General features: G+C 69.9%; 96 protein-coding genes and 1 tRNA gene (2 of these 97 cut by a window edge). 49 read left to right on the forward strand and 48 right to left on the reverse strand.

The window, feature by feature from the left end; genetic code table 11:
- The 11 genes from ACZ5PP_RS19130 to ACZ5PP_RS19180 all read right to left on the reverse strand — a co-directional run.
- Positions 1-471, reverse strand: partial view of a PAS domain S-box protein gene (locus tag ACZ5PP_RS19130; protein WP_276662267.1) — the start only. 2754 nt of this gene lie to the left of the window's left edge; the window shows 471 of its 3225 coding nt (coding positions 1-471); the start codon lies at positions 469-471; its stop codon lies beyond the left edge, outside the window.
- Complete coding sequence (locus ACZ5PP_RS19135) at positions 468-2783, reverse strand: putative bifunctional diguanylate cyclase/phosphodiesterase (RefSeq protein ID WP_464826474.1); 2316 nt, start codon at positions 2781-2783, stop codon at positions 468-470. The genes ACZ5PP_RS19130 and ACZ5PP_RS19135 overlap by 4 nt, the downstream gene beginning before the upstream one ends.
- Positions 2784-2944: 161 nt before the next feature.
- Positions 2945-3877: an ABC transporter permease gene (locus ACZ5PP_RS19140; protein WP_464826475.1), complete on the reverse strand. Its 933-nt coding sequence runs from the start codon at positions 3875-3877 to the stop codon at positions 2945-2947.
- A gap of 10 nt (positions 3878-3887) precedes the next feature.
- The gene (locus ACZ5PP_RS19145) at positions 3888-4952 is read right to left on the reverse strand and encodes an ABC transporter permease (RefSeq protein WP_464826476.1); all 1065 of its coding nucleotides are present in this window, start codon (positions 4950-4952) and stop codon (positions 3888-3890) included.
- Entirely contained in the window at positions 4945-6540 is a 1596-nt protein-coding gene (locus ACZ5PP_RS19150; RefSeq protein ID WP_464826477.1) for an ABC transporter ATP-binding protein, read from the reverse strand. The genes ACZ5PP_RS19145 and ACZ5PP_RS19150 overlap by 8 nt, the downstream gene beginning before the upstream one ends.
- 67 nt (positions 6541-6607) lie before the next feature.
- Positions 6608-7384 carry a tetratricopeptide repeat protein gene (locus ACZ5PP_RS19155; RefSeq protein WP_043742915.1) on the reverse strand — a complete coding sequence of 259 codons (777 nt, stop codon included), beginning with the start codon at positions 7382-7384 and terminating at the stop codon, positions 6608-6610.
- A 13-nt stretch (positions 7385-7397) separates the two neighbouring features.
- Positions 7398-7637: a hypothetical protein gene (locus ACZ5PP_RS19160; RefSeq protein ID WP_012584984.1), complete on the reverse strand. Its 240-nt coding sequence runs from the start codon at positions 7635-7637 to the stop codon at positions 7398-7400.
- 186 nt (positions 7638-7823) lie between these two features.
- Positions 7824-10697, reverse strand: coding sequence for an adenosylcobalamin-dependent ribonucleoside-diphosphate reductase (locus ACZ5PP_RS19165; protein ID WP_464826478.1), 2874 nt, complete (start codon positions 10695-10697; stop codon positions 7824-7826).
- A 215-nt stretch (positions 10698-10912) separates the two neighbouring features.
- On the reverse strand, positions 10913-11761 hold the full coding sequence (locus ACZ5PP_RS19170; RefSeq protein ID WP_012584986.1) for an HDOD domain-containing protein: 849 nt from the start codon (positions 11759-11761) through the stop codon (positions 10913-10915).
- A gap of 30 nt (positions 11762-11791) precedes the next feature.
- A complete protein-coding gene (locus tag ACZ5PP_RS19175; protein WP_012584987.1) occupies positions 11792-12811 on the reverse strand; it encodes a cation diffusion facilitator family transporter in 1020 nt (339 codons plus the stop codon).
- 108 nt (positions 12812-12919) lie between these two features.
- Entirely contained in the window at positions 12920-14236 is a 1317-nt protein-coding gene (locus ACZ5PP_RS19180; RefSeq protein WP_043742911.1) for a methyl-accepting chemotaxis protein, read from the reverse strand.
- Between the two features lie 166 nt (positions 14237-14402).
- Between ACZ5PP_RS19180 and ACZ5PP_RS19185 the strand changes: the two genes are divergently transcribed.
- Positions 14403-15308, forward strand: coding sequence for an endonuclease/exonuclease/phosphatase family protein (locus ACZ5PP_RS19185; RefSeq protein ID WP_273422391.1), 906 nt, complete (start codon positions 14403-14405; stop codon positions 15306-15308).
- Positions 15309-15350: 42 nt separating this feature from the next.
- Here ACZ5PP_RS19185 and ACZ5PP_RS19190 read toward each other — a convergent pair whose 3' ends face one another.
- The 5 genes from ACZ5PP_RS19190 to ACZ5PP_RS19210 all read right to left on the reverse strand — a co-directional run bounded on the left by ACZ5PP_RS19190 (position 15351) and on the right by ACZ5PP_RS19210 (position 21943).
- Complete coding sequence (locus ACZ5PP_RS19190; protein ID WP_043742909.1) at positions 15351-16142, reverse strand: alpha/beta fold hydrolase; 792 nt, start codon at positions 16140-16142, stop codon at positions 15351-15353.
- Between the two features lie 156 nt (positions 16143-16298).
- Positions 16299-16514, reverse strand: a complete 216-nt coding sequence (locus ACZ5PP_RS19195) for a YdcH family protein (RefSeq protein ID WP_012584991.1) — start codon at positions 16512-16514, stop codon at positions 16299-16301.
- 121 nt (positions 16515-16635) lie between these two features.
- Positions 16636-19353 (reverse strand): two-component system response regulator, encoded by a 2718-nt coding sequence (locus tag ACZ5PP_RS19200; protein ID WP_464826479.1) that lies wholly within the window; start codon positions 19351-19353, stop codon positions 16636-16638.
- A complete protein-coding gene (locus tag ACZ5PP_RS19205) occupies positions 19350-19727 on the reverse strand; it encodes a response regulator (RefSeq protein WP_012584993.1) in 378 nt (125 codons plus the stop codon). Before ACZ5PP_RS19205 ends, ACZ5PP_RS19200 begins: the two co-directional genes overlap by 4 nt.
- Positions 19724-21943, reverse strand: a complete 2220-nt coding sequence (locus tag ACZ5PP_RS19210) for an ATP-binding protein (protein WP_464826480.1) — start codon at positions 21941-21943, stop codon at positions 19724-19726. The genes ACZ5PP_RS19205 and ACZ5PP_RS19210 overlap by 4 nt, the downstream gene beginning before the upstream one ends.
- A 371-nt stretch (positions 21944-22314) precedes the next feature.
- On the opposite strand from ACZ5PP_RS19210, the gene greB reads away from it, so the two are divergent.
- From greB to htpG, 3 genes are all read left to right on the forward strand, one after another.
- Complete coding sequence (gene greB / locus ACZ5PP_RS19215; RefSeq protein ID WP_464826481.1) at positions 22315-22869, forward strand: transcription elongation factor GreB; 555 nt, start codon at positions 22315-22317, stop codon at positions 22867-22869.
- A gap of 130 nt (positions 22870-22999) precedes the next feature.
- Complete coding sequence (locus ACZ5PP_RS19220; RefSeq protein WP_464826482.1) at positions 23000-24634, forward strand: methyl-accepting chemotaxis protein; 1635 nt, start codon at positions 23000-23002, stop codon at positions 24632-24634.
- A gap of 86 nt (positions 24635-24720) precedes the next feature.
- Positions 24721-26664 (forward strand): molecular chaperone HtpG, encoded by a 1944-nt coding sequence (htpG, locus tag ACZ5PP_RS19225; protein WP_004321400.1) that lies wholly within the window; start codon positions 24721-24723, stop codon positions 26662-26664.
- A 155-nt stretch (positions 26665-26819) separates the two neighbouring features.
- Here the strand turns inward: htpG and ACZ5PP_RS19230 are convergent, their stop codons facing one another.
- Positions 26820-27182, reverse strand: a complete 363-nt coding sequence (locus ACZ5PP_RS19230) for a hypothetical protein (protein ID WP_004321398.1) — start codon at positions 27180-27182, stop codon at positions 26820-26822.
- A gap of 131 nt (positions 27183-27313) precedes the next feature.
- Complete coding sequence (locus tag ACZ5PP_RS19235; protein ID WP_004321396.1) at positions 27314-27517, reverse strand: cold-shock protein; 204 nt, start codon at positions 27515-27517, stop codon at positions 27314-27316.
- 335 nt (positions 27518-27852) lie between these two features.
- Between ACZ5PP_RS19235 and ACZ5PP_RS19240 the strand changes: the two genes are divergently transcribed.
- The 5 genes from ACZ5PP_RS19240 to ACZ5PP_RS19260 all read left to right on the forward strand — a co-directional run bounded on the left by ACZ5PP_RS19240 (position 27853) and on the right by ACZ5PP_RS19260 (position 32564).
- Complete coding sequence (locus ACZ5PP_RS19240) at positions 27853-28620, forward strand: ABC transporter ATP-binding protein (RefSeq protein WP_004321394.1); 768 nt, start codon at positions 27853-27855, stop codon at positions 28618-28620.
- A gap of 19 nt (positions 28621-28639) precedes the next feature.
- Positions 28640-29362, forward strand: coding sequence for an ABC transporter ATP-binding protein (locus tag ACZ5PP_RS19245; protein ID WP_004321392.1), 723 nt, complete (start codon positions 28640-28642; stop codon positions 29360-29362).
- A 57-nt stretch (positions 29363-29419) separates the two neighbouring features.
- Entirely contained in the window at positions 29420-30634 is a 1215-nt protein-coding gene (locus tag ACZ5PP_RS19250; RefSeq protein ID WP_004321389.1) for an ABC transporter substrate-binding protein, read from the forward strand.
- A 71-nt stretch (positions 30635-30705) separates the two neighbouring features.
- Positions 30706-31587, forward strand: coding sequence for a branched-chain amino acid ABC transporter permease (locus ACZ5PP_RS19255; RefSeq protein ID WP_004321386.1), 882 nt, complete (start codon positions 30706-30708; stop codon positions 31585-31587).
- Between the two features lie 23 nt (positions 31588-31610).
- Positions 31611-32564 carry a branched-chain amino acid ABC transporter permease gene (locus ACZ5PP_RS19260; protein ID WP_004321383.1) on the forward strand — a complete coding sequence of 318 codons (954 nt, stop codon included), beginning with the start codon at positions 31611-31613 and terminating at the stop codon, positions 32562-32564.
- On the opposite strand, the gene ACZ5PP_RS19265 is transcribed toward ACZ5PP_RS19260, so the two are convergent.
- The gene (locus ACZ5PP_RS19265; protein ID WP_012584997.1) at positions 32529-34100 is read right to left on the reverse strand and encodes a chloride channel protein; all 1572 of its coding nucleotides are present in this window, start codon (positions 34098-34100) and stop codon (positions 32529-32531) included. The genes ACZ5PP_RS19260 and ACZ5PP_RS19265 overlap by 36 nt on opposite strands.
- Before the next feature lie 167 nt (positions 34101-34267).
- Here ACZ5PP_RS19265 and ACZ5PP_RS19270 point away from each other — a divergent pair, with 167 nt between their 5' ends.
- Positions 34268-34771, forward strand: coding sequence for a MarR family winged helix-turn-helix transcriptional regulator (locus ACZ5PP_RS19270; RefSeq protein ID WP_004321497.1), 504 nt, complete (start codon positions 34268-34270; stop codon positions 34769-34771).
- A gap of 126 nt (positions 34772-34897) precedes the next feature.
- Here the strand turns inward: ACZ5PP_RS19270 and ACZ5PP_RS19275 are convergent, their stop codons facing one another.
- The 4 genes from ACZ5PP_RS19275 to ACZ5PP_RS19290 are packed head-to-tail and all read right to left on the reverse strand — an operon-like array spanning position 34898 to position 39921.
- On the reverse strand, positions 34898-36430 hold the full coding sequence (locus ACZ5PP_RS19275) for a diguanylate cyclase (protein ID WP_004321496.1): 1533 nt from the start codon (positions 36428-36430) through the stop codon (positions 34898-34900).
- Between the two features lie 30 nt (positions 36431-36460).
- Positions 36461-37639 (reverse strand): vWA domain-containing protein, encoded by a 1179-nt coding sequence (locus tag ACZ5PP_RS19280; protein ID WP_004321494.1) that lies wholly within the window; start codon positions 37637-37639, stop codon positions 36461-36463.
- A gap of 22 nt (positions 37640-37661) precedes the next feature.
- The gene (locus tag ACZ5PP_RS19285; protein WP_004321492.1) at positions 37662-39053 is read right to left on the reverse strand and encodes an EAL and HDOD domain-containing protein; all 1392 of its coding nucleotides are present in this window, start codon (positions 39051-39053) and stop codon (positions 37662-37664) included.
- Positions 39054-39069: 16 nt separating this feature from the next.
- The gene (locus ACZ5PP_RS19290; RefSeq protein ID WP_004321490.1) at positions 39070-39921 is read right to left on the reverse strand and encodes an AAA family ATPase; all 852 of its coding nucleotides are present in this window, start codon (positions 39919-39921) and stop codon (positions 39070-39072) included.
- Positions 39922-40037: 116 nt separating this feature from the next.
- Here ACZ5PP_RS19290 and ACZ5PP_RS19295 point away from each other — a divergent pair, with 116 nt between their 5' ends.
- Positions 40038-41081, forward strand: coding sequence for an RNA methyltransferase (locus ACZ5PP_RS19295; protein ID WP_004321489.1), 1044 nt, complete (start codon positions 40038-40040; stop codon positions 41079-41081).
- Here the strand turns inward: ACZ5PP_RS19295 and ACZ5PP_RS19300 are convergent.
- The 4 genes from ACZ5PP_RS19300 to ACZ5PP_RS19315 all read right to left on the reverse strand — a co-directional run bounded on the left by ACZ5PP_RS19300 (position 41078) and on the right by ACZ5PP_RS19315 (position 46752).
- Positions 41078-41554, reverse strand: a complete 477-nt coding sequence (locus tag ACZ5PP_RS19300) for a DUF411 domain-containing protein (RefSeq protein WP_004321488.1) — start codon at positions 41552-41554, stop codon at positions 41078-41080. The genes ACZ5PP_RS19295 and ACZ5PP_RS19300 overlap by 4 nt on opposite strands.
- On the reverse strand, positions 41551-42705 hold the full coding sequence (locus ACZ5PP_RS19305) for a hypothetical protein (protein ID WP_004321487.1): 1155 nt from the start codon (positions 42703-42705) through the stop codon (positions 41551-41553). Before ACZ5PP_RS19305 ends, ACZ5PP_RS19300 begins: the two co-directional genes overlap by 4 nt.
- Positions 42702-43022 carry a metal-sulfur cluster assembly factor gene (locus ACZ5PP_RS19310; RefSeq protein WP_004321484.1) on the reverse strand — a complete coding sequence of 107 codons (321 nt, stop codon included), beginning with the start codon at positions 43020-43022 and terminating at the stop codon, positions 42702-42704. The genes ACZ5PP_RS19305 and ACZ5PP_RS19310 overlap by 4 nt, the downstream gene beginning before the upstream one ends.
- Positions 43023-43149: 127 nt before the next feature.
- Positions 43150-46752, reverse strand: coding sequence for a VanZ family protein (locus tag ACZ5PP_RS19315; RefSeq protein WP_012584998.1), 3603 nt, complete (start codon positions 46750-46752; stop codon positions 43150-43152).
- Positions 46753-46892: 140 nt separating this feature from the next.
- Here ACZ5PP_RS19315 and ACZ5PP_RS19320 point away from each other — a divergent pair, with 140 nt between their 5' ends.
- Positions 46893-47411 carry a hypothetical protein gene (locus tag ACZ5PP_RS19320; RefSeq protein WP_004320158.1) on the forward strand — a complete coding sequence of 173 codons (519 nt, stop codon included), beginning with the start codon at positions 46893-46895 and terminating at the stop codon, positions 47409-47411.
- A 14-nt stretch (positions 47412-47425) separates the two neighbouring features.
- On the opposite strand, the gene ACZ5PP_RS19325 is transcribed toward ACZ5PP_RS19320, so the two are convergent.
- On the reverse strand, positions 47426-48673 hold the full coding sequence (locus tag ACZ5PP_RS19325; RefSeq protein WP_004320156.1) for a pyridoxal-dependent decarboxylase, exosortase A system-associated: 1248 nt from the start codon (positions 48671-48673) through the stop codon (positions 47426-47428).
- Positions 48670-50262: an acyl-CoA ligase (AMP-forming), exosortase A system-associated gene (locus ACZ5PP_RS19330; protein WP_004320153.1), complete on the reverse strand. Its 1593-nt coding sequence runs from the start codon at positions 50260-50262 to the stop codon at positions 48670-48672. Before ACZ5PP_RS19330 ends, ACZ5PP_RS19325 begins: the two co-directional genes overlap by 4 nt.
- 111 nt (positions 50263-50373) lie before the next feature.
- Here ACZ5PP_RS19330 and ACZ5PP_RS19335 point away from each other — a divergent pair, with 111 nt between their 5' ends.
- Entirely contained in the window at positions 50374-50640 is a 267-nt protein-coding gene (locus ACZ5PP_RS19335; RefSeq protein WP_004320151.1) for an acyl carrier protein, read from the forward strand.
- A gap of 15 nt (positions 50641-50655) precedes the next feature.
- Here the strand turns inward: ACZ5PP_RS19335 and ACZ5PP_RS19340 are convergent, their stop codons facing one another.
- Both ACZ5PP_RS19340 and cysQ read right to left on the reverse strand, forming a co-directional pair.
- Positions 50656-52392: an SLC13 family permease gene (locus ACZ5PP_RS19340; RefSeq protein ID WP_004320148.1), complete on the reverse strand. Its 1737-nt coding sequence runs from the start codon at positions 52390-52392 to the stop codon at positions 50656-50658.
- Between the two features lie 14 nt (positions 52393-52406).
- Positions 52407-53177: a 3'(2'),5'-bisphosphate nucleotidase CysQ gene (gene cysQ, locus ACZ5PP_RS19345; protein ID WP_004320146.1), complete on the reverse strand. Its 771-nt coding sequence runs from the start codon at positions 53175-53177 to the stop codon at positions 52407-52409.
- A 194-nt stretch (positions 53178-53371) separates the two neighbouring features.
- On the opposite strand from cysQ, the gene cysD reads away from it, so the two are divergent.
- From cysD to ACZ5PP_RS19400, 11 genes are all read left to right on the forward strand, one after another.
- Positions 53372-54289, forward strand: coding sequence for a sulfate adenylyltransferase subunit CysD (gene cysD / locus ACZ5PP_RS19350; RefSeq protein WP_464826483.1), 918 nt, complete (start codon positions 53372-53374; stop codon positions 54287-54289).
- Positions 54290-56209, forward strand: a complete 1920-nt coding sequence (cysN, locus tag ACZ5PP_RS19355) for a sulfate adenylyltransferase subunit CysN (protein WP_004320142.1) — start codon at positions 54290-54292, stop codon at positions 56207-56209.
- A 58-nt stretch (positions 56210-56267) separates the two neighbouring features.
- A complete protein-coding gene (dnaX, locus tag ACZ5PP_RS19360; protein ID WP_464826484.1) occupies positions 56268-58436 on the forward strand; it encodes a DNA polymerase III subunit gamma/tau in 2169 nt (722 codons plus the stop codon).
- Positions 58437-58509: 73 nt separating this feature from the next.
- Positions 58510-58833 (forward strand): YbaB/EbfC family nucleoid-associated protein, encoded by a 324-nt coding sequence (locus ACZ5PP_RS19365; RefSeq protein ID WP_004325193.1) that lies wholly within the window; start codon positions 58510-58512, stop codon positions 58831-58833.
- Between the two features lie 11 nt (positions 58834-58844).
- Complete coding sequence (gene recR, locus ACZ5PP_RS19370) at positions 58845-59438, forward strand: recombination mediator RecR (protein ID WP_004325192.1); 594 nt, start codon at positions 58845-58847, stop codon at positions 59436-59438.
- 185 nt (positions 59439-59623) lie between these two features.
- On the forward strand, positions 59624-60217 hold the full coding sequence (petA, locus tag ACZ5PP_RS19375; protein ID WP_004325190.1) for a ubiquinol-cytochrome c reductase iron-sulfur subunit: 594 nt from the start codon (positions 59624-59626) through the stop codon (positions 60215-60217).
- Between the two features lie 3 nt (positions 60218-60220).
- Positions 60221-61489, forward strand: a complete 1269-nt coding sequence (locus ACZ5PP_RS19380; RefSeq protein WP_004325188.1) for a cytochrome b — start codon at positions 60221-60223, stop codon at positions 61487-61489.
- The gene (locus ACZ5PP_RS19385) at positions 61486-62241 is read left to right on the forward strand and encodes a cytochrome c1 (RefSeq protein WP_004325187.1); all 756 of its coding nucleotides are present in this window, start codon (positions 61486-61488) and stop codon (positions 62239-62241) included. The genes ACZ5PP_RS19380 and ACZ5PP_RS19385 overlap by 4 nt, the downstream gene beginning before the upstream one ends.
- Before the next feature lie 107 nt (positions 62242-62348).
- Positions 62349-62945, forward strand: coding sequence for a glutathione S-transferase N-terminal domain-containing protein (locus ACZ5PP_RS19390; protein WP_004325185.1), 597 nt, complete (start codon positions 62349-62351; stop codon positions 62943-62945).
- Positions 62946-63009: 64 nt separating this feature from the next.
- Positions 63010-63480 carry a ClpXP protease specificity-enhancing factor gene (locus ACZ5PP_RS19395; RefSeq protein WP_004325183.1) on the forward strand — a complete coding sequence of 157 codons (471 nt, stop codon included), beginning with the start codon at positions 63010-63012 and terminating at the stop codon, positions 63478-63480.
- A 9-nt stretch (positions 63481-63489) separates the two neighbouring features.
- Complete coding sequence (locus ACZ5PP_RS19400; RefSeq protein ID WP_004325180.1) at positions 63490-63990, forward strand: hemerythrin domain-containing protein; 501 nt, start codon at positions 63490-63492, stop codon at positions 63988-63990.
- Positions 63991-64049: 59 nt separating this feature from the next.
- On the opposite strand, the gene ACZ5PP_RS19405 is transcribed toward ACZ5PP_RS19400, so the two are convergent.
- Positions 64050-65318: a D-amino acid dehydrogenase gene (locus tag ACZ5PP_RS19405; protein WP_273424182.1), complete on the reverse strand. Its 1269-nt coding sequence runs from the start codon at positions 65316-65318 to the stop codon at positions 64050-64052.
- A gap of 153 nt (positions 65319-65471) precedes the next feature.
- Between ACZ5PP_RS19405 and ACZ5PP_RS19410 the strand changes: the two genes are divergently transcribed.
- The 8 genes from ACZ5PP_RS19410 to ACZ5PP_RS19445 all read left to right on the forward strand — a co-directional run bounded on the left by ACZ5PP_RS19410 (position 65472) and on the right by ACZ5PP_RS19445 (position 75440).
- Complete coding sequence (locus ACZ5PP_RS19410; protein ID WP_276658769.1) at positions 65472-66473, forward strand: class 1 fructose-bisphosphatase; 1002 nt, start codon at positions 65472-65474, stop codon at positions 66471-66473.
- 16 nt (positions 66474-66489) lie between these two features.
- Positions 66490-68235 carry an autotransporter assembly complex protein TamA gene (locus ACZ5PP_RS19415; RefSeq protein WP_464826485.1) on the forward strand — a complete coding sequence of 582 codons (1746 nt, stop codon included), beginning with the start codon at positions 66490-66492 and terminating at the stop codon, positions 68233-68235.
- 175 nt (positions 68236-68410) lie between these two features.
- A complete protein-coding gene (groL, locus tag ACZ5PP_RS19420; protein ID WP_464826486.1) occupies positions 68411-70012 on the forward strand; it encodes a chaperonin GroEL in 1602 nt (533 codons plus the stop codon).
- A 200-nt stretch (positions 70013-70212) separates the two neighbouring features.
- A complete protein-coding gene (gene acsA, locus ACZ5PP_RS19425; protein WP_464826487.1) occupies positions 70213-71976 on the forward strand; it encodes an acetate--CoA ligase in 1764 nt (587 codons plus the stop codon).
- Positions 71973-72986: a pyruvate dehydrogenase (acetyl-transferring) E1 component subunit alpha gene (pdhA, locus tag ACZ5PP_RS19430; RefSeq protein WP_004322103.1), complete on the forward strand. Its 1014-nt coding sequence runs from the start codon at positions 71973-71975 to the stop codon at positions 72984-72986. Before acsA ends, pdhA begins: the two co-directional genes overlap by 4 nt.
- Positions 72983-73954: an alpha-ketoacid dehydrogenase subunit beta gene (locus tag ACZ5PP_RS19435; RefSeq protein WP_012585002.1), complete on the forward strand. Its 972-nt coding sequence runs from the start codon at positions 72983-72985 to the stop codon at positions 73952-73954. The genes pdhA and ACZ5PP_RS19435 overlap by 4 nt, the downstream gene beginning before the upstream one ends.
- Entirely contained in the window at positions 73947-75161 is a 1215-nt protein-coding gene (locus tag ACZ5PP_RS19440) for a dihydrolipoamide acetyltransferase family protein (RefSeq protein WP_012585003.1), read from the forward strand. The genes ACZ5PP_RS19435 and ACZ5PP_RS19440 overlap by 8 nt, the downstream gene beginning before the upstream one ends.
- A 24-nt stretch (positions 75162-75185) precedes the next feature.
- Entirely contained in the window at positions 75186-75440 is a 255-nt protein-coding gene (locus ACZ5PP_RS19445) for an acyl carrier protein (RefSeq protein ID WP_004328524.1), read from the forward strand.
- A gap of 75 nt (positions 75441-75515) precedes the next feature.
- Here ACZ5PP_RS19445 and ACZ5PP_RS19450 read toward each other — a convergent pair whose 3' ends face one another.
- Complete coding sequence (locus tag ACZ5PP_RS19450; protein ID WP_012585004.1) at positions 75516-77975, reverse strand: Lon protease family protein; 2460 nt, start codon at positions 77973-77975, stop codon at positions 75516-75518.
- 178 nt (positions 77976-78153) lie between these two features.
- Positions 78154-79287 (reverse strand): glycoside hydrolase 5 family protein, encoded by a 1134-nt coding sequence (locus ACZ5PP_RS19455; protein WP_276657857.1) that lies wholly within the window; start codon positions 79285-79287, stop codon positions 78154-78156.
- 265 nt (positions 79288-79552) lie between these two features.
- Between ACZ5PP_RS19455 and groES the strand changes: the two genes are divergently transcribed.
- The 10 genes from groES to grxD all read left to right on the forward strand — a co-directional run bounded on the left by groES (position 79553) and on the right by grxD (position 89880).
- Positions 79553-79843, forward strand: a complete 291-nt coding sequence (groES, locus tag ACZ5PP_RS19460) for a co-chaperone GroES (protein WP_004311482.1) — start codon at positions 79553-79555, stop codon at positions 79841-79843.
- Between the two features lie 52 nt (positions 79844-79895).
- A complete protein-coding gene (groL, locus tag ACZ5PP_RS19465; protein WP_004311481.1) occupies positions 79896-81545 on the forward strand; it encodes a chaperonin GroEL in 1650 nt (549 codons plus the stop codon).
- 348 nt (positions 81546-81893) lie between these two features.
- Positions 81894-82586: a response regulator transcription factor gene (locus ACZ5PP_RS19470; RefSeq protein ID WP_004311480.1), complete on the forward strand. Its 693-nt coding sequence runs from the start codon at positions 81894-81896 to the stop codon at positions 82584-82586.
- Positions 82555-84054, forward strand: a complete 1500-nt coding sequence (locus tag ACZ5PP_RS19475) for a sensor histidine kinase (RefSeq protein ID WP_004311479.1) — start codon at positions 82555-82557, stop codon at positions 84052-84054. The genes ACZ5PP_RS19470 and ACZ5PP_RS19475 overlap by 32 nt, the downstream gene beginning before the upstream one ends.
- Positions 84055-84121: 67 nt before the next feature.
- Positions 84122-84197: transfer RNA gene (locus ACZ5PP_RS19480), tRNA-Phe, on the forward strand.
- 600 nt (positions 84198-84797) lie between these two features.
- Entirely contained in the window at positions 84798-86054 is a 1257-nt protein-coding gene (ltrA, locus tag ACZ5PP_RS19485; protein ID WP_464826108.1) for a group II intron reverse transcriptase/maturase, read from the forward strand.
- 169 nt (positions 86055-86223) lie between these two features.
- Positions 86224-87480 carry a glutamyl-tRNA reductase gene (hemA, locus tag ACZ5PP_RS19490; RefSeq protein ID WP_004311478.1) on the forward strand — a complete coding sequence of 419 codons (1257 nt, stop codon included), beginning with the start codon at positions 86224-86226 and terminating at the stop codon, positions 87478-87480.
- A 57-nt stretch (positions 87481-87537) separates the two neighbouring features.
- Entirely contained in the window at positions 87538-88620 is a 1083-nt protein-coding gene (gene prfA, locus ACZ5PP_RS19495; protein ID WP_004311477.1) for a peptide chain release factor 1, read from the forward strand.
- Positions 88617-89486, forward strand: a complete 870-nt coding sequence (prmC, locus tag ACZ5PP_RS19500; RefSeq protein WP_004311476.1) for a peptide chain release factor N(5)-glutamine methyltransferase — start codon at positions 88617-88619, stop codon at positions 89484-89486. The genes prfA and prmC overlap by 4 nt, the downstream gene beginning before the upstream one ends.
- A 64-nt stretch (positions 89487-89550) precedes the next feature.
- Positions 89551-89880: a Grx4 family monothiol glutaredoxin gene (gene grxD, locus ACZ5PP_RS19505; RefSeq protein ID WP_004311475.1), complete on the forward strand. Its 330-nt coding sequence runs from the start codon at positions 89551-89553 to the stop codon at positions 89878-89880.
- A 47-nt stretch (positions 89881-89927) separates the two neighbouring features.
- Here the strand turns inward: grxD and ACZ5PP_RS19510 are convergent, their stop codons facing one another.
- The 7 genes from ACZ5PP_RS19510 to argH are packed head-to-tail and all read right to left on the reverse strand — an operon-like array spanning position 89928 to position 96648.
- Positions 89928-91031 (reverse strand): nucleotidyltransferase domain-containing protein, encoded by a 1104-nt coding sequence (locus ACZ5PP_RS19510; protein ID WP_464826488.1) that lies wholly within the window; start codon positions 91029-91031, stop codon positions 89928-89930.
- Positions 91028-91885: an HprK-related kinase A gene (locus ACZ5PP_RS19515; RefSeq protein ID WP_276661653.1), complete on the reverse strand. Its 858-nt coding sequence runs from the start codon at positions 91883-91885 to the stop codon at positions 91028-91030. The genes ACZ5PP_RS19510 and ACZ5PP_RS19515 overlap by 4 nt, the downstream gene beginning before the upstream one ends.
- 11 nt (positions 91886-91896) lie before the next feature.
- On the reverse strand, positions 91897-92184 hold the full coding sequence (locus ACZ5PP_RS19520; RefSeq protein ID WP_004311471.1) for a hypothetical protein: 288 nt from the start codon (positions 92182-92184) through the stop codon (positions 91897-91899).
- Between the two features lie 6 nt (positions 92185-92190).
- Positions 92191-92943 (reverse strand): hypothetical protein, encoded by a 753-nt coding sequence (locus ACZ5PP_RS19525; protein ID WP_464826489.1) that lies wholly within the window; start codon positions 92941-92943, stop codon positions 92191-92193.
- A gap of 21 nt (positions 92944-92964) precedes the next feature.
- Positions 92965-93888 carry a fructosamine kinase family protein gene (locus ACZ5PP_RS19530; protein ID WP_464826490.1) on the reverse strand — a complete coding sequence of 308 codons (924 nt, stop codon included), beginning with the start codon at positions 93886-93888 and terminating at the stop codon, positions 92965-92967.
- Complete coding sequence (locus ACZ5PP_RS19535; protein WP_012585011.1) at positions 93885-95180, reverse strand: protein kinase domain-containing protein; 1296 nt, start codon at positions 95178-95180, stop codon at positions 93885-93887. The genes ACZ5PP_RS19530 and ACZ5PP_RS19535 overlap by 4 nt, the downstream gene beginning before the upstream one ends.
- Positions 95181-95196: 16 nt before the next feature.
- Positions 95197-96648, reverse strand: a complete 1452-nt coding sequence (gene argH, locus ACZ5PP_RS19540; RefSeq protein WP_464826491.1) for an argininosuccinate lyase — start codon at positions 96646-96648, stop codon at positions 95197-95199.
- A 96-nt stretch (positions 96649-96744) separates the two neighbouring features.
- Between argH and ACZ5PP_RS19545 the strand changes: the two genes are divergently transcribed.
- Positions 96745-97854 carry a sensor histidine kinase gene (locus tag ACZ5PP_RS19545; RefSeq protein WP_464826492.1) on the forward strand — a complete coding sequence of 370 codons (1110 nt, stop codon included), beginning with the start codon at positions 96745-96747 and terminating at the stop codon, positions 97852-97854.
- Positions 97851-98645: a LytR/AlgR family response regulator transcription factor gene (locus tag ACZ5PP_RS19550; protein WP_464826493.1), complete on the forward strand. Its 795-nt coding sequence runs from the start codon at positions 97851-97853 to the stop codon at positions 98643-98645. Before ACZ5PP_RS19545 ends, ACZ5PP_RS19550 begins: the two co-directional genes overlap by 4 nt.
- A gap of 6 nt (positions 98646-98651) precedes the next feature.
- On the opposite strand, the gene ppc is transcribed toward ACZ5PP_RS19550, so the two are convergent.
- Entirely contained in the window at positions 98652-101414 is a 2763-nt protein-coding gene (ppc, locus tag ACZ5PP_RS19555; RefSeq protein WP_004308693.1) for a phosphoenolpyruvate carboxylase, read from the reverse strand.
- A gap of 256 nt (positions 101415-101670) precedes the next feature.
- On the opposite strand from ppc, the gene hemC reads away from it, so the two are divergent.
- From hemC to ACZ5PP_RS19575, 4 genes are all read left to right on the forward strand, one after another.
- A complete protein-coding gene (gene hemC / locus ACZ5PP_RS19560; RefSeq protein WP_004308695.1) occupies positions 101671-102603 on the forward strand; it encodes a hydroxymethylbilane synthase in 933 nt (310 codons plus the stop codon).
- Between the two features lie 92 nt (positions 102604-102695).
- Positions 102696-103430 (forward strand): uroporphyrinogen-III synthase, encoded by a 735-nt coding sequence (locus ACZ5PP_RS19565; RefSeq protein WP_043742968.1) that lies wholly within the window; start codon positions 102696-102698, stop codon positions 103428-103430.
- Between the two features lie 10 nt (positions 103431-103440).
- On the forward strand, positions 103441-104919 hold the full coding sequence (locus ACZ5PP_RS19570) for a uroporphyrinogen-III C-methyltransferase (RefSeq protein WP_012585014.1): 1479 nt from the start codon (positions 103441-103443) through the stop codon (positions 104917-104919).
- Between the two features lie 10 nt (positions 104920-104929).
- Positions 104930-106123: a heme biosynthesis HemY N-terminal domain-containing protein gene (locus ACZ5PP_RS19575; RefSeq protein WP_004308699.1), complete on the forward strand. Its 1194-nt coding sequence runs from the start codon at positions 104930-104932 to the stop codon at positions 106121-106123.
- A gap of 73 nt (positions 106124-106196) precedes the next feature.
- Here the strand turns inward: ACZ5PP_RS19575 and hemF are convergent, their stop codons facing one another.
- The 6 genes from hemF to ACZ5PP_RS19605 all read right to left on the reverse strand — a co-directional run bounded on the left by hemF (position 106197) and on the right by ACZ5PP_RS19605 (position 112992).
- Positions 106197-107105: an oxygen-dependent coproporphyrinogen oxidase gene (gene hemF / locus ACZ5PP_RS19580; RefSeq protein ID WP_004308701.1), complete on the reverse strand. Its 909-nt coding sequence runs from the start codon at positions 107103-107105 to the stop codon at positions 106197-106199.
- Positions 107106-107238: 133 nt separating this feature from the next.
- A complete protein-coding gene (gene purD / locus ACZ5PP_RS19585; RefSeq protein WP_004308702.1) occupies positions 107239-108519 on the reverse strand; it encodes a phosphoribosylamine--glycine ligase in 1281 nt (426 codons plus the stop codon).
- Positions 108520-108553: 34 nt separating this feature from the next.
- Entirely contained in the window at positions 108554-110143 is a 1590-nt protein-coding gene (gene purH / locus ACZ5PP_RS19590) for a bifunctional phosphoribosylaminoimidazolecarboxamide formyltransferase/IMP cyclohydrolase (RefSeq protein WP_004308704.1), read from the reverse strand.
- A gap of 46 nt (positions 110144-110189) precedes the next feature.
- Complete coding sequence (locus tag ACZ5PP_RS19595; protein ID WP_004308706.1) at positions 110190-110426, reverse strand: helix-turn-helix domain-containing protein; 237 nt, start codon at positions 110424-110426, stop codon at positions 110190-110192.
- The gene (gene dusB, locus ACZ5PP_RS19600) at positions 110423-111463 is read right to left on the reverse strand and encodes a tRNA dihydrouridine synthase DusB (RefSeq protein WP_464826494.1); all 1041 of its coding nucleotides are present in this window, start codon (positions 111461-111463) and stop codon (positions 110423-110425) included. Before dusB ends, ACZ5PP_RS19595 begins: the two co-directional genes overlap by 4 nt.
- 380 nt (positions 111464-111843) lie before the next feature.
- Positions 111844-112992: a trans-sulfuration enzyme family protein gene (locus ACZ5PP_RS19605; RefSeq protein ID WP_004308709.1), complete on the reverse strand. Its 1149-nt coding sequence runs from the start codon at positions 112990-112992 to the stop codon at positions 111844-111846.
- A gap of 148 nt (positions 112993-113140) precedes the next feature.
- Between ACZ5PP_RS19605 and ACZ5PP_RS19610 the strand changes: the two genes are divergently transcribed.
- A protein-coding gene (locus ACZ5PP_RS19610) for a methionine ABC transporter ATP-binding protein (protein ID WP_004308711.1) crosses the window boundary here: on the forward strand, positions 113141-113433 show its start. 736 nt of this gene lie beyond the right edge of the window; only the first 293 of its 1029 coding nucleotides appear in the window; the start codon lies at positions 113141-113143; the stop codon falls past the right edge of the window.

Raw genomic sequence — 113433 nt, forward strand, 5'->3', positions numbered from 1 at the left:
GTAGCGGGCTTCGCTGAGGTCGCGCGCGCGCTCGGCCTCGAGCTGTCGGGTGAGGTCCTTCGCGAAAGAGAGCAGCGAGACGAGCCGGCCTTGCGGGTCGCGGTTCGCCCGGTTGTGCCATTCGCAATGCAGCAGGCGGCCGTCGCGCGTGAAGTTGCGGCCGATCACCGGCGGCGTGGGACCGTCCGCGGTGATGGCCTGGCCGATCGCGCGCTTGACCGCCGCCGCGTCGTCCGGATGGGTGAAGCTCCATTCGTTGGGGCGCCTGCCGAGCACCTCCGCAGCGGACCAGCCGAAAACCCGCTCGGCCTCGGGCGACCAGCGCAGGACGCGCATGTCGCGGCCCCACTCGATGACCGCGAACGGGCAGGCCTCGATGAAAAGCTCGATCGCTGCCGCGGAGGGGGGCAAGGCTGGCGTCGGGGCAGGGAGGCTCACGGTGGCGCGCTGTGCCGGGTGCGGATCGTTCATCGGTCGCGATCTGCCCCGCCCCGGGGCTGCGCGCCGCTCCCGTGCAAGGCGTCCGTCGCGGACATCCGTGCGCGGAAGCTCTCCACCGCCTCGGGGCGGGCGAACAGGAAGCCTTGGAAGGCGTCGCAGCCGTTGTCGAGCAGGCAGGCGTGCTGTGCGGAGGTTTCCACGCCCTCGGCGACGACGCGGATGCGCAGGGTGTCGGCGAGTGCCATGATGGTGCGCACGATCGCCAGGCTGCTGGCGTTGGCGGGCAGGTCGCGGACGAAGGTGCGGTCGATCTTGAGCTCGTCGAGCGGCAGGCGCTGCAGGTAGCCGAGCGAGGAGTAGCCGGTGCCGAAGTCGTCGATCGAGAAGCGGATGCCCATCTCGCGCAGGCGGGTCATGGCCTCGATGGCACGCTCGATGTCGGTGAGCAGCAGCGATTCGGTGAGCTCGAGCTTGAGCCGCTCGGCGGGGGCGCCGGTGCGCGCCAGCAGCGCGAGCACCTCCTCGACGAAACCGGGCTCGTAGAGCTGGGCGGCGCTGACGTTGACCGCCATCACCAGGCCGTCGGCGCCGGGGAGCGCGACCCAGCGTGCGAGTTCCTCGCAGGCGAGCGCCATCGCCTCGCGTCCGAGCGCAGGCATCAGGCCCGCCTGCTCGGCGATCGGGATGAACAGGGCGGGCGGGGTCGGTCCGTGCCCCTCGCGGTTCCAGCGCAGCAGGGCCTCGGCGCCGATCAGGCGTCCGCCGGCATCGAGCTGGGGCTGCAGGTGGAGCAGGAACGCGCCGGTGCCGATCGCGCCGCGCAGCTCGGTCTCCAGCGCGAGCCGGTCGGCCAGCTCGGTACGCATGTGCGGATCGAAGACGCGGGCGGTGTTCTTGCCCGAGCGCTTGGCCTCGTACATCGACAGGTCGGCGCGCTGCATCAGTTCGTCGGCCGTGTGCTCGTGGCCGTTGAAGATCACCAGGCCCAGGCTCGCGGTGCATTTGCGGTCGAGTCCGTCGAGACGGTAGGGATGGCCGAGCTGTTCGAGCAGTTTGTCCGCGACCTGACGCGCGGCGAGCAAGGCCTCGTCGGCAGATTCGGCGAGCAGCTCGAGCAGGACCACGAACTCGTCGCCGCCGAAGCGTGCCACCGTGTCGGATTCGCGCACCACGCCGCGCAGGCGTGCACCGGCCTCGCGCAGCAGCACGTCGCCGTTGTGGTGGCCGAGCAGGTCGTTGATGTCCTTGAAGTCGTCCAGGTCGATGAACATCAGCGCGCCGTGCAGGCCGGTGCGCGCATTGGTGGCGATCGCGTGGCCGAGGCGCTCGACGAGCAGGCGGCGGTTGGGCAGCGTGGTGAGCGGGTCGTAGTAGGCGAGCTTGCGGATGCGCTCCTCGGCGGCCACGTTGGGCGTGATGTCCTGCACCAGGATGGCCGCCGCGCGGCGCCCGCCGATCGGGGCGTCGATGGCCTGGATCCAGGCCTGGAATTCGCGGTGGCCGGCGGGCGTGTCGAGCGCATAGCGGGCGCAGGTCCGCTCCGGGCTGGTCAGGGCTTGCTCCAGCGCCTCGCGCAACACGGCGGCCGGCGCGGCGGGCAGGACTTCCTCCAGACGTCGACCGATCACCTGCTCGGGCGGTGCGGCGAGCAGGTTTTCCTGGCGGGTGATGACCTCGAGGTAGCGGCCGTCCTCGTCGACCACGAAGACCAGGTCGGGGATGGCCGCGGTGATCGCGCGCAGGCGCGCCTCGCTCGCCGCCAGCGCGCATTCGGTCGCGCGGCGCTGCTCGAGGTCGCGCAGCAGGGCGCCGAGCAGCAGCGTGGCGGCCCCCATCAGCAGCAGGTAGGGCAGGCCGAGGTTGGCGAAGAGACCGGCGAGGGACTGGTTGGGGACCGTTGCGATCAGCAGCAGGCTGGTGGCGTGGGTGAATACGCCGAAGAGGAAGAGCTGCAGCGGCGCCGGCCGCAGCCAGCCGCGCGCGGCGCCGAGGCGGAAGGCGAGGCCGAGCAGCACCGCCAGCGTGATCGTCGTCACGCCGATGAAGACGCCGCTGCCGCCCAGCCAGATGCGATAGGCTGCGGCGGCCAGGCCGGCCACGGCGCCGGCGAGCGGACCGCCGAAGAGTGCGCCCACACTCAGCACCACCGAGCGCGGATCCACGATGACGCCGGGCGCCAGCGTGATCGGCATCATCATGCCGGCGATGCAGGCCAGCCCGTAGATCAGCCCGGACCCGACCGCGAATGCCGGGCCGCCGTGCGCGCAGCGGCGTGCCAAACCGCCCTGCAGCAGGCAGAGGGCGAGCAGCAGGGCGGTGGCCTGGAGCAGGTCGAGGATCATCGGGCGGGTACGGGCAGGCGGACCTGCGCCGGAGCGTGTTCGGATGCCGCAGATGCTAGCCCGCGCTCCGCCCGGCTGCTGCCGACTGCGTCACGCGCGACCCGAGATGGGTTGTCCCGCGCTGGAGGGCTGCCGAGCCGCCGCGGTCGCGGCGAAAGGCGTCAGGCCTCGGGCCGGTAGGGCTTGCCGAGCGAGACCGGCGAGTTGAGCCGGATCGTGTTGCCGTTGCGCGAGATCGCCACCAGCACCACGATGGTCGCCCAGTAGGGCAGGGACGACAGCAGCTGCGAGGGGAAGTCGATCTGCAGCCCCGAGCCCTGGATGAAGAGCTGGGTGACCATCACGCCACCGAAGAGATAGGCCCCGACCATCACCCGCAGCGGCCGCCAGGTCGCGAACACCACCAGCGCGAGCGCGATCCAGCCGCGCCCGGCGACCATGCCCTCGGCCCACATCGGCGTGTAGAACACCGACAGGAAGGCGCCGCCGATGCCGGCCATGGCGCCGCCGAAGAGCACCGCGAGGTAGCGGATGCGGATCACCGGGTAGCCGATCGCGTGCGCGGATGCAGGCGACTCGCCCACCGCGCGCAGCACCAGCCCGGCGCGGCTGCGGTGCAGGAACCACAGCAGGCCCCAGAACAGCGCCCAGGAGAAATACACCAGCGCCTGCTGGTTGTAGAGCGCTTCGCCGATCAGCGGCAGGTCGGCGATGAAGGGGATGCGGATCGGCGGCACCGCCTGCAGCGCCACCGCCTCGTAGGGCTTGCCGACGAAGGCCGCCAGGCCGACGCCGAAGATCGCCAGGGCCAGGCCGGAGGCGACCTGATTGGCCATCAGGGTGAGCACGAGCAGGCCGAAGAGCGCCGCCATCGCCATGCCTGCGCCCATGCCGGCGGCCACGCCCAGCCACGGGTTGCCGCTCTCGTGGGTGACGGCGAAGGCGGCGACCGCGCCCATCGCCATCATGCCCTCGGCGCCGAGGTTGAGCACCCCGGCCTTCTCGTTCACCAGCAGGCCGAGGGCGACGATGATCAGCGGCGTGCCCGCCACCACGGTGGCGAACACCATCGAGGTGAAGAGACTCGCGTCCATGGCGGCCTCCTCAAGTGCCACGCCGGCGCAGGCGCAGGCGGTAGTGGATGAAGACGTCGGCGCCGAGCAGGAAGAAGAGCAGCATGCCCTGGAACACCATCGAGATCGAGTTGGGCAGGTTCAGGTATTGCTGCGCCTGCTCGCCGCCGATGTAGAGCAGGGCCATGAGCAGGCTGGCGAGCAGGATGCCGAAGGCGTTGAGCCGCCCGACGAAGGCGACGATGATGGCGGCGAAGCCGTAGCCGCTGCCGACCTTGTCGGTGAGCTGGCCCATCGGCCCGGCCACCTCGCCCATGCCGGCCAGCCCGGCGGCGGCGCCGCCGAGGAGCAGGCCCACCCAGATCATGCGGGTGGCCGAGAAGCCGGCGTAGCGCGCGGCGTCGGCGGCCTCGCCGGCGACCCGCATGCGAAAGCCCGCGTGGCTGCGGTTTATGAAGGCGTAGCCGGCCACCAGGGCGGCGAGCGCGATCGCGAAGCCGAAATGCAGGCGGGTGCCCTCGATCACCATCGGCAGGGTCGCCGCCTCGGCGAACATCCGCGTCTGCGGGAAGTTGAAGCCGTCGGGGTCCTTCCATGGCCCGAACACCAGCCAGGACACGAAGAGCTGGGCCACATAGACCAGCATCAGCGACACCAGGATCTCGTTGGCGTTGAAGCGCGTGCGCAGCAGCGCCGGGATCGCCGCCCAAGCCGCCCCGCCCGCGGCGCCGGCGAGGACCATTGCCGGCAGCACCAGGGCGCTCTCGGCGTCGCCGAAGTACAGCGCCACGCCGGTGGCGGCCACCGCGCCGAGCATGAACTGGCCCTCGGCGCCGATGTTCCACACGTTGGCGCGGAAGCCGATCGCCAGGCCGATCGCGCACAGCATCAGCGGTGTGGCCTTGAGCAGCAGTTCGGAGAGCGCGTAGAGGTCCTTGACCGGGTTGAGGAAAAAGACGCGGAAGCCTTCGACCGGGTCCTTGCCGAGCGCGGCGAACACCGCCAGGCCGCCGACGAGCATCAGTGCCACCGCGAGCAGCGGCGAGGCCCAGGCCATCAGCCGCGAGGGGTCGGCACGGGCTTCGAGCTCAAGCATGCGGGGTCTCCGTCGCGAGGGGCGCGCCGGCAGTGTGCTCGGCGCCCGGCCACAGCCCGCTCATCCACACGCCGATGTCCTCGATGCTGGTGTCGCGGGCGGCGCGCACCGGCGACAGCCGGCCCTTGGCGATCACCGCGATGCGGTCGCAGATCTCGAACAGCTCGTCGAGCTCCTCCGAGATCACCAGCACCGCGCAGCCGCGGTTGCGCAGGTCGATGATCCGCTGGCGGATGAAGGCGGCGGCGCCGACGTCCACGCCCCAGGTGGGCTGCGCGCATACGAGCAGGCGCGGGGCCTGCAGGATCTCGCGGCCGACGATGAACTTCTGCAGGTTGCCGCCCGACAGCGACTTGGCCGCGGCGGCCGTGCCGCCACAGCGGACGTCGAACTCGTCGATGCAGCGCCGTGCGAACGCGCGCGCACGCCCGAAGCGCAGGAAGCCGGCGGCCACCATGCCCTGGTTGTGCGCGGCGGTGAGGAGCGCGTTGTCGGCGAGCGACATCGTCGGCACCGCGCCGCGGCCGAGGCGCTCCTCGGGCACGAAGGCCATGCCGAGCCGCCGCCGCCGCCCCGGCGACAGCCGGCCGGCCTCGACACCGCAGATCTGCACGGGGAATTTCTCCGCCAGCGGGGCCTCGCCCGAGATCACGCGCAGCAGCTCCTGCTGGCCGTTGCCCGAGACTCCGGCAATGCCGACGATCTCGCCGGCATGGACGTCGAGGTGGAGGTCGCGCAGGTCGGTGCCGAAGGGGTCGTCCGCGGCGTGCGAGAGCCCGGCCAGGCGCAGGCGGACTTCGCTGCCGGCCTGCCGCGCGTCGTGCTCGCAGCGCGGCAGTTCCTTGCCGATCATCAGGCGCGCCATCGAGGCGGGGGACTCCTGCGCCGGGATGCACTCGCCGGTGACCTTGCCGCCGCGCAGCACGGTGGCGGTGTGGCAGAGCGTGCGGATCTCGTCGAGCTTGTGGCTGATGTAGAGGATCGAGCAGCCTTCGTCGGCGAGCCGGCGCAGGGTCTCGAAGAGCTTGCGCACCGCCTGCGGCGTGAGCACCGAGGTGGGCTCGTCCATGATCAGCAGGCGCGGGTCCTGGAGCAGGCAGCGGATGATCTCGACGCGCTGGCGCTCGCCCACCGACAGGGCGTGGATGTGGCGGCGCGGATCGACCGGCAGGCCGTAGCGCTCCGAGACCTCGACGATGCGCCGCGCGAGCGCGTCGAGCGCGGGCTTGCCGGGCAGGGCCAGGGCGACGTTTTCCACCACGGTCAGCGTCTCGAACAGCGAGAAGTGCTGGAACACCATGCCGATGCCCAGGCTGCGCGCATGCGCCGGGCTGGCGACCGCGACCTCCTCGCCCTCCCAGAACATGCGCCCGCTGCTCGGCCGGGTGACGCCGTAGATGATCTTCATCAGCGTCGACTTGCCGGCGCCGTTCTCGCCGAGGATGGCGCGGATCTCGCCCGCGCGCACGACGAGGCCGATGTCGTGGTTGGCGACCACCGTCGGGTAGGCCTTGCTGATGCCCTGCAGGACCAGTCGGGCAGGGCCGGCGGCGGTGTCCGGCTGCGGGTGGGGATACGGGATGGGCACGTCGATTCGAAGCGGTGTGTCGTCGGTCGGAAAGCGGGCGCGTGCGGCGTCGTGGACGCCCGGGGGCTCAGCGGCTGCGCTCGGCCGCCTGCCGGGCGGCCTCTTCGGCCGCTTCGAGCGACAGGGCCTGCGCGCGCCGGAGCTCGTCCGCGTCGAGCTTGACCGCGATGCTGTCGCGCTCCTGCACGCCGTCCATGTTGAGCAGGGCGGCTGCGCGATTGAACCACACATAGGCCTGTACCGCATCCCGTTCGACGCCGATCCCGCTGCGATGCAGGCGGCCGAACTCCACCATGCCCTCGGGATCGCCCGCATGCGCCGCCTGGTTCAGCCAGCGCGCGGCGAGCTCGTAGTTCTGCGGCATGCCGATGCCGCTGCGGTAGAGCTTGCCGAGCAGCACCATGGCACCGGTGTGGCCGCCTTCGGCAGCCTCGCGCAACTGGCTCACCGCGCTGGCGGACACTTCGCGGCCGCGCGCGGTGTCGAGCAGCGCGGCACGTGCGGCGCGGAAGCGGGCGTCGAGCGCGTCCGCCGGCGCCGAGGGCTCGGCCGCGGCGGATCGGGTCTCGCCCGGCGCATCGCCGGACTCGTCGAGGTTCAGCATGCGCACGCTCGCGATGCCGATGCCCAGGAGCAGCAGGGCCGACAGGATCCCCACCACCAGCGGCCATCTGCTGCGCGGCCGGAGCGCGTCGTCGGGAGCCAGGAAGCGCTGGTCGCAGGCCAGGCAGCGCCAGGGGTGCAGCCCGGGATGGCCGGCGTGTTCCTCGTGCGAGCGCCAGCGCGAACGCCGGCAGTCGGTGGATCCGCAGGCCGGGCAGGCCGGATGGGCGCGAGTGCTCATGCGCGCTCCCCGCTCAGCTCTTCCAGAACCACAGGATCGCGATGACGGCGATCGTCAGCAGCAGGGTGCTGCCGCCCACCGCGGCGACGATCGGGTTGTCGCGCAGCAGGCGGCGCGGCTCCGGGGCGTGGAAGCGGTGCACGCAGGACATGCAGCGCCATGCGCGCTCGCCCGGGTGGGCGAGGCGCTCGTCCGCGGATTTCCACGGGGACTCGCGGCAGTCGGTTCCGTCGCAACGCGGGCAGGTGGGCATGGTGATCGCTCGGGCGTGCCGTGGTCGCAGGGCGGGCTGCGCACCGTTTCTGAAGATTTTCTCGATTATATAGAGCGTCTGCGTCCAGGAAACGATCGACGGATCACACCGAGCGCAAAAAAGGGCAGCCCGCAGGGCTGCCCTTTTTTGCTGAATATGACGTTTGCGCGATGCCCGTGCGCGCGCTCAGCCGCAGGTCCCGACCGCGCCGCAGGCGGTGCAGAAGTCGCAGCCGTCCTTGCGGATCACGGTGTGGTTGCCGCATTCGTTGCACAGCGCGCCCTGCATCAGCTTGGGCTCGTTGTCGTCGCGCGGCGACTCCAGGATGCCCATCTCGCGCGTCGGGTAGCCGCGCTCGTCGAGCACGCCGAGCATGGCGTAGCGGTGGATGATGAGCTGCGCCAGGTAGGCCACGGTGCTGGGCCAGTTCTGCTGGCGGCGGGTGCCGGGCACGAAGGCCATGAAGTCGCCGAGCGGCTCGGGGTAGTCGAGGAGCTTGCGCAGCTTCATGCCGATCCAGGCCGGGTCCATGACGCGCATGTCGAGCGACAGGATGCGGGTCAGGCCGTCCAGCGCGCGCGGATAGTTGCCCGACAGCCACACCGAGTACGGGCGGGTGACGCCGTCCGGCAGGGTGATTTCCTTGAGGCCGAGCACGAAGTCTTCGCCGGTGGCCGGGTTGTAGATGTCCACCGTCCACGACAGCGTGCCGTCGGTGCCGGTCTTGGGTTCTTCCAGGCTGAACAGCGTGTCGAGGACGCCGTTGCTCTCGTCTTCCTTGTCGAACACGCCGAGCTTCTCGCAGCGGTAATTCACCACCTGGGCGAAGGCCGACACCACGCCGGGCACCAGCTTCTTCTCGCCGTGCGGCGGGAAGGGCATCTCGAAGGAGCGCTCGCCCACGGTGCGGGCCAGGGTGTCGAGCTTGAGCTTGAGCCAGCCGCGGTCGTTGGCGCGCATGTCCATCGACAGGGTCTTGGCCACCGCACCCAGGCCGCGCGGCTGGTCGGCGCCATTGACCCACACCTCGAACGGGAAGCTGCCGCCGTTGTTGCCCACCTGGCCGACGAAGAGGGCGAAGCCGCCGGTCGGGGTGTTGAGCATGTAGGTCCACGCCAGGTTGCCGTCGGGCAGGTCCGGGCGGCCGGGCCAGCGCAGGCTGGACAGCACCGGAGCGGGCAGGTTCTTGATCGACAGGCGCTTGTTGGCGTCGGCGATCTCGACGTCGTGCGGCTGCTTCTGCTCGGCGGTCGGGGTGACCGACAGCACCGAACCCAGCACCGAGTTGGGACGGTAGGTGGCGAGCCCCTTGAGGCCGGCTTTCCAGGCGGTGAGGTAAAGATCCTCGAACTCGGCGTAGGGGTAGTCCTCGGGCACGTTCACCGTCTTGGAGATGGACGTGTCGACGTAGGGCGCGACCGCGGCGACCATGTCCTTGTGGGCCTGCGCGGAGATCTCCAGCGCGGTGACGAAGGAGGCCGGCAGCTGCTCGACGTTGCCGCCGAGGTGCTTGTACAGACGCCAGGCGTAGTCCTCGACCGCGTACTCCTTGAAGGTGCCGTCGGCCATGCGCTTGCGCCGGGTGTACGTATAGGAGAAGGGCGGCTCGATGCCGTTGGAGGCGTTGTCGGCGAAGGCCAGGCTGATCGTGCCGGTGGGGGCGATCGACAGCAGGTGCGAGTTGCGGATGCCGTGCTTGCGGATCTTGTCCTTCACATCGGCCGGCAGGCGCGAGGCGAAGTTGCCGCCCGACAGGTAGAGGTCGGCGTTGAAGAGCGGGAAGGCGCCGCGCTCGCGGGCGAGTTCGGACGAGGCCAGGTAGGCGCGGTTGCGCATGAACTCGGAGATCTTGCGCGCTTCCTCGCGCGCCTCGGCGGTGTCGTAGCGCTGGCCGAGCATGATCAGCGCGTCGCCCAGGCCGGTGAATCCGAGGCCCACGCGGCGCTTGGACTGCGCCTCGGCGTGCTGCTGCGCGAGCGGCCAGTGGGTGACCTCGAGCACGTTGTCGAGCATGCGGATGGAGACGTCGACCACCTTGCCGAAGCCGGCATAGTCGAACTCGGCCTTGTCGCCGAAGGGGTTCTTGACGAAGAGCGTGAGGTTGATCGAGCCCAGGCAGCAGCAGCCGTAGGGCGGCAGCGGCTGTTCGGCGCAGGGGTTGGTGGCCTCGATGGTCTCGCAGTAGTACAGGTTGTTGTCCGCGTTCATGCGGTCGAGGAACAGGATGCCCGGCTCGGCGTGGTCGTAGGTCGAGCGCATGACCTGGTCCCACAGCTCGCGCGCGCGCACCTTGCGGTACACCCACATGCCGTCGTCGCGCTGGTAGGCGCCGGCGGCCTTCACCTCTTCGGTGGGCTCGGCCTTGTGCACCAGCTCTACGTCGCCGTCGGCCTCGACCGCCTGCATGAAGGGATCGGTGACGCCGACCGAGATGTTGAAGTTGGTGAGATCGCCTTCATCCTTGGCGTGGATGAATTCCTCGATGTCGGGGTGGTCGCAGCGCAGCACGCCCATCTGCGCGCCGCGGCGCGCGCCGGCGGACTCCACCGTTTCGCACGAGCGGTCGAACACGCGCATGTAGGACACCGGGCCGGAGGCGTTGGAGGCCGTGCCCTTGACCAGCGCGCCCTTTGGACGGATGGACGAGAAGTCGTAGCCGACGCCGCCACCGCGGCGCATGGTCTCGGCGGCCTGGGCGAGCGCGGTGTAGATGCCGGGGCGGCCATCGACCGCCTCGGTGACCGAGTCGCCGACCGGTTGCACGAAGCAGTTGATCAGGGTGGCGGCGAGCGTGGTGCCGGCGGCGCTGTTGATGCGACCGGCGGGCACGAAGCCTTTCTCCTGCGCCTCGAGGAACTTCGCCTCCCAGTGGGCGCGCTTGTCCTCGGCTTCGACTGCAGCCAGCGCGCGCGCGACGCGGCGACGCACTTCGGCGACGGTCTGTTCATCGCCCTTGGCGTACTTCTCGACGAGCACCTCGCCGGAGATTTCCTGCATCGGCAGGTTGGCGGCGGAGGCTTTGACGGTGTTCTGGGTGGACGCGCTGGTGGTCTCGCTCATGGTCTTTTTCTTCCTCCGTGGTGGGTCTTGGGACGGACGGAAGGATAGCGCGGAACGAGTGCTGGTGCAAAAAAATAAAAATGTAAAAAAACAATGACTTATATAATCTCTTTGTATTTCATGATTTTGCAGGGCACTACATGTAGTAGCTTCCGAAGTGGGGTTTTTGGGCTGGAATCCCAGTCTCCATGCGGGTTTGCGCCACGCTGCGGCCCCTACCTGCGTGGGAAGAACAGCGACAGGTAGGCGGCGAAATCGATCTCCGCACCTTCGCGCAGGCCCGCCAGGCGCTCCGCCTCGAGCCCGAGCAGGCCCCAGGTCTCGGGCGCGACGCGGGCGGCGGCGGCGCTGCTCGGGAGGTCCAGCTCGTCGGCCTCGGCGATGCGGCGGGCGAGGTTGATGGTCGCCGCCTCGGCGGCGTAGGCGCCGCCCAGGCGCGGCAGCATCTGCGCGCCCACCGCGGTGCCGAAGCGGTCGGGCAGTTGCCAGCGGTCGAGCAGGGCGGCGCCGAGTTCCGCGAAGTCGCAGCCGACCAGGCGACGCTCGGCGGCGTCGAGCGCCTCGTCGCCGGCTTGCGCCGCAAGGCGCGCGGCGGCGGCGAGCTCGGGCACGGTCTGGTACATCACCAGGTGGCCGGTGTCTGCGAGCACGCCGATCAGGAACAGGCGTTCGCCGGCGGTGAGGCCGGCGGCGATCCCGGCCGCGCGCGCGGCCAGTCCGGTGAGCAGGCTGTTGCGCCAGAAGCGCCGCATGTCGAGGCGGGCGGGGCGGACGCCGGCGAAGATGCCCTGCAGGGACATCGCCAGCACCAGGTCGTGCACCTGCTGCAGGCCGAGCAGCGCGACCGCGCGCACGATGTCCTCGACGCGGCCGCGCTGGCCGAACAGGGGGCTGTTGACCAGGTGCAGCAGGCGGGCCGAGAGCGCGGGGTCGGCGGAGACCAGGCGGGCGACGGTGACGACCGAGCCGGCCGGCGACTCGAGTTGTTCGCGCACGCGCATGTAAACATCGGGCAGCGAGGTCAGCGCCTCGATCTGGCTGACCAGTTCCTGGGCGGAGTGCATTGTCGGGGTCCTGTGGATCGGGGGAGGGGCTCAGCCGGCATCGCGTGCGCGCGGCGTACGTGGGGTGAAGACCAGCGGCTGCGCCGGCGGCAGCTCGGGTTGCAGGGTGGCGTGCTCGATGCCGAAGCGGCTGCGCAGCAGGGCGCGCTCGGCCGCCAGCACCGTCGGCCAGCGCGCCGCGTCGGCGAGCACGACATGGGCGGAGAGCGCGCTGCGGTTTGAATCCAGGCTCCAGATGTGGAGGTCGTGCACCGAGCGCACGCCCTCGACGCCCGCCATCGCGTGACCGACTTCGGGCAGCGACAGGCCGTCGGGCACGCCCTCGAGCAGGGTGTGGACCACCTGGCGCAGCAGCGCCAGCGTGGAATACAGGATCAGGCCGCAGATCAGCATGGTGAGCAGCGGGTCGATCGGCATCCAGCCGGTGTACAGGATCACGATGCCCGAGGCGAGCGCGGCGACCGAGCCGAGCAGGTCGCCGATCACGTGCAGCAGCGCGCCGCGGGTGTTGAGATCGCCCTCGCCGCGGGTCAGCAGCCAGGCCACGGCCAGGTTCAGCACCAGCCCGCCGAGCGCGACCAGGATCACCGCCTCGCCGGCCACCGCGCGCGGCTCGAGCAGGCGCTCGACCGCGTGCCACACCAGGCCGCCGACGATCACCAGCATGAAGAGCCCGTTGGCGAGCGCGGCGAGCGCCTCGACCCGGCGCAGGCCGTAGGAGTGGCGGGCGCTGGCCGGGCGCAGCGCGATGCGCGCGGCGAGCGCCGCCAGCCCGAGCGAGGCCGCGTCGGTGAGCATGTGGCCGGCGTCGCCGAGCAGGGCGAGCGAGCCCGACCACCACCCGGCGATCGCCTCGACCGCGGCGAAGCCGAGCGTGAGCACGAGCGCGAGCGGCAGGAAGCGGCTCGCGGAGTGGTCGTGCGCGTGATGAGGGGGGTGGGCGTGACCGGCTTGATGCGGGTATGCGTGGCCGTGTGCGGGGTCGCCGTGTTGGTGGTCGTGCTCGTTGTGGGCGTGGTGGTCGTGCTGATGACCGTGATGGGTGTGCATCGCAGCGCTTCCTCGAGGGCTTCAGCGGATTATGCCTGTGGCGCAGTCGGTCCCGACACCTCCGGCATCCGCGGCGGGCCGCGGCGCGCGTCCACACCCTTCGGGGACTCAGCGATGCAGCAGCCCCGAGAAGCGCTCCACCACCTCGACGACCTCGGTGGCGCCGTTGTGGATGCCGTCGATGACCTCGCCGGCCTCGCGTGCCAAGCCGATGCTCGCGGTGGCGGTCTCGTGCATGCCGTGCACCCGCGAGATCGCTAGGTGGGTGGCGTCCTGCACGGTGGAGATCATGGCGCTGATCTCGGTGGTGGCCTTGGAGGTGCGCTCGGCGAGCTTGCGCACCTCGTCGGCGACCACCGCGAAGCCGCGGCCGTGCTCGCCGGCGCGCGCGGCCTCGATCGCCGCGTTGAGCGCGAGCAGGTTGGTCTGGTCGGCGATCTCGCGGATGGTGTTGACGATGGTGGTGATGCGCCCGGTCTCGTCGCCGAGCTGGCCGAAGGTGTGCGCGGCATTCTCGGCGCTGCTCGAGATCGCCACCATCTGCGCGGTGGCGCGCGCGATCACGTCGGTGCCGCGCTCGGCGAGGTGGGCGTTGTCGCGGGCGCGTTCGAGCGCGGCGGCGGCGTTGGCGACCTCTTCCTCGAGCGCCTCGACGCGGGGGCTGATGTCGGCGGCGAGCTTGATGAACTTGCAGGGCCGACCGGACGCATCGAACACCGGGTTGTAGCTGGCCTCGAGCCAGACCGTGCGGCCGTTGCGCGCCACGCGGCGGAAGCGGCCGGAGAAATATTCGCCGTGGCGCAGGCGCTCCCAGAACTGCGCGTACTCGGGCGTCGCAGCGTCCTCGGCGGCGCAGAACAGGCGATGGTGGCGGCCAAGCACCTCGTGGCGGGCGTAGCCCATGGTGGCGAGGAAGTTGTCGTTGGCGGCGAGGACCTTGCCGTCGAGGTCGAATTCGATCATCGCCATCGAGCGCTCGATCGCCGACAGCATGGCGCGGTGCTCGGCGCCCTCGCGGACTTGGGCGGTGATGTCGGTGGCGAGCTTGACCACGCGCAGCACGCGGCCGTCGGGGCCGAATACGGGGTTGTAGGTGGCCTCGAGCCACACCGGCTCGCCAGTGGCGTCGCGGCGCTCGAAGCGCCCGCTCACCGGCTCGCCGCGGCGCAGGCGCTGCCAGTGCGCGAGGTAGTCCGACGAATTCGCGTAGGCCTCGTCGCAGAACATGCGGTGGTGCTGCCCGAGCACCTCTTCGCTGCGATACTTCATGGTCGCGAGGAAGAGCTCGTTGGCGAACAGCACGGTACCGTCGGGTGCGAACTCGATGCGGGCGGTGGCGCGGTCGATCGCCTCGATCACCGCCTGGCGTGCGGCGAGCTCGGCCTGTTGTTCCTGGAGGGTGCTCTTGAGCTTGCGGTTGAACATGGTCTGGTGGCCGTCGTCGGGAGTCGCGATGACGGGCGGCCGCAGGCCGCCTGTCCGGATGCGCGGCGTGTCGGGCTGGAAGGCGGCGGGGCGTCCGCGCCGGACACGGGGCGTGCCCGGTATAACGGCGCGCGGGGGTCTTTCTTTACATCATGTCGAAATGCGTATGAAGAAATCGATCGGGCAGCGACAACGAGGCATTCGCCTGCTGAGCTGGAACATCCAGTGGGGGCGCGGGGCGGACGGGCGGGTGGATCTGGCGCGTACGCGCGAGGCGATCCGCGCCGCCGGGCCGCTCGACCTGATCTGCCTGCAGGAGGTGGCGAGCAATTTTCCCGGCCTCGCCGGCGGTGCGCGCGAGGACGAGCCGGCCTTCTTCGCCGAGGCCTGTGCGGATTTCGAGCCGGTGTTCGGCGCGGGTATGGACGTGCCCGACGGCGACGGCGGGCGGGCGCGCTTCGGCAACCTGCTGCTGTCGCGCCTGCCGGTGGGGCAGGTGTTCCGCCACCTGCTGCCATCGCCCGCCGACCCCGCCTGTCCGGCGATGCAGCGGGTGTGCGTGGAGGCGGTGGTGGAGGCGCCCTGGGGGCCGCTGCGGGTGATGAGCACCCACCTCGAGTATTACTCCGCGCGCCAGCGCCGCGCCCAGGTCGAGGCCTTGCGCGCGCTGCAGGCCCAGGCGGCGGACCTGGCGCGGTTGCCGGCGGCGGGCAAGGAGTCCAACCCCGCCTTCGCCGCGCGCCCGCGTCCGGCCTCGGCGGTGCTGTGTGGGGACTTCAATTGCGAACCGGGCTCGGCCGAATACCTCGCGCTGCAGCGTCCGCTACCCGCGTCCGAGCTCGCACCGGACGCCGAGCGCACGCACTGGGTGGACGCGTGGGCGGTCGCGCACGGCGCGCGGGCGCATGCGCCCAGCGTCGGGCTGCACGGTGCGGAGTGGCCCGACCGCAGTTATTGCTGCGACTTCTTCTTCGTGACTGCCGACCTCGCGCCGCGGGTGCGCGCGGTCGAGGTGCTCGCGGACACCGCGGCTTCGGATCACCAGCCGGTGGTGCTGGAGCTGGGCGCGTAAGACGAGAGGAGCGCGGCAGGGGAGACGACCGCCCGGCCGGGCTCAGTCGGTCCCGAGCAGGGCCCGCACCACGGCGGTCGGGGCCTCTTCCTGCATCGCGTGGCCGCAGCCTGCCAACTCCACCAGCCTCACTTCGCCGCCGCCGGCGCGCAGGGCCTCGTGCAGCGGGCCGATGGCCTTCACCGGGGTCATGCGGTCGAGCGCGCCGCACAGCAGCAGGGTGGGGCAGTCGCGGCGCGTGGCGGCGGCCAGCGCGTCCTGCCAGGCGTTGCAGGCCGCGAGGTCGCGCGCGAGCGTCTCGCTGCCGTTGCGTTCCATGCGCTCGCGGTTGCCGGCCTCGAGCGTGCGTCGGCGGTCCTCGCCGAGCACTTCGGCGGGGGCGAAGGAGAACTTGTTGATCAGCGCGTGGGCCTGCGCCGGGTCGCTGCGCGCGGCATCGAGCAGGAAGGGCGCGACCGGCATCGGCGCGAGGCTGCCGAGCAGGTGCAGGCGTGCGATGCGCCCCGGCGCGGCAGCCGCGGCGGCCAGTGCGACCAGCGAGCCCATGCTGTGCCCGGCGAGTTCGAAGCGTTCGAGGCCGAGCGCGTCGGCGAAGGCGAGCACCCACGCCGCCATGGCGTCGACCGCGCCGGGGGCCTCGCCTTCCGAGTCGCCGTGGCCGGGGAGGTCGGGGACGATCACCCGGCGGCCGGCGGCGGCAAGCCCGGCGGCGACCGCTTGCCAGACGCCGCGGTCGTGTCCGGCGCCGTGGATCAGAAGGATGACCGGCGCGGCGGCGGGGCCGGACTCGTCGAAGGCGGCGCGGCGGCCGTCGAGCTGGAGGGTCTGGGTCATGGGCGTGTTCTTGGAGGGTTCGGGACCGCGGACGGGCGCAGGCGTCCTGGAGGGGGCTCTGCGAAGCCGAGCCTGCCGCGTGCGGGTTCAGGCGGCCGGACGTTCAGCCGGCCGGATGGAGTGTCGAGCCGGCGGGTTGTTCAGGCACCGTGGCAGTCAGGCATATTCGTCGGGGTCGAGCAGGTGCTCGATCGCGACGATGCGGTCCTTGAGTGCGAGCTTGCGTTTCTTGAGCCGGCGCAGCATCAGCTCGTCCTCCACCGGGTTGTCGGCGAGGCGGGCGATCGCGTCGTCGAGGTCGCGGTGCTCGAGGCGCAACTCGTCCAGCCGCTGGCGCAGGCTGGTCACCTCGTCGAAGCTCTCCCCGGTCATGCTCGTTCCCCTCGCTTGCGTGCCGACCATGGGCGAAGTGCCGGGCAGCATCGTTTTGTCCCCAATGGTATGTGGCAGCGCGGGGGAAGACAACCTGCGCCGGTGTGGAAGGCCGGTGCGCTCAACCCGCGAGCCGGCGCGCCAGCGTGTCTGCTTCCAGCGGGCGGCTGAAGTAGTAGCCCTGCAACAGGTCGCAGCCGGCGGACCGCAGGAAACCCACCTGCTCGGCGGTCTCCACCCCCTCGGCGACGGTCTGCAAACGCAGGCTGCCGGCGAGCGCGATGATGCCGCGTACGATGGCGGCACTATCCTCGTCCTGTGCCGCGTCTTGCACGAAGCTGCGGTCGATCTTGAGCTGGTCGAGCGGAAAGCGGCGAAGGCAGGCGAGCGAGGAGTGGCCGGTCCCGAAATCGTCGACCGACACGCTGACGTCGAGGGCCTTAAGGGTGGACAGGACCCGGGCGGCCTGACCGACGTCGCGCATGACCATGCTCTCGGTGATCTCGAGCTTGAGGAGGCGCGCGGGCAGGCCCGCTGCGGCCAGGCAATGGCGGATATGCGCGGCGAGTCCCTCATCGTTGAACTGGCGTGCCGAGAGGTTGACGGCCACCTGCATCTCGCGGCCCAGGTCGAGCCAGCGGCGTGCCTCGCGGCAGGCTGCGAGCAAGACCCAGCGGCCCAGCGCGAGGATCATCCCGGTCTCTTCTGCGAGGGGGATGAACTCGCCCGGCGGCGTGATCGTGCCGTTCTCGTCGCGCATGCGCACCAGCGCCTCGGCGGCGACCATGCGAGCGCCGGCGGCCTCATGTACCGGCTGGTAGTGGAGAACGAACCCGTCCTGGGCGATTGCCTGGCGCAGCCGGCCCTCCATCTCGAGCTTGCGGACCGCTTCGGCATTCATGTCGGCGGTGTAGAAGTGGAATGCGTTGCGGCCGGCGTCCTTGGCACGGTACATCGCGGCGTCGGCGTTGCGCAGCAGGGCTTCGAAGCCGTCGTCGTCGTCGGGAAACACGCTCGCCCCGATACTCGCCGAGATCTTGATTTCCCTCCCGAGCACGATGAGAGGCTGGCCGATCGCGCGCAGGATCCGGCCTGCGACCAGCGATGCGGCCTGTGCGCCGGCAAGGTCGGTGAGCAGGACGACGAATTCGTCGCCGCCGATGCGCGCCACGGTGTCGCAGGCATCCACGCAGTCCCGGATGCGCTTGGCGATCTCCTTCAGGGCCTGATCGCCGGCGTCGTGGCCGAGGCTGTCGTTGATGCGCTTGAAATTGTCCAGATCGAGCAACAGCAGGACGAGCGCTCGACCGTCCTGGCGCGCGAAGGCGATGGCCTGGCCGACGCGGTCGCGCAGCAGGTTGCGATTCGCCAGGCCGGTGACCGGGTCCTCGTTGTTCTGGCGCTCGAGGGCTTCCTCGTAAGCGATGCGCTCGCTGATGTCGTTGATGACGCCGACGAAGTGCGTCACCGTTCCCGCCGAGTCGCGCACCGGTGCGAGGCTCAGCTCGTTCCAGAACGGGCTGCCGTCCTTGCGGTGGCTACGCAACACGACCTCCGCCTCGCGCTGCGCCTTCACTGCAGCGCGGATCTCCGCGAGGCCGCGCTGCAGGGGGTCGGCGCCGACCAGGAAGCCGGGATTTCGTCCGAGTGCCTCGGCAGCGCTGTATCCGGTGATCCGCTCGAAAGCCTTGTTGACGTGGATGAGCGGGTTTCCCGGCTGGCGCGCATCGGTGATCATGATGCCGTTGGCGGACGCCTCGACGGCCCGACCAAGCAGGCGGGCGGCTTCCTCCGCGCGCTGACGGCGTGCCTCACGCTCGAAATTGGCCAGCGCGAATGCGACGTCTTCGGCCATCTCGGTAATGAGTCCGGTCATTTCCTCGTCGAAGAATCCCGTTTCGCCTGCGTACAGCACGAAGCAGCCGCTCATCCGCCCGTCCTGCACCAGTGGTATCGCGATCGCCGCACGCAGGCCGGCCGCTTCCAGTTCGTCATGGATGGGGGCGAGCGCCGGGTCGTCCTGCAGCGAGTTTTGCAGGTAGGTCGTGCCGCGGGCGACCGCGATCTCGACCGGCGTGCGGGCCGTGGCGTGCGGGCTCAGCAGGGCGAGGCGTTCGACCCAGGGCAGGTGGCTGCCGTGATGGGCGGCCGCGCGGATCCCGTCGCCCGCGGTATTGAGCAGGCCGATCCATGCCGCCGACAGGCCCCCGCGCTCGATGGCGATGCGGCACGCGGTCGCCAGCAGCGCGGGTGCCGCGGTGGCATGGACGATGGCGTGGTTGGTTTCGCTGAGCGCGGCGTAGAGTCGGTTCAGGCGGCCGAGGCGGCTCTCGGCGCGCTGGAGCTCGGCGACGTGGACCTCGAGTTCGGCGCTGCGCTGTTCGAGCTTGGCGACGAGCACCTCGTTGTACTCCCGCAGCACGACCGTCTCGTCGGCGCGTGGACTGGCGGCGACCCGGCCGCCTTCGTCCGCGCGCGCGAGGGCGTTCGCGACGACCTCCATGAAGGCCTCCGGCTCGGCGGGCTTGACGATGAAGGCGTCGGCGCCGAGGTCGAGGGCGAGCTTCTCGTCGCGCGGCTCGGTGTAGGTGGCCGTATAGACGATGAACGGGATCGATGCGAGCCCGGGGTCCGCCTTCCATTCGCGCAGCAAGGTGTAGCCGTCCATGACCGGCATCAGCAGGTCGCTGACGATCACGTCGGGCCGCTGCGTCCGGGCCCGTGCGAGCGCTGCGCTGCCGTTCTCCGCCTCGCTGACCGCGAATCCGTGCCCCTGCAGCAGGGCGCGCAGCAGGTAGCGGTTGTCGCTGCGGTCGTCGACGATCAGCACGTGCCTCATGTGTCGTCTCCGGTGTGGTAGCGCTCGACCTCGTCGGCGAAGCGTTCGGGATCGATCGGTTTCTCGATGTAGCCGGTGCAGCCTGCGGCCAGGCACTGCTCGCGGTCGCCCGGCATCGCGTAGGAGGTGACGGCGATGATCGGCACGTGCGCGAGGCGGGGGTTCTCGCGCAGCCCGCGGGCCACCGCGTAGCCGTCCATGCCCGGCAACTGGATGTCGAGCAGGATGATCGCCGGGTCGGTACGGTCGGCGATGAGCAGCCCGCTCGGCCCGTCCTCGGCCTCGCTCACCTGCCAGCCCCGCGCGTCGAGCAGGAAACGCGCGAGGTAGCGGTTCTGGGCGTTGTCTTCGATGAGGAGGATGCGCTTGTTCATGTTCCGGTTCCTGCGCTCGCCGTAACGGTCTCGTACGGCAAGGTGACGGTGAAGCGGCTGCCCCGCCCCGGTTCGCTGTCGACGGTGATCTCCCCGCCCATCAAGGCGACCAGGCGCTTGCAGATGGTCAGCCCGAGCCCGGTGCCCTCGTGCTGGCGCGACAGTGTGCTGTCGATCTGGCGGAAGGGCTGGAAGAGCAGTTCGAGATCCTCGTGGCGGATCCCCATGCCGGTGTCGGCGACACAGAGGCGGACCGCCGGCCGGCCCGCGCGCTCCGGGCCGGCGTCGGCGGCGTGCTGCGATTCGAGCTCGAGGGTCACCGTGACCCGGCCGTGTTCGGTGAACTTGATCGCATTGGTGAGCAGGTTGAGTGCGATCTGCTCGACCCGGCGCATGTCGCCGGTCATCACGAGCGGGCCCGTCATTCGCTCCACTTGGAGGCAGAGCCTCTTGCGCTCGGCGAGCGGGCGGACGATGGCTGCGACCTTGTCGATCGAGGCCGCGATGTCGAAGGCTTCATGCGCGATGCGCAGTTCGCCCGCCTCGATCTTCGAGATGTCGAGGACGTCGTTGATCAGCGCAAGCAGGTGCCGGGCACTGTCCTGGACCATGCCGAGCTGGCGCGACTGTTCGTCGTTGAGCGGACCGGCGAGCCTCTGCAGCAGGATGCCGGTGAAGCCGATGATCGAATTGAGCGGCGTGCGCAACTCGTGGCTCATGGTGGCGAGGAAGGCCGATTTCAGTCGGTCGGCGGATTCCGCCGCATGCTTGGCGGCGAGCAGTGCGCAATTCGTCTCGGCCAACTCGGCGGTGCGTTCGGTGACGCGTTGTTCCAGGCGTTGGGCGAGCGCCTGTGCTTCGGCGTAGAGGCATGCGTTGTCCATGGCGAGTGCGACCGGACCGCAGAGGTCCTCGACCAGCGCGAGCACGCGGCGAGGCGGGGTACGTTCCTCGCGGGTGTAGAGGCAGAGCATGCCGAGGGTGCGACCGCGCACCTCAAGCCGGAAAAATGCGTGCCGGAGCACGCCCTCCGGGCATACGTTGTCGCAGGGCCGCGGCGTGGAGCCGGCGTCGGCGAGGGCGTGTCCGCGTCCGCTGGCGACGGTGGCGAGGGTCGCCGCACACGCGGTGTCGCGCAGCGGGCCGCCGTCGGCGGCGCAGGCGGCCGGGGCGCAGTCGCCGACGCGCGCGCTCACCTCGAGCAGACCCGTGTCCGCATCCCGAAGGCAGGCGACGCCGCCACCGAAGCCGGTGAGGGCGAGGGCGGCACGGACGAGGTCCTCGAGCAGGCGGGGTGCGTCCGGGCGGGCGGTGGCATCGCGCAGGATACGGTTCGTGAGGGTGATCTCCTCGTTCCGTTGCGTGATCTCCGCAGTCTTTTCCTCGACTTTGCGACGCAGCATCCAGACCCATAGCGCCCCTGCCGCGAGCAGGCTGAGCGCCAGCAGGGCGGCGCTGCCGACCCAGGCGGGAAGCACGGTTCGCGGGCTTTCGGTTTGTACTGCCCAGCGCGCGATCGAGCGGAAGAAGATCGAGTCCGGGTCGCCCTTCATCGCGACGAGGTGGCGGTCGATGGCGGCGAGCAGTGCCCTGTCGCCGCCCGCGCGTGTCGCGAAGTAGAGCCGCGAGGGGCTGAAGATGATCGCGGTGTCGACCAGGCCGTATTGCGCGGCGTGGCGGACGCCGAAGAACCGGTTGGTGACGACCGCGTCCGCCTCGCCTGCCGCGACGGCGGCGAATGCGGCGGCGTACTCCGGGTAGGCCTGGAGCGTCGCAGAGAGGCTGAAGTTGACGAGCAGCTGGCGGAGATTGTCCATCTGAACCGACGCATCGAGCACGGCAATGCGCCGATTCCCCAGATCGGGCAGCGAGCGGATGGAACTGCCGGGGGCCGTGTAGACCTGGTGCCAGCTCGATAGCACCGGCTCGTCGTGGAAGGCGAGGCGCAACTCGCGTTCGGCGCTGCGGGCGACATCGGGCATCAGGTCGATCTCGCCTGCTTCGAGGCGCGCGAGGCACTCGCTCCACGAGCCGGGAACATACTCGATGTGCCAGCCCTCGCGTGCCGCGATCGCCTCCAGGATGTCCGCGAAGATGCCCTCGCCCCGCCCGTCGGCCCCGATCGCGATCTTGGGGCTGTTCTGGTAAAGCCCGACACGCACCGTCTGGGCTGCCTCGAGCGCGAGGGGGAGCAGGGCAGCGAGGGTGACGAGCACGGCACGAAGAAGTCGTTCTCGCCAACTGCGCGAGGCAGGGGAGGCCGGATGCTGCGGAACTGGAACAACAAATGGATCGCCCATCGTCCTGTTCTCGTCACATGGGGACGGCGCAAGCCGGATCGCGCCGGGCCGGGTGCGAGCCCCCGAGCTTTACGCGATATGAATGCTGCCCATTATGGGCCACCGCAGTGCTGCGCGATAGTTCGGATTGACGTGCGGTCGGCCGGGCGCGCACCGCGCCGGCGCCTCCGGCTCGCTGTGGGAAGGGCAGTCGAGCGGCCGGCACGTCAAGCGCAGCGTTCGGCCAAGGGGGCGAACCGCGTTGTCCTGACGGGTTAATATTCCCGCCGTAGTGGAGGGAAGACCAATTGAACAAGGCATTCGTGAAGGAAGATCCGGGCAACGACGAGGACGAGGAGTTGGCTCCTGGTCTGCGCCTGCCACCCGGCAGCAAGAACTACATGACCCGGCGCGGCTACGATGCGCTGCGCGTCGAGCTCGACCAGCTCGTGCGCGTCGAGCGCCCGAAGCTGGTCGAGACCGTGGCCTGGGCCGCGGGCAACGGCGATCGCTCGGAGAACGGCGACTACATCTACGGCAAGAAGCGCCTGCGCGAGATCGACCGCCGCATCCGCTTCCTGATCAAGCGCATCGAGAGCGCCGAGGTGGTCGATCCCGAGCGCCAGCAGGGCCTGGAGCAGGTCTTCTTCGGCGCGACGGTCACCTTCAGCGACCTCGATACCGCGGAGGAGCAGACCCTGCAGATCGTCGGGGTCGACGAGGCCGACGCCTCGCAGGGGCGCATCAGCTGGATCTCGCCCCTGGCGCGTGCGGTGCTCAAGGCGCGCGTCGGCGACGTGGTGCGCTTCCACAGCCCGGCCGGCGTGCGCGAGATCGAGATCGGCGCGGTGGAGTACCGCTGAACGGCGCGGTGAAATTCAGGCTGCATAGTGCTCAAGGCGGGCCGAATGCTGCCGTAAACCGGACGAAGCGGCTGTGCGCCAAGGCGGCAGCCCTCCCGCAAAAGCTTCCTTTCGTGGATGGTCCGGCAAGATGCGTTTCGAATCCCTCACCGTCGCCCGCCGCCTGGCGCTGATGCTGCTGGTTGCCCTCGCGGGCATGGTCGTGCTCGCGTTCGCGGCCTTGTACGAGAACCGCGACGACATGCGCGAGGGTTATGCGCGCAACGTACGCAGCCAGATCGAGCTCGCCACCGGGGTGCTCGCGCATTTTCACGCGCTGGAGCAGGCCGGCGTGCTTGAGCGCGAGGCGGCGCAGAAAGCTGCGAAGGACACGCTGCGCGGGCTGCGCTACCAGAACAACGAGTACTTCTTCGTGCTCGATCTCGAGCTGAACATGCTGATGCACCCGCTGCGGCCCGCGCTCGAGGGCAAGCTCGCCGACCTGAAGGACAGCGCAGGCAAGCACTTCGTGCGCGAGATGGTGACGCTGGCGCGCGCACAGGGGCAGGGCTTCGTGGACTACACCTGGCCGCGCTCGGGCGTCGCCACCGACCCGGCCCAGCCCAAGCTGAGCTACGTGAAGGCCTTCCCGGCCTGGGGCTGGGTGGTGGGCTCGGGCGTGTATGTGGATGACATCGATGCTGCCTTCAATGACGCGGCGCTGCGCTTCGGCGGCCTGGTCGCGGTGGTGCTCGTGCTGCTCGGGTTGATCGGCGTGTGGGTGATCCGCGGGGTCACCGGCGCGCTCGGCGGCGAGCCGGCCTACGCCGGCGCGATCATGAAGCGCGCCGCCGCCGGCGACCTGGCGGTGGAGGTGGCCCAGCGCGGGCGGGGTGACAGCCTGCTCGGCAACCTCTCGAACATGCTCGCGCAGCTGCGCACCATGATCGGCGCGATCGGCGGCAGCGCCGCTCGCCTGGGTGCGAGCGCGCGCGAAATCCACGCGGTGTCGCGCTCGGTGTCCGAGGCCTCGGTGTCGCAGACCGGCGCGACTGCCTCGATCGCTGCCGCCATCGAGGAGATGACCGTGAGCATCGAGCAGATCTCCGACAGCGCGCGCCTGGCCGAACAGCATTCGAGCACCGCGGCCGGGCTCGCCGACGAGGGCGCCGGCAAGGCCGAGCGCGCGGCGCGCGAGATGCAGGCCATCGCCGCGCGCGTGGGCGACGCGGCGCAGAAGATCCAGCAGCTCGTGGCGCGTGCGGACGAGGTCGGTACCATCGCCAACGTGATCAAGGAGATCGCCGGCCAGACCAACCTGCTCGCGCTCAACGCGGCGATCGAGGCCGCGCGTGCCGGCGAGCAGGGGCGCGGCTTCGCGGTGGTGGCCGACGAGGTGCGCGGCCTGGCCGAGCGCACCGCGGTGGCCACCGTGCAGATCGAGAAGGTGATCGAGGGCATCCAGAACGAGACCCGTGCCACGGTGGGCGCGATGGCCGAGGTGTCGAGCCAGGTCGATGGCGGCGTGGCGCTGGTGGGCGACGCGACCGATTCGCTGCACCGCATCCGCAGCACCGCGGGCGAGGCGCTCGAGCGCATCCGCGAGGTGGCCTACGCCACCGGTGAGCAGAGCAGCGCCTCCACCGAGATCGCCCGCCAGGTGCAGACCATCACCGAGATGGCCGACGGCACCTCGGGCTCGATGCACAGCGTGGTGGTCGCGGCCGAGCAGCTGCAGGGCCTGGCCGCCGAGCTCGACGCCCTGGTCGGGCGCTTCCGCTGCTGATCCGCGGGGGCGGTGGCGCTTGAAATCCGCCGCCGTGCCCCCAACTGCTGCTGCGTTTTGACAACCCCTCGACGGAGCAGCTTCCAATGTCCGAAGTCCACAACCCTTCGCAACCTTCCTCCCAGACGCTCGCCTTCCAGGCCGAGGTGAAGCAGCTGCTTCACCTGATGATCCACTCGCTGTATTCCAACCGCGAGATCTTTCTGCGCGAGCTCGTCTCCAACGCCTCGGATGCCTGCGACAAGCTGCGCTTCGAGGCGCTCGACAACGGCGCGCTGTATGAGGACGACAGCGAGCTGAAGATCCGCATCGGCTTCGACGCCGAGGCCAGGACGATCACCATCGCCGACAACGGCATCGGCATGAGCCGCGACGAGGCGATCGCCCACCTGGGCACCATCGCCAAGTCGGGTACCAAGGAGTTCTTCGGCAAGCTTACCGGCGACCAGAAGAAGGACGCCCACCTCATCGGCCAGTTCGGTGTCGGCTTCTACTCCGCCTTCATCGTCGCCGACAAGGTCACCGTGGTGTCGCGCCGCGCCGGGCTCCCTGCCGACCAGGGCGTGAAGTGGGAATGCTCGATGACGGGCGACGAAGCCGGCGCCTACACCGTGGCGCAGGTCGACAAGCCCGGGCGCGGCACGGAGATCACGCTGCACCTGCGCGAGGGCCAGGAAGACCTGCTGTCGTCGTGGAAGCTGAAGAGCCTGATCCGCAAGTACTCCGATCACATCGTGCAGCCGATCGTGATGAAGAAGGAGGAATGGAACGAGGAGCAGAAGAAGCAGGTCGTGACCGACGAGGACGAGACCGTCAACCAGGCCAACGCGCTGTGGACGCGCTCGAAGAACGACATCACGGACGACGAGTACACCGCCTTCTACAAGCACGTCGCCCACGACTTCGAGGACCCGCTGGCGTGGACGCACTCGCGCGTCGAGGGCCGCCACGAATACACGAATCTGCTCTACATCCCGAAGAACGCGCCCTTCGACCTGTGGGACCGCAACGCCAAGCACGGCATCAAGCTCTATGTGAAGCGCGTCTTCATCATGGACGACGCCGAGAAGCTGATGCCGACCTACCTGCGCTTCGTGCGCGGGGTGGTCGATTCGGCCGACCTGCCGCTCAACGTGTCGCGCGAGATCCTGCAGGAATCCAAGGACATCGACACCATCCGCGCCGGCTGCACCAAGAAGGTGCTGACCCTGCTCGAGAGCCTGGCCAACAGCGACGAGGCCGCGGACAAGGACAAGTACGCCGAGTTCTGGAAGGCCTTCGGCAAGGTGCTCAAGGAAGGCGTGGGCGAGGACTTCGCCAACAAGGACAAGATCGCCGGCCTGCTGCGCTTCGCTTCGACCAAGCTGGATACGCCCGACGAGGTGGTGTCGCTCGCCGACTACATCGGCCGCATGAAGGAAGGCCAGGACAAGATCTACTTCGTCACCGCCGAGACCTTCAACGCGGCGAAGAACAGCCCGCATCTCGAGGTCTTCCGCAAGAAGGGCATCGAGGTGCTGCTGCTCACCGACCGCGTCGACGAGTGGGTGACCGGTAACCTCACCGAGTTCGACGGCAAGGCGATGGTGTCGGTCGCCAAGGGCGGGCTCGACCTGGGCGCGCTGGAGGACGAGGCCGAGAAGCAGGAGGTCGAGAAGGCCGCCGACGAGTACAAGGAGCTGGTCGACAAGATGAAGGCGAGCCTGGGCGAGCGCGTCAAGGACGTGAAGGTGACGCTGCGCCTGACCGACTCCCCGGCCTGCCTGGTCGCCGACGAGCACGACCTCGGCATGAACCTCGCGCGCATCCTCAAGGCTGCGGGCCAGAACGCGCCGGTCTCCAAGCCCATCCTCGAGATCAACCCCAACCACCCGGCGGTGCTGCGCCTGAAGTACGAGGACAAGCACTTCGACGACTGGGCGGCGGTGCTGTTCGACCAGGCCCTGCTGGCCGAGGGCGGCACGCTCGACGATCCGGCCACCTTCGTCAAGCGCATCAACCAGCTGATGATGGCGATGAGCGGGAACTGATCCGGCTGCGGCCGGGCACTGCAAGCGCAACGGGCGGCGCGCCGAAGGGCGGCCGCCCGTTCGTTTCAGCTCAGTCGTGCAGGCTCCGCACGGGCTGCGCGAGTGCGCAGGCGCGCGCGCTCACCGCTGCGCGGCGCGGCGGGAGCGCGCGCAACTCAATTTTCGGGTGCGAACCCGTAGTACGAGCCGTACGCCGAGGGTGCGGGTGCGTAGGCGGCGACCTTGATCGCATCGGGCAGGCACACCGTGTCGGTGAAGCCGTCGATGCCGCGTGCGTCCTCGTGCCACCGCGCCTCGATCTCGCTCTCCGACAGGCCGTCGAGATGCAGATTGTGGTCGAGGCGGGCCGAGCGATATTCGAAGCCGGTGTCGTGGGCGATGAACAAGGTATGCGGGCAGGCGGTGATGCGCGTCTCGTCGCTGGGGTCGGCGCCCATCACGCGCACGCCGCAGAAGGGGCAATGCACGGGTGTGTAGTAGTAGGTCTCGAGTTCGGTTCTCTGGATGAGCCGGGTCATCGGGCTGTCCTCCATTCGTAGGGGTGATCGGTCGCGCTGCCGCTTTTCGGCAGGCCGAAAAGCAAAAAGGCCCGACTCTCGTCGGGCCTCTCGAGGCGATTGGCGCCGCAGGCGCCGGTTCGCGATGCAGCTCAGGCGGCGCGGATGTTGGACGCCTGCAGGCCCTTGGGGCCGGTGGTCACGTCGAACGTGACGCGCTGGCCTTCGGCGAGGGTCTTGAAACCCTGGCCCTGGATGGCGGAAAAGTGGGCGAAGAGGTCGTCACCACCCGCTTCCGGGGTGATGAAGCCGAAGCCTTTGGAATCGTTGAACCACTTCACGGTGCCGTTTGCCATGTCTTGAATCTCCTGAAAATGGGGAAAGCCCCCTGGTTGGGGCGAGGTTCAAGACAGCGAGGTACGACTTGAGGAAATACGGCCCGAGGAACCGGATATGCCGACAAATGAACTACATGACTTGAATATCGCTGCGGCGCAGTATGCGCGAAAGCTGCCCATAAAGATAGATATATTTTATTTTTCTTGTCCGTGGTGCCCCGGCAGCGTGGCCCGAGGCACGTCGAGGCTCGGCCCGGCAGGGTTTGCCCATTGGGGCAAACGATAGGTTGACGCCTCTCCGGGCGGCCGGAACACTCCCCGCAACAAAAAACGAACCCGGGCAGGAGACAGCCTTGAGCGAGTTCATTCTCGAAACCCGTGGACTCACCAAGGAGTTCAAGGGCTTCGTCGCCGTATCCAATGTCGACCTGAAGGTGCGGACGGGGCACATCCATGCCCTGATCGGCCCCAACGGCGCGGGCAAGACCACGGTCTTCAACCTGCTGACCAAGTTCCTGCCGCCGACTGCAGGCTCCATCCTGTTCGACGGCAAGGACGTCACCCGCGAGGCGCCGGCGGTGACCGCGCGCCGCGGCATGGTGCGCTCCTTCCAGATCTCGGCGACCTTTCCCAACCTGACGGTGCTCGAGAACGTGCGCATCGGCCTGCAGCGCAGGCTGGGAACGGAATTCCACTTCTGGCGCTCGGCGAAGTCGCTGGATGTCCTGAACGACGAGGCGATGGCCCTGCTCGAGGCGGTGGATCTCACCCGGTTCGCCGACACCGTCACCGCCGAGATGCCCTATGGCCGCAAGCGCGCGCTCGAGATCGCCACCACGCTGGCGCTCGAGCCGCGCATGCTGTTGCTCGACGAACCCACCCAGGGCATGGGGGGCGAGGACATCGCGCGCGTGGTCGAACTCATCCGCAAGGTGTCCGCCAACCGCACCATCCTGATGGTGGAGCACAACCTCTCGGTGGTCGCCAACCTGTGCGACCGCATCACCGTGCTCACCCGCGGCAGCGTGCTCGCCGAAGGCAGCTACGCCGAGGTGTCGAAGAACCCCAAGGTGCTCGAGGCCTACGTCGGCTCCGACGACATCGGCGACGCCCACCACTGATCCCCGCCCCCGAAACGCCATGACCAGTGCCTTCACCCCTCATCCGGAGATGCTCCGGATCCACGACCTCCACGCCTTCTACGGCGAGTCGCACATCCTGCACGGCATCGACATCAAGGTGGCGCGCGGCGAATGCGTGACCTTGCTCGGGCGCAACGGCTCCGGACGCTCGACGACCTTGAAATCGGTGCTCGGCCTGGTCGGCAAGCGCACCGGGTCGATCATGGTCAACGGCCGCGAGGTGATCGCCGAGCCCACCCACCGCATGGCGCGCTACGGCATCGGCTACGTGCCCGAGGAGCGCGCGATCTTCGCCTCGCTCAGCACCGAGGAGAACCTGATGCTGCCGCCGCAGGTGGCGAGCGGGGCGCTGTCGGTGGAAGAGATCTACCAGATGTTTCCCAACCTGCAGGAACGCCGCAACAGCCCAGGCTCCAAGCTCTCGGGCGGCGAGCAGCAGATGCTGGCGATGGCGCGCGTGCTGCGCACCGGGGCCAAGCTGCTGCTGCTCGACGAGATCACCGAGGGGCTGGCGCCGGTGATCGTGAAGAAGCTCGGCGAGGTCATCGTCGAGCTGAAATCGCGCGGCTTCACCATCGTGCTGGTGGAGCAGAACTTCCGCTTCGCCGCCCCGCTGGCCGACCGCCACTACGTGCTCGAGCACGGCGAGATCATCGCCACCATCACCGCGGAGGAGCTCCCCGGGAAGATGGACTGGCTGCACCAGACGCTGGGGGTCTGAGCGGCTGCACCGCGCAGTCCCTGCGTAACAACCACACGAACGAGACGGAGACCCACGATGCAGATGAAGAAACTCACCACCCTGGCCTGCGCGGCCGCCTTCGCCATGCTGTCGGGCGCGGCGAGTGCGCAGATTTCGGGCAACACGGTCAAGATCGGCGTGCTCACCGACATGTCGGGCACCTATTCCGACCTTGCCGGCGCAGGCGCGGTGCTCGCCACCCAGATGGCGATCGAGGACTTCATCGCCGAGGCCAAACCGGCCTTCAAGGTCGAGATGGTCTCCGCCGACCACCAGAACAAGGCCGACATCGCTTCCAACAAGGCGCGCGAATGGTTCGAGCGCGAGGGCGTCGACACGGCTACCGAGCTCGTCACCACCTCGACCGCGCTCGCGGTGATGAAGATCGCCAAGGAGATGAACCGCGTCGCGCTGATGAGCGGCCCGGCCTCGACGCCGATCACCAACGAGCAGTGCAACGACGTGACGGTGCACTACACCTACGACACCTATGCGCTCGCCAACGGCACCGCCAAGGCGGTGACGCAGCAGGGCGGCAACACCTGGTTCTTCCTGACCGCCGACTATGCCTTCGGTCAGGCGCTGGAGAAGGATTCGTCCGCGGTGGTGACGGCCAACGGCGGCAAGGTGCTCGGCTCGGTACGCCATCCCTTCCCGGCGTCCGACTTCTCGTCCTTCCTGCTCCAGGCCCAGGCCTCGGGCGCCAAGATCATCGGTCTGGCCAACGCCGGCGCCGACACCACCAACGCGATCAAGCAGGCGGCCGAGTTCGGCGTCACGCCCAAGCAGTCGCTCGCCGGCCTGCTGATGTTCATCTCCGACGTGCACTCGCTCGGCCTGCAGGCCACCCAGGGCATGTACCTGACCACCGGCTTCTACTGGGATCTCGACGACCAGACCCGCGCCTGGTCCAAGCGCTTCTTCGAGAAGCAGAAGCGCATGCCGACCATGGTGCAGGCCGGCCAGTACTCCTCGGTGCTGCACTACCTGCGCGCGGTGCAGGCCACCGGTACGGACGAGGCGGGCAAGGTCATGGCGCAGATGAAGGCCACCCCGATCAAGGACTTCTTCGGCAAGAACGGCCGCATCCGCGAGGATGGGCGCATGGTGCACGACATGTACCTGGCGCAGGTGAAGACGCCCGCCGAGTCGAAGTACCCGTGGGACTACTACCACATCCGCCAGACCATCCCGGCGGAAGAGGCCTTCCAGCCGCTGGCGCAGTCGAAGTGCCCGCTGGTCAAGAAGTGAGCTGATCGCGGGGCGTCCCGCACTTCACGACGCAGCGGGGCGGCACGGCCGTCCCGCTGCGGGAGTCGCACATGGAAATCTTCGGCGTTCCGAGCGCGCTGCTCGGCAGCCAGCTGCTGGTCGGCCTCATCAACGGTTCGTTCTACGCGATCCTGAGCCTGGGCCTGGCCATCATCTTCGGCCTGCTCAACATCATCAACTTCACCCACGGCGCCCAGTACATGATGGGCGCCTTCGTGGCGTGGATCGCGCTCAACAAGCTCGGCATCAACTACTGGGTCGCGCTGCTGTTCGCGCCCATCGTCATCGGCGCGCTCGGCGTGCTGATCGAGCGCACGATGCTGCGCAAGCTCTACAAGCTCGACCACCTCTACGGCCTCTTGCTCACCTTCGGCCTGGCGCTGATCTTCGAGGGCATCTTCCGCGACCAGTACGGAATCTCCGGCCAGTCCTACCCGGTGCCCGAGCTGCTGCAGGGCGGGGTGAACCTCGGCTTCATGTTCCTGCCGATCTACCGCGGCTGGGTCGTGGTGGCCGCGCTGACGGTGTGCTTCGCCACCTGGTTCGTCATCGAGAAGACCAAGCTCGGCGCCTACCTGCGCGCCGGCACCGAGAACGCGCAGATGGTGCAGGCGCTCGGCATCAACGTGCCGCTGCTGATCACCTTCACTTACGGCTTCGGCGTCGCGCTCGCCGCCTTCGCCGGGGTGCTCGCGGCGCCGGTGTACCAGGTCAGTCCGCTGATGGGCTCCAACCTCATCATCGTGGTGTTCGCGGTGGTCGTGATCGGCGGCATGGGTTCGATCATGGGCTCCATCCTCACCGGCCTCGGCCTGGGGCTGATCGAGGGGCTGACGCGGGTGTTCTACCCGGAGGCTTCGGCAGTGGTGGTGTTCGTGATCATGGTAATCGTGCTGCTGGTGCGGCCCGCCGGCCTGTTCGGCAAGGCCTGAGCGCGGGCAAAGGAATCAGACTGATGAACAACCCCAATTCGATGTTCGCCCGCGCCATGCCGATCCTGTTCGGCGCGCTGTTCCTGATCGGGCTGGTGGCGCCGTTCGCGGTGTATCCCACCTTTCTGATGAAGGTCCTGTGCTTCGGGCTGTTCGCGTGCGCGTTCAACCTGCTGCTCGGCTTCGCCGGGCTGCTCTCCTTCGGCCATGCCGCCTTCCTCGGCAGCGCCGGCTACGTGTGCGGCATGCTGGTGCGCGACCTGGGGGTGACGCCCGAGCTCGGCATCCTCGGCGGCACGCTCGCCGCCGGCGCGCTCGGCTGGGTCTTCGGCGTGCTGGCGATCCGCCGTACCGGGATCTACTTCGCGATGATCACGCTGGCGCTGTCGCAGATGGTGTATTTCGTCGTGCTGCAGTGGAAGGCGACCGGTGGCGAGGACGGCTTGCAGGGCGTACCGCGCGGACATCTGTTCGGTGTCATCGACCTGTCGAACAACCTCGCGATGTACTACCTCGTGTTCGCGGTGTTCTGCATCGGCTTCTTCATCATCTACCGTGCGATCCATTCGCCCTTCGGGCAGATCCTCAAGGCGATCCGCGAGAACGAGCCGCGCGCGATGTCGCTCGGCTACGACGTGGCCAAGTTCAAGCTGCTCGCCTTCGTGCTCTCGGCCGCGCTCGCCGGCATGGCGGGGGCGACCAAGACCCTGGTGTTCCAGCTCGCCTCGCTCACCGACGTGCATTGGCACATGTCGGGCGAGGTGGTGCTGATGACGCTGCTCGGCGGCCTCGGCACCGTGCTCGGCCCGCTGGTCGGCGCCGCCACCATCGTGTCGCTGCAGACCGAGCTCGCCGACAGCGTGGGCTCCTGGGTCACGGTGATCATGGGCACGATCTTCGTGGTCTGCGTGCTGCTGTTCCGCCGCGGCATCGTCGGCGAGCTACAGGCGCTGATCCGGCGCGCCGGCATCCGCTGAGGACGGCGGTTCCACAGCCGGCTTCGCGGCGCCCGCGCCCTGCGCACCCACCGGGGGGTGCGCAGGGCGCGGGCGTTTTTCGTGCGCCCGCTTCTCGGCGCGCCGCAGCCAGGGGTGGGAGAGCGCGTGGTAGAGCGGTACCGGCGCCACCGAGCGCGCCACGCCGTGGGCCACCACCGCGGTGGCCATCAGCGGCAGCAGCATCTGGTGGTTGGCGGTCATCTCCATGACGATCACGAAGGAGGTGATCGGCGTCTGCGTCATCGCCGCGAGGAAGGCCACCATGCCCAGCACCAGGATCGCCGCGTCCTGCTCGCCCGGCAGCAGCAGGGCGAGGTCGGCGCCCAGGCCGGCGCCCACCGCGAGCGCGGGGGCGAAGATGCCGCCGGGGATCTTGGACGCGAAGACCAGCCAGATCACCGCCAGCTTCATCAGCGTGAAGGCCGCCGGCAAGGCCGCGCTGCCCTCGAGCGCGGCCTTGGATTCCGCATAGCCCGTGCCGTAGGTGACGCCGCCGCTGGCCAGTCCGATCAACGCGGTGAGCAGGCCGCACATCGCCGCGAAGGCGACCGGCTGGCCCTCGGCGATCCTGCCGAGGCGGCCGGGCAGGCCGCGTGCGGACGCCACCAGCACGCGCGTGAAGATGCCGCCGAGCAGGCCGCCGGCCACCCCGCAGGCGAGCACCGGCCAGATCCCGTCGGGCCAGCCCAGGCTCGCCAGGGTGCGGCCGAAGTAGGTGTAGTTGCCCAGCACGGCGAGCGACATCAGGCCGGCGAAGATCACCGCGGTGAGCGTGGTGCTGTTGGCCTGGAAGGCACGGTAGCGGCACATCTCCTCGATCGCGAACATGATGCCGCCGAGCGGGGTGTTGAAGGCCGCGGCGATGCCGGCGCCGCTGCCGGCGACGATGAGGTCGCGGCTGGAGGCGATGCGGCGGTGGCGCTTGCGGCTGGCGAGCAGGTGCAGCACCGAGGCGCCGATCTGCACCGAAGGGCCCTCGCGACCCACCGAGGCGCCGCTGAGCAGCCCGCCCAGGGTCAGGAAGACCTTGGCCAGCGCGATGCGCAGCGACAGCAGCTGGCGGCGCACGCGGCCGTCATCCGACATCGACGCCGCGATCGCCTGCGGGATGCCGCTGCCCTCGGTACCGGGGAAGAAGCGGCGCGAGATCCACGCCAGCGCGGCGAAGCCGGCGGGCGCGATCAGCAGGGTGAGCCAGGGGCGCTCGCGGATCAGCCCGGCGTGGGCGGCGATCGCCAGCTCGGCGCCGATCGCGAAGGCGATCGCGACCAGTCCGGCGAGCAAGGCCGCGCCCACCAGCAGCAGGCGCACCCGCCAGCGCCGCAGCGACAGCCAGGGCAGGGCATAGCGGCGCCCGCCGCGCAGCAGGCGGGCGAATGGGCGCCCGCGTGCGGCGGTGCGGGGCGCGACCGCTGATCCGGACGGCTCGGGAGGCGGCGCAGCGGGGCGCGCGCCGTCGGCTTGTGCAGGAGCAGCGGGGTTCCGCTCGGGGCTCATCGGTGGCTGTGCTGCCATGCGGGATTCCTTCCCGGCGGAGTGGACGACAGCAGCATTTCCAGAGGCCTTTCTGCAATGCTGCACATGCGAAGAACGAACGATACCGCTACCATACGCAAGCGTGAGCGGAGTGATGTTTTTTTGACAATCATTGTTTGTGGAAATATAGTTCCAGCGAGACTCGAATGGCGGAAACGCAACAGAAAGTGAAGAAGCCGGCGGCTCAGGCGACCCCCCTGTCGGTCCTGCAGCGTTTCCGGATCCTGATCCGCACCGCGCAGCGCCACTCCCAGTGGATCGAGCGCCAGAGCGGCGTCACCGGCGCCCAGCTGTGGGCGCTGCAGGAGCTGCGCGAGGCGCCCGGCCTGCGCGTGGGCGAGCTCGCGAACCGGATGGCGCTTCACCAGTCCACCACCTCGAACATGGTGGACCGGCTCGAGACCTCGGGGCTGATCCGCAAGGAGCGCACGAGCGCCGACCAGCGCGTGGTGCGCCTCCACCTCACCGACGACGGGCTCGCGCTGCTGTCGAGGGCGCCTTCGCCGGCGCGGGGTGTGCTGCCCGAGGCCTTGCGGCTGATGGACGACGAGGGCCTCGCCAGCCTGCAGAGCGAGCTTGAGAAGCTGCTGCGCCAGATCAAGAATCTCGACGAAGGCTTCGGCATGCAGCCGCTTCCCTTCACCGAATGAACGGCGGTCCGCCCGGGGCGGTCCGCCTCGACCGTACTTCAGATGAAGTGACCGCCTCCGTGCGGACAGCAGATTCGGCGGCCCGCGAGGCCGCCATTTTTTTGTCGCCGCGCGGCCGTACGGGGCTCAGACGGCGGTCGGCGGGGGCGCGATCACCAGCCGGTTGCGACCGCTGCGCTTGGCCTCGTAGAGCGCGGCGTCGGCCTGCGCGACCACGGTCGCCAGCTCGCCGGTGCCGGGTGCGGCCATCGCCAGGCCGATCGAGATGGTGATCCTCCCGGCCACGGGATGCGCCGTCTCGGCGACGACGGTGCGCAGCTTCTCGGCGACGGTGCGCGCGCCCTCGAGGGCGGTATCGGGCAGCAGTACCAGGAACTCCTCGCCGCCGTAGCGCGACACGAAGTCAGCCTCGCGCACCGTGGCGGCGAGCAGGCCGGCGACGAGGGCCAGCACCGCGTCGCCGGTGGCGTGGCCGTAGGTGTCGTTGATCGGCTTGAACGAGTCGATGTCGATCATCAGCACAGCGCAGCCGGTGCCGCACGGTCCCGGCTGCCGGCGCGACTCCTCGTGCAGGCGTTCGTCGACGGCGAGTCGGTTGGGCAGTCCGGTGAGCGCGTCGCGGCGGGCGAGGCGGGCGAGCTCTTCGTTGGCGCGGGCGAGATCGGCGGTCCGTTCGGCCACCTTGCGCTCGAGCTCGGCGTTGGCGTGCGCGAGCGCGTCGGTCGCGAGCGCGAGCACGAACTCGTTGTGTTTTCTCGGGCTGACGTCGGTGACCGTGCCCGCCATGCGCAGCGGGCGGCCGTCGGGTGCGCGCTCGACGACACGCCCGCGGTCGAGGACCCACAGCACGCTGCCGTCGGGGCGACGCATGCGGTGCTCGTGCTCGTAGCTGCCCACGCCGGCGAGGGCCCGGTCGAGCAGGCCCATCACCTCGTCGCGATCGTCCGGGTGCAGCCTGTCCGCGAATGCGGCGATCGGGTGCACCAGGGTGTCGGCGGCGTAACCGAGCAGCTCGCACCAGCGCCGGTTGTGGGTGACCGTGCCGGCATCGATGTCCCAGTCCCAGATGCCTTCGCCGGCAGCCTCCATGGCATAGGCATAGCTGCGCTCGCGCTCCTCGATGACGCGGTATGCACGTCGAAGGTCGGTGATGTCGTGCGCGATCACGAGGATGCGCGGCTCGCCCGCGGGACCGCGCAGCGGCTTCTTGATCGAGTGGAAGTAATGCACCTCGCCGGTCTCGGCATTGGTGGAGCTCTCCTCGACGATCTGCGTGCGACCACCGCGCATCACGGCGCGCACGTTCTCCAGGTAGAAATCCACCTGCTCGCGGTTCGGGTTGAAGGCGCCGTCGTCCTTGCCGACGAGTTGCTCCGGCGTGGTGTCGTACAGGCGTGCGAGCGCGGCGTTGCCGAGCAGGAAGCGGCCATCCCAGTCCTTGAGCAGGATGATGTCGGGCGACTCGTCGATCACCGTGCGCAGCAGCTCGCCGTCGCGCGTCGCCTGTTCCCAGCGCGCCAGCGCCGTGCGGGCGTCGGGCGCGATCGGGCCGCGTGCGCCGCAGTCGGCGCAGCACGCGCTCCAGAGCCCGTCGGGGAGCGCGATTGGCCGGGTGCTGTGGGCGTTGCAGAACGGGCAGGGGAGTTCGGTCTCTTCCATGACGGCTGGAGCGGGGGTGCGATGCCTCGATCAGTGGCGGCGGGACAGGGCCTGCATCGCGCGCGCCAGGCCGTCCAAGGTCATCGGGTACATGCGCTCGCCCATGATCTGGCCGAGGATGCCGATCGACTGGCGGTAGGGCCACAGGCGCTCCGGCTCGGGGTTGAGCCAGGCCGCGGCCGGGTAGGCGTCGAGGAGGCGGCGCAGCCAGGTGGCGCCGGCCTCGGCGTTCATGTGCTCGACCGAGCCGTGCGGATGCAGGATCTCGTAGGGGCTCATGGTGGCATCGCCGACGAAGATGAGCTTGTAGTCCGAGCCGTACTTGTGGATCACGTCGAGGAGCGGCGTACGCTCGGCGTGGCGGCGGCGGTTGTCGCGCCAAACGCCCTCGTACACGCAGTTGTGGAAGTAGAAGTACTCGAGGTGCTTGAACTCGAGCCGGCAGGCGGAGAAGAGCTCCTCGCAGACCTTGACGTGGTCGTCCATCGAGCCGCCGACGTCGAGGAAGAGCAGCACCTTGACCGCGTTGTGGCGTTCGGGGCGCATCATCAGGTCGAGCCAGCCGGCGTTGCGCGCGGTGGCGGCGATGGTGCCGTCGAGGTCGAGCTCCTCGGCCGCGCCCTGGCGGGCGAAGCGGCGCAGGCGACGCAGCGCGACCTTGATGTTGCGCGTGCCGAGCTCGACCGAATCGTCGAGGTTGCGGAACTCGCGCTTGTCCCACACCTTGACCGCCGTGCGGTTGCCGGCGGACTCGCCACCCACGCGGATGCCCTCGGGGTGGGTGCCGTTGTTGCCGAAGGGCGAGCTGCCGCCGGTGCCGATCCACTTGCTGCCGCCCTGGTGGCGTCCCTTCTGTTCCTGCAGGCGCTTGCGGAACTCCTCCATCAGCTTGTCCCAGCCGAGCTTCTCGAGCTTGGCGCGCTCCTCGGGCGAGAGGTGCTTCTTCACCATCGCGCGCAGCCAGTCCTCGGGCAGGTCGGCCTCCAGGCCGGGCAGGGCGGTGACGCCCTTGAAGTATTCGCCGAAGGCCTGGTCGAAGCGGTCGTAGAGCGACTCGTCCTTCACCAGGCACAGCCGCGCGTAGTAGTAGAAGTCGTCGAGCGAGGGCCCGCAGACGTGGTCGCGCAAGCCCTCGAGCACGGTGAGGAACTCGCGTGTGGACACCGGCAGCTTGCGTGCCTTGAGGTGCAGGAAGAAATCGATGAGCATGGGGTCTTCCCTTCGTGCGCGGTCAGTCCTGGATCTGCATCGCCCAGGACAGGGCCTGCAGGTGGCATTCGGAGGCCTGCTCGGGGGCGATGCCGCAGGCCGCGGCGGCGGCGCGGAGCGCGTCGCCCGCCGCACCCTCTCCGGCCTCTCCACGCTCGCACGCCACCGTGAGCGCGAGCAGGGCCTGGTAGGGGCCATGGTCGCCACGTACCGAGGCTTCGACCTCCGCTCCCAGCGCGAGCGGGGCGAGCGCCTTGTCGAGCGGCACCTGCAGGATCACGTCGATCAGCGACAGCAGGCCGACCAGGAAGAGCGCGTCGGACTCGGCCGCAGGGCGGCCGGCACCCAGCAGCTCCATCATGCGCCCGCGTACCAGCGCGGTCTCCAGCACCGCGCCGCCGCGTTCTCCCGCCTTGTCCGCGGTGCACGCGAGCAGGATCAGCCAGCGCTGCAGGCGCTCGCGGCCGAGCAGCGCGAGCGCATGTTCGATCGAGGACACCGGCTGCGGCAGCGCGTTCGCCGCGGAGTTGATGTAGCGCAGCAGGCGCAGCGACAACGCGGCGTCCTGCTTGAGCAGGTCGGCGAGCTCGCGGGTGTCGGCATCTGCGCGCAGGCGGGCGATCAGGGCGCCGATGCGTGCGGTGTTGGGGCCGGGGTCGCGCGCGCTCCAGTCCTCGCGGCTGGTGATGAAGGGGCCCTGGAAGAGGCTGGCGCCGAGCTTGCAGCAGAAGCGGAAGTCGTCGAGCGAGGGCAGGCCGCGCACCACCAGGCGCGCGTCGTGCGCCACCTCGAGGGCGATGTTGCCGAGCTTGAGGCCGCGGCGGGCGTCGAGGCCCTCGGCCTGGGCGACGATGAACTCGGCCTGCGGCAGCAGGTGGGCGAGCTCGCCGACCACGGTCGGATCGATCAGGCCGATGCGCATGCCGCGCGCGCGCAGCGCGGTCACGGCGGCGCGCAGCGCGGCGGGCTCGGGAGCGCCGGCATCGGGGAGCACGGTCGGCACGATCACCATGTTGCGCGCCGGGAGGGCGGCGAGGCTGGGGTGGGACAGGAAGGAATCGGGCAGGTCGATGAAGGCCAGGCGTTCGCCGAGCAGCTCGCCGATGTCCGCGTCGACCAGGCTGCGCACCAGCACTTCGGCGAAGACGTGGTGGATGTTGCGGCTGCTGTGGCGGATGTGCGCGCGCGTGCCCGCCTGCAGCATGAACTGGTAGCCGGTGATGCGCTGGTTGCGCCCGAGCACCGCTTCGCGGCACAGGAAGGTGGCGCCGGCCTCGACGGGGCTCGCGGGGGCCCCCTCGGCGCGCAGCGGCGCCGCGCGCTGGAGGCGGCGGAAACCCTCCGCCTCGCCCGCTGCGACGGAGGGGGCGGGGCGCTTGCGGCCGAAGAGCCGGCCGAGCAGGGCGCGGAGCATGGATGCGTGCGCCGGATCAGCGGTTGTGGCGGGCCATGAAGACCAGGCGCTCGAAGAGGTGCACGTCCTGCTCGTTCTTGAGCAGGGCGCCGTGCAGCGGCGGGATCGCCGCCTTGCCGTCGGCGCTGCGCAGCGCCTCGGGCGGGATGTCCTCGGCCACCAGCAGCTTGAGCCAGTCGATCAGCTCGGAGGTGGACGGCTTCTTCTTGAGGCCGGGGATGTCGCGCAGGCCGAAGAAGACCTCCATCGCCTCGGTCAGCAGCGCCTTCTTCAGCCCCGGGAAGTGGACATCGACGATGCGCTGCATCGTGTCGCGGTCGGGGAAGCGGATGTAGTGGAAGAAGCAGCGCCGCAGGAAGGCGTCGGGCAGCTCCTTCTCGTTGTTCGAGGTGATGAAGACGAGTGGGCGATGGCGCGCCTGGATGGTCTGGCGGGTCTCGTAGACATGGAACTCCATGCGGTCGAGCTCGCGCAGCAGGTCGTTGGGGAATTCGATGTCGGCCTTGTCGATCTCGTCGATCAGCACCACGGTCGGCTGCTCGGCCTCGAAGGCCTGCCACAGCACGCCCTTGACGATGTAGTTGGCGATGTCCTTGACGCGGTCGTCGCCGAGCTGCGAGTCGCGCAGGCGGGAGACCGCGTCGTACTCGTAGAGGCCCTGCTGCGCCTTGGTGGTCGACTTGATGTGCCACTGCAGCAGCGGCAGTCCGAGCGCGGCGGCGACCTGCTCGGCGAGCATGGTCTTGCCGGTGCCGGGCTCGCCCTTGATCAGCAGCGGGCGCTGCAGGCGGATCGCGGCGTTGACCGCGAGCATCAGGTCGGGGGTGGCGACGTAGTCCTGGGCGCCTTCGAAGCGTAGTGCGGTCATGCGGCATTCCTCGTGTCGGATGCGGGCGATTATAGGGCCGGGCATGGCAGGCGGGCAGCCGGACCGGTGTCGATCGCGGATGCTCTCGCCCTTTTCGGGTGCTAGCATCGCGCGCCATGGAAATCGAACAGCTCCGCCTGCGCCTGCGCGCGCTCGGCGCCCGCCCCAGCCACGAGGCCCGCCTGCTGCGCGCCTGGCTGCAGGGACACGCCCTCGACGCCGGTCCGCGCACCGAATCCAACCGCCTGCCCAAGGCCTTGCAGGCCGCGCTGCCCGAGCTCGAAGCGGAGCTCGGAGCGCTGGCCCGCGTGCGCTCCGAGCACCCCGGCGAGGATGGCACCCGCCTGCTGGTCGAGCTCGCCGACGCTCAGGCGGTGGAGAGCGTGCTGCTGCCGCGCGACGGCCTGTGCGTGTCCACCCAGGTCGGCTGCGCGGTGGGCTGCGTGTTCTGCATGACCGGCAAGGACGGCCTGCTGCGCCAGCTCGACAGCGGCGAAATCGTCGCCCAGGTCGCACTCGCGCGCCGCCTGCGCCGGGTGCACAAGGTGGTGTTCATGGGCATGGGCGAGCCCGCGCACAACCTCGATGCGGTGATCGAGGCGATCGAGCTGCTCGGCACCGAGGGCGCGCTGCCGCACAAGAACCTGGTGCTGTCGACCGTGGGCGACCTCCGCGTCTTCGAGCGTCTGCCGCAGATGCGGGTCAAGCCGGCGCTGGCGCTCTCGCTGCACAGCACGCGCGCCGCGCTGCGCGCCGCGCTGCTGCCGCGCGCCCCGCGCATCGACCCGGCCGAGCTGGTCGAGCTCGGCGAGGCCTGGGCGCGCGCGAGCGGCTATCCGATCCAGTACCAATGGACGCTGATCGAGGGCGTGAATGACGGCGAGGACGAGCTCGAGGGCATCGTGCGCCTGCTCGCCGGCAAGTACGCGGTGATGAACATGATCCCGTTCAACCGCGTCGACGGCCTCGACTACCGTCGTCCGGCGGCGGAGAGTGCGGCGGAGATCGCCCGCCGCCTGCACCGCGCCGGCATCCTCACCAAGCTGAGGCAGTCCGCCGGGCAGGACGTGGACGGCGGCTGCGGGCAGCTGCGCGCCCGCGAGGCCAAGCTCGCCTTCGTGCGTCGCGAAGAGCGGCGCGCGGCGCGGCCGCCTGCCTAGTGCTTCGAGAACACTGCGCTCCGCCCCTGCGCGTCGAAGCTCACCACGTCGTAGCGTTCGGCCGGGTAGGGACCTTCCATGCCGGGCGAGCCGAGTGGCATGCCGGGTGCGGAGAGGCCGCGGATCGCCGGCTTCTCCGCCAGCATGCGGCGCACGTCGGCCGCCGGCACGTGGCCCTCGACCACATAGCCGCCGACCTTCGCGGTGTGGCAGGAGCCCAGGGCCTCGGGCACGCCGGCTTCCTGCTTGACGAGATCCATGCGCGGGCTGGCGACCTCCTTCACGGCGAAGCCGGCACTGCGCATGTGCTCGGCCCATTTGCCGCAGCAGCCGCAGTTGGGATCCTTGTACATCACGACTTCGTCGGGGCTGGCGAGGGCGGGCGCGGCGAGGCCAAGCGCGGCGCCGCAGGCGAGCGCGGACAGGCAGCGACCGAGCTTGCGGAAGAGGGGGGAGCGGAGGGTGCGGTTCATGGTGCGGGGTTCCCGGAAGGTTTGACAGCGGATCGGACCGGTGTGCCCGGGACGGGGTTCCGGCGCCGGCGTGCCGGCGGGCGTCCGCCGCGGATCACGCTGACGACCATGGTGGCGATGAAGACCGCGAGGGTCAGCGCATTCGCGATCCCGCCCCAACTGCGCAACGCGGGAAGCTCGAGCAGGCTGCCCGCCACGCGCAGCGCGAGCGAGGCGTGCAGCAGCGCGAGCGGCATGTAGAAGGCCGGGTGGTAGGGGATCTTCACCTTCAGCACCGCCGGGAAGATGATCGCGGCGTGACCGAACACCATCGAGAACACGAAGCCGAGCGCGATCGCGTGCATGGTGATGTCGTGCAGTGGATGCGCGGGCGCGAGCCCGCCGCCGAGCGCGGCGAGCGCACCGAAGGCCAGCCAGACATAGCCCGACAGCAGGCAGACCGCGATGAAGCGGGTCAGCCCCTGCTGGCGGGCGTTGTGGCGGGCGATGTCGAACGTCAGCAGCCAGGCCGCCATCGCGAGCACGCCGGCGGCGAAGAGGCCGTGGCCGAGGTCTTCTTCCCATGCCGCGAGCACGGCGCCGGCGAGGATCAGCGCGCTGACCGCGACAAAGCTCGGCGCCGCGGCCGGGCGTGCGGGCAGGAAGCGGGTGAGCTCGAGGCGTTCGCCCGCGATCGTCAGCACCAGGAAGGCGAGCCACAGCGGCACCGCCGCGTGCACGTTGCCGGTGTTCCACCACACCAGGCTGCCCAGCAGCCAGCATGCCGCGCCCACCGCGAGCATCACGGTGAATAGCGCCAGCTGCCGGCGCACCACCACCACGCCGCCACCGAACAGGGTCGCCGCGGCAAGCAGGAAAAGGAGCTGCGCGGCGACCAGCGGACCACCCGCGAGCAGCAGCACGCCACCCGTCCCGGCGGCGGCCGGCCCGGCGTAGGGCCACAGGCCGCCGAGCGCGACCGCGCGCTCGAGGCTGATCACGGTGCCGAAGAAGGCGCAGATCATCAGCGCCGCGTGATTGCCCGCATGCACGGCGGCAAGCGCCGGCACCTCCACGCCCAGGCGGGCGAGGCCGGCGAAAACGCCGGTGAGCAGCGACAGCAGCCCGAGCACCAGCAGGGGGACACGGGCGAGCGGGGGCAGGGTGCTCATCCGTTCCAGCCGAAGTGCGCGCGTGCGCCCTCTTCCATCATCGCCGGGGACCAGGGCGGATCCCACACCAGCTCGACGCGGATGTCCACCTCGGGTGGCAACAGGGGGTCGAGCACCGCGTCGATGTTGTCGAGGATCATGTCGGAGAGCGGGCAGGCCGGCGTGGTCATCGTCATCTCGATGTAGAGCTCGCCGGGTGCGCAGTCGATGCGGTAGATCAGCCCGAGGTCGACGATGTTCATGCCGACCTCCGGATCCATGACCTGGCGCAGTGCGTGGCGGATCTCTTCGGCGTCGGGAGTGGGCGGTGTGCTCATGTGGGGGCGTCCAGGGTGCGGGCCGCGACCGTCGCCGGGACGGCTGCAAGCGGGTTTGCGGCGGTCGGCGGGCGCTGTGCAGCCCGCCGCGGTGCGTGGGGCATTGTCGGCCACGTCGGCGAATCCTTCAATCCGTGATGTTTCCGGCGGGGGATCCGCCGGGCACGATCTCGCGGCTGCGCGTGCGACCGTCCTCGAGCACCTCCACGCGTGCGCCCAGGCGTCCGGGCACGAACCACCAGCGTGTGGTGCGCCGCGGCCCGGCGATCTCCGCACCCACCTCCGCGCCGGCTTCGAGCAGGCGCACGCGGGCCTGGGGCTGGTCGCCGGCGAGCGTGGGCAGCATCACGACGAGGAAGCGGTCTTCGGCGGCCGCGGCGCGCGGCCGCAGCTCGATGCGCCAGGCGCCCGGCTCGGCGCGGCCGTGGCCGAGCTTCGCGATCGCCGCCTGCACCTTCCCGTCCTCGTCGTGGTTGCGCCCGTCCACGAAGAACTCGAAGCCGGGGCCGCCTACGGTGTCGAGCACCGCGTCGCGCGGCAGGAGGACGTGGCCGTGCAGGCTGCCGCCCCGCCGCCCCGGGCGGGTGTCGCCCGGGATGAACAGGTCGAAGCGGTCCCCGCGCACGAGCGGCGGCTCCACCGCATGCAGCAGCCAACGCTTGGCGAAGCCGGCACGGCTGGCGACGACGTCGTCGAACACCACCACCGCATCGTTGATCCGGTCATAGCCCAGCACCCGCCACATGCGCTCGACGCGGCGGGTGCGGTCGGCGAAGCTGCCGCGTCCGGAGTTGCGGTTGGTGTAGGCGGCGCCGACGTCGGCCACGGCGACGACCAGGTCGTCGTCGTCGAGGTGGGCCGCGATGCGGCCGGTGTGGTAGGTCTCGCTGCGCTCCTGCCATTGTGCGACGTCGAGCGGCGCCGCATCCACGCCCCAGCCCGAGCCGATGCGGCGCTGGCCGCCGTCGTTGGGGTAGTGGCGCGGGTTTGCGGCGTCGAAGCCGGGGCCGGGCTGCTCGTCGGCGGGGTCGGTCACCGTGACCAGGTTGTGGGCGATGCTCTGGTAGGTGTAGTTCATGTGGTGATTCGACCCGTAGGCGGGACCGTACCAGCCGCTGTCGATCGCCAGCGGCCCCCCCTTGAAGATCGTGAACGCGCCCTGGTCGAGGTGGCTGTGCGACCAGAAGTTGTCGCCGGCCTTGAAACTGAGCCAGGTGGCGTCCTCCGACCAGTCGCTGCGCGCCACGAGCAGGCCGATGCCGTCGAACAGGCGCGCGAGCGGCATGCGGGTCTGCGCGGCGGGGTCGATCAGGCCGTCGTCCGACAGCGGTCCCCATGGCCACCCGGTGGGCACCGGGCCGACCCGACGGCCGTCGCGCGCGCGCGCCGCGTTGGGCGGTGCCAGCGTGTAGGCGGCGGCGTGGCGGTACTCGAGGGCGAGCGCCGCGGCGTCGCGCGGATGGCGGTCGAACCAGGCGCCGTCGCCCCAGCGCATATGGGTGCGATCGGGGCGGGTGCGATAGACGAGGAAGTCGAGGAAGCCGCGGATCCCCGCTTCGCTGGCGAACAGGTCCTCGCCGGTGGCGGTGCGCCACAGCGCGGGCAGGGTATGGATGGCCTGGCCGATGCCCACCGCCACGTATTCGCCGCCTTCGTGCCAGCCGCCGTGGCGCCCGAAGACCTGGCGCCAGACCGGCAGCACACGCTTCTTCCACAGCTCGTGGGTGAAGCGCATGAAGGCCTCGCCGCGCGGATGGTCGCCGTACAGCGCGATGCTGCACGCCATCAGGCCTTGCAGCGGGGTGTTGTAGAGGAAGGCGTTGTAGGGCGAGAGCTGTTCCTTGCGGATCACCTCGATCAGGAAGTCGCAGCCCTCGGCGAGGCGCTCGCGCAGGCTCTCGCGTTCCTGCGCGCTCCATTGGTCGTGCAGCCAGTCGTAGGCGAGCGCGAGCGGTTCGACCTGGCCGCTGCCGCGGTCGCTGAAGCGACTCGCCACCAGGCGCGCGTGCAGCGGGGCGAGATCGACGCTGCCGGGCTGGACGAAGGCCGCCAGCGTGATCGCGAAGAGGGCGTTCGGGTTGCTGCGCGCCGCGCTCGCCGTCTGCTGCAGGTAGGCGGGGTTGCCGGCGCGCAGCGCCGCGAGGTCGGCGGGGGAGGGGTGGGGCAGGCGGGGGTGGGCGGTGCGAAAGCCGGCGATGTCGGCCGGTGGCAGGGCCGAAGGAGGCGGGTACGTGGGCGCGGACGCCCCCACGGCGGGCGGCTCGGCCAGCGGCAGGCCGAGCAGCACCGTGGCGAGCAGCAGCGCCGCCGGCGCCACACCCACGGCGAGCAGCGTCGCGACTCTGCGCCGGGGCTGCGCAGCGGACGTCGGGGGTGTCGTGCGCGTGCCGTGGTGGTGCAGGATCGGCAGCAGGTGCGCGACGAGGCGGTGCGCGAGCCAGGCGGCCGCGACCGCGATCAACAGGTTGGTGGGGTCGGGATGCTTGCCCTCGGTGAACAGCTTGAGCAGCTCGACCGCCGCCGCGACGAGGGCGGCGACCAGCAGCGCGAGCAGGCTGGCGCCGAAGCGATGGTGCGGAAAGGCGAGGGCGGCGACCACCCCCACCGGTGCGAAGCTTCCCGCCACGAAGAGCAGGCTGCGCACGGCGGCCGTCTCGGTGCTGTAGTAGTGGTAGTAGAAGGGCAGGAAGCGCAGCGTCTCGAGTTTTTCCAGCGCAGCCCAGGAGGCCTGGAGCCGCAGCGGCAGCAAGCCGTTCGTCGCCAGCACCAGGGCGAGCCAGACGGACGAGAGCCACAGCGCCGCGCGCAGCAGGCGTTGTGGCGAGTACTCCAGCCAGCGCCGTATTCCGCTACGCGCGAGTACGAGTCCCCACAGGGTGCCGAGCGCGCGGGTGAGCACCGAGATGCCCTGTGTCGTTCCGGACGCGAGCACCACCTGCACCGCCTCGATCGCCACGCCGGCGAGGGCGCCCGCGGCGAGACCGGCCGCCATCCCCGGGGGGCGCCGCGCGGCGTGGTCGCGCACACCGAGCGCGAGCAGGATGCCGAAGGGAATCATCAGGACGGCCTCGACCAGCAGCTTGATGCCGCAGGCGAATGCGGGTCCGCAGGACAGGCCGGGCAACCACCCGAGGCTGTCGGGGCGGGCGAGCTTGGCGGCGAGCTCGTCCATGCTCACCAGGAAGTCGTAGGGAAACAGCGCGAGCCCGAGGTAGCCCAGTGCGTACAGACCCAGCACGGCGCGCAGGCTGTGCGTGCCGCCGTCGATGAAACGCCGCCACATCGCCGCGAGGCGAGGGCCGGCCGCGAACCAGAGCAGCGTGCCGATGCCGGTGCCGAGCGCCTCTGCGAGCAGGTCGTTGCGCGACACCGTTCGCGGCGGGAAGAACAGCTGCAGGTATTCGATTCCCACCGCGAGGGCGAGGATGGTGCCGAGCACGCCGACGAGCAGCGGCGTGCGCACCCAGGCGGAGAGGCGGCTGGTCCACACCGCCCCGGTAGCGAACCAGGCCAGCACCAGGTAAAGCAGCACGTTCGCCACCCAGTCGGCGCGCGAACCGACCCCGAGCGACAGCCAGGGCGTGTCCATGAATGCCTGCCAGGCGTCGGCGCGAGGGCGGAACTCGAGGGGCACCAGGCTGCCGTAGGCGATGAAAAGCGCCCACAGCAGGGCGATCGGGAGGTAGCTGCGAGGTGCTTGCGCCGCGGGGGGGCCGTAGGAATCGTGCATCGGAGAAATATTTCCTGCGGGAGCGAGCCCCGATTGTCGTACGGTGTGCGCCGAGCTGCTATGTTTAATCAAAGCCCGCGGTGGTCCGGTTCTGTCTGCCCGCCGCTTCCTCCATCGTTTCGATTGCGCCGGGTGCGAACATGAAGCCTTCTTTCCTTTTTGCCGGTCTGGTTCTGCTGTCGGGTGTCGCGGCGCCGGGTGTCGCGTTCGCCGGATGTGGTGATACGCAGGTGACCGGGGACCAGCTGGCCCTCCTGTTGCCCGGTCGCTACGCATGTGCGGCGGATGAGCGTCCGGAGTGGGGCTGGAAATATCAGGAGCTGCATCTGGCGTCCGGCACCTTGCGTGATTTCAAGCGCGGCTTGAGGGACAGCGTGGACCCGAGCAAGGACGTCGGCAACTGGAGGATCGTCGGGGATGCCGTGGAGTATTCCTACCTCGATGCGAGCGGCTCCTCCGGGCCTTTTTCCCACACCGTTCACGGCAACGGCCTCGGTGCCTACAGCATCTGCAAGGGTGGCAGCGAGGTCGCGAGCCTGCAGGACGACTCGGGAAACGGTTGTGTCGCGGGGGGCGCCACGACCATGGTCTTCCAGGGTCGGAGCACGAACACGGAGCAGCCGCGGACGAACAGGGGCGTGGCGGCCGGCCAGCGCTGAACGCCTTGTGGCCCTCAGGCGAGGATCTCGACCACTTGCGGGTGGCCGAGGAAGGCCTGCGGGCTCGCGCTCGCGCCATAGGCGCCGGACTGGAACACCACGATGAGGTCGCCGATCTGCGCGGCCGGTAGCGGCATTCGATCGGCGATCACGTCGAGCGGAGTGCAGAGTGGGCCGACCACCGATGCCGGCTCGCCGGCAGGTGGAGCGTCCATGCGATTGCCGATCGCAACCGGGTAGTTCTTGCGGATCACCTGGCCGAAGTTGCCGCTCGCCGACAAGTGGTGGTGCAGGCCGCCGTCGGTGACGAGATAGGTGTGGCCGCGCGAGACCTTGATGTCGGTGATCCGGCACACATACACGCCGGCCTCGCCGACCAGGTAGCGGCCGAGTTCCAGCACGATCCTGGCCTCGGGCAGGGCTTGTGCGGCCTCGGCGACGATGTCGGCGAGGCCGGCGGCGATCGGCGTCAGGTCGAGCGCCTGTTCGCCGGGGAAGTACGGGATGCCGAAGCCGCCGCCGAGGTTCAGCGTGCGCACCGGGGCGGGGGCGTGCGCGGCCAGGCGCAGGGCGAGTTCGAAGCTCTTGCGCTGGGCCTCGACGATGGCCTCGGCCTTGAGGTTCTGCGAGCCGGCGAAGAGGTGGAAGCCCTCGAAGGCGAGCCCGGCGCGGCTGATCTCGGCGAGCAAGCCGGGTACCTGCTCGGCGTCCACGCCGAAGGGCTTGGGGCCGCCGCCCATCTTCATGCCCGAGGACTTGAGCTCGAAGTCCGGATTCACCCGTACTGCGACCCGCGCCGGCACGCCGAGCGCGGCCGCGGCCTCGGCCAGCGGCGCGATCTCGCGGAAGGATTCCACATTGACCAGGATGCCGGCGGCCACCGCCTGGCGCAGCTCGGTGTCGCGCTTGCCGGGACCGGCGAAGCTGACGTGCTGGGGGTCGGCGCCGGCGTCGAGCGCGACCTGCAGCTCGCCGGCGGAGGCGACGTCGATGCCGTCGACCAGGCGCGCCAGGTGGCCCACCAGCGCCGGCATCGGGTTGGCCTTCATCGCGTAGTGCAGCTCGATGGCGGGCGGCAGTGCCGCGCGCAGCTCGGCCACCCGGCGTGCGATCGCGCCGCGATCGTAGGCGTAGAAGGGCGTCCGCCCGACACGCGCGGCGAGCCGGGAGAGTGGCTGGCCAGCGATCTGGAGTTCGCCGTCGGCGATCGCGAACACGGTCTGCGGCGCGTGCGTGGGCAGGCTGCGGGCGGGGGCGTTCATGCGGGCTCTCCGGCGGCGAGGGCGTCGGCGAGCGCCTTGCGGTCGATCTTGCCGTTGGCGTTGCGCGGCAGCGCGCCGCTGCGCGGCTCGAAGCGCGCCGGCACCATGTAGGCCGGCATGCGGCTGCGGCACTCCGCCAGCAGTGCGGCAGTGTCGAGCGTGGCGCCGGCGGGCGGGGTGACGACCGCGACGATGCTCTGGCCGAGGCTCGCGTGTGCGACGCCGAAGGCCGCGCATTCGCCGACCAGGCCGGTGGCGTAGAGGATCTCCTCGATCTCGGTGGGGCTGACGCGGTAGCCCGAGGTCTTGATCATCTCGTCGCGACGGCCGATGAAGTAGAGGTAGCCGTCCTCGTCGCGGCGCACCGTGTCGCCGGAGAACACCGCGATCTCGGGCAGCACCAGGCCGGGTTCGCGGCCGGGGGCGGCGGCGGGCAGCGGGCGGAAGCGCTCGGCGCTGCGCTCGGGGTCGTTCCAGTAGCCCATCGCCACCAAGGCGCCGCGCTGCACGAGCTCGCCCGGCTCGTTGGGCGCGCATTCGCTGCCGTCCTCGCGCAGCACCAGCACCTCGGCGTCGGGGATGGCCTTGCCGATCGAGTCGGGGCGGCGGTCGAGCTCCTCGGGCGGCAGGTAGGTCGCGCGGAAGGCCTCGGTGAGGCCGTACATCAGGAAGGGGCGGGTCTTCGGGAGCTGCGCGCGCAGGCGGGCGAGGACCTCGCCCGGCATGCGCCCGCCGGTGTTGGCGATGTAGCGCAGGTGCTCGTCGGTATCCGCGGCCCAGGGCAATTGCGCGAGCTGGATCCACAGCGGCGGCACCGCGGTCAGCCCGCTCACGCGTTCGCGCTCGATCGCCTTGAGCACGTCGCGCGGCAGCAGCCAGTTGAGCAGCACGACGCGGGCGCCGGCCTGGAAGGCGGTGGTGAGCTGCGACAGCCCGGCGTCGAAGGACAGCGGCAGGGCGGCGAGCAGGGTGTCGTCGGGGTGGTTGCCGAGGTAGTGCGCCACGCTGCGCGCCCCCGCCATCATGTTGCGGTGGGACAACACCACGCCCTTCGGTCGCCCGGTGCTGCCCGAGGTGTACAGGATCGCCGCCATGTCGGCGTCGATGACGCGATGCCCGGCGCGTGCCGGGGCGGCGAGCAGGGCCTGCCAGGAATGCACGGCGACGGAACGGGTGGTCGCGCCGTCTGCGCCCACCAGCACCACGTGGCGCAGATCGTGGCAGTGGTCGAGCGCGTCGCCGAGCGCGGCGAGGCGTTCTGCGGTGGTGACGAGGACGCGGACCGCGCAGTCGCGCAGGATGTGGCCGACCTGCGCGGCCTTGAGCACGGGGTTGATCGGCACGAAGACGCCGCCCGCGGCGCTGGTGCCGAAGGCGGCGGCGACGAACTCGGGGCGCTTGTCGAGATAGATCCCGACGCGCTCGGCGCGGGCGAGGCCCAGCCCGGCCAGGCCGCCGGCGAAAGCGTGGAGCGCGGCCTCGAGCTCCTGGTAGCGCAGCTGCCGGTCGCCGGCAACCACGGCGATGCGTGCGGGATCGCGTGCGGCCGCGGACTCGACGAGGTGGTGGAGCAGGTGTTTGGCGTGCATCGGCTTCGCTTATCGGTGCAGACAGGAACGGGCTGGCAAGTATAATGCGCGCGTTTTGCGGGGCGGGCGGCGTGGATGCGCGTCGTGACCCGCTTCCGTCATGGAGAAGTGATGTCCGAACAGATTCTGAAGGAAGTGCTGTCGCTGCTGGACGAGGTGCTGAGCCTGGACGGTCGCGCGCTCGCATTCGCCGCAGACACGCCCTTGCTGGGAGATCTGCCCGAGCTCGATTCGATGGCGGTGATCGCCGTCATCCAGGAGATCGAGGCGCGTTTCGGCATCGAGGTGCCGGACGACGAGGTCGATGGCAACTCCTTCGCCACGGTCGGTACCGTGGTCGAGTTCGTCACCCGCCTGAGTGCTCGCCAGCCCGGCTGATTCCGTGCGCCGTGCTCAGCGGTGGAGCGGAAACACCAGCGGCACCAGCAGCAGCACCAGCGCCGAGTAGGTGAGGCTCACCGGCAGTCCGGCGCGCAGGAAATCCCGCATGCGGTAGCGGCCGGCCGAATACACCATCAGGTGGGTCTGGTAGCCGAAGGGGATCAGGAAGCCGGCGCTCGCGCCGTAGGCCACCACCATCACGAAGGGCATCGGATCGACCCCGAACGCGCGCGCGGTGCCGAGCGCGATCGGGAAGGCGAGCGCGGCGGCGGCGGTGTTGGTGATCACCTCGGTGAGCGTCAGCGTGATCAGGTAGACACCCGCGAGCGCGGCATGGACGCCGTGCCCGTCGAAGATCGCCCGCATCCAGCCCGCGACCAGCTCCGCCGCGCCCGAACGCTCGACCACGCCGGCGATCGCCAGCGCGGAGCCGATCACCACCAGCAGTTCGAAGGGAAAGCGCCGGCGCAGCTCGCCCAGGGTCAGCAGGCCGCTGCCGAGCAGGGCGGCGAGCAGCACGAGCAGGCCGCCGAACAGGGGCAGCCAGCCCAGGGCGGCGACCAGGATCACGAGTGCGAAGCCCGACAGCGCCGCGACGCTTTGCATGCGGCCGAGCTTGGGGCGCAGACCCGAGCCGTTGAGGATGTGGAAGTTGCGGTCGAGGTTGCGGTGCTGCAGGAAGTCCGGGCCCGCGGCCAGCAGCAGGCTGTCGCCGACGCGCAGCGGGATGCGTCCGAGCTGGCCGGTCAGGCGCCGGTCGCCGCGGCGGATGCCGACCACCCCGGCATCGAACATGGTGCGGAAGTCGACCTCGCGCAGGGTGCGGTTGGCCAGGTCCGAGCTGCTCGCGAGCACCACCTCGACCAGGTTGGACTTGAGCAGCGCGTCGGCGCCCGCGCCGAACACCTCCAGCCCGGGGAAGCGCTGCAGGGTCTGCACTCGCGCCACCTCGCCGGTGAACACCAGCACGTCGCCGGTGTGCAGGATCTCGGCCGGGCCGACCGGCGAGATCAGCCGGCCCTCGCGCTCGATCTCGAGCAGGAACAGGCCCTCGAGGTTGCGCAGGCGGTTGGTTTCGATGCTGCGTCCGATCATCGGCGAGCCCGCAGCCACGCGCGCCTCGAGGAAGTAGGTCGAGCGTGCCTCGGCCTCGCTCGAGGCGTTCGCGGGCAGCAGTCGCGAGCTCAGTGCCATCACCCCGATGCAGGCGAGCGCGACCGGAATCCCTACCCAGGCGAACTGGAACATCTGCAGCGGCGGCAGGCCCGCGTCGATGACGAAGGAGTTCACCACCAGGTTGGTCGAGGTGCCGACCAGTGTGGTGATGCCGCCGAGGATGGAGGCGTAGGAGAGCGGGATCAGCAGCTTCGAGGCGGGGTGTCGGCGTTGCGAGGTGACCGTGCCCAGCAGCGCGCCCACCACCGCGGTGTTGTTCATGAACGCCGAGATCAGGCAGGCGAAGACGGACAGGCGCAGGGTCGCCAGCCCGACGCGGCCCTTGAGCAGGAGTTCCGACAGATGGTCGAGCAGCGGCGAGCGTTCGAGCGCGAGCGAGACCAGCAGCAGCAGGATCAGGGTGGCGAGCGCGGGGTTGGAGAAGCTCGCCAGCAGTTCCTGCTGGCTGGCGAGGCCGAGCAGGTGGTAGCCGCCCGCCCAGGCCGCGAACAGCACCGCCGGGCCGACGCGGCCGTGGGCCAGCAGCGCTAGCAGCAGCGCGATCGAGGCGAGGACGAGGTGGGCGGTCGTCATCGGCACGCCCGGGCTCAGTCCAGTCCGCTGGCGACGAAGTGGGGGTTGTCCAGCCCCGGCTTGCCGTAGCGCAGCGGCGCCCCCGCCAGGGTTTGCACGCGGCCGCCGGCGGCGGTCAGCACCGCATGGCCGGCGGCGATGTCCCATTCCATGGTGCGGCCGAGGCGCGGATAGCGATCGGCCTCGCCCGCCGCGACCAGGCACAGCTTGAGCGAGGAGCCGGCGTTGGTGAGCGCGGCCACCTTGCGCCCGTCGAGGAAGGCGTCGAGCGCGGCCGCGTCGCCGTGCGAGCGGCTGGCCACCACGGTGAGGCCGGCGGGCGGGACGGTGCGGCAGCGGATCGGGCGGCGACGGCCGTCCTGCTCGACGAAGGCGCCGACCCCGCCCGCGCCGAGGAAGAGGCGCTCGAGCGCGGGTGCGAAGACGGTGCCGAGGACCGGCTCGCCATCCTCGACGAGGGCGATGTTGACGGTGAACTCGCCGTTGCGGCCGATGAACTCCTTGGTGCCGTCGAGGGGATCGACCAGCCAGAAGCGGCGCCCGAGTGCGGGCAGGCGGCCCGCCGCGACGGCCTCTTCGGCCACCACCGGCACGCCGGGCAGCAAGGCCTCGAGGGCGGGGACGATGAGCGCCTCGGCGCGCTCGTCGGCCTCGGTTACCGGCGAGGCGTCGTCCTTGCCGCGCACCGCGAAGTCGCTGCGGTAGATGTCCATCACCAGCGCGCCGGCCGCGCGCACGATCGGGAGCAGGGCTTCGAGGAGCCGTGAGGCGGTTGCGGTGTCCATCAGCGGGCTCCGGGGGAGTGGTCGACGCCGCAAGTGTACCCGGGCGGGCGTGGCGAGAGCCCCGTCTAGAGGTGGATTCGGGTGCAGAATGTCGCACCGCGAGAAATAGTTCCGCCCGCCGATCTTCGAAGACGCTGCGCGCGACGGCGCGCGGCCTCATCATTCATGCCTTGTCCCTTCGCATCCCGTCGCCCATGACCAGCGTGCCTACGACCAGCCTGACCCACCTCCAGCGCCTCGAAGCCGAGAGCATCCACATCCTGCGCGAGGTCGTCGCCGAGGCCGACAACCCGGTGATGCTCTACTCCATCGGCAAGGACAGCGCGGTGATGCTGCACCTGGTCCTGAAGGCCTTCCATCCGGCGGTGCCGCCCTTTCCGCTGCTGCACGTCGATACGCGCTGGAAGTTCCGCGACATGTACAGCTTTCGCGACCGCATGGCGGGCGAGACCGGCATGGACCTGCTGGTGCACATCAACCCCGAGGGCGTGGAGAAGGACATCAACCCCTTTACCCACGGCTCGGCGATCCACACCGACATCATGAAGACCGAGGGCCTCAAGCAGGCGCTCGACCAGTACGGCTTCGACGTGGCCTTCGGCGGCGCGCGCCGCGACGAGGAGAAATCGCGCGCCAAGGAGCGCGTGTTCTCCTTCCGCACCGCGCAGCACCGCTGGGACCCGAAGAACCAGCGCCCCGAGCTGTGGAAGCTCTACAACGCGAGGAAGCACAAGGGCGAGTCGATCCGCGTGTTCCCCCTGTCGAACTGGACCGAGCTCGACATCTGGCAGTACATCTACCTCGAGAACATCCCCATCGTGCCGCTCTACTACGCCGCGGTGCGCCCGGTGGTCGAGCGCGACGGCACGCTGATCATGGTCGACGACGAGCGTATGCCGCTGCGCCCGGGCGAGGTGCCGATGATGAAGAAGGTGCGCTTCCGCACTCTGGGCTGCTATCCGCTCACCGGCGCGATCGAGTCCGAGGCCGACACCCTGCCGGCGATCATCCAGGAGATGCTGCTGGCCAGGACCTCGGAGCGCCAGGGGCGGGTGATCGACCACGACTCGGCCGCCTCGATGGAAAAGAAAAAGCAGGAGGGCTATTTCTAAATGGCACACGTTTCCGACCTGATCGCGACCGACATCGAGCAGTACCTCAGGGCGCACGAGAACAAGAGCCTGCTGCGCTTCATCACCTGCGGCAGCGTGGACGACGGCAAGAGCACGCTGATCGGGCGCCTGCTCTACGAGTCGAAGATGCTCTTCGAGGACCAGCTCGCCGCGGTTGAGGCCGACTCGAAGAAGTACGGCACCCAGGGCGAGGCGATCGACTTCGCGCTGCTGGTCGACGGCCTGGCCGCCGAGCGCGAGCAGGGCATCACGATCGACGTGGCGTATCGCTTCTTCTCCACCGACAAGCGCAAGTTCATCGTCGCCGACACCCCCGGCCACGAGCAATACACCCGCAACATGGTCACCGGCGCCTCGACGGCCGACGCGGCCATCCTGATGGTCGATGCGCGCAAGGGCATCCTCACCCAGACGCGGCGTCACAGCTACCTGGTGAACCTCATCGGCATCCGCCACATCGTGGTGGCGATCAACAAGATGGACCTGGTCGATTACGCCGAGGGCGTGTTCCGCCGCATCGTCGAGGACTACACCGCCTTCTCCCGCCAGCTCGGCATCGAGCAGGTGACCTTCATCCCGATGTCGGCCTTCAGGGGCGACAACATCACCTCTCCGAGCGCTGCGATGCCCTGGTACCACGGCACCACGCTGATGGGCTACCTCGAGACGGTGGAGGTCGATGACGGCCTGATGCAGCGCGCGCCCTTCCGCCTGCCGGTGCAGTGGGTCAATCGCCCCAACCTGGATTTCCGCGGCTTTGCCGGCTCCATCGCCGGCGGCACCATCCGCCCGGGCGATCGTGTGCGCGTACAGCCCTCGGGGCGCGAGAGCACGGTGGCGCGCATCGTGACCCGCGACGGCGATCTCGACCGGGCCGTGGCCGGGCAGTCGGTGACGCTGACCCTCGCCGACGAGATCGACATCTCGCGCGGCGACGTCATCTCGACCGTCGAGGCGCCGGCCGAGGTCGCCGACCAGTTCGAGTGCACGGTGGTGTGGATGCACGACGAGCCCATGCTCGCCGGCCGCCCTTACCTGCTCAAGATCGGCGCGCGCACGGTCAGCGCGACGATCACCGAGATCAAGTACCAGGTGAATGTGAACACCCTCGAGCACGTCGCCGCCAAGCGGCTCGAGCTCAACGCGATCGGCGTGTGCAACCTGAGCCTGGATCGGCCGATCGCCTTCGATCCCTACCGGATCAACCGCGACACCGGCGGCTTCATCCTGATCGACCGCCTCTCCAACAACACCGTCGGCGCCGGCCTGTTGCACTTCGCGCTGCGTCGCGCGCACAACATCCACCTGCAGCACGTCGATGTGGACAAGCGCGCGCGTGCCGCGCTGAAGAACCAGCGCGGCTGCGTGCTGTGGTTCACCGGCCTGTCCGGCGCAGGGAAGTCCTCGATCGCCAACCTGGTCGAGAAGAAACTGCACGCGCTCGGCCACCACACCTACCTGCTCGACGGCGACAATGTGCGCCATGGCCTCAACAAGGACCTCGGCTTCACCGACGCCGATCGCGTGGAGAACATCCGTCGCGTCGCCGAGGTCGCGAAGCTGATGGTCGATGCAGGCCTGATCGTGCTCACCGCCTTCATCTCGCCTTTCCGCTCCGAGCGCCGCATGGCGCGCGGCCTGGTGGAGGAGGGCGAGTTCGTCGAGGTCTTCGTCGACACTCCGCTGGAGGTGGCCGAGGCGCGCGATCCCAAGGGCCTGTACAAGAAGGCCCGGCGCGGCGAGCTGAAGAACTTCACCGGCATCGATTCGCCTTACGAGGCGCCGGAGGACCCCGAACTGCGCCTCGATACCACCCGCCTCGACCTGGAGGCCGCGGCCGATGCGGTGCTTGCCTGGCTGGGCGAGCGCGGCATGCTGAGCCGGACGCCGGGGGGCTGAACCTGCGTCCCGTCGAGCGCGCGGGTCGCCGCCCGCCGCTCTGCTAGAATCGCCCGCCATGAGCTATCAGGTCCTCGCACGCAAGTGGCGGCCGAAATCCTTCGGCACGCTGGTCGGTCAGGAGCACGTCGTGCGTGCGCTGACGCACGCGCTCGCCACCGGGCGGCTGCACCACGCCTGGCTGTTCACCGGCACGCGCGGCGTGGGCAAGACCACCATCAGCCGCATCCTCGCCAAGGCACTCAACTGCGAGACCGGCATCACCGCCGAGCCCTGCGGCATTTGCGACGCCTGCCGCGCGATCGATGCCGACCGCTTCCCCGACTACGTCGAGATGGATGCGGCTTCGAACCGCGGCGTCGAGGAGATGGCCGCGCTGCTCGACAAGGCGGTGTATGCGCCGGTGCAGGGGCGCTTCAAGGTCTACATGATCGACGAAGTGCACATGCTCACCGGGCACGCCTTCAACGCCATGTTGAAGACGCTCGAGGAGCCGCCGGAGCATGTGAAATTCATCCTCGCCACCACCGACCCCCAGAAGATCCCGGTCACGGTGCTGTCGCGCTGCCTGCAGTTCAACCTCAAGCAGATGCCGCAGGGCCATATCGTCGATCACCTGACGCGCATCCTGCAGGCCGAGGAGGTGGCGTTCGAGCCGGGCGCGCTGCGTCACCTCGCCAAGGCGGCGTCGGGCTCGATGCGCGACGCGCTGTCGCTGCTCGACCAGGCGATCGCGCATGGCGCGGGCCGGGTGGAAGAGGAGCAGGTCAGCCACATGCTCGGCACGGTGGGGGACGACCACCTCTACGCGGTGCTCGACGCGCTCGCCGCGGGCGACGTGCCCGCGCTGCTCGCGGTGGCCGACGGCATGGAGGCGAGGAGCCTGTCCTTCGACGCCGCACTGCAGGCGCTGGCCACGCTGGTGCATCGCGTCGCGCTCGCCCAGTACGCACCTGCGGCGATCGCCGACGAGCTCGAGCGCGCGCGCATCCTCGGCTACGTCGAGCGCTTCGACGCCGAGTTCCTCCAGCTCGCCTACCAGGTCGCCGTCCACGGCCGCGACGAGCTGCCGCTGGCGCCGGACGACTACACAGGCTTCACGATGACCCTGCTGCGCCTGCATGCGTTCCGCCCGGAGCAGCCTGCTGCGCTTGGCGGGCCGGGCGTGCCATCCGGGCCGGATGCGGGGCGCGCGCGCGCGCCTGCACTGGCGGCCGGCGGCCCGGCGGAGTCCGGGCGTGCCGCGGAGTCGGGCGTTCCGGCCGAGGTGCCCGCGCGGACCGTCGCGTCGGCCGGGATCGCCGGTCCCGCACCGGCGGCCGTCCCCGCACCGGCGGCCGTCCCCGCACCGGCGGCCGGCGCCGATGCGGCGATCCCCAGCGCGCAGCAGACCGTCCTCGAGGCTGCGGCGCCCGCATCCATGCAGCCCGGCTCCGTTCCGGCGGCGCAACAGGCCGTCGCACCTGCGCCTGCGAGCGCGCCGCCGCGCAGATCCGCGCGCGAGGAGCACGCCGTGCAGCCGGCGCGTGCTGCCCCGGCAAGCGTGCAGGACGTTCCGCCCTGGGAGGATCTCCCGCCCGAGGCCTATGCCGATTCCGATCTGCCGCCGCCGCGCGAGGCGCGCAACGGCCACGACGAGGCCTACGCCGCCTCCGCGGGTGCGCACACGGGGGCGATCTCACGGGCACGCCCGGAGCCGCGTGGCGGTGGCGCGCGGCGGGCGGAGGAAGTCCCGTCGCGGTCCGCGCCCCTTCCCGCGGTGCGCGCGCCCGAGCCGGCGACGTCTCCGGCTGCGCCGACCCAGGATGCGCCCGCCGCCAGTGGCGATGCCGCGGCGCTGCTTGCGCTCGGCGACTGGCGCGGCCTGATCCGCGCGCTCGGGCTCGGCGGACTGGTGCGCGAGCTTGCCCAGCACTGCGAATGGGTCGAGTGTGGCGATGGCGTGCTGCAGCTGCGCCTGTCGACCGCGCACCGCCACCTGCTCGACATGAATCGCGGCGCGGTCGAGCGCCTGCAGGACGTGCTGTGCGCCGCGCTCGGACGCACGCTCGCGGTGCGCATCGCGATCGGCGACATCTCCGGACAGACCCCCGCGCAGCGCGACGCGATCGAGCGCCAGGTCCGCCATGCCGAGGCGGTCGCAGCGCTCGAGGCCGACCCCTTCGTGCGCGAGCTGATCGAACGTTTCGACGCCACGCTCGTCGAGAACACGGTGAAACCCCTTTGAACCCCTTCGATGCCGGGAGGCGCGCCCTCCCGATCGACCCCACCCGACAACCGATCCGACGGAGAACACCATCATGATGAAAGGCGGTATCGCGGGCCTGATGAAGCAGGCCCAGCAGATGCAGGAAAACATGAAGAAGATGCAGGACCAGCTCGGCTCGATCGAGGTCGAGGGGCAGTCCGGCGCCGGCATGGTCAAGGTGCAGATGACCTGCAAGTACGACGTGCGCCGGGTGTCCATCGACGAGTCGGTCATGGACGACCGCGAGATGCTCGAGGACCTCGTCGCCGCAGCGCTCAACGACGCCGTGCGCAAGGTCGAGGCGGCCACCCAGGAGAAGATGTCCAGCGTCACCGCCGGGCTGAACCTGCCGCCGGGCATGAAGCTGCCGTTCTGAGCGGCGGGCCGATGTCGCCTTCCAGCCTCGACGAACTGATCGAGGCACTGCGCTGCCTGCCCGGGGTCGGCCCCAAGTCGGCGCAGCGCATGGCCTATCATCTGCTGCAGCGTGATCAGCGCGGCGCGGCGCGGCTGGGCAATGCCCTGCTGCATGCGCTCGAGGTGCTGCGCCATTGCGCGCGCTGCAACAGCTTCACCGAGGACGAGGTGTGTCCGCGCTGCGCCAATCCGCGCCGCGACGCCGCGCTGCTGTGCGTGGTGGAGATGCCGGCCGATCTCGCCATGATCGAGCAGACGCAGTCCTACAACGGCCTCTACTACGTGCTGATGGGCCGGCTTTCGCCGCTCGATGGCGTCGGGCCGCGCGAACTGCGCCTGGACAAGCTGATCGCGCGCGCCACCGAGGAGGGGGTGCGCGAGGTCATCCTCGCCACCAACTTCACCAACGAGGGCGAGGCCACCGCGCACACCGTCGCGAGCCTGCTCGGCGCGCGCGGGGTCAAGGTCAGCCGGCTGTCGCGCGGCGTCCCGGTCGGCGGCGAGCTCGAGCATACCGACATCGGCACCATCGGCCAGGCTCTGATCGAGCGCCGCGCGGTCTGAATTTCCGTTGCTGCAATGCAGCAACGCATGCCCCGGGCGGTTCCTGATCGGTGTCGGTTTTCGTGCCGAAGGCCTTGTTCCGGCTGGCGATCGGCCCGTCGCGCTTTCTCTGCTGCAGCGTCTTCGATATAATCGGATGGTTATTTGTATCCAGGTCTTTCGTTTTCCTTTTTGGGAAGAGGCTCATGAGCGTTGATCAGAAAATGGACAGCAGCCGCCGCACCCTGCTGCTGGCGACGTCCGCCGCAGGTGGCGTCGCCGCAGTGGCGACCGCGGTGCCGTTCGTCGCCAGCCTGACGCCGTCCGAACGCGCGAAGGCGGCCGGTGCGCCGGTGGAGGCGGACGTCAGCAAGCTGAAGCCGGGCGAGATGATGACGGTGGAGTGGCGTGGCAAGCCGGTGTGGATCCTGCGCCGCACGCCCGAGATGCTCGCCTCGCTCGACAAGACGGACGAAAAGGTCAGCGACCCCAACTCCGTGAAGCCGCAGCAGCCCGAGTACGCCAAGAACAAGCACCGCTCGATCAAGCCGGAGTACCTGGTCACGGTCGGCATCTGCACCCACCTCGGCTGCTCGCCCTCCGAGAAGTTCAAGGTGGGCGCGGACAGCGGCATGGGCGCCGACTGGCCGGGTGGCTTCCTGTGCCCCTGTCACGGCTCGATCTTCGATCTGGCCGGCCGCGTGTATAGCAGCATGCCCGCGCCGGACAATCTCGAGGTGCCGCCGCACCAGTATCTCGCGGACACCAAAATCCTTGTTGGCGATGACGGGAAGGCATAAGCGATGACGACCAAATCCCAAGCCGTTCTCAACTGGATCGACGAGCGCTTCCCGCTCACGTCGACCTGGAAGGCGCACCTGTCCGAGTACTACGCGCCGAAGAACTTCAACTTCTGGTACTTCTTCGGCTCGCTGGCCCTGCTGGTGCTGGTGATCCAGATCCTCACCGGCATCTTCCTGGTGATGCACTACAAGCCGGACGCCTCGCTCAACGCGTCGGGCGTTCCGGTGGCGTTCGCCAGCGTCGAGTACATCATGCGCGAGGTGCCGGGCGGATGGCTGATCCGCTACCTGCACTCGACCGGTGCGTCGGCCTTCTTCATCGTCGTGTATCTGCACATGTTCCGCGGTCTGCTCTATGGCTCTTATCGCAAGCCGCGCGAGTTGATCTGGGTCTTCGGCACGCTGATCTTCCTGGTGTTGATGGCCGAGGCGTTCATGGGCTATCTGCTGCCGTGGGGCCAGATGTCGTTCTGGGGCGCCCAGGTGATCGTGAACCTGTTCTCGGCGATCCCGGTGATCGGTCCGGACCTGTCGCTGGTGATCCGCGGCGACTACGTCGTCTCCGACGCCACGCTGAACCGCTTCTTCTCCTTCCACGTCATCGCCGTGCCGCTGGTGCTGATCGGCCTGGTGCTCGCGCACATCGTCGCGCTGCACGAAGTCGGCTCCAACAACCCCGATGGTGTCGAGATCAAGAAGAAGAAGGATGCGACCGGCAAGCCGCTCGACGGCATCCCCTTCCACCCGTACTACACGGTGAAGGACATCGTCGGCGTCGTCGTCTTCCTGTTCTTCTTCAGCGCGGTCGTGTTCTTCATGCCCGAGGGCGGTGGCTACTTCCTCGAGTTCAACAACTTCATCCCGGCCGATCCGCTGAAGACCCCGCCGCACATCGCGCCGGTGTGGTATTTCACCCCCTTCTATTCGATCCTGCGCGCCGTGACCTATCCGCTGTTCGGTCTCGATGCGAAGTTCTGGGGCGTGGTGGCCATGGGCGCGTCGGTGGTGATCATCGCCTTCCTGCCCTGGCTGGACCGCAGCCCCGTCAAGTCGATCCGCTACAAGGGGCCGATCTTCAAGATGGTGCTGGTCGTCTTCGTGATCGCCTTCTTCATCCTGGGTTACCTGGGTGTTCTGCCCCCGACCCCGGGTCGCACGCTGGTGTCGCAGATCTGCTCGGTGATCTACTTCGCCTTCTTCCTGCTGATGCCGTGGTACAGCAAGCTCGACAAGTGCAAACCCGAACCGGAAAGGGTGAACTTCAAATGAAAACGCGAGTGATCAACTTCATCAAGCGGTTCGCGGCCGTGGCGCTGTTCGCGCCGGCCGTGGCGATGGCCGCCGGTGCCAGCGTGCATCTGGACAAGGCGCCGGTGAGCAGCGAGCCGGCCGCGCTGCAGCACGGCGCCAAGCTGTTCGTCAATTACTGCATGAACTGCCATAGCGCCAGCTTCGTGCGCTACAACCAGCTGCAGAACATCGGCCTCTCCGAGGCGGAGATCCGCGACAACCTGATGTTCACCGGCGAGCGCGTCGGCGACCTGATGAAGATCGCGATGCGGCCGGCGGAGTCCAAGGGGTGGTTCGGCGTCGCGCCGCCCGACCTGACGCTGGTGGCGCGGCAGCGCGCCTCGGCGGACGGCAGCGGGGCCGACTGGCTGTATACCTATCTGCGCCAGTTCTACCGCGACCCGAGCCGCCCGACCGGCTGGAACAATGCCATCTTCGCCAACGTGGCCATGCCGCACGTGTTCTGGCAGCTGCAGGGCGAGCAGGTCGCCAAGATCACGCAGAATGCGGACGGCACGACGACGACGGCCCTCGAACTCGTCAAGCCGGGCAAGCTGTCGGTCCAGGAGTACGACAAGGCGGTCGCCGACCTCGTCTCCTTCCTGGTCTGGATGGGCGAGCCGGTGGCCGAGAAGCGCAAGTCGATCGGCGCCCTCGTGCTGATCTTCCTCGCCGGCATGTTCGTGCTCAGCTACGCGCTGAAGAAGAACTACTGGAAGGACATTCATTGATTCCTGTCGCCGCGGCCCTCCGGGCCGGCTAGTGCGGTCCTGACCCTGACGCACCACGCGGACCCGCGTGGTGCGCTTTTGCTTTTGAATTCCGGAGTCGTAACACCATGATGAACCTGTATTCCGGCACGACCGATCCCTTCAGTCATCGTTGCCGGATCGTGCTGTTCGAAAAAGGCATGGACTTCGAGGTCATCGACGTCGACCTCTACAACAAGCCCGAAGACATCGCCGTCATCAACCCGTACAACCGCGTGCCGGTGCTGGTCGATCGCGACCTCGTGCTCTACGAGGCCAACATCATCAACGAGTACATCGACGAGCGCTTCCCGCATCCGCAGCTGATGCCACCCGACCCGATCATGCGTGCGCGTGCCCGCCAGCTGTTGCACACTTTCGAGCAGGAGCTGTTCACCCACCTGGAGGCCCTGGAGGCCGCGCAGAAGGGCGTGGACAAGGTGCGCGCCCACGTGCGCGACCATCTCACCCAGCTCGCGCCGGTGTTTACCAAGCAGAAATACATGCTCGGCGAGGAGTTCTCCATGCTCGACGTCGCGATCGCCCCGCTGCTGTGGCGCCTCGAGCACTACGGCATCGAACTGCCCAAGGCTGCTGCGCCGCTGATGAAGTACGCCGAACGCATCTTCAGCCGTCAGGGATTCATCGACGCGCTGACCCCGTCCGAAAAGGTCATGCGGCGCTGAGCCGCACGACCGCAGTCAGGCCGTGCGGCGCCCGCAGGGGCGTGGCACGGCCACCGGAGAGCCGATGAGCACCGTCTCGACCAAGCCATACCTGTTGCGCGCCATCTGGGAATGGTGCGTGGATCAGGGTTTCACGCCCTATCTCGCCACGCTGGTGGACGAGGACACCCGGGTGCCGCCCGGTTACGCGCGCGACGGCCAGATCGTGCTGAACCTTTCGCCCGACGCCACCGGCCAGCTGCAAATGGCCAACGACTTCATCAGCTTCCAGGCCCGTTTCGGCGGTGCCGCGCATTCGCTGGTGATCCCGGTGGCCAACGTGGTCGCGATCTACGCACGCGAGAACGGGCAGGGCATGGCCTTCGAGCCCGAGCTCGAGGCGGTGGAGGATGCGTCCGTGGCGGTGCAGGATCCGTCCGCCGACGTCGTCCAGGACATGAGCGACACCACCGCCGAACTGCGTCGCGAGCGCTCCGCGGAGCCGCAGCCCCCCGCGCGCCCGCCGCGCGGCAGCCATCTCAAGATCGTCAAGTGAGGAACACCGATGCCTAGCCTTGCCTGGAGCGCCGATCTCGACAACAACCTCGCCCCGATGGACGAGACCCATCGCGAGTTCGTCGAGTGCTACAACGCCGCGGCCAACGCCGCGCCCGATGATTTCCTGCGTGCGCTCGACGCGCTCATCGAGCATGCGAAGGCCCACTTCGATCTCGAGAACGGCTGGATGGAAGCGGTCGACTTTCCCGGCTGCCATCGCGCCGAGCATGACCGCGTGCTCGCGGTGATGGCCGACATCCGCAAGCGCGTCGAGCGCGGCGACCACTTCCTTGGCCGCCGACTGATGGAAGAGCTGCCGGCCTGGTTCGTGAATCACGTGAACGGCATGGATGCCGCGCTCGCCTTTCATCTGGCGACGATCGGCTTCGACGTCGATTCGTGCACGCTGCGCCCACTCGCCGAAGGCGAGACGCGCGCCGCCGGCTGTGGCTGCGCCACGCTCGCTGCCGAGGATGCGGCAGCCGGCGAGGCCGCGCGCGCGGCCTGACGCGGCCTCCTCCGCGATGCGTTCGGCCCGCCGCAACGCGTCGCCGGGCGCACGCGGCGCTAGACCTCCGCCGCCGCGAGGAAAGGAAACGCCACCGCCGGCCTGCGCCCGCTCATCAGATCCGCCAGTGCGGCGGCCGAACCGCAGGCCAGCGTCCATCCCAGCGTGCCATGGCCGGTGTTGAGCCATAGCCCGGGGCGCGCGCTGCGTCCGATCAGTGGCACGTTTCCCGGCGTGGCGGGGCGCAACCCGGCCCAGGGTTCCGCGCGTTCGAGATCGATCGCGTGCGGGAAGCGCGCCTGCACCCACGCCATGATCGGCGCGATCCGCGCCGCGCGGATCGTGGTGTCGAAGCCGTCCAGTTCCGCCGTGCCGGCGACGCGCAGGCGGTCGCCCAGGCGCGAGCACACGATCCGGCGCGACTCGTCGGTCAGGCTCACGTAGGGTGCGAGCGCGGGCTCGAGTACCGGTGCGGTGATCGAGTAGCCCTTGACCGGGTAGATCGGCAGCCGCAAGCCGAGCGGTGCGGCGAGGCGCGGGCCGTGGCTGCCCAGGCAGAGAACGCAGGCGTCCGCGCGCAAGCTGTCGACGCTGCCGTCCGCGCGGCGCACGCGCGCGCCCACGACCCGGCCGCCGGATCCGGTCTCGAGCGCGCTCACCTCGGTCTCCCGGTGCAGGACCACACCACCTTCTTCCAGCCTGTGCGCGAGCGCGCGGGTGAACTTGTGCGCGTCGCCCGATTCGTCGCCCTGGGCGAAGATCCCGCCGGCCAGGCTGCCGGCGCACGTGGCCAGCGCGGGCTCGCGTTCCAGGCAGGCATCGCGGTCCAGCACCTCGGCCGCGATACCGAAGGCGCGCAGCTGCGCAGCGCGCGCGGGGGCCTTGGCGAACTCCCCGCGGCTGTAGAACAGGTGCAGGATGCCGCGCTCGAGCTGGTCGTATTCGAGGCCGAGTTCGGCGCGCAGCGCACGCAGTCGCTGCCCGCTGGCGAGCGCGAGCGCGGCGATCGCGACGGTGTTGCGGTGCGCCCGTGCGGGCAGGCATTCGAGCAGGAAACGCAGGCCCCAGGTCCACTGCGCAAGGGCGCGGTGCGGGCGGAACTTCAGCGGCGCGTCCGCGCGTCCGAGCCAGCGCAGCACCTGCGCGGGTGCGCCGGGGTTGGCCCAGGGCTCGGGATGGCTGATCGAGATCTGCCCGCCGTTGGCGAAGCTGGTCTCCAGTCCGGCGCCGGGCTGGCGGTCGACCAGGCTGACCTGGAAGCCGGCGCGGGTCAGGTACCAGGCGGTCGTGACGCCGGACAGGCCGGCGCCGAGAACCATGACGTGCATGAAGTGGAAATGCGGGTTGGGGGTGCCGATGATAGCGCCTCGGCGGCTGCGGCAGCAGTCTCGCGGTTTCGGGCATCACGGCCCGTGCGCTCGTGGCGCGGAACCGCGATAATCCCGCCTTGTCTGTTTCGTTCAATGTCGTGGAGCCTTGTCATGCGCCGAGTCACCCTTACCCAGTTCCTCATCGAGCAGCAGCGCGCCGGCCGCATGACCGCCGACCTGCGCCTGCTGATCGAGGTCGTCGCTCGCGCGGTCAAGGCGATCAGCGTCAACGTCTCCAAGGGCGCGCTCGCCGGCGTGCTCGGCGAGGCCGGCACCGACAACGTCCAGGGCGAGGCGCAGAAGAAGCTCGACGTCATCGCCAACGAGATCCTGCTGCAGGCCAACGAGTGGGGCGGCCATCTCGCCGGCATGGCCTCGGAGGAAGTCGAGACCATCTGCCAGATCCCCTTCGACCTGCCCAAGGGCGGCTTCCTGCTGCTCTTCGATCCGCTCGACGGCTCGTCCAACATCGACGTCAACATCTCGGTCGGCACCATCTTTTCGGTGCTGCGCAACCCGCCGGGCGGCACGGAGCCCACCGAGGAGAGCTTCCTGCAGCCCGGTCGCGAGCAGGTCGCGGCCGGCTACGCCGTGTATGGTCCTGCCACCCAGCTCGTGCTCACCGTGGGGCAGGGCGTGCACGGATTCACGCTCGACCGCGAGATGGGCAGCTTCATCTACACCCAGCCCTTCATGACCATCCCGGTCGATACCCAGGAATTTGCCATCAACGCATCCAATGCGCGCTTCTGGGAGGCGCCGGTCAAGCGCTACGTCGCCGAGATGGTGCAGGGCAAGGAAGGTCCGCTCGGCAAGGACTACAACATGCGCTGGGTGGCCTCGATGGTCGCAGACGTGCATCGCATCCTCACCCGCGGCGGCGTGTTCATGTACCCGATGGACGAGAAGTGTCGCAGCAAGGGCGGCAAGCTGCGCCTGATGTACGAGGCCAACCCGATGGCGATGCTGGTCGAGCAGGCTGGCGGCGCGGCCTCCACCGGGCGCGAGCGCATCCTCGACGTGATGCCGGACCGGCTGCACCAGCGCGTGCCGGTGATCCTCGGCTCGAAGAACGAGGTCGAGCGCGTCGCGGGCTACCACCAGGAGGACTGAGCGGGTGCGCTCGGGAGTGCGACACCCGCTGCGCCGGGGGCTGCGCTTCCTCGCGCTGGCCCTCGCGTTCGCGGGGGGTGGCGCGCTGGCGCAGGAGCCCCTGGAGGTGCGCCTGCAGGCGCCCGACGAGGTGCGACCGCTGCTCGAGCGCCACGTGCGCCTGCTGCGCCAGGAGGCGCTCGAACTGCCCGAGGAGCAGGCCGACCGCTCGGCGATGACCCGGCGGACGCGTCGCGAGGTGGCGGGCCTGCTCGCCACCGAGGGCTACTTCTCGCCGCGGGTGCGCTTCGATCGCAGCGACGCGCGCAACTGGGTGCTGGAGGTGGAACCCGGTCCGCGCACCGAGATCGCGCAGGTCGAGCTGCAGTTCGTCGGCGAGATCGCCACCTCCGGGCCGGGCGGCAGCGAGTACCTCGACCTGCTGCGCGCGGGCTGGAGCCTGCCGGTCGGCGCGCCCTTCAGCCAGGGCGGCTGGGACGGCGCCAAGCAGGCTCTGCTCGATGCGGTCGCGGCGCGCCGTTACGCCGCGGCGCGCATCGTGGACAGCCGCGCCGAGATCGACCCGGAGAGCGCGCGTGCCACGCTGCGGGTGCGCATCGACAGCGGACCGAGCTTCTACCTTGGCGAGCTCGACGTGCAGGGCCTGGAGCATCTGCCGACCGATCTCGTCGAGCGCTACAGCCGGCTCAAGCCCGGTGCGCCCTACGACCGCGAGGAGCTGCTTGCCTTTCAGACCGGACTGCAGAACACCCCGCACTTCGGTTCGGTGATCGTCGACATCGAGCGCGACCCGACGCTGTCCGCAGCGGTGCCGGTGCGGGTCAAGGTCACCGAAGCACTGCCGCGCTATGCCGGGGTGGGGGCGGGCTATTCGACCAACACCGGCGCGCGCGTCGAGTTCAGCTATCGCGACGCCAACCTGCGCAAGCGCGGCTGGGAGTTCTCCTCCGGCCTGCGCATCGAGGAGCGCCGCCAGGCGCTGTTCGCCGACGTCTTCCTGCCGCCGCGCGGGCGCGACCGCGACAGCTTCGGCGCGCTCTACGAGGCCAGCGACCTCGAAGGGCTCAAGATCGACTCGCAGGCGCTCGGCGCCGCGCGCACCACGCTGCGCGGCGACATCGAGACCCAGCTCGCGCTGCGCCTGCAGCACGAGAACATCGAACCGGCCGGCGCGCCCTCGCGCTCGACCAACACCCTGAGCGCCAACTGGACCTGGAAGAAGCGCGCGGTCGACAACCTGCTCGACCCCAGCCGCGGCTACGTGCTCGAGTTCCAGGTCGGCGGGGGCAGCAAGACGCTATTCTCCGACCAGGACTTCCTGCGTTTCTACTCGCGCGTCGCGCGCTACCAGCCGGTGCGCGGCACCGACGTGTTCATCCTGCGCGGCGAGGCTGGCGTGACCCTGGCCGACAGCCGCGAGGGCGTGCCGCAGGACTTCCTCTTCCGCACCGGCGGCGCGCAGTCGGTGCGCGGCTACGACTACCAGAGCCTGGGCGTGAAGGAGGGCGACGCGACCGTCGGCGGCCGCTACCTGGCGACCGCGAGCGCCGAGTACGTGCGCTGGTTCCGGCCGCAGTGGGGTGCGGCCGTCTTCGTCGATGCGGGGGATGCCGCCGATACCCGCGCGGACTACGATCTTCGCGTCGGCTACGGCGTCGGCGCGCGCTGGCGCAGCCCGGCGGGCCCGCTCGCGATCGATCTCGCCTGGGGCCACCAGGAACGCAGCCTGCGGCTGCATTTCGGGGTCGCGGTGGCGTTCTGAGGCGCGGCGCTCGATGGGCTGCCATCGGCCGATCGGCGTCTGCGCGCGCAGCGCTGCCCTTCGCCCCCGCGCCGTCCGCGTTCTGCTCGCCCCCCTGGTCGCCTCGCCATTGCCCGCGGAACAGGAGTAGATTTTCACGGTGATCCGCGCGGCGAGGCCGGACAGGGAGGAGACGATGACCGCCAGACAACTGCTTTTCCGCGACGACGCGCGCCACCGCATCCTGCGCGGCGTGTCCCTGCTGGCCGATGCGGTGAAGGAGACGCTGGGGCCGCGCGCGCGCACCGTGCTGCTGCAGCAGCCCTATGGGCCGCCGATCGTGGTCAACTCCGGGGTCGTGGTCGCGCGCGCGATCGAGCTCGCCGATCCCTTCGAGAACATGGGCGCCCAACTGGTGCGGGAGGTGGCGGCGCGCACTTCCGAAGTGGCGGGCGACGGCACCACCACCGCGACCCTGCTGGCTGCGGCCATCGTGCGCGAGGGCATGAAGCACGTCGCCGCGGGCATGAACCCGATGGATCTGAAGCGCGGCGTCGACAAGGCTGTCGACGCGCTCGTCGGCGCGCTGAAGGCGATGGCGCGGCCGTGCGGGACGCGCACCGGGATCGCCCAGGTGGCGAGCATCTCGGCCAACAACGACGCTACCATCGGCGAGCTGATCGCCGACGCCATGGAGCGCGTCGGCAAGGACGGCGTGATCACCGTGGAGGAGGGCTCGGGCCTCGCGAGCACGCTGGACGTGGTCGAGGGCATGCAGTTCGACCGTGGTTACCTGTCGCCCTATTTCATCAACACCGAGGGTGCGCGCGTCGTGCTCGAGGATGCCGTCATCCTCGTGTGCGACCGCAGGATCGGCGCCGTGGCCGAGCTGCTGCCGGTGCTCGAGGTCGTGGCGCGCAGCGGGCGGCCCTTGCTGATCATCGCCGAGGAAGTCGAGGGCGAGGCGCTGGCGCTGCTGGTGGTGAACGCCGCGCGCGGCACGCTGAAGGCCTGCGCGGTGAAGGCGCCGGAGTTCGGCGAGCGCCGCCGCGCCATGCTCGAGGACATCGCGGTGCTGGCCGGCGCCACGCTGGTCGGCGGCGAGACCGGCATCGGCCTGGAACACGCCACCGCGGCCGAGCTGGGCAGCGCGCGCCGCATCGAGGTGGACAAGGACCGCTGCACGCTGGTGGGTGGCGGCGGCGCGCACGCGCTGATCGAGGCCCGCATCGCCCGCATCCGCGCCGAGCTCGAGGGCACGCGCTCCGACTTCGAGCGCGAGGGCCCGGAGAGGCGCATCGCGCGCCTGGCCGGCGGCGTGGCGGTGGTGAAGGTGGGTGGGGCCACCGAGTCCGAGATGAAGGAGCGCCGTGCGCGCGTCGAGGACGCGCTGCATGCGACACGCGCCGCGGTGGCCGAAGGCATCCTGCCCGGCGGCGGCGTGGCGCTGTTGCGCGCGCGCGCGGCGCTGGGCGTGCTGCATGGCGCCAACCACGACGAGGACTGCGGCATCCAGATCGTGCTGCGCGCGGTGGAGGAGCCGCTGTGCCAGCTCGTCGCCAACGGCGGCCTGGAACCTTCCGTGGTGCTGGACCAGGTGGCGGCGGGCAGCGGCGCGTTCGGCTTCAATGCCGCGACCGAGGAATACGGCGACCTCATCGCGATGGGCGTGCTCGACCCGTGCAAGGTCACGCGCAGTGCGCTGCAGAATGCGGCCTCGGTGGCGGGCCTGATCCTCACCACCGATTGCCTGGTGGCTGAGCTGCCGCAAGCCGGGGCTGTTGCGCCGGGCGGGTGAGCGGCCGTAACGAGGCGCTGCGCCGCTGCATTCACCGCAAGGGGGACGTCGAAACGGCGGCGACGGGCCTCCTCATGCGCGGCCCGGGCTTCGGCAGCATGGCCGAGGCGGCCCTGCTGGCCTAAAAAGAAACCGGGGAGGTGGCCGACGCGAAGCCGTCGCTGCCATGCGACGATGAAGACGATGGTGAGGAGAAGGCGATGCAGCGCCCCGCGATCATCCACAAGACGGCCGCCGATCTGGCCGTGCCGCCCAATCTTGCCGACTACGCCGCGACCTGTGCCGGCTTCTCCTGGGACGCGGCGCGCGCCGAGCTGGCAGGGCTGCCCGGCGGCGGGCTCAACATCGCCCATGAGGCGGTCGAGCGCCACGCGCATGGCCCGCTGCGCGAGCGCATCGCCTTCCGTTTCCTCGGTGAGAACTCGCTCCGTGATGTCGGCTACGGCGAGCTGTCGCGCCTCACCAGCCGCTTCGCCAACGTGCTGCGGACCCTGGGCGTGCGGCGCGGCGAGCGTGTCTTCGTGCTGACCGGGCGCATCCCGGAGCTGTACATCGCGGTGCTCGGCGGCCTGAAGGCGGGCTGCGTGGTGTCGCCGCTGTTCTCCGCCTTCGGCCCGGAGCCGATCGCCACCCGGATCGGCATCGGCGAGGGGGCGGTGCTGGTCACCACCGACCTGCTGTACGAGCGCAAGGTGGCGAAGCTGCGTGATCGCCTGCCGAGCCTGCGCCATGTCCTGCTGGTGGGTGAGGAGGATGGCGCGACGGCCATCCCCGCCACCCAGGACCTCGCCACGCTGATGGCGCAGGCCGCGGACACGTTCGAGACGGTGGCGACCCGGCCCGAAGACCTCGCCCTGCTGCACTTCACCAGCGGCACCACCGGCACGCCCAAGGGTGCCATGCACGTGCATGGCGCGGTCCTCACCCACTGGGCGACCGGCCGCTACGCGCTCGATCTGCATGATGGCGACATCTTCTGGTGCACCGCCGACCCCGGCTGGGTCACCGGCACCTCCTACGGCATCGTCGCGCCGCTGCTGCACGGCGTGAGCTCCATCGTCGACGTGGCCGACTTCGATGCCGAGCGTTGGTACCGCATCCTGCAGGAGCAGCGGGTCAGCGTCTGGTACACCGCCCCCACCGCGATCCGCATGCTGATGAAGGCCGGGCCGGAGCTGGCGCGCGGTTTTTCCTTCCCCCGCCTGCGCTTCGTCGCCAGCGTGGGCGAGCCGCTCAATCCCGAGGCGGTGTGGTGGGGCCGCGACGTGCTCGGCAAGCCGATCCACGACAACTGGTGGCAGACCGAGACCGGCGGCATCATGATCGCCAACCTTCCCGCGCTCGACATCAAGCCCGGCTCGATGGGAAAGCCCTTGCCCGGTGTCGAGGCGGCGATCGTGCGTCCGCGCGAAGGCGGCGGCGTGGAGTTCGTCGATGAGCCCGACGAGGAGGGCGAACTGGCCCTGAAGCGTGGTTGGCCATCGATGCTGCGCGGCTACCTGAACAACGAGGAGCGCTACCGCAAGTGCTTCGCCGGCGACTGGTACCTGACCGGCGACCTGGCGCGGCGCGATGCCGACGGCTACTACTGGTTCGTCGGCCGCAGCGACGACGTGATCAAGTCGGCCGGCCACCTGATCGGGCCCTTCGAGGTCGAGAGCGCGCTGATGGAGCATCCGGCGGTGGCCGAGGCCGGCGTCATCGGCAAGCCCGACGACATGGTCGGCGAGGTGGTGAAGGCCTTCGTGTCGCTGAAGCAGGGCTTCGAGCCTTCGGAGGCGCTGCGCAAGGAGCTGCTCGGTCATGCGCGCAAGAAGCTCGGCGCGGCGGTGGCACCCAAGGAGATCGACTTCCTGCCGGTGCTGCCGCGCACGCGCAGCGGCAAGATCATGCGCCGGCTGCTGAAGGCGCGCGAACTCGGCCTGCCCGAAGGCGACACCTCCACGCTGGAGGCCGGAGCATGACGCGCACACGCAAGCCCAGGGCCTCTGCAGAGCGTCCGCTGGAGCTGCGCCTGCTGGCCGACATGCTGCGCATCCGCCGCATGGAGGAGAAATGCGCCGAGCTCTACGGTGCCGGCAGGATCCGCGGTTTCCTGCACCTCTACATCGGCGAGGAAGCCTGCGCCACCGGCGCGATGCACGCGCTCGCCGCCGACGATAACGTCGTCGCCACCTACCGCGAGCACGGCCACGCGCTGCTGCGCGGTGTGGGCATGGACGCGATCATGGCCGAGATGTTCGGCAAGGCGGCGGGCTGCTCGCGCGGGCGCGGCGGCTCGATGCACCTGTTCGACGTGGCGCGCCGCTTCTACGGCGGCAACGCCATCGTCGGCGGCGGCCTGCCGCTGGCCGTGGGCCTGGCGCTGGCGGACAGGCTGCAAGGCGTGCGCCGCGTCACCCTGTGCGTGTTCGGCGAAGGCGCGATGGCCGAAGGCGCCTTCCACGAGTCGATCAACCTCGCCGCGCTGTGGCAGCTTCCGGTGCTGTTCTGCTGCGAGAACAACCTGTACGCGATGGGTACGGCGTTGGCGCGCTCGGAGTCGCAGACCGACCTGTGCGCCAAGGCGGCGAGCTACCGGGTCGCCACCTTCCGCGCCGACGGCATGGACGTGCGCGCGGTGTTCGACACCGTGAGCCGCGCGGTGCGGCAGGTGAGGGAGGGGGGCGGCCCGGCCTTCGTCGAGCTGCAGACCTACCGCTTCCGCGCGCACTCGATGTTCGATCCCGATCTGTACCGCGACAAGGCCGAGATCGAGGAGTGGAAGCAGCGCGGCCCCATCCACAGCCTCTCCGCGCAGCTGAAGGCCGAGGGCAGGCTCGACGAGGAGGCCTTCCTCGCGCTCGATGCCGAGGCCGAAGCCGAGGTGGCCGCCGCGGTCGCGTTCGCCGAACAGGCGCCATGGGAGCCGGTGGCGGATCTGCTGAAGGACGTGCACACGCCGGCCGGCGCGGCCGCAGGGGGTACGCCATGAGGATGAGCTACCGCGAGGCGCTGCGGCTGGCGCTGCGCGAGGCGCTGCAGAACGATGCGCGCGTGTTCCTGATGGGCGAGGACGTCGGCCGCTACGGCGGCAGCTATGCGGTGTCGAAAGGCCTGCTGGAGGAGTTCGGCCCCGAGCGCATCCGCGACACGCCGCTGTCCGAACTCGGCTTCGTCGGCGCCGGCGTGGGGGCGGCGCTCGGCGGCCTGCGTCCGATCGTCGAGGTGATGACGGTCAATTTCAGCCTGCTGGCGCTGGACCAGATCGTCAACAGCGCCGCCCTGCTGCGCCACATGTCCGGCGGCCAGTGCTCGGTGCCGCTGGTGCTGCGCATGGCCACCGGCGCCGGGCGCCAGCTCGGCGCGCAGCACTCGCACAGCCTGGAGAACTGGTACGCCCACATTCCCGGCATCCGCGTGCTGGCGCCGGCCACCGTGGCCGACGCGCGCGGCATGCTCGCGCCGGCGCTCGCCGACCCCGATCCGGTGGTGATCTTCGAGCACGCCCAGCTCTACAACCTGGAAGACGAGTTGCCGGACGACTGGCGCTGCGACATCGCCCGCGCCGCGGTGCGCCGCGCCGGCGCGCAGGCAAGCGTGTTCGCTTACGGTGGCTGCCTGCCCAAGGCGCTGCAGGCGGCGGAAGAACTGGCGGCCCAGGGCGTCGAGGTCGAGGTGGTCGATCTGCGCGTGCTGCGCCCGCTGGACATCGACACCGTCGCCGCATCGGTGCGCCGGACGCATCGTGCGGTGGTGGTGGACGAAGGCTGGCGCAGCGGCAGCCTCGCTGCCGAGCTGATCGCGCGCATCGTCGAGACCTGCTTCTACGAGCTCGACGCGCCGCCCGCGCGGGTGTGCAGCGAGGAGGTGCCGATCCCGTACGCCAAGCACCTCGAGGAGGCCGCCTTGCCTCAGGTGCCGAAGATCGTCGCCGCGGTGAAGGAGCTGCTGAATGTTTGAGTTCAAGCTGCCTTCGCTGGGCGCCGACATGGACGAAGGCAAGCTGCTGGAGTGGCTCGTGCGCCCTGGAGACAGGGTCGTGAAGGGTCAGGTCGTCGCCATCGTCGACACCTCCAAGGCGGCGGTGGATGTCGAGATCTGGCAGGACGGCACGGTGCATGAACTGCTCGTGGAGCCGGGGACGCGGATGGCGGTCGGCACGGTGATGGCGACGCTGCTGGAGCCCGGCGAGGCGCCGGCGGCGAAAAGGACGCGCACGAAGACCGTGAAGGCGGCTGCAGCGGCGGCGGTGCCGGTGGTCGAAGCGCCCGCGGCGAAACCCGCGCCGGACGTCTCGCCCGCGCCGGCCGGGCGCTTGCGCGTCTCGCCCGCCGCGCGCAAGCGCGCCGAGGCGCTGGGAGTGGAGCTTGCCGCGCTGTCGGGCAGCGGCCCGGGCGGCGCGGTCACGCTGGAGGACGTGGAGCGTGCCGTGGCGGTTGCACGACTGCCTGCTTCACCACCCGCGGCGACGCCAAGCCCGATCTCCGCTGCCGAGCGCCAGGCCGAGACCCGCCGCGCCATCGCCGCGGCGATGAGCCGCTCGAAGCGCGAGATCCCGCATTACTACCTGTTCGAAACCGTGCCGATGGCGCGCGCGCAGGACTGGCTCGGCCGCGCCAACGCGGGACGCCCGATCACAGAGCGCCTGCTGATGGCGGTGCTGCAGCTGAAGGCCGTTGCCTTGGCGCTGCGCAAGTACCCCGAGCTCAACGGCTTCCACCGCGACGGCCAGTTCGTCGCCGCGCAGGGCATCCACGTCGGCGTCGCCATCTCGCTGCGCCAGGGCGGCCTGATCGCCCCGGCGCTGCACGACGTGGACCACAAGCCGCTGGATGTGCTGATGCGCGAGCTCGCCGACCTGGTCAGGCGCACGCGTGCCGGTTCGCTGCGCAGCTCGGAGATGGGCGATCCGACGGTCACCGTCACCAATCTCGGCGAGCAGGGCGTGGAGGCGGTGGCGGGCGTGATCTATCCGCCCCAGGTCGCCCTCGTCGGCTTCGGCCGCATCGCGCTGCGGCCCTGGGTGCGCGAGGACCGCGGCGAGCTGTGCGTGATGCCCGTCGTCACCGCCAGCCTCGCCGCCGATCATCGCGTCTCCGACGGCCACCGCGGCGCGCTGTTCCTCGCCGAGCTGCGCGAGCTGCTGCAGCGGCCGGAGGAACTGTGAACTCCCATTCCGGACGGAACCGCCATGGACGACACCGAACTGCGCAGCATCGTCATCGCAACGCTGAAGGAAATCGCTCCGGAAATCGAGGAGGCCGGGCTGCGCCCCGAGCGCCCGCTGCGCCAGCAGGTCGACCTCGATTCGATGGACTGGCTGAACTTCCTGGTCGGTCTTGCCGGGCGGCTGGCGGTCGAGATTCCCGAGGCGGACTATCGCAAGCTCGCGACGGTGAATGACCTGGTCGCGTACCTGCGCGACGCGCGCCGGCGAGCCGGCTGAGCCCGACGACGATCGCCCGAACGGCCGCAAACGTCCGGCCGGTGCCGACCCCGCTCTCGGCGCGCGCCACCTGCGTCAGGATGCGTGCGGCCGGCCTCGATGCCCGGCCGCGTCGGCGTCGTCTTCGTGTCCCCGCCGCGCAAACTCGCGCTGCATCCTCGCCAGCTTGCGCAGGCCCTCGACGACGCGCCGGCTCATCGAGCCCGCAGCCATCCTGCCCTGCTCGTCCGGCACGCCCGCCGCCACGCCGGTGAGCAGCTCCACCGCCTCGTCGGCGTCGGCCACCGCCCACACGGCGAAGCGCCCGGCCCGCACCGCCTCGACCACGTCGTCGCGCAGCATCAGGTGGCAGACGTTGGCGCGCGGAATCAGCACGCCCTGGCGGCCGTCGAGACCGCGCACCGCGCACAGGTCGAAGAAGCCCTCGATCTTCTCGTTGATCCCGCCTACCGGCTGCACGACGCCGAACTGGTTCACCGAACCGGTCACGGCGAGCGACTGCTTCACCGCCACGCCCGAGAGCGCCGAGAGCAGGGCCACCAGCTCGGCGAGCGAGGCGCTGTCGCCCTCGACGCCACCGTAGGACTGCTCGAACACCAGGCTCGCCTTGAGCGAGAGCGGCAGCATCCAGCCGAAGCGTGCGGCGAGGAAGGCGGACAGGATCAGCACGCCCTTGGAGTGGATCGGCCCGCCGAGCTTGACCTCGCGCTCGATGTCGATGACCTCGCCGGCGCCGGCGCGCACCGTGGCGGTGATGCGCTGCGGGTGGGCGAAGCTGTCTTCGCCGAGCGGCACCACCGCCAGGCCATTGACCTGGCCGACGTGGCTGCCCGCGGTGTCGATCAGCCACTGCCCGCGCAGGATCTGGTCGAGGTGGCCGAGGCGGATGCGTTCGTGGCGGCGCCGGTGGGCCGCGATCGCGGCGTCCACATGCTCGCACTCGATGCGCGCGGCGCCGGCGGCGAGGGCGAAGTGGGCCGCCTCGCGCAGGCGGTCGTCGAGCGGCTGGGTGCGCGCGCTCAGGCGCTCGGCGTCGGCGGCGAGGCGCGCCGCGTGCTCGATCAGGCGCGCCAGCGCCGGCGCCGACAAGGGCGGCAGGCCGGCGCGGCGCGCCAGGGTGGCGAGCAGGCAGGCGTAAGCGGCGGTGTTGTCCGCGGAGCGTTCGATCTCGCTCTCCATGTCGGCGTTGATGCGGAACAGCGCGGCGAACTCGGGATCGTAGCGGCCGAGCAGGTAGTAGGTCAGGCGATCGCCGATCAGCACCACCTTGAGCTCGAGCGGCATCGGCTCGGGCTCGAGCTGCACCGAGCCGGTCACCCCGATCAGCTCCGAGAGCGACTCGATGCGCAGGCGTGCGGATTTGAGCGCGCGCTTGAGCCCCTCCCAGGCGAAGGGCTGGGACAGCAGCTTGAGCGCATCGAGCACCAGGAAGCCGCCGTTGGCGCGGTGCAGGGCGCCGGCGCGGATCAGGGTGAAGTTGCTCACCAGGGTGCCCATGTGCACCAGGTGGTCGATGCGGCCGACCAGGTTCTGCAGCGTGGGGTGGTCTTCGTACACCATCGGTCGGGTGCCGTCGGCGGGGTTGGCGACGAGCAGGTTCACCAGATAGCGCTGCACGCTGATGCTGCCGGTGTAGGTCAGCGTCTCGCTGTCCTCGTCGGCGTGCGGCGTCGCGCGCAGCGACTCGCCGCTGGCGACGACGTCGGCGAGCACCGCGTCCAGATGCGCGCACACCTCGGGCAGGTCTGCGTGACGCGCCTTCAATTCGTCGACCATGTGGGTGACGGTGGCGCGGATCGCCTCGCGCCCGGCGTCGCGGATGCGGTTCTGCAGCTCGTGCCGCCAGCGCGGGAAATCGCCCATCAGGCGGTGCAGGCGCTCGTGCAGCGCGCGGATGTGCTCGCCGAGCTCGTGCTGGCGTGCCTCGGGCAGCTGCTCGAATTCTTCCTGCGTGAGCGTGCTGCCCTCGTCCTTCATCGGCAGGAAGGCGAAGCCGTGCGGGGTGCGCAGCAGCGCGACGCCGAGCTTCTGGGCCTCGTCGCCGAGGCTGCGCAAGGCGCTCTCCTCGCGCGTCTTGGCCTCCTCCTGCAGGGCCTCGATGCGGTTGCGGTGCTCCTCGCTCTCGAACACCGCGCCGATCGCCGGCACCAGCTCCTCGACGAAGCGGGCCAGATCGTCGCGCAGCGCCGGGCCGCGCCCGCAGGGCAGGCGCAGCAGCCGAGGCTGGGCGGCGTTGGCGAAGTTCCATGCGTAGCACCAGTCCGCGGGTGCATCGCCGCGGCCGCGCGTGTCCTCGAGCAGGCGGCGGACGAGCTCGTGGCGGCCGCTGCCGGGGTCGCCGAGCACGAAGAGGTTGTAGCCCTCGGCGCGGATGTCGAGGCCGAGCCGGATCGCGTCGACCGCGCGGCCGTGGAGGCGGGCGACGTCGAGCTCGGGCAGTTGGGCGGAGGTTTCGATGCCGAGCGCTGCCGGGTCGCAGCGGGTCGCCAGGCGCTCGACGGGCAAGGGGGCCGGCGGCGTGAGCGGAGCGGACATGGGCGCGCCTCCTGCGCTTGGGGTTCTTCTGCGAGTCATCTTAACCCCGGGGCGGGGCGGCGGACCAAGCGGGGAGGAATGCGCGGGGCGGGCACCGTGCGCCCACGGGAGGAGGGGGCACGAACGTGCGAGAGCCGCAGGCGCGAGGGAGACGACGCTGCTGCGGGCGAGGCCTCGTTTACCTCACCCGGAACGGCAGGTTCGCCGTCCCTGCCTTGCCCTCGCGGTCGCGCACGGTGATGAAGAGGCGGTAGGCGCCGGGCTGCGCCGGGGCGACGAAGCTCACGCTGGCGGCATCGGCGTGCAGCACGCGCACGTCGATGCGCGTGGGCGGGGTCTCGGCATCGCCGCCCTTGCGCAGGTCGGTGGCCTCGGCGTGCACGGCCCACTCGGCGGCGAGCGCGCTGCCGTCGTGGGCGACCGCGTCGATGCCGGCGGAGATCTCCGCGCCGGCGGCGAACTCGTCCGCGCCGATGCCGATGCCGCGGATGCGCGGTGCGGGCCGAGGCTGCGGCCGCCCCCAGGCGGCGGCGAGAGCGTCGCTCATCGCGGTGGGGCTACCGTCGGCGAGCAGCAGTCCGTGCCAGGTCGCGGTCTGTTCCTGCTTCGCGCCCCACAGGAAGGGGAAGACGCCGCGGATCTGCGCCTGCTGGTCGAGGAAGGCGAGGGCCTCGGTGAAGAAGCGCGCCTTCTCGGTGCTGGTGAGCTCGACCGGCGCGCCCCAGGGCTTGCGCCCGGCCTGCCACTGCCCGAGCGGGCCGAGCTCGGCGACCACCACCGGCTTGGCGATGCCGGCCGCGCGCAGGCGCTGCGGCAGGTCGAACACCGCACCGGCGTAGACGTTGATGCCGAGCAGCTCGACGTTGGGGCAGCAGCCGGCGAGTGCGCGGAAGGCGTCCATGCCGGTGTCGGCGACCACCATCATGGTGGGGTGGTCGGGGTCGAGCGCGCGGATGCGCGCGGCCAGCCGGTCGACCGCGCGCCACAGCGGCAGCGGGTCGGCGACCCCGGTCTCGATCTCGTTGCCCACGCCCCAGGCGAGCAGGGCAGGGTGCTTGCGGTGGCGGGCGACGAAGTCGAGCAGGGCGTCTTCCTGTGCGCGCACGGCGCGCGCGTCGGCGTAGTCGAAACCGTGGCGCGGGTGCTCCAGCCACAGCCCCATCACCACCTTCAGGCCGAGGCGGTGCGCCTCGTCGAGCACCCAGGCGTCGGACTGGCGGTACACGCGCACGACCTTGGCGCCGGCGGCGGCGAGGCGGGCGAGGCTGGCGCGGTCGCCCTCGAAGGCGGCGCCCTTCCATCGTGCGTCCATGGAGGCGGCGAGGGGGGGAGGTTGGCGTTGGGCGTGGAGGGGCGCCGCGGCGAGCGCCATCACGGCGCAGAAAAAAGTTAACAGGAAGCGCACTTGAAATCCTCTGGACCCGTCCCTATTATTAGCACTCGTTGGCGTCGAGTGCTAACAAGCCTCGATCGACGGGTGCAAGCCCGTCCATCGCCACAGCAGATCCTTTTCCTGCGGACTGGTTCCGCGTGTTTCATCAACCCAGACAGTTGAACCTCAGTTAGGAGAGAACTCGATGAAGATTCGTCCCCTGCATGATCGTGTGATCGTCAAGCGCCTCGAAGCCGAACGCAAGACCGCCAGCGGCATCGTGATCCCGGACAGCGCCGGCGAGAAGCCCGATCAGGGCGAAGTCCTCGCGGTCGGCAACGGCAAGATCCTCGACGACGGCAAGGTCCGTCCGATGGCCGTCAAGGTCGGTGACAAGGTGCTGTTCGGCAAGTACGCCGGCCAGACCGTGAAGGTCGAAGGCGACGAACTCCTCGTGATGCGCGAGGAAGACATCATGGGCGTGGTCGAGGCCTGAGCCTCCCCCGCACCGATCAACCCTAATCGAAACGATTCCGGAGTTCTGAAGAATGGCAGCTAAAGAAGTCAAGTTTGGTGATTCCGCCCGCGAGCGCATGGTCGCCGGCATCAACATCCTCGCCAACGCGGTCAAGGTGACCCTGGGCCCGAAGGGCCGCAACGTCGTGCTCGAGCGCTCGTTCGGCGCCCCGACCGTGACCAAGGACGGCGTCTCCGTCGCCAAGGAAATCGAGCTGAAGGACAAGTTCGAGAACATGGGCGCGCAGATGGTCAAGGAAGTCGCTTCCAAGACCTCGGACATCGCCGGTGACGGCACCACCACCGCGACCGTGCTGGCGCAGTCGATCGTGCGCGAAGGCATGAAGTTCGTCGCCGCCGGCATGAACCCGATGGACCTCAAGCGCGGCATCGACAAGGCCGTCGTCGCCACCATCGACGAGCTCAAGAAGCTGTCGAAGCCCTGCTCGACCAACAAGGAGATCGCCCAGGTCGGCTCGATCTCGGCCAACTCCGACAGCGACATCGGCGACATCATCGCCCGTGCGATGGACAAGGTCGGCAAGGAAGGCGTGATCACCGTCGAAGACGGCAAGTCGCTGCAGAACGAACTCGACGTGGTCGAGGGCATGCAGTTCGACCGCGGTTACCTGTCGCCCTACTTCATCAACAACCCGGACAAGCAGGTTGCCATCCTCGAGCAGCCCTTCGTCCTGCTCTTCGACAAGAAGATCTCCAACATCCGCGACCTCCTGCCGGTGCTCGAGCAGGTCGCCAAGTCGGGCCGTCCGCTGCTGATCATCGCCGAGGACGTCGAAGGCGAAGCGCTCGCCACCCTGGTGGTGAACAACATCCGCGGCATCCTCAAGACCTGCGCCGTCAAGGCCCCGGGCTTCGGCGACCGTCGCAAGGCCATGCTGGAAGACATCGCCATCCTGACCGGCGGCCAGGTCATCGCCGAAGAAGTCGGCCTGACCCTCGAGAAGGCCACCCTGGACGACCTCGGCCAGGCTGCCCGCATCGAAGTCGGCAAGGAAAACACCATCATCATCGACGGCGCCGGCCAGGCCGACCGCATCGAGGCGCGCGTCAAGCAGATCCGCGTGCAGATCGAGGAAGCCAGCTCCGACTACGACCGCGAGAAGCTGCAGGAACGCGTGGCCAAGCTGGCCGGCGGTGTTGCGGTGATCAAGGTCGGTGCCGCCACCGAAGTCGAGATGAAGGAGAAGAAGGCCCGCGTCGAGGACGCCCTGCACGCCACCCGCGCTGCGGTGGAAGAGGGCATCGTCCCCGGCGGCGGCGTCGCGCTGCTGCGTGCCCGCGCCGCGCTGGGCGAGCTCAAGGGCGACAACCACGACCAGGATGCCGGCATCAAGATCGTGCTGCGCGCCATGGAACAGCCCCTGCGCGAGATCGTCGCCAACGCCGGCGACGAGCCGAGCGTGGTGGTGAACAAGGTCGTCGAGGGCTCGGGCAACTACGGCTTCAACGCCGCCACCGGCGAGTACGGCGACATGGTCGAGATGGGCGTGCTGGATCCGACCAAGGTCACCCGCACCGCGCTGCAGAACGCCGCGTCCGTCGCCGGCCTGATGCTGACCACCGACTGCATGGTCGGCGAGCTGGCCGAGGACAAGCCGATGGGCGGCATGCCCGACATGGGCGGCATGGGTGGCATGGGCGGCATGGGCATGGGCATGTAACTGCCTGCCCGGGAAGGTCCGGTCCGCCGGACCTCCCGCCCGCTGCAAGCGAACAAGGCCTCGTCGAGGAATGCCCTCGGCGGGGCCTTTTTGCGTCCATCGGTTCCGGCACGGCGCGGGCCGTCCCGCGTCCAGCCGCCGGGGAGGCTGCCTGCGACTGCGCAAAGCGTGGGACAATTATTTAATTCGGGGAGTAAAAGTCGGTGGGGAGCGCCGCGGCCCAGATGGGCGGGCGCTCCCCGGAACGCCGCTGCGCGCAGCAGCCACGTCCCCGAAGACCGAGCAAAAGGAGAACAGCGGAAACATTCTCTGAATCTCCGCTTACAAGCAACTTACAGCCGGAATGCTATGCGTATCCTGTTGGCGGAAGACGATCCGGTGATCGCCGACGGCATCTGTCGCGCCCTGCGGCGCGGTGGTTGTGCAGTCGATCACGTGGCGGACGGCATGGAGGCGGATGCCGCGCTCGCGGGCCAGGGTTACGACCTGCTCATCCTCGACCTCGGCCTGCCGCGCATGAACGGCATCGAGGTGCTCAAGCGCCTGCGCGCGCGCAAGTCGGCTCAGCCGGTGCTGATCCTGACCGCGCAGGATGGCGTCGACGACCGCGTGCGCGGGCTCGATGCCGGTGCCGACGACTACCTCACCAAGCCTTTCGCCCTGCCCGAACTGGAAGCGCGCGTGCGTGCGCTTACCCGCCGCGGCACCGGCCAGCCGCGCTGCATCGAGATCGGTCAGCTGAGCTACGACCAGGCCGACCGCGTGGTCAAGATCGGCGGCCAGCTCGTCGAGCTGTCGGCGCGCGAGATCGGCCTGCTCGAGATCTTCCTGCTGCGTGTCGGCCGCCTGGTCAGCAAGGACCAGCTCGTTGACCACCTGTGCGGCTGGGGCGAGGAGGTGTCCAGCAACGCGATCGAGGTCTATGTCCATCGCCTGCGCAAGAAGCTCGAGGACAGCGGCGTGCGCATCGTGACCGTGCGCGGCCTGGGGTACTGCCTGGAAAACCCCGATGCTGCCCCTGCGGCGAAAGTCCAGGCCTGAGCGCGCGCCGCGCGGCGCAAACGCGCCGCGCAAGTCCGGGCCGCCGAACTCGCTGTTCGGCGAGATCCTCGACTGGATGCTCGCGCCGCTGCTGTTCCTGTGGCCGATCTCGATCATCGTCACCCACAACGTCGCCGACAGCATCGCCAACCAGCCCTACGATCTCGCACTCGCCGACGGCGTGCGCGCGCTCGCGCGCCTGGTCGAGGTCGAGGACGGCCAGGTGGTGGTGCGCTTTCCGGCGCCGCCGCGCGCGCTGTTCCGCGCCGACCAGGACGACGTCGTCTACTACCAGGTGGCCGACGTCAATGGCGTCACGGTCAGCGGCGACGCCGAGATCCCGCCCATGCCGACCTCGTCCGCAGTCGACGGCGAGGAGGTGCAGCTGCGCGATGCCATGATCCAGGGCGAGGAGGTGCGCATCGCTTGGCGCTTCGTGCGCCCCGACCCTGCGCAGGCCGATCGTTTCGTGCTCGTGCAGGTCGCCGAGACGCGCAACAAGCGCACCGACCTCGCCTCGCGCGTGGTCACCGGGGTGCTGCTGCCGCAGTTCGCCATCATCCCGCTCGCGGTGGTGCTGGTGTGGGTGGGCCTGAGCCGCGGCATCGCGCCGCTCAACCGGCTGCAGAGCCTGATCCGCCGTCGTCGCCCCACCGACCTGTCGCCGGTCGAGCCATCGAGCGTGCCCGAGGAGGTGCGTCCGCTCATCATCGCCTACAACGACATGATGGCGCGCCTGGAAGAGAACCTGCAGGCGCAGCAGCGCTTCATCGCCGACGCCGCGCACCAGATGCGCACGCCGCTGACCGGGCTCAAGATGCAGACCGACCTCGCCATGCACGAGACCGACCCCGACCAGCTACGCCAGTCGCTCACCCGCATCGCCGAGAGCACCGACCGCGCAGCCCACCTGATCAACCAGCTGCTCTCGCTCGCCCGCGCCGAGGCGAGCTTCGAGAAGCTCTACGCGGTGGAGACGGTGGACCTCGATGCGATCGTGCGCGAGGTGGCGCTGGAGCTCTATCCGCGCGCGCAGGCCAAGCGGATCGACCTCGGTGTCGAGGCGGGCGACACGGCCCTGCGCGTGGAGGGCAACCCGGTGCTGCTGCGCGAGATGCTGAAGAATCTGGTCGACAACGCGATCAAGTACACCCCGCGCGGTGGCAGCGTCACCGCGCGCACGCGCTACGCCGGCTCACCGGTGTTCGAGGTCGAGGACAACGGTCCCGGCATCCCCGAGGCCGACCGCGAGCGCGTCTTCGAGCGCTTCTACCGCGTGCTCGGCAGCGGCGTCGATGGCTCCGGCCTCGGCCTGCCGATCGTGCGCGAGATTGCCGAGCTGCACCGCGGCACCGTCACCCTGGACGCCGGCCCGGGCGGACGCGGCACGCTCGCCCGCGTGGTCTTCCCGCGCAGCCACCTGCAGCCACCGCGGCAGGTGCAGGGCGATCACGACGCCCTGGGCTGAGCTTTTCGGGCATTTTCGCCAAACCCTTTGACAAAGGAAAAAGACTGGCTATAATGCGGACCTCGTTGGCCAGTTAGCTCAGTTGGTAGAGCAGCGGATTGAAAATCCGCGTGTCCGTGGTTCGATTCCGCGACTGGCCACCAGAATCCCGATGGGCCGACCGAGTGTCGGCCCATTTGCTTTGGTGCGCCCGGCAGGGCGCACTCACTTGGAGGTGAAAGTCCTCTACTCGCCCGGCAAGGGGAAGAGTTAGCTGAACGGCAAGGGTGTCGCGGGTAACTGCGAATCTGGAGGAAGCCGAAGGCAAAGCGCTGGCCTGACGAACAGGAAGCGGATAGGAGGCGCTGCAGCGGGGTGAGGCGGCCAATATTGTCAAAGCCCGAAACTTGCACGGAACGCTGTGACGTATATCCGACAGGTATAAGCGTGAAGGTGGGTGCGTCATACCCGGGGAGATCCTCACGGGTGCCGTTGTGCTACTGACGTCGTGAGGCGTTGGGATGCGCGTGAGGAAGTCAGCAGAGGCCATAGTAGCCGCCGGGATGGGGCGAAGGGCTGAACATGGAAGAACGCGAGTAGGCGAACGTTTCTCGATGAAGCCGAGGAAGACAGAAGCCCATCGGCCAGATGGGGCGCAGGCAGCGGATTCCGGACGGTATCCGGAGGGGGCTGGGCTGCGTGTCGAGGTGGAGTCGGCGGACGTTGAGCGGACGAAAGCGGAGTTGGAGCGGGCAAGCGGGCTGATGGAAGCCGTGTGTGAGCGCGGCAACCTGTGGCTTGCGTACGAGCGGGTGATCCGCAACAAGGGTGCAGCCGGTGTCGATGGCATCGGGGTATCCGAGTTCAAGGCTCATCTGCAGCAACACTGGCCGACGATCAAGGCCAAGCTGCTGGCGGGGACGTACATCCCGCAAGCGGTGCGCCGGGTGGATATTCCGAAGCCCCAAGGCGGGATGAGGACGCTCGGCATACCGACGCTGACGGATCGACTGATCCAGCAAGCGTTGCATCAGGTGCTCTCACCGATCTTCGAGGTGGCGTTCTCCGAGTCGAGCTACGGCTTCCGACCGGGGCGATCTGCCCATCAGGCGGTCAAGGCGGCGCAGCGGTATGTGGCTCAAGGTCGTCGCGTCGTGGTGGATATGGATCTGGAGAAGTTCTTCGACCGGGTCAATCACGACATTCTGATGGCGAAGTTGGCGAAGAAGATCGGGGACGGGCGGGTACTGAAGCTGATCCGACGGTATCTGGAAGCGGGGATGATGGCAGAGGGCGTCGTCAGCCCGCGGACGCAGGGTACGCCGCAAGGCGGCCCCTTGAGTCCGCTGCTGTCGAACATTCTGCTGACAGAATTGGATCGGGAGCTGGAGCGCCGGGGCCACGCGTTCTGTCGCTATGCGGACGACTGCAACATCTACGTCAGAAGTCAGGCGGCAGGCGAGCGTGTCCTGGGCGGTATTACCCAGTTTCTGTCCGAGCGGCTCAAGCTCACGGTCAACGAGGCCAAGAGCGCGGTCGCACGACCGTGGGAGCGGAAGTTTCTGGGCTACAGCCTGACTTGGCACAAGGCCCCGAAGCTGCGGATTGCGCCGACTAGCCTGAAACGGCTGGAGGACAAGATTCGCGAGGTGCTCAAAGGTGCGAGGGGGCGTAGTGTGCGGCGCACGATCGAAGAACTGAATCCGGTGCTACGGGGTTGGGCAGCGTACTTCAAGCTGACCGAGACCAAGCGGGCGCTGGAAGAGATCGACGGTTGGCTCCGGCGCAAGCTGCGCTGCATCCTGTGGCGGCAGTGGAAGCGCCCTTATACTCGCGCCAGAAACCTGATGAAGGCGGGGCTGAAGGAGGAGCGGGCGTTTCGCTCCGCGTTCAACCAACGCGGGCCGTGGTGGAACAGTGGCGCTAGCCACATGAACGCGGCCTTCCCGAAAGTCTTCTTTGATCGTTTGGGGCTGGTGTCGCTGCTCGATACGACGCGACGACTCCAGTGTCTTTCATGAACCGCCGTATGCGGAACCGCACGTACGGTGGTGTGAGAGGGCGACGGGGGTGACCCCGTCCCCTACTCGATCGGCGTCAATTTGCGGCCAGAAGTCGCTGTTCCGGCTCAATTTTGGGGCGCAGGCGCGGTGTTATAATCCGGCTCGCTCCGTCCCACCCCCCTCCCGCATGCAACTCTTCGCCCTCGGCTTGAACCACCACACCGCGCCGCTCGTCATCCGCGAACGCGTCGCGTTCCAGCCCGAGCGCATGGGGCAGGCGCTGCACGATCTGGCCCATACGGATTCGGTGCGCGAGGCGGCGATCCTGTCGACCTGCAACCGCACCGAGCTCTATTTCGCCGCCGAGCAGCCCCAGCACGCGGCCGACTGGCTCGCTCGTTTCCACCGCCTCGCGCTCGCCGAGGTCTCGCCCTACCTGTATTCCTACCCGCAGCGCGACGCGATCCGCCATGTCTTCCGGGTGGCGAGCGGGCTCGACTCGATGGTGATCGGCGAGCCGCAGATCCTCGGCCAGGTCAAGGACGCCGCGCGCTACGCCGAAGAGGCGGGCACCCTGGGCGTGCTGTTGCACAAGCTGTTCCAGAACACCTTCGCGGTGGCCAAGGAGGTGCGCTCGACCACCGCGATCGGCGCCAACACGGTGTCGATGGCCGCCGCGGCCGTGCATCTGACCGAGCGCATCTTCGAGCGCGTTGCCGACCAGCACGTGCTCTTCATCGGCGCGGGCGAGATGATCGAGCTCTGTGCCGCCCACTTCGGCGGCGCTCGGCCCAAATCCATGGCGGTGGCTAACCGTACCGAGGAGCGTGCCAGGGCCCTGGCGGACCGCTTCGGCGCCACCACCATGCGCATCGATCAGATTGGCGAGGCGCTGCCGCGTTTCGACGTCGTCGTGTCCTGTACGGCCGCGCCGCTGCCCATCGTCGGCTTGGGCATGGTCGAGCGCGCGGTCAAGGCGCGCCGCCATCGCCCGATGGTGATGGTCGATCTGGCCGTGCCGCGCGACATCGAGCCCGAGATCGCCGAACTCGACGACATCTTCCTGTACACCGTGGATGATCTCGCCCAGGTGGTGGAGGCCGGCATGGAGTCGCGCCAGCAGGCGGTGATCGAGGCCGAGCAGATCATCGCCAGCCGGGTCGATGGCTTCCTGCACTGGATGTCGGCGCGCGAGACGGTGCCGGTGATCCGTTCGCTGCGCGAGCACGCCGAGAGCCTGCGCCAGGCCGAGCTCGAGCGCGCCGTGCGCCTGCTCGCCAAGGGCGAGGACCCGCAGCGCGTGCTCGAGGCGCTGTCGCACGGCCTCACCAACAAGCTGATGCACGGCCCCACCCGCTTCCTGAACCAGGCCGAGGGCGAGCACAAGGTCGAAGCCGGCCGCGTGGTGCGCGAGCTCTTCAACCTGTCCCGCGATTCCCACTAGCCGCACGGCTCCGCAGGCCGCCGCCCGCCGGCGGCGCGCGCGCGTCCTTCCTCCGTCATGAAGCAGAGCATCCGCGACAAACTCGAACACCTCGCCAACCGGCTCGAAGAGCTCGACTGCACGCTCGCCTCCGAGGAGGGCGCGCGTGACATGAACGCCTTCCGCGAGCTCTCGCGCGAGCGCGCCGAGATCGAGCCGGTGGTGGCGCTGTACCGCGAGCATCGCCAGGCCGAGGCCGACTGCGCGACCGCGCGCGAGCTGCTCGCCGACCCCGAGATGCGTGAGCTCGGCGAACTCGAGCTTGCCGAGGGCGAGGCGCGCATCGAAGCGCTGGAGGCCGAGCTGCAGCGCGCGCTGCTGCCGCGCGATCCCAACGACGCGCGCAACCTGTTCCTCGAGATCCGCGCCGGCACCGGCGGCGACGAGGCAGCGCTGTTCGCCGGCGACCTCCTGCGCATGTACACCCGCTACGCCGAACGCCAGCGCTGGAAGGTGGAGATCGTGTCGGCGAGCGAATCCGACCTCGGCGGCTACAAGGAGGTCATCGCCCGCGTGGTCGGCAACGGCGCCTATTCGAAGCTCAAGTTCGAATCCGGCGGCCACCGCGTGCAGCGTGTCCCGGTGACCGAGACCCAAGGGCGCATCCACACCTCCGCCTGCACGGTCGCCGTGCTGCCCGAGGCCGACGAGGTCGAGGCGGTGGACATCAACCCCGCCGACCTGCGCATCGACACCTTCCGCGCCTCGGGCGCGGGCGGGCAGCACATCAACAAGACGGACTCCGCGGTGCGCATCACGCACATTCCCACCGGCATCGTCGTCGAGTGCCAGGACGATCGCTCGCAGCACCGCAACAAGGCGCAGGCCATGGCGGTGCTCGCCGCGCGCCTGTACGACGCCAGGGTGCGCGCGCAACAGAGCGCCGAGGCCGCGCAGCGCAAGAGCCTGGTCGGCAGCGGCGACCGCTCCGAGCGCATCCGCACCTACAACTTCCCGCAGGGGCGGGTGACCGACCACCGCATCAACCTCACCCTCTACAAGCTCGATGCGGTGATGCAGGGCGAGCTCGACGAGATCTTCGACGCGCTCACCCTCGAGCACCAGGCCGACCTGCTCGCGGCACTCGGGGAGGATGCATGAGTCCCGCCGCGCCGTCTGCCGACGGGATCGACATCGCCGGCGCGCTCGCCTGGGCACGCGCGCGCATCGACCAGATGGACGCGCGCGTGCTGCTGCGCCACGTGCTGCAGTGCCCGGCCGCGCGTCTGGTGGCGTGGCCGGAGCAGAAGCTTGCTGCGGAGGACTGGGCCGAGTACCGCGCCCTCGTCGAGCGCCGCGCCGCCGGCGAGCCGGTGGCCTATCTCACCGGCACGCGCGAGTTCTACGGGCGCGAGTTCCTCGTCACCCCGGCGGTGCTGATCCCGCGCCCCGAGACCGAGCTGCTGGTCGAGCTCGCGCTCGCGCACTTTCCCGGACGGCGCGGGCTGCGCGTGCTCGACCTCGGCACGGGCAGCGGGGCGCTCGCGGTGACCCTGGCGCTCGAGCTCGAGGCGGCCGAGGTGGTCGCGCTCGACCGCTCGCGCGAGGCGCTGTGGGTGGCGATGGCCAACGCCGCCAGGCTGGGCGCGAGCGTCTCCTTCGTGCAGAGCGACTGGTTCGGCGCGCTCGGCGACGAGCACTTCGAGCTCATCGTGTCCAATCCGCCCTACGTGGCTGCGGGCGACCCGCACCTCGAGCAGGGCGACGTGCGCTTCGAGCCGCGTGGCGCGCTCGCCGCCGGGCCGCAGGGCCTGGACGACCTCGCCGAGATCGTCGCCGGCGCGCCGGCACGCCTGGTCGATGGCGGCTGGCTCTTCCTCGAGCACGGCTACGACCAGGCGGCGTCGGCGCGCGGCCTGCTCGCCGACGCCGGCTTTGCCGCGATCGCCTCGTGGGCCGACCTCGCCGGCATCGAGCGCGTCTCGGGGGGGCGCTGGCTGGGGCGCGCAACGCGCGATTCGCGTTGACGCTGGCGGCGCGCAACGCCTATTATTTCCCGACTGTTTAACTCAACTTTTTCAGGTTTCCAGAATGGACATCCAGGACGTCATCCGCGATCAGGTCACCAACAACGGCGTGGTGCTCTACATGAAGGGCACGCCCCAGTTCCCGCAGTGCGGCTTCTCCTCCACCGCGGTGCAGATCCTCAAGGGCTGCGGCGTGCGCGAGGTGCTCGCGGTCAACGTGCTTGCCGACCCCGAGATCCGTCAGGGCATCAAGGAATTCTCCAACTGGCCCACCATCCCGCAGCTCTACGTCAAGGGCGAATTCGTCGGTGGCAGCGACATCATGCGCGAGATGTACGACAGCGGCGAACTGCAGCAGATGCTCAAGGACGCCGGACTCGTCGGCGAGGACTGATCCCGCGCGACGACCTTCGTCGTGGAACGCCGGCTGCCGACCCGTTTTCAGGGTCCGCCGCCGGCGTTTTCATTCGCACCGTCGGGTGTGCGGCGGCGTGTGCGCAACCAGGCCTTGCGCGCGAGGTGGGGCAGGAGCATGTGCAGGGGCATGCGCAGCAGGTGATAGCGCGCGAGTGCCAGCCGCCGCGCGAATCGCACCGACAGGCCGGGTGGCCGATCGGGGTCGGGCGGGAGCAGGGCGAGCGAGATGCAGGCCTCCATCGGCCGGCGGAGTACGGCGGCGGGGCCGGGAAGGGCGCTCAGGACCTCCTGGGGGACCGGCGTCTGCATCCAGCTGCGCGCGAAATGCAGCCCATACCAGAGCGGGCGGCCCAGCCCGAGCGCATTGGCACGCTCGACGAGGCCCGGCCAGAAGCCCGTCGTGCCGGCGAAGCTGCGCAGCAGGCCGTCGATGTCGGCGATCTCGCGCACGCGCAGGGCGAGATCGCCGTCCTGGAAGCAATGCACGCAGGCATGCAGCACCTGGTCCCGCGCCGACAGCACGCGGAAGCGGCTGCCGGCGATCGGCAAGCTCTCGTCGAGCAGCGGCGCCGGATCGAAATGGCGCCGCCCGGTCACCGGCGTGATCGCGTGATGCAGGTCGAGTTCGAGGAAATGGCCCGGGAAGCGCAGGGGGGGCGTCTCGTGGCTCCAGTCGCGGTAGTAGCGTTCATCGTAGGGGTCCAGCGCCGCGCTTTCCCAGCCCGCGGCGTGCAGCCTCGCCTCCATGGTGCGCAGGGCGCGTGCGGGCACCAGCAGGTCGATGTCGGAGACGAAGCGGCCGCGGGCGAAGCCGAGCGCCTGCAGTGCGTAGGCGCCGCCCTTCAGGGCGATCACCGGGAAATCGCCGCCGCACAGCGGGGCCACGTCGCGCAGCTCGGCGTCGAGCATGCGCGCGCTGAAGTCCGCCATCCTCGTCGCCGACAGCAGGTGGCGGCGGACCCGCTCCGACACGGTCGGATTGTCCGCGTTGGCGGCGGCGAGGCGGCCATGCAGGCCGGTCATGCGCGCGAGCCGCAGCACCCGATCCCAGCGCGCCTCCGGGATCTCGAGGGCTTCGTGAAGGCCGCGCAGCAGCAGGGCACAGTCGGCCGCCGGATGCGTGCTCATGAGGCTTTTCCGAATAGCTGCTCGATGCAGGGGAGGGCGTCGGCGAGCGCGCCATACTCGATCTCCCAGGCGGGGGCCGTGCGCGCGAGGCGGAGGATGGCGTCGAAGCCGACCGGGCCGAGCTTGCGGTAATTGAAACTGTTGAGCCCCAGCCGCATCGCGGCCTCCGCCCTGCGCACCGGTTCGCAGCGCAGGGCTGCGCCTTCGCGATATCTCGGGAACACCACGAGCGCGGGTGTGACCGGCCGGCGGCGTGCTGCGACGCTCGCACGGTCGGGTGCGAAGTGCGCCACGTCGCCCTTGCGCGTACCGGCAAAGACGGGGCCGAGGACCGCGCCCGGCTGGCCGCCGATGATGTCGATCGAGCGATTCTTCAGCGCTGCGGGCTTGAGCAGGGGGTGCAGCAGTCCGGATTCGGTATCCAGCACCCCGAACTCGTCCGAGAGGAAGCGCCAGCCTGCGAGGTGAAGGGCGCAGGTCAGCGTGCTCTTGCCCGAGCCCGGTGCGGCGGGAAGGATCAGGGCACGGTCCTCGCGCGCGACCACGCCTGCATGCAGCAGTACATGCGCGTTGAGGCGCTGCGCCAGCAGCCAGTTGGTGCCCCATTCGAAAAGAGGCAGGGCGCTGCCGAGCGGGTAGGGGTCGAAGGGGCAGGAGGCCTCCGACCACAGGCGTACCTGCGGGCCCCACACGCGCCAGGGCGGCCCGGGGAGCAGCGCGACGCGCACGTCCGCGAAGCCGCTGTCCCCTGCCTGCGAATGGTCGCGGTAGAGCAGGTCGAGCTGGGCATTGAACTCGCGAAGCGGCGAGCGCACCACCACGCTGGCCGCACCGAGGTCGATCGAGCGCTGCATCACGCCGGCCTTCAAGCCTCGGTCCCCGTGCCCGCAGCGCGCTCGGCGAGCGCGGTCAGCGCGACCGCCAGGCGTTCCAGTCCCGCCGGCCAGCCGCCGTTCGCGGCGACCTCGGCGCGGAAGGCCTCGAAACATCCGGCTTCGATGGCGAGCGCCGCCTCGCGCAGCACGATCACGGCGCCCGCGCTCAGCAGATGGGTATCCCAGCGCAGCGGATCGAGAAAAAGAAACTGCCCGTCGAGGGACGGGCAGTAGCGTTCGATCCAGGCCAGCGGCCCCAGCGGCGAGGTCGGCTGCATCGGCGTTCAGCCGCCGTAAGTGAAGCCACTCTTCGCATTCGGATTCACCGACGCGAGGCAGGAACCCTCCAGCGGGGTCTTCTGCTCGGTGCGCATGGTGATCGCGGGGTAGTTGCCGACGAAGTTGCCGTTCGCGTCGAAGTACGCCAAAACCCAAGCGGTCTTCGGGTACGCGGGCGACTGCGAGCTCTTCTTCGTCGCCAAGGCGATCAGCGTCGGAGCTTCGCCGACCACCGCCGGCACGCGGTACCAATTGATGCCGTTGTCGAGCGAGAAGCCCTCGAAGTCCGTATTCGGAATGCCCCCCACGTTCCCGCTGCATTCCCACACGGCGACCTTGCTCCAGGCCCACTCGTCAACCCCGGTCATGGCCGCCGGGTCGGTCCACGAAAACTGGTTACCGTTCGCAGGCGGGGTTTCTTCAATGTACGTGTTCTTCACGCATCCGATCGATGCCGCAGCCGCGCTACCGCCGTATCCCAGCGTGAGCACGGTGGATGCGCCCAGCGCGCCCTTCAGGACTCGCCTTCGCTGCTCGACCGTCTCGTTGTTCCGGATCCTGTCCATCATCAATCCCTGATTCCGCTGGTGCCTGATTTCATTATATCTGCCGCCCGACGTCTTTCCGATGAACCTTGCCCAGACCGTAGCAAATATCACGCCCGCGTCGAAAAATCGACGCAAGTCGCTGATTTCAAAATAGGTGTGCTGTGCGGGCAGATCGCGCTCCGGGGCCGAGTGTAAAAAACGCCGACGCATCCGCTCCTGCTTCGGGGCGTTTCAGTCCCTGCGCCGCGCCAACTCCTCGTTCAGCCGCGTGGCCAGCCGGAGGGACTCGCGCAGGTAGGCGCGGCCGAACAGGTTGAGGTGGTTGAGCAGGTGATAGAGGCTGTACAGCGGCTTGCGCTGCTCGTAGTCCTCGTGCAGCGGCCAGGCGCGCCGGTAGGCGGCGTAGAAGGCCGCAGGGAAACCACCGAAGAGCTCGCTCATGGCGAGGTCGGCTTCGCGGTCGCCGCGGTGCACCGCGGGATCGAACACCACCGGCGTGCCGTCGGCCAGCACCGCCGCGTTGCCGTGCCAGAGGTCGCCATGGAGCAGGCTTTCGGGCGGGCGGTAGTCGAGGAAGAGCGCGGGGACGCGGTCGAGCAGGCGGTCGGCCTGGCGCTGCAGCTCGATGTCGAAACCCTGCGCGCGGGCGCGCGCGAACTGCGGGCGCAGGCGCTGCTCGACGAAGAAGCGCGCCCAGTTGTCGCGCTCGGTGTTCGCCTGCGGCGTGCGCCCGATGAAGTTGTCGCGCGGCCAGCCGAAGTGCTCGCCGACGTCGCGGTGCAGCGCCGCCAGCGCCTCGGCGAAGCGGGCGCCGTCGGCCGCGCTGGTCAGCGGCTGCAGGTCGAGCCATTCCAGCACCAGGATGGCGTGGGCCTCGTCCCCCCCGCGCGCGATCACCGCCGGGGTGCGCAGGCTGCCGCTTGCCGCGATCGCGCCGAGGCCGTCGGCCTCGGCCTCGAACATCGGCGCCTGGGCGGCAGGGGCGAGCTTGGCGAAGAAACGTGCGCCACCGGCGTCCTGGAGGCGCAGCGCGGTGTGGATGCTGCCGCCGCTCACCGGCTCGGCGGAGACGATGCGCAGCTGCTCGCCCATGGCGGCGCGCAGGGCGGCCTCGACGGCGGGAAGGGCGGGGTGGGGCGTCGGCGATTCGTTCATAGATTGGCGATGCGGGCACTGGCTTGCGACAGGCGCGTCGCCAGCACCTCGAGGAAAGCCTGGTAGAAATGCATGCGCAGGGTCTCGCTGGCGCGCTCGAGCGCGCGCGCGCGAATCGTCACCAGCTCGGTGTCCGCGGCGGCCTCGACCGAGGCCGAGCGCACGCCGGAGATGGTGGAGAACACCGCGATCTCGCCGAAGCAGTCGCCCGGGTTGAGCACCTCGAGCAGGCGTCCCTGCTTGCTCACCCGCGCCTCGCCGGCGAGCACGAAGCAGATGGCGTCGCCGCGCTCGCCCTCCTTGATGATCACCGTGCCCGCGAGCGCGCGGTCGAAGCGCGACAGCCCGATCACCTCCCACAGCTCGGCGTCGGCGAAGCGGCGGAAGAAGCGCATCGTGCGCAGCGCCTCGAACTTGCCGGTGTCGCCGAGGCGGTCCGGGGCGAGCGCGAGGCTGCGGTTGCGGAAGGCGAGCGCGAGGTCGTGGGAGAACTCGCTCCAGCTCTGGTAGCGGCGCTCGATGTCCTTCTCGGTGGCGCGGCGCACGATCGCGTCGAGCGCCTCGGGTACCTCGGGGCGCAGCTCGGAGGGCGGCGGCGGGGTGTCGTGTGCGATGCTGTAGAGCAGGCTGTAGCTGTTCTCCTGCTCGAAGGGCAGGTGGCCGGTGAGGAGCTGGAACATCACCACGCCGAGCGAGTAGATGTCGGTGCGGTGGTCGAGCGGCACCTCGCGCACCTGCTGCGGCGACATGTAGGCGGGCGAGCCGACGCCGGCGATCTGCGTGGTCTCGCGCGCGGTGTGCAGCGCGGCGCCGAAGTCGGAGATGCGGATGTCGCTGCCGCCGGGCGCCATCAGCAGGATGTTGGCCGGCTTGATGTCGCGGTGCGTGATGCCCTGGTGGAAGGCGTAGTCGAGCGCGCGCGTGGCCTTGAAGACGATCTCGATGACGCGCCCGAAGGGGGCCAGCGTCGCCGGCGTCGCGATGTCCTCGAGCGTGCCGCCGGGCACGTGGTCCATCACCAGCCAGGCATCCTCGTCGGTGACCAGCGCATCGTGGATGCGCACGATGTGCGGATGGGCGAGCTTGCCGGCGAGCGCGGCCTCGTTGAGGAAGAGCTGACGCAGCAGGCGGCCGCGCTGCGGATCGGCGAGGATCTCGCGGCGCAGGCGCTTGATCGCCACCTCGACCTGGCGGAACGGGTCCCAGGCGAGATGGACGCTGCTGGTGGCGCCCTTGCCGATGCGGCGGAGAAGCTCGTACTTGCCGATGCGCTCGGCCGCCGCTGTGGTCATGGGCGTCGGATCGGGCTCAGCCTTGGCCGAGGCCGATGCGGGCGCGCGCCACCGCGGCGCGCACCTGCTCGGGCGCGGTGCCGCCGATGTGCTTGCGCGAGGCCAGCGAGCCTTCGACGGTGAGGACGCCGAAGACGTCCTCACCGAGGCGCTCGGCGGCGCCGGGCACGTGGGCCATGGCGATGCGCAGCTCGTCGAGGGTGAACTGCGGCAGGTCGCAGCCCTTGACCTCGGCTGCGCGCACCGCCAGCGCCACGGCCTCGTGGGCGTCGCGGAAGGGCAGGCCCTTCTTCACCAGGTAGTCGGCGAGGTCGGTGGCGGTGGCATAGCCCTGGCTGAGCGCGCCGCGCATGGCCTCTGCCTTGACGCGGATGCCGCCGATCATGTCGGCGTAGATGCGAAGCGTGTCGATGACCGTGTCGGCGGTGTCGAACAAGGGCTCCTTGTCTTCCTGGTTGTCCTTGTTGTACGCCAGCGGCTGGCCCTTCATCAGCGTGAGCAGGGCGACCAGGCTGCCATTGACGCGGCCGGTCTTGCCGCGCACCAGCTCGGGCACGTCGGGGTTCTTCTTCTGCGGCATGATCGAGCTGCCGGTGCAGAAGCGGTCGGCGAGGTCGATGAAGCCCACGCGCGGGCTCATCCACAGGATCAGCTCCTCGGACAGGCGCGACAGGTGGGTCATCAGCAGCGCGCTGGCGGCGCAGAACTCGATCGCGAAGTCGCGGTCGCTGACGGCGTCGAGCGAGTTGTAGCAGACCTCGTCGAAGCCGAGCTCTGAAGCGACGAACTCGCGGTCGATCGGGTAGCTGGTGCCGGCGAGCGCGGCCGAGCCGAGCGGCAGGCGATTGACGCGCTTGCGGCAGTCGGCGAAGCGCTCGGCGTCGCGCCGGCTCATCTCGAAGTAGGCCATCAGGTGGTGGCCGAAGGTGACCGGCTGCGCCACCTGCAGGTGGGTGAAGCCGGGCAGCGGCGTGCCGGCATGGGTTTCGGCGACCTCGAGCAGGCGGGCCTGGAACTCGGCGATCAGCCCGAGGATGCGGTCGATCGCGTCGCGCAGCCACAGGCGGATGTCGGTGGCGACCTGGTCGTTGCGGCTGCGGCCGGTGTGCAGGCGTTTTCCCGCGTCGCCCACCAGCGCGGTGAGGCGCTTCTCGATGTTCAGGTGCACGTCCTCGTCGTCGAGGCTCCAGGCAAATTCGCCGCGCTCGATCTCGCCGGCGATCTGTGCCATCCCGCGCTCGATGTCGACGAGATCCTGCGTGCCGATGATGCCCTGGCGGGCGAGCATCCTGGCGTGCGCGAGCGAGCCGCGGATGTCCTGCGCGGCCATGCGCTGGTCGAAGGACACGCTCGCCGTGTAGCGCTTGACGAGTTCGGAAACGGGTTCGGAGAAGCGGCCGGACCAGGCCTTGGCGCTCGCGTCGGCGGGGGCGTTGGCGCTGGCGGCCGGCGTCGTGGTGTCTGTCATAATCGGGGTGTTGAAAACGGAAAGGGCCGGCCCTGCGCTGCCGGCCCGGCATGGAACGATTACGGGAAGGGGCGCCGCCTGCGGTGGCGCGCGTAGATGGCCGAAAGTATAAAGCAAAAGCCCCCGGCGCTCGGCGCGCCGGGCCTGCCCGACTTCCGCAACCTCGGGGTGATGTTGCGCGTCCTGCTGGCGGTGAACCTCTTCGCCGCGCTCACCGTGGCGATCCGGCTCGATGCGCCCGCCCGGCTCGCCGACGAGCTCGCGCTGATGGCCGGGCGGGTGGAGCTGCCGCTGCTGCTGAGCCTGGTGCTCCTCTACCTCGGCGCGCCCGGGCTGAGTGCGCTGCCGGTCGCGGCCGGGCGCGGCGTCGTACTCGTGCTCGCCAGCCTGGCGGCGATCGCCGCCAGCCTGCTCGCCGCGGTGCCGGCCGTGGAGTGGTGGCGACCACTGGGCTGGGCGTGGCTCGCCGCTGCGCTCTGCCTGGCGTATTTCGACTGGCGCAGCCGGCGCCTGTCGCCGGCGCTCGCCGAGGCGCGGCTGATCGCACTGACCGCGCGCATCCGGCCGCACTTCTTCTTCAACTGCCTGAACGGCGTGCTCGGCGTCATCCGCTCCGAGCCGCGCCGCGCGGAACAGGCGCTGGAGGAGCTCGCCGACCTGTTCCGCGCGCTGATGCAGGACGGCCGCGAGCGCGTGACGCTGGCCGAGGAGATCGAGCTCGCCGAGCGCTATCTCGGGCTGGAGCGCCTGCGGCTCGGCGAGCGCCTCGCGGTGCGCTGGGAGTTTGGAGGAGGGGGTGGAGAGGCGGAAGAGGACGGGGAAGGCGGGGAAGGCGGGGAGGGCGGACGAGGTGGTGACGGCGGCGAGAGGCGTACGCGCGTGCCCACGGAACTGCTGCGCGCCCGCATGCCCTCGCTGCTGCTTCAACCCCTGCTCGAAAATGCCGTCTACCACGGCATCGAGCCTGCCGCCGCCGCGGGTGAGGTGATCGTCCGCATCGCGCGCCACGGCAAGGAGCTTTGCATCGAGGTGGACAACCCGGTCGCCGCGCAGGGGGCGCACCATGTCGGCAACCGCATGGCGCTGGATAACATCCGCGAGCGCCTGATGCTGTTCCACGACCTCGAGGCGAGGCTGGAGATCGACGAGGCGGATGGCCGCTACCGGGTGCGCATCCGCCTGCCCTGGGAGAGGGAGGCCGCATGACCGCAACCGCACCCGAGGCTGTCGCGGCGCTGCGCGTGCTCGTCGTCGATGACGAAGCGCCGGCGCGTGCGCGCCTGCGCGACCTGCTCGGCGACGTCGCCGGGCAGCAGCCCAACGCGATCGTCGGCATGGCCGCCAACGGCGTCGAGGCACTGCGACTGCTCGACTCCGCGGCGGCGGACGTGGTGCTGGCCGACATCCGCATGCCGGTGATGGACGGCGTGGAGCTCGCCCGCCACCTCGCCCGCCTGCCGGCGCCTCCGGCGCTGGTCTTCGTGACCGCCTACGACCAGTACGCGGTGCAGGCCTTCGAGCTCGCCGCGGTGGATTACCTGCTCAAGCCGGTGCGCGCGCAGCGCCTGGCCGCGGCGCTCGAGCGCGTACGCGCGCGCCGCGCGCCGCCGGCGGCCGACGTGCTGGCCACGCTGGCGACGCGCGCGCGTCGCCACTTCAGTGTCGCGGAGTGCGGCCGCATTCTTCTGGTGCCGGTGGCCGAGGTGCGCTATCTGCGTGCCGAGCTCAAGTACGTCACCGCGCGCACCGCGGCGCGCGAGTATGTGCTCGACGAGTCGCTGGTGCAGATCGAGCAGGAGTTTCCGCGCAGTTTCCTGCGCCTGCACCGCAACTGCCTGGTCGCGCTCGCCGCGGTGGCGGGTGTGGAGCGGGCAGCGGAGCGGGATGGACAGAAGGAGGCCGAGCCGCGCTGGGAGGTGCTGTTGCGCGATCTGCCCGAGCGTCTGCCGGTGAGCCGGCGGCAGTGGCCGGCGGTGCGGCAGGCGCTTGGCCTGTAAGACGGCTCAGCCGCTGTTGCGCAAGCCCGCGGCGATGCCGTTGATGGAGATGTGGATGCCGAGCCGGATGCGCTCGTCGATGCCGCCCGCCTCGGCGGCGTCGCGGTGGCGGCGCAGCAGCTCGACCTGGACGTGGTTGAGCGGGTCGAGGTAGGGGAAGCGGTTGCGGATCGAGCGCTTGAGCAGCGGGTTGGCGTCGAGCAGCTCGCTCTGGCCGGTGATCCGCAGTACCGCCCCGACCGTGGCCTGGTGCTCGGCGCGGATGCGCCCGAAGATCGTGTCGCGCAGCGCCGCGTCCTTGACCAGCTCGGCGTAGCGGCTGGCGATCGCGAGGTCGGTCTTGGACAGCACCATGTCCATGTTCGACAGCAGGGTCTGGAAGAAGGGCCATTCCATGTTCATGCGCTGCAAGAGCGCCAGGCCGTCGTCCGGGTTGGCGGTGAGGAAATCGCGCACCGCGCTGCCGAAGCCGTACCAGCCCGGCAGCATCACCCGGCACTGCGACCAGCTGAACACCCAGGGGATCGCGCGCAGGTCCTCGATCGCGGTGCTCTTCTTGCGCGAGGCCGGGCGGCTGCCGATGTTGAGCGCCGCGATCTCGCTGATCACGGTCGACTCCCAGAAGTAGCGCTCGAAACCCTCGGTCTCGTAGACCAGGCCCCGGTAGGCCGCGAAGGCCGCGTCCGAGAGCGCCTGCATGGCGTCGAGGAAGGCGGGCGGCGTCGGGCTGGCGCTGGCCGGGCGCAGGCTGGACTCGAGCGTGGCGGCGACCAGCACCTCGAGGTTGCGCCGGCCGACTTCCGGATTGCCATATTTGGCGCCGATCACCTCGCCCTGTTCGGTGAGGCGGATCTGCCCCTGCACCGCGCCCTCGGGCTGGGCGAGGATGGCCTGGTAGCTCGGGCCGCCGCCACGGCCCACCGAGCCCCCGCGGCCGTGGAAGAGGCGCAGGCGCACGCCGTGGCGCGCGAAGGTTTCGACCAGCTCGCCCTCGGCCTTGTAGAGCGCCCAGCCCGAGGTCAGGAAGCCGCCGTCCTTGTTGCTGTCGGAGTAGCCGAGCATGACCTCCTGGGTGTGGTCGCGCGCTTCGAGCAGTCCGCGGTAGGCGGGGATCGAGAAGATGCGCGCCATCACGCCGGCGGCGTTCTCGAGGTCGCCGATGGTCTCGAAGAGCGGCACGATGTTCACGTCGAGCGCGTTCTCGAGCGGGCGCAGGAGGCCCGCCTCCTTCAGCAGCACCGCGAGTTCGAGCAGGTCGGAGACGTCGTCGGTCTTGGAAATGATGCAGTTGCGGATCGCCGCCGTGCCGTAGCGCAGGTGGGCCTGGCGGGCGGCGCGGAAGATCGCCAGCTCGCCCTCGGTCTCGTCCGTGTAGCGGACGTGCGGCGAGGCGAGCGGGCGCGCGGTGGCGAGTTCTTCGAGCAGCAGCGCACAGCGCGCGTCCTCGTCGAGGCTGGCATAGGCGGTGCCGGGGCAGGCGCGTTCGAGCAGCTCGGCGACCGTGCGTTCGTGCACATCCGAGTTCTGGCGCAGGTCGAGCGGGGCGAGATGGAAGCCGAACACCTTCACCGCGCGGCGCAGGTGGCGCAGCCGCCCGCGCGTGAGCGCGCCCGAGCCGTTGGCGGCGAGCGAGCGGTGCAGCACCTCGAGGTCCTCGGCGAGCGCGGCCGCGCTCGGGTAGGGCTGGGCGGCGGCGACCGCGTGGCGTAGCGGGTCGTGGCCAAGCAGGCTGCGGTAGGTGGCGGCCAGGCGCGCGTAGATGCCCGAGATCGCGCGCCGGTAGGGCTCGTCGCTGCGATGCGGCGAGTGGTCGGGCGAGGCCTCGGCAAGCGCGAGCAGGGCATCGGAGGCCGAGACCAGGCCGATGCCGAGCGAGAGCTGCGAGCCCAGGATGTGCAACTCGTCCAGATAATGCCCGAGCGCGACCGCGCACTGCATGGCGAGCGCGCGCTCGAGCACCTCGGCGGTGACGAAGGGGTTGCCGTCGCGGTCGCCGCCGATCCAGCTCCCCACCTGCACGAAGGCGGCGAGCTCGGGCGTGCCCAGCGCCCGGTCGGCGGCGGCGAGACGGTCCTCCAGGCTGGCGTAGAGCCGTGGCAGTTCGCGCAGGAAGGTGGTCTCGAAGTAGGACAGGCCGTTGTTGACCTCGTCGATCACCGACAGCTTGGCGGTGCGCAGCATGCGCGTCTGCCACAGCGTCAGCACCGCGCGACGCAGCGCCTCGTCGTTGGCCTCGGCCTCCTCGGGGGTGAGCTGCATGCGGTCGCGCGCGTCCAGAAGCCGCGCGATCACGGTCTCGCAGTTGAGGATGCTCTTCCTCTGCACCTCGGTGGGGTGGGCGGTGAGCACCGGCGACACCAGCGCGCCGTCGAAGAAGCCGGCCAGCGCCGCGGGGTCGGCCGCACCGCTGTCGAGCGCGCGCTCGAGCGCGTGCGCCAGGCTGCCCTCGCGCGGTGCCGAGCCGGCGATCAGGTGCGCGCGCGAGCGCCGGATGTGGTGCTGGTCCTCGGCGATGTTGGCCAGGTGGGAGAAATAGCTGAAGGCGCGCACCACCTGGATGGTCTGCTCGCGTGACAAGGCGTCGAGGATGTCCTCCAGCTCGCGGCGCGCGGCGATGTCGTCGTCGCGGCGGAAGCGCACCGAGTTCTGGCGGATGCGTTCGATGAGGCCGAATGCGGCCTCGCCCTGCTGGTCGCGCACGGTGTCGCCGAGCAGGCGGCCGAGCAGGCGGATGTCGTCGCGGAGGGGGGCGTCCTTGTCCTGGTTCATTCTTTCGTTTCGGAATTCGATTGGAGGGGAGAGCGGAGCTTACCGCAAGCGGGTCGCTTTCCTGCCCGTTTCAGGTCGATCCCCGGTGCTGCCGTCTTTCGCGCCGGCTGCCCGGTGGGAGGCGGCGCGGCCGGCCCGCGTGCTAGAATGCGCCCAGTCGTGCGGACGCATTCAGCATTCTGTCATGTTGCGATGCATCATCCTGGCGCCCGTCGCCTCCGCACCTGTGCCCCCGTTTTCCAGGTGAATCCCGATCGTGAGTCAAAGCAGCCCCGAGCGCATCGTCATCGCAACCCGTGAGAGCCGTCTCGCCCTGTGGCAGGCCGAGCACATCAAGGCCCGCCTCGAGGCGCTCCACCCCGGCTGCCGGGTCGAGCTGCTCGGCATGACCACGCGTGGCGACCAGATCCTCGATCGTCCGCTCGCGAAGGTCGGCGGCAAGGGCCTGTTCGTCAAGGAGCTCGAGACCGCGCTGCTCGACGGCCGCGCAGACATCGCCGTGCATTCGATGAAGGACGTGCCGATGGTGATGGAGCCGGAGTTCGCGCTGCCCTGCATCACCGCGCGCGAGGTCCCGCTCGACGCCTTCGTCTCCAGCCGCTACGAGAGCCTCGCCGACATGCCCCCGGGTGCCGTGGTCGGGACCTCCTCGCTGCGCCGCGAGTCGCAGATCCACGCGCAGTATCCCTTCCTCGGCGTCACCAGTCTGCGTGGCAACCTCGATACCCGCCTGCGCAAGCTCGACGAGGGTCAGTACGACGCCATCATCCTCGCCGCCGCCGGCCTCACGCGGCTCGGCCTGGGCGAGCGCATCCGCTCGGTGATGCCGGCCGAGGTCTCGTTGCCCGCGGCCGGGCAGGGCGCGCTCGGCATCGAATGCCTGTCGGCGCGCGCGGACGTGATCGGCTGGCTGCAGCCGCTCGTCGATGCCGACACCACCGCGTGCGTCCTCGCCGAGCGCGCGGTCGCACGCGCGCTCGCCGGCAGCTGCGAGGTGCCGCTGGGCGCCTACGCGGTGATGCGCGAGGGGCGGCTGTGGTTGCGCGGCTTCGTCGCGCGCCCCGACGGCAGCACCATCGTGCGCGCCGAACGCGAGGGCGCGCCGGCCGAGGCCGAGGCGCTCGGGCGCGCGCTCGCCGACGACCTGCGGGCGCAGGGCGCGGAAGCGATCCTCGCCGAGCTCGGCTGAGCGGACGGCAAGGGAGGCGCGCGGTGACGACCCCGGCGGCAGCTTCCGATCTCCGGTCCGTGCGTCCCCTCGCCGGGCGCACCCTCGTCGTCATGCGCCCGCGCGAGCAGGCCGAAAGCCTGTGCGCCCGCCTCGAGGCCGCCGGCGGGCGTGCGCTGCGCTTTCCGGTGATCGCGGTCGGTCCGGCGCTCGATCCGGCGCCGCTGCAGGCCATCGTTGGCCGCCTCGACGAGTTCGACCTCGCCTTCTTCGTCAGCCCCAACGCGGTCGACCACGCCATGCGCGCGATCCTGCCGCAGCGCACCTGGCCCGCCCGCCTGCGTGTCGCCACCGTGGGCAAGGGCAGCCAGCGCGTGATGCAGGACTGGGGCTTCGCGAACGTCATCGCGCCGCAGGACGGTTTCGACAGCGAGGCCGTGATCGCCCTGCCCGAATTCGCCGCCGACGCGGTGCGCGGGCGCAAGGTGCTGATCTTCCGTGGCGACGGCGGCCGCGAACTGCTCGCCGACACCTTGCGCGAACGCGGCGCGAGCGTGGAATATGTCACCTGCTACCGACGCCATTGTCCCGAGGCCGATCCCGCGCTGCTGCTCGGGCCAGCGGCGCGGGGCGAGCTCGACGGCCTGCTGCTGACCAGCAGCGAGGGCGTACGCAATCTGGAATGCATGCTCGGCACGGAGGGGCTCGCCGCCCTGCGCGCCGTGACGGTGTTCGCCGCGCACCCGCGCATCGTCGCGCAGGCGCGTGCGGCCGGTTTCGAACGGGTGGTCGAGACGCCGGCCGGAGACGACGGTTTGATGCAGGCCCTAGAAAGCCATTTTGCCTAGACGTGGAACCATGAGACAAGAAAATCCCGCTCTGACCCAGCCGCCGCCGGCGACGTCCGCATCGCCGGCCCCGGAGGAGACCCGACCCGTCATCGAGGAGGTGGGCGTGCCCGAGGCACCGCCCGCAGCCGAGGTGGATCCCGCGGCGCGCGGCGCTGCGAGCGAGGGCGATCCGGTCGCCCCCGCCGCACGAACGGCGAACGCCGCCGAGGAGCAGCCCGCTCGCAGTCCCGCCGCGTGGTGGGCGCTGCTGCTGGCGCTGATCGCCGTCGGCGTGGCCGGCTGGTCGATCTGGCAGGCTCGCGAGATGCGCCTGCAGACGGGACAGCTGCGCGCGGAGGTCGCCAGCCGTCTCTCCGATGGCGAGACCATCGCCACCGAGGCGCGCGGGATGATGCGCCAGCAGCAGGAGGTCATCGCCTCGCTGCAGGGCAAGCTCGGTGCGCTCGAATCCAGGGTCGAGACCACACAGGGCCAGGCCGAGGCGCTCGAGGCGCTTTACCAGGAGTTCTCGCGCAGCCGCGAGGACGGCGTGCTCGCCGAAGTCGAGCAGGCCGTCGCGCTGGCCTCTCAGCAGCTGCAGATCGCGGGCAACGTCGAGGCCGCGCTGATCGGCCTGCAGGAGGCCGAGGCCCGGTTGGCGATCCACGATCGCGGCCAGCTCGCCACCCTCCGCCGTGCGCTCGTGCGCGACATCGAGGAGCTGCGCCTGCTGCCGGTGCTGGATGTTTCCGGCCTCAGCCTGCGCCTGGAGCTGATGCTCGAGCGTGCGGACACGCTGCCGCTCGCCTTCGAGAGCCCGCTGCCGGCTGCCGCTGCGGTGGGCGCGGAGATGGGGCCTGCCGATGGCGGTGGCTTCGTGGGCTGGATGGCCGGTGTGTGGCGCTTCGCGCAGAACGTCGCGGCCGATGCCTGGAGCGAGATCCGCACCCTGATCCGCGTCGAGCGCCTCGACCAGGAAGATCCGGTGCTGCTCGCGCCCGAGCAGAACACCTTCCTGCGCGAGAACCTCAAGATGCGCCTGCTCACCGCGCGCCTCGCGCTGATGGCGCGCGACGGCCGCAGCTACGCAGCCGATCTTGCCCAGGCCCGCCAGTGGTTGGAGCGTTTCTACGACCTGCGCGACGAGCGGGTGCAGGCCGCGCTCGGCGAGTTGAAGCAACTCGAGGCGGTGAAGGTGCGCTACGCGCCGCCCGATCTGAGCGAGACCTTCAGCGCCTTGCGCAGCGTGCAGTCGCGCGCTGGCCGCAGCGGCGCGGATGCGCGCGGCGCTGCCGCGCCTGCGCAGGCAGCGCCTGCAGCCGCTGCCGCGCCCGCTCCTGCGTCCGCCCCTGCCGAAGCGCCCGTGGCGACTGCCGAGACCCCGGCATCCGCAGCCCAGGGAGCGGCGAACCAGCCTGCCGCTGCCGAGGCGCAGCCTGCTGCGCCGGCCGAGCAGGCGCCTGCGGGCTCCGTGACCGACGCTGCCGCCCCGGCGGCGAGCCAGTGAGGGCCGAACGATGCGCGCACTGATCTGGCTGATCGGCATCTTCGCCCTCGCCGTCGGCGTGACGATGCTGGCCGGCGTGAATGACGGCTACGTTCTCGTCGTGCTGTCGCCGTGGCGGGCCCAGGTTTCGCTGAACCTCTTCATCGTGGTGCTGGTGGTGGGCGTCGCCCTCATCCACCTGCTGCTGCGCATGGTGACCCGTACCGTGCAGCTGCCCGGCCGGGTGGCGCGCTGGCGCGAGCGCCGGCGTCGCGACAAGGCCGACCGGGCGCTGCACGGCTCGGTGACGGCGCTCTTCGAGGGGCGTTACTCGGAAGCCCTCAAATCCGCCTCGACCGCCTATTCGGCGAGCGATGGTTCGCCGATGGCCGCGCTGGTCGCAGCGCGCGCCGCCTACGGCCTGCAGGACGACACCCGCTACCGCGAGTGGCTGGACCACGCCGCCGAACAGGGCAAGGAGAGCGAGGTGGCCCGCCTGATGACCGAGGCCGAGCTCGCCATCGATGCCCGCCAGTTCGAGCTCGCGGCGGCACGCCTGGCGCAACTGCGCGAGACGGGGCAAAAGCACATCGCGATGCTGCGCCTGGAGAGCAAGGTGGCCTACGAGCTCGGGCGCTGGGAAGAGCTGGTGAACAATGTGCGCCAGCTGCGCAAGCACAAGGCTTTGACCGCGGAGCAGGCTGCGCCCGCGCTGCGTCGTGCCCACGTCGAGCGCATGCGCCAGCTCGTGGGTGATGCGTCCGCCTTGCTCGGGTACTGGCAGGAGATTCCCTCCGAGGAGCTTGCCGACCGGGGGCTGATCAAGGAGGTGCTGCCGCTGATGGCGCGCGCGGGTCAGGCGATGCACATGCGCGCGCAGACCGAGACCTTGCTCGACGAGCAGTGGGACAGCGATCTGGCGCGCCTGTACGCGAGCTGTGCGAACACCATGGACGACACCAACGCTTGCCTGCACAAGGCCGAAGCCTGGCTGGAGAAGCAGCCGCGCGACGCGGGCCTGCTGTTCGCCCTCGGCCAGCTTTGCCGTCGGGTGGAGCTATGGGGCAAGGCGCAGAGCTATCTCGAGGCCTCGTTGAGCGTCGACCCGCAGGTCGGCACCCATCTGGCGCTCGCGCATCTCTTCGAGACCCTGGAGCGCCGTGACGAGTCCCAGCGCCACTACCGCGCCGCGGCCGAGAAGATGGCGGTCGGCGCGCTGGCCTGAGCGAAGAATCACGCAGAGAGATCCCGGGGCCGCGAGGCCCCGTTTTTTTGTCCGCTGCTCGCGATCCGACAAATCAGGCCCAAGCGCGCGGGACGAGGAATTCCTCGTACAGCCTGGCCTCGGGCGAGCCCTCCTGCGGGCGCCAGTCGTAGCGCCACTTCACCACCGGCGGCATCGACATCAGGATGGATTCGGTGCGTCCGCCCGACTGCAGGCCGAACAGCGTGCCGCGGTCGAAGACGAGATTGAACTCGACGTAGCGGCCGCGCCGGTAAGCCTGGAAGTCGCGTTCGCGCTCGCCGTAGGGGATGTCGCGGCGGCGCTCGACGATGGGCAGGTACCCACCCAGGAAGGCCTCGCCCACCGCCTTGGTGAGGCCGAAGGCGGTGTCGAAACCGGTCTTTCCGTCGGCGCCGAGGTCGTCGAAGAACAGCCCGCCCACGCCGCGCGGCTCGTTGCGGTGCTTGAGGAAGAAGTAGCGGTCGCACCAGTCCTTGAGGCGGGCGTACTCGGCCTCGCCGCCCCAGGGTAGCACCGCCGCCTTGCAGCTGCGATGGAAGTGGCGCACGTCCTCCTCGAAGGGGTAGTAGGGCGTCAGGTCCATGCCGCCGCCGAACCACCACACCGGATCCTTGCCTTCGGCCAGCGCGACGAAGCAGCGCACGTTCATATGCACGGTGGGGCAATACGGATTGCGCGGATGCAGCACCAGCGACACGCCCATGGCCTCGAAGCGGCGGCCGGCGAGCTCGGGGCGATGCGCCGTGGCCGAGGCGGGCATGCCGTCTCCCATCACGTGCGAGAAGTTCACCCCGCCGCGCTCGAAGAAATTGCCGTCCTCGATCACTCGGGTGAGGCCGCCGCCACCGCCCGGGCGGTCCCAGCCGTCGCTGCGGAAGGCCTGGCCGTCGAAGGCCTCGAGGCGCTCGACGATGTGGCGCTGCAGCTCGGTGAACCAGGGTTTGACGCTGCGTGGATCCATGCGGGACCTCCGTGGCATTGGCGCGCCAGCGCCCCGCGAGAGCTTCGCGCGCGGACGTCGGCGCTGGGTGAGAGCTACGCCGTCGCTCGCGGAGGCGGAGACGGCGATGGGGCGCCTGCACGGCGCCCGGCGATCAGGCGGTCTTGCGGCCGATCGCGCGGTGGCCGATGTCGCGGCGGTACTGGCGGCCTTCGAAGACGATGCCGTCGGCGACCTCGTAGGCGCGCTTCTGCGCGCTGCGCACGTTGTCGCCGAGCGCGGTCACGCACAGCACGCGCCCGCCGGCAGTGACGACCTGGCTGTCCTGCAGCGCGGTGCCGGCGTGGAAGACATGCACGTCCTCCTGCTCGGAGGCGGGCAGCCCGGTGATGACGTCGCCCTTGCGCGGGCTCTCCGGGTAGCCTGCAGCGGCGAGCACGACGCCGAGCGCGAAGCGGCGGTCCCACTCGGCCTCGGTCTGGTCGAGCTTGCCGGCGATGGCGGCTTCGATCAGATCGGCGAGATCGGTCTTCAGACGCATCATGATCGGCTGCGTCTCGGGATCGCCCATGCGACAGTTGAACTCGACCACGCGCGGCTTGCCCTCGCCGTCGATCATCAGCCCGGCGTAAAGGAATCCGGTGTAGGGCAGGCCCTCGGCGGCCATGCCGGTCAGCGTCGGGTTGATGACCTCGCGCATCACGCGCGCATGCACGTCGGGGGTGACCACCGGGGCGGGCGAGTAGGCGCCCATGCCGCCGGTGTTGGGGCCCTGGTCGCCGTCGTGCAGGCGCTTGTGGTCCTGGCTGGTGGCGAGCGCGAGCGCGTGCTTGCCGTCGGCCATGACGATGAAGCTGGCCTCCTCGCCCTCCATGAACTCCTCGATGACGACGCGCGCACCCGCATCGCCCATGCGGTTGTCGAGCAGCATCATGTCGATCGCGGCGTGCGCCTCGTCGGCCGTCATCGCCACCACCACGCCCTTGCCCGCGGCCAGGCCATCGGCCTTGATCACGATCGGCGCACCCTCGGCGTCGACGTAGGCGTGTGCGGCGGCGGCATCCGCGAAGGTCTGGTACTTCGCGGTCGGGATGTTGTGGCGGACGAGGAACTGCTTGGCGAAGTCCTTCGAGCTCTCGAGCTGGGCGGCGGCCTTGGTCGGACCGAAGATCGGCAGGCCGGCGGCGCGGAAGGCATCGACCACGCCAGCCGCCAGCGGCGCCTCGGGGCCGACCACGGTGAAGGCGACGTGCTCGTGCTTGGCGAGCTCGACCAGCACCTTGATGTCGGTGACGGGAACGTTCTGCAGCAGCTTTTCGGCAGCGGTGCCGGGGTTGCCCGGCGCCACCAGCACGCGGGTGACCTTGGGCGACTGGGCAAGTTTCCAGGCCAGCGCGTGTTCGCGGCCGCCGGAACCGATGACGAGGACTTTCATGTGCTGCTCCGAAGCTCTGCTGGGGTGGTCGTTCTTAGTGACGGAAGTGACGGAAGCCGGTGAACACCATGGCGATGTCCTGCTCGTTGGCTGCCGCGATCACCTCTTCGTCGCGCATCGATCCGCCGGGCTGGATCACCGCGGTCGCACCCGCCTGGGCGAGCACGTCGAGGCCGTCGCGGAAGGGGAAGAAGGCGTCCGAGGCGACCACGCAGCCGGCGATCTGCAGACCGGCGTTCTCGGCCTTGATCCTGGCGATGCGCGCCGAGTCGACGCGGCTCATCTGGCCGGCACCGACGCCGATGGTCATGCCGTCCTTGCAGTACACGATGGCGTTGGACTTGACGTACTTGGCCACGCGCCAGGCGAAGAGCATGTCGCGCATCTCGGCTTCCGTCGGCGCCCGCTTCGTGACGACCTTGAGGTCGGCGATCTGGATGCGGGCCTCGTCGGCGCTCTGCACCAGCAGGCCGCCACCGACGCGCTTGTAGTCGAAGGCACCGGCAGGCTGTCCGAGCGCGCAGGTGAGCACGCGCACGTTCTTCTTGCTCGCGAGCAGCTCGAGCGCGTCGGCGGTGTAGGACGGCGCGATCAGCACCTCGAGGAACTGTGCCGAAACGGCCTCGGCCGCGGCACGGTCGACCTCGCCGTTGAACGCGATGATGCCGCCGAAGGCCGAGGTGGGGTCGGTGGAGAAGGCCTTCTTGTAGGCCTCGAGCGGGCTGGCGGCGACGGCCACGCCACAGGGATTGGCGTGCTTGACGATGACGCAGGCCGCCGCCGAGCCGTCGAAGGCCTTCACGCATTCCCAGGCCGCGTCGGCGTCGGCGATGTTGTTGTAGGACAGCTCCTTGCCCTGCAGCTGGGTGTAGCCGGCCACGCCGCCCTCGGCCGCGCCGGGCTGGCGGTAGAAGGCCGCGGTCTGGTGCGGGTTCTCGCCGTAGCGCAGGTCCTGCACCTTGTCGAAGGCGAGCTGCAGGCGCTCGGGATAGGTCTGCAGCGACACGTCGCCGGCCTCGTTGGTGACGAGCGCGGTGAGGTAGTTGGAGATCGCCGAGTCGTAGCGCGCGGTGTGGGTGAAGGCCTTCACCGCGAGCGCGAAGCGGGTCTTGTGGCTGAGCTTGCCGGCGTTGGCCTCGAGCTCTTCGATGATGCAGCCGTAGTCCTCGGGGTCGGTGACGATGCCGACGCCGCCCTGCTCGTTGCCGTGGTTCTTGGCCGCGGCGCGCACCATGGTGGGGCCGCCGATGTCGATGTTCTCGATCGCGTCTTCCAGCGTGCAGTCGGGCTTGGCCACGGTCTGCTGGAAGGGGTAGAGATTGACCACCACCAGGTCGATGCGGCCGATGTCGTGGGCGGCGATGGTGTCCATGTGTTCGGCGAGATCGCGGCGGGCGAGGATGCCGCCATGCACCTTCGGGTGCAGGGTCTTGACCCGGCCGTCCAGCATCTCGGGGAAGCCGGTGTGCTCGGAGACGTCGGTCACCGGCAGGCCGGCCTCGCGCAGCAGGCTGGCGGTGCCGCCGGTCGACAGCAGCTTGATGCCGAGCGCGGAGAGCTTGCGGGCGAAGTCGAGCACGCCACGTTTGTCGGAGACGCTGATCAGGGCTTGGGTCACGTTCATCGTTGGGCCGGAAGCGGAAGGATGGAGGAAAAGGGGAAGCACCCGCTCAGAGCAGGTCGTATTCGGTCAGCTTGCGCCGCAGCGTGTTGCGGTTGATGCCGAGCATCTCGGCGGCCACGGTCTGGTTGCCCCTGGCCTGCTGGAGGACGAAGGCCAGCATCGGACGCTCGACGTTGCGGATCACCATGTCGTGGATCGCCGCCGGCTTCTCGCCGTCGAGGTCTCGGAAATACTGGTCGAGGGTGCGGACGACGGCGTCCGCGATCTCGTTGCTGCGGCTCATGCTGCGAGTTCCTGCGGATATTCGGCGTGCGGCGCGCGCTCGTGCTCGTAGCTCAGGCGGGCGCCGGCCTCGGCGAGCTGGCCGAAGAAGTCGTCCACCGCGGCGAGCTGGGCGGGAATGTCGGGGATCTGGTTCATCGCGCGGCGGAAGGCCGCCGAGCCCACCAGGCCCTTGGTGTACCAGGAGATGTGCTTGCGCGCGATCTTGACGCCGCGGTCGTCGCCGTAGAAGGCGTAGAGGTCGGCGAGGTGCTCGCGGCACACCTGGTGGATCTCGCTCACCAGCGGCGGCGGCAGGAGCTCGCCGGTGGCGAGGAAATGCTCGATCTCGCGGAAGATCCACGGCCGGCCCTGCGCCGCGCGCCCGATCATGACGCCGTCGGCGCCGGTGTAGTCGAGCACGTGCTTGGCTTTCTGCGGGCTGCTGATGTCGCCGTTGGCGATCACCGGGATGTTCACGAGGGTCTTGACGTGGGCGATGGTGTCGTACTCCGCCTCGCCCATGTACTGGTCGGCCCGGGTACGGCCGTGGATGGCGATGGCGCGGATGCCGGACTCCTCGGCGATGCGCGCGATCGTCGGCGCGTTCTTGTTGGCGCGGTTCCAGCCGGTGCGGAACTTGAGCGTGACCGGGGTATCGGGCACAGCCTTGACTACGGCCTCGAGGATGCGCGCGACCAGCGGCTCGTCCTGCATCAGCGCCGAGCCGGCCATCACGTTGCACACCTTCTTGGCCGGGCAGCCCATGTTGATGTCGATGATCTGCGCGCCGTTGTCGGCGTTGAACTTCGCGGCCTCGGCCATCATCGCCGGATCGGCGCCGGCGATCTGCACCGAGATCGGATCGACCTCGCCGGTATGGTCGGCGCGGCGGCGGGTCTTCTCGCTGCCGTAGAGCAGCGAATTGGAGGTGACCATCTCGGATACGGCGACGCCTGCGCCCAGCTTTTTGCAGAGCTGGCGGAAGGGGCGGTCCGTCACGCCGGCCATGGGGGCGACGAAGAGGTTGTTGCGCAGGGTGAAGCCGGCAAACTGCATGGTTGGAAGGACGAGGGGAAACGAAGCATTTTACCCTATCGATCCTGGCCGTGCGCTTGTTGGGGCGCGTGTGCAACACGCTGATGCTGCGCAGCTCCCTGGAGGCGTCTGTCGGGCGCACGACGGATGGTGCGTCGGGCGTGGCGCGCTCTGCGTGTCGTGGTGTGCGTGGAGGCAGGGGGCGGTGAGTGCGAAAGGGCAACTGCTGCAGTGCGCGGCGCGGGGTCGCGGGGCCGGGGTGGAGGTCGCCGCCTGCCCTCGCGGCCCTTCGCTGCGCTGCGGGCTGCCCTCGGCGGAGGACGTCGCGGGGGCGGCGACCCCCACCCCGGCCCCGCGACCGGAAACGTGGGGGCGGCTTGCGGACGAAACCCGCTCGGGCTTCAGGGCTCGTTTGCTTGCTGCAGCGCCTGTTCGAGGTCGGCGATCAGGTCGTCGCTATCTTCGATGCCCACCGAGAGGCGCAGCAGGTCGAGCGGGCAGCGCGTGCCCGGACCCTCGATCGGGCCGCGGTGCTCGATCAGGCTCTCGACCGAGCCGAGCGAGGTCGCGCGGCGGAAGATCTTCACCGCGCCGGCGACCCGGCGTGCGGCATCCTCGCCGCCTCTCACGCGCAGCGACAGCATGGCGCCAAAGCCGCCTTCCATCTGGCGGCAGGCGATGTCGTGACCGCGGTGCGAGGGCAGGCCGGGGTAGAGCACGGCGAGCAGCGCCGGGTGATGTTCGAAATGCTGCGCGATGCGCAGCGCCGAGGCGGCAGCGGTGCGCACGCGGGGAAAGAGCGTGCGCAGGCCGCGGTTGAGCAGCCAGGCTTCGAACGGGCCGAGCACCGCGCCGCCGGCGGCCCGTGCGGTCTTGATGCGCGCCCAGAAGTCGTCCTCGGCGCGCGTCACCAGAACGCCGGCGACCACGTCCGAGTGGCCGTTCAGATATTTGGTCGCCGAGTGCATCACCACGTCGGCCCCGAGCGCCAGCGGCCGGGTGAAGACCGGGGTCGGCACGGTGGAGTCCACCACCAGGCGCGCGCCCGCGGCGTGGGCGAGTTCGGCGGCGCGCGCGATGTCGAGGATTTCCCAGGTCGGGTTTGCGGGCGTCTCCACCCACACCAGGTCGGCCGGGCGCTGCAGCAGTGCGGCGAGCTCCGCGGCGTCGGCGTAGAAATCGAGCGCGATCTGCCAGTTGGCGGCAAAGCCGATCATCCAGTTGCGCAGCGACCAGTACATGTCGTGCGGCGCGACGATGCGCGCGCCCGGCTTCAGCGCCAGCAGCACCGCCGAGGCCGCGGCCATGCCGGAGGCGAACAGCGCCGCTCGAGCGCCGCCTTCCAGCTCGCACAGCAGGGCCTCGGCGGGGTCGTAGGCCGGGCTGGCGTCGCGCGCGTAGATGCGCCCGCCGGGCAGGCTGCCATCCTCGGCGCGCTCGAAGGTGGTCGCCAGGTGGATCGGCGGCACGATGTCGCGGTGCGGCATCGGGGTGGCGCCCGTGCCCTGGGCGGCGAGGGTGGCAGGGGAGAGCTTGGCGTCGTGCTGCATGATGCGCGGTCCTTCGGGCGGGGGATGCGGTGAGGATGAGCAGGAGGGCGGATGCCCGGGTGGCGGCGAGCCTACAAGTTCCCCGTAGTGGTGTCGAGTCCGGGCTGCGGGTAAGATCTCAGGCTTTTTTCCAGTCCGGAAAGCTCCCGTGATCCGCATCGAAAACCTGCGCAAGACCTACCGTGCCGCCGACGGCCGCGAGGTGGAGGCGCTCGCCGACATCGAGCTCGAGATCGGCGCCGGCGAAGTGTTCGGCATCATCGGCCGCTCGGGCGCGGGCAAGAGCACGCTGATCCGTACCCTCAACCTGCTCGAACGCCCCTCGGCCGGGCGCGTGCTGATCGACGGCGAGGACATCACCACGCTCGACAGCGAGGGCCTGTACGCGCTGCGTCGGCGCGTCGGCATGATTTTCCAGCACTTCAACCTGCTCGGCGCCAA

The sequence above is a fragment of the Thauera sp. DNT-1 genome (assembly GCF_055393985.1).

Bases quoted from the DNA above. Each gene is read 5' to 3' on its own strand.
- ACZ5PP_RS19135 (WP_464826474.1), bottom strand. From the start codon at position 2,783: ATGATCCTCGACCTGCTCCAGGCCACCGCCCTGCTGCTCGCCCTCTGC.
- ACZ5PP_RS19140 (WP_464826475.1), bottom strand. From the start codon at position 3,877: ATGGACGCGAGTCTCTTCACCTCGATGGTGTTCGCCACCGTGGTGGCG.
- ACZ5PP_RS19145 (WP_464826476.1), bottom strand. From the start codon at position 4,952: ATGCTTGAGCTCGAAGCCCGTGCCGACCCCTCGCGGCTGATGGCCTGG.
- ACZ5PP_RS19155 (WP_043742915.1), bottom strand. From the start codon at position 7,384: ATGAGCACTCGCGCCCATCCGGCCTGCCCGGCCTGCGGATCCACCGAC.
- ACZ5PP_RS19160 (WP_012584984.1), bottom strand. From the start codon at position 7,637: ATGCCCACCTGCCCGCGTTGCGACGGAACCGACTGCCGCGAGTCCCCG.
- ACZ5PP_RS19165 (WP_464826478.1), bottom strand. From the start codon at position 10,697: ATGAGCGAGACCACCAGCGCGTCCACCCAGAACACCGTCAAAGCCTCC.
- ACZ5PP_RS19170 (WP_012584986.1), bottom strand. From the start codon at position 11,761: ATGCACTCCGCCCAGGAACTGGTCAGCCAGATCGAGGCGCTGACCTCG.
- ACZ5PP_RS19175 (WP_012584987.1), bottom strand. From the start codon at position 12,811: ATGCACACCCATCACGGTCATCAGCACGACCACCACGCCCACAACGAG.
- ACZ5PP_RS19180 (WP_043742911.1), bottom strand. From the start codon at position 14,236: ATGTTCAACCGCAAGCTCAAGAGCACCCTCCAGGAACAACAGGCCGAG.
- ACZ5PP_RS19185 (WP_273422391.1), top strand. From the start codon at position 14,403: ATGAAGAAATCGATCGGGCAGCGACAACGAGGCATTCGCCTGCTGAGC.
- ACZ5PP_RS19190 (WP_043742909.1), bottom strand. From the start codon at position 16,142: ATGACCCAGACCCTCCAGCTCGACGGCCGCCGCGCCGCCTTCGACGAG.
- ACZ5PP_RS19195 (WP_012584991.1), bottom strand. From the start codon at position 16,514: ATGACCGGGGAGAGCTTCGACGAGGTGACCAGCCTGCGCCAGCGGCTG.
- ACZ5PP_RS19200 (WP_464826479.1), bottom strand. From the start codon at position 19,353: ATGAGGCACGTGCTGATCGTCGACGACCGCAGCGACAACCGCTACCTG.
- ACZ5PP_RS19205 (WP_012584993.1), bottom strand. From the start codon at position 19,727: ATGAACAAGCGCATCCTCCTCATCGAAGACAACGCCCAGAACCGCTAC.
- ACZ5PP_RS19220 (WP_464826482.1), top strand. From the start codon at position 23,000: ATGCGTTTCGAATCCCTCACCGTCGCCCGCCGCCTGGCGCTGATGCTG.
- htpG (WP_004321400.1), top strand. From the start codon at position 24,721: ATGTCCGAAGTCCACAACCCTTCGCAACCTTCCTCCCAGACGCTCGCC.
- ACZ5PP_RS19230 (WP_004321398.1), bottom strand. From the start codon at position 27,182: ATGACCCGGCTCATCCAGAGAACCGAACTCGAGACCTACTACTACACA.
- ACZ5PP_RS19235 (WP_004321396.1), bottom strand. From the start codon at position 27,517: ATGGCAAACGGCACCGTGAAGTGGTTCAACGATTCCAAAGGCTTCGGC.
- ACZ5PP_RS19245 (WP_004321392.1), top strand. From the start codon at position 28,640: ATGACCAGTGCCTTCACCCCTCATCCGGAGATGCTCCGGATCCACGAC.
- ACZ5PP_RS19250 (WP_004321389.1), top strand. From the start codon at position 29,420: ATGCAGATGAAGAAACTCACCACCCTGGCCTGCGCGGCCGCCTTCGCC.
- ACZ5PP_RS19255 (WP_004321386.1), top strand. From the start codon at position 30,706: ATGGAAATCTTCGGCGTTCCGAGCGCGCTGCTCGGCAGCCAGCTGCTG.
- ACZ5PP_RS19260 (WP_004321383.1), top strand. From the start codon at position 31,611: ATGAACAACCCCAATTCGATGTTCGCCCGCGCCATGCCGATCCTGTTC.
- ACZ5PP_RS19265 (WP_012584997.1), bottom strand. From the start codon at position 34,100: ATGGCAGCACAGCCACCGATGAGCCCCGAGCGGAACCCCGCTGCTCCT.
- ACZ5PP_RS19270 (WP_004321497.1), top strand. From the start codon at position 34,268: ATGGCGGAAACGCAACAGAAAGTGAAGAAGCCGGCGGCTCAGGCGACC.
- ACZ5PP_RS19275 (WP_004321496.1), bottom strand. From the start codon at position 36,430: ATGGAAGAGACCGAACTCCCCTGCCCGTTCTGCAACGCCCACAGCACC.
- ACZ5PP_RS19280 (WP_004321494.1), bottom strand. From the start codon at position 37,639: ATGCTCATCGATTTCTTCCTGCACCTCAAGGCACGCAAGCTGCCGGTG.
- ACZ5PP_RS19285 (WP_004321492.1), bottom strand. From the start codon at position 39,053: ATGCTCCGCGCCCTGCTCGGCCGGCTCTTCGGCCGCAAGCGCCCCGCC.
- ACZ5PP_RS19290 (WP_004321490.1), bottom strand. From the start codon at position 39,921: ATGACCGCACTACGCTTCGAAGGCGCCCAGGACTACGTCGCCACCCCC.
- ACZ5PP_RS19295 (WP_004321489.1), top strand. From the start codon at position 40,038: ATGGAAATCGAACAGCTCCGCCTGCGCCTGCGCGCGCTCGGCGCCCGC.
- ACZ5PP_RS19300 (WP_004321488.1), bottom strand. From the start codon at position 41,554: ATGAACCGCACCCTCCGCTCCCCCCTCTTCCGCAAGCTCGGTCGCTGC.
- ACZ5PP_RS19305 (WP_004321487.1), bottom strand. From the start codon at position 42,705: ATGAGCACCCTGCCCCCGCTCGCCCGTGTCCCCCTGCTGGTGCTCGGG.
- ACZ5PP_RS19310 (WP_004321484.1), bottom strand. From the start codon at position 43,022: ATGAGCACACCGCCCACTCCCGACGCCGAAGAGATCCGCCACGCACTG.
- ACZ5PP_RS19315 (WP_012584998.1), bottom strand. From the start codon at position 46,752: ATGCACGATTCCTACGGCCCCCCCGCGGCGCAAGCACCTCGCAGCTAC.
- ACZ5PP_RS19320 (WP_004320158.1), top strand. From the start codon at position 46,893: ATGAAGCCTTCTTTCCTTTTTGCCGGTCTGGTTCTGCTGTCGGGTGTC.
- ACZ5PP_RS19325 (WP_004320156.1), bottom strand. From the start codon at position 48,673: ATGAACGCCCCCGCCCGCAGCCTGCCCACGCACGCGCCGCAGACCGTG.
- ACZ5PP_RS19330 (WP_004320153.1), bottom strand. From the start codon at position 50,262: ATGCACGCCAAACACCTGCTCCACCACCTCGTCGAGTCCGCGGCCGCA.
- ACZ5PP_RS19335 (WP_004320151.1), top strand. From the start codon at position 50,374: ATGTCCGAACAGATTCTGAAGGAAGTGCTGTCGCTGCTGGACGAGGTG.
- ACZ5PP_RS19340 (WP_004320148.1), bottom strand. From the start codon at position 52,392: ATGACGACCGCCCACCTCGTCCTCGCCTCGATCGCGCTGCTGCTAGCG.
- cysQ (WP_004320146.1), bottom strand. From the start codon at position 53,177: ATGGACACCGCAACCGCCTCACGGCTCCTCGAAGCCCTGCTCCCGATC.
- cysD (WP_464826483.1), top strand. From the start codon at position 53,372: ATGACCAGCGTGCCTACGACCAGCCTGACCCACCTCCAGCGCCTCGAA.
- cysN (WP_004320142.1), top strand. From the start codon at position 54,290: ATGGCACACGTTTCCGACCTGATCGCGACCGACATCGAGCAGTACCTC.
- dnaX (WP_464826484.1), top strand. From the start codon at position 56,268: ATGAGCTATCAGGTCCTCGCACGCAAGTGGCGGCCGAAATCCTTCGGC.
- ACZ5PP_RS19365 (WP_004325193.1), top strand. From the start codon at position 58,510: ATGATGAAAGGCGGTATCGCGGGCCTGATGAAGCAGGCCCAGCAGATG.
- recR (WP_004325192.1), top strand. From the start codon at position 58,845: ATGTCGCCTTCCAGCCTCGACGAACTGATCGAGGCACTGCGCTGCCTG.
- petA (WP_004325190.1), top strand. From the start codon at position 59,624: ATGAGCGTTGATCAGAAAATGGACAGCAGCCGCCGCACCCTGCTGCTG.
- ACZ5PP_RS19380 (WP_004325188.1), top strand. From the start codon at position 60,221: ATGACGACCAAATCCCAAGCCGTTCTCAACTGGATCGACGAGCGCTTC.
- ACZ5PP_RS19385 (WP_004325187.1), top strand. From the start codon at position 61,486: ATGAAAACGCGAGTGATCAACTTCATCAAGCGGTTCGCGGCCGTGGCG.
- ACZ5PP_RS19390 (WP_004325185.1), top strand. From the start codon at position 62,349: ATGATGAACCTGTATTCCGGCACGACCGATCCCTTCAGTCATCGTTGC.
- ACZ5PP_RS19395 (WP_004325183.1), top strand. From the start codon at position 63,010: ATGAGCACCGTCTCGACCAAGCCATACCTGTTGCGCGCCATCTGGGAA.
- ACZ5PP_RS19400 (WP_004325180.1), top strand. From the start codon at position 63,490: ATGCCTAGCCTTGCCTGGAGCGCCGATCTCGACAACAACCTCGCCCCG.
- ACZ5PP_RS19405 (WP_273424182.1), bottom strand. From the start codon at position 65,318: ATGCACGTCATGGTTCTCGGCGCCGGCCTGTCCGGCGTCACGACCGCC.
- ACZ5PP_RS19410 (WP_276658769.1), top strand. From the start codon at position 65,472: ATGCGCCGAGTCACCCTTACCCAGTTCCTCATCGAGCAGCAGCGCGCC.
- groL (WP_464826486.1), top strand. From the start codon at position 68,411: ATGACCGCCAGACAACTGCTTTTCCGCGACGACGCGCGCCACCGCATC.
- acsA (WP_464826487.1), top strand. From the start codon at position 70,213: ATGCAGCGCCCCGCGATCATCCACAAGACGGCCGCCGATCTGGCCGTG.
- pdhA (WP_004322103.1), top strand. From the start codon at position 71,973: ATGACGCGCACACGCAAGCCCAGGGCCTCTGCAGAGCGTCCGCTGGAG.
- ACZ5PP_RS19435 (WP_012585002.1), top strand. From the start codon at position 72,983: ATGAGGATGAGCTACCGCGAGGCGCTGCGGCTGGCGCTGCGCGAGGCG.
- ACZ5PP_RS19440 (WP_012585003.1), top strand. From the start codon at position 73,947: ATGTTTGAGTTCAAGCTGCCTTCGCTGGGCGCCGACATGGACGAAGGC.
- ACZ5PP_RS19445 (WP_004328524.1), top strand. From the start codon at position 75,186: ATGGACGACACCGAACTGCGCAGCATCGTCATCGCAACGCTGAAGGAA.
- ACZ5PP_RS19450 (WP_012585004.1), bottom strand. From the start codon at position 77,975: ATGTCCGCTCCGCTCACGCCGCCGGCCCCCTTGCCCGTCGAGCGCCTG.
- ACZ5PP_RS19455 (WP_276657857.1), bottom strand. From the start codon at position 79,287: ATGGACGCACGATGGAAGGGCGCCGCCTTCGAGGGCGACCGCGCCAGC.
- groES (WP_004311482.1), top strand. From the start codon at position 79,553: ATGAAGATTCGTCCCCTGCATGATCGTGTGATCGTCAAGCGCCTCGAA.
- groL (WP_004311481.1), top strand. From the start codon at position 79,896: ATGGCAGCTAAAGAAGTCAAGTTTGGTGATTCCGCCCGCGAGCGCATG.
- ACZ5PP_RS19470 (WP_004311480.1), top strand. From the start codon at position 81,894: ATGCGTATCCTGTTGGCGGAAGACGATCCGGTGATCGCCGACGGCATC.
- ACZ5PP_RS19475 (WP_004311479.1), top strand. From the start codon at position 82,555: ATGCTGCCCCTGCGGCGAAAGTCCAGGCCTGAGCGCGCGCCGCGCGGC.
- ltrA (WP_464826108.1), top strand. From the start codon at position 84,798: ATGGAAGCCGTGTGTGAGCGCGGCAACCTGTGGCTTGCGTACGAGCGG.
- hemA (WP_004311478.1), top strand. From the start codon at position 86,224: ATGCAACTCTTCGCCCTCGGCTTGAACCACCACACCGCGCCGCTCGTC.
- prfA (WP_004311477.1), top strand. From the start codon at position 87,538: ATGAAGCAGAGCATCCGCGACAAACTCGAACACCTCGCCAACCGGCTC.
- prmC (WP_004311476.1), top strand. From the start codon at position 88,617: ATGAGTCCCGCCGCGCCGTCTGCCGACGGGATCGACATCGCCGGCGCG.
- grxD (WP_004311475.1), top strand. From the start codon at position 89,551: ATGGACATCCAGGACGTCATCCGCGATCAGGTCACCAACAACGGCGTG.
- ACZ5PP_RS19510 (WP_464826488.1), bottom strand. From the start codon at position 91,031: ATGAGCACGCATCCGGCGGCCGACTGTGCCCTGCTGCTGCGCGGCCTT.
- ACZ5PP_RS19515 (WP_276661653.1), bottom strand. From the start codon at position 91,885: ATGCAGCGCTCGATCGACCTCGGTGCGGCCAGCGTGGTGGTGCGCTCG.
- ACZ5PP_RS19520 (WP_004311471.1), bottom strand. From the start codon at position 92,184: ATGCAGCCGACCTCGCCGCTGGGGCCGCTGGCCTGGATCGAACGCTAC.
- ACZ5PP_RS19525 (WP_464826489.1), bottom strand. From the start codon at position 92,943: ATGCGTCGGCGTTTTTTACACTCGGCCCCGGAGCGCGATCTGCCCGCA.
- ACZ5PP_RS19530 (WP_464826490.1), bottom strand. From the start codon at position 93,888: ATGAACGAATCGCCGACGCCCCACCCCGCCCTTCCCGCCGTCGAGGCC.
- ACZ5PP_RS19535 (WP_012585011.1), bottom strand. From the start codon at position 95,180: ATGACCACAGCGGCGGCCGAGCGCATCGGCAAGTACGAGCTTCTCCGC.
- argH (WP_464826491.1), bottom strand. From the start codon at position 96,648: ATGACAGACACCACGACGCCGGCCGCCAGCGCCAACGCCCCCGCCGAC.
- ACZ5PP_RS19545 (WP_464826492.1), top strand. From the start codon at position 96,745: ATGGCCGAAAGTATAAAGCAAAAGCCCCCGGCGCTCGGCGCGCCGGGC.
- ACZ5PP_RS19550 (WP_464826493.1), top strand. From the start codon at position 97,851: ATGACCGCAACCGCACCCGAGGCTGTCGCGGCGCTGCGCGTGCTCGTC.
- ppc (WP_004308693.1), bottom strand. From the start codon at position 101,414: ATGAACCAGGACAAGGACGCCCCCCTCCGCGACGACATCCGCCTGCTC.
- ACZ5PP_RS19565 (WP_043742968.1), top strand. From the start codon at position 102,696: ATGCGCCCGCGCGAGCAGGCCGAAAGCCTGTGCGCCCGCCTCGAGGCC.
- ACZ5PP_RS19570 (WP_012585014.1), top strand. From the start codon at position 103,441: ATGAGACAAGAAAATCCCGCTCTGACCCAGCCGCCGCCGGCGACGTCC.
- ACZ5PP_RS19575 (WP_004308699.1), top strand. From the start codon at position 104,930: ATGCGCGCACTGATCTGGCTGATCGGCATCTTCGCCCTCGCCGTCGGC.
- hemF (WP_004308701.1), bottom strand. From the start codon at position 107,105: ATGGATCCACGCAGCGTCAAACCCTGGTTCACCGAGCTGCAGCGCCAC.
- purD (WP_004308702.1), bottom strand. From the start codon at position 108,519: ATGAAAGTCCTCGTCATCGGTTCCGGCGGCCGCGAACACGCGCTGGCC.
- purH (WP_004308704.1), bottom strand. From the start codon at position 110,143: ATGAACGTGACCCAAGCCCTGATCAGCGTCTCCGACAAACGTGGCGTG.
- ACZ5PP_RS19595 (WP_004308706.1), bottom strand. From the start codon at position 110,426: ATGAGCCGCAGCAACGAGATCGCGGACGCCGTCGTCCGCACCCTCGAC.
- dusB (WP_464826494.1), bottom strand. From the start codon at position 111,463: ATGCAGTTTGCCGGCTTCACCCTGCGCAACAACCTCTTCGTCGCCCCC.
- ACZ5PP_RS19605 (WP_004308709.1), bottom strand. From the start codon at position 112,992: ATGCAGCACGACGCCAAGCTCTCCCCTGCCACCCTCGCCGCCCAGGGC.